Genomic DNA, 115,343 nt, shown 5'->3' on the forward strand with positions numbered 1-115,343 from the left:
TTTCCCGGGATCCCGATCAGGACCTCGTGGCGGTACTTGGAAATGTCGATGGCGACAAGCACAGTCGCAGCAGTAGAATGGTTGACGGTCATAGCCGATCTCCTCAGCGGTGTGGTTCTGCAAAACCACTGTTGAGACCTGAGACCGGTTATGGCCATACGCTGCGCTATTTGGGGGCTGCGCGCGTGGCCATAACCTATAAACAGCGCGTCATTCCCGACGTGCTATGGTCCCGAATACATCAGCGAGAAGCTCAGAATGTGGGTTGAGAAGCAGGGTATAACGATCCAGCACATCCAACCCGGCCAACCGCAGCAGAACGCTTATGTCGAGCGCTACAACCGGACGGTTCGGCACGAGTGGTTGGATCAATACATCATCAAGAGCATCGAGGAGGCACAGGATCAGGCTACACAATGGCCCTGGACATATAACAACGATCGCCCAAACATGGGCATCGGCGGCACCACACCCGTCATGAAGCTGAAAATGGCCGCATAAGTTCTAAGAATGCACCCCGTTAAAAATGGGGAGATTACCAGGCCGCAGATCGACAAAAGCCGGAAAGCTATGCTTAACAGGGTGGTATGGAAAATTACAAATTCCAGCAATCTTATGGTTCATTGGCACATAACCGGGCGCACCATCACGAAGCTGGACCGAAAATCGAACAAGGCCGCCGTCATCAGGCTGTCATGGCGGTTAACCACTTCGAACCCCATACGTTGATATAACGATTTCGCACGCAGGTTTTCGCCAACCACATCCAAACGCAATTGGTCATAGCCGCGTCGCTGAGCCTCGCCGCACAGCGCGTTGATCAAGGCGGCGCCAACCCCCTGCCCGCGGGCTTCGGGACGCACGGAAATTCCATCTGCAATCATCGCGCGCCGCTCTGTATCGCGAGACAAGACCGACAGGCACCCCATGCGCCACATTGCCCCAAATGGTCCATAAATCGCCAACAGATCATGGCGATCGCCACCAACAAACGACGCCTTTGCCGTGCGATAGCCCGCAATCCCGATCAACCGCCCCTGCGCATCCAAGGCAGAAAATGCATGTGTCGGCGTCATCGCCAAATCGACAAAGCGTAAGGCCTTAGCCGTTGGCCCTAAAACACGCCCCAATTTGCTGCCAAAGGCCAGCCAATACAGCCGCGCAGCCTCCATCCGGTCTTCATCGCGAATGCCATGCAAAATGGTAAACGGCGGTGCCATCTATCGCGCCCCACCGCGCAAGAATACCTCGGCCGCATGCAGGTCTGCGGGGCGATTGATGTTCAAGAACGGATCAGAACCACCGCCATCAAATTCCACGATCGTCGCATCCATGACCGCCGTCGACAGGCGCAGATCACCGCTTTCGATCTGCGCATGGATCTGTTCGCGCTGCGAGACGTGCCATAATGCAACCGTTGGATGCACCTGGGTCTGGCTGGCCGCCACCGCCGGTGCACCTGCTGTAATCAAACGCGGCACCAAATTGATCGGAATAAACGGCGTATCAATCGACACGGTCGCCACTGTCTTCGCCCCGATCTGATACGCCCAATCCAAAGCTGCCCAGATCCCCGCCAGCGGGCCCAAACCCCGCATATTCGGATTGTCGGCAAAAACAGAGACATCGAACCCTGAAAAATGCTCTGCCGGAGCATTGGTCGACAGGCCAACATAGGTCACTTGCGGAGCAAACCGACCCAAAACATGTTCTAACATGGGCCGTCCAGCCAACGACAAAAGCGCCTTATCCACCCGTCCCAGCCGAACGCCTTCGCCTCCGGCAAGTATCACGCCTGCGGTTCTCACATTGCCCCCGATACAATTGCCCGCTTGGAACCTGCGGACGCCATGCCTATCACTTACAAGATGACGCTCCCTAAACAAGTCAGAACAATGAAAACACGCTCCCCGATTACATCGGCTTATCTGCGCGGCTTCGTGCAGGGGCTGCCCTTTACCCTTGTTATCTTTCCCTTTGGGCTGTTGTTCGGCGTCGCCGCAACCGAAGCGGGGCTGGATATCTTGCCTGTGATGGGGTTCTCGATCTTCGTCATCGCGGGCGCATCACAATTCACCGCCCTGCATTTGATGGTTGAGCAGGCTCCGGTGATCCTGATTTTATTGACATCTCTGGCGGTGAACCTTCGGATGGCGATGTATTCGGCATCTTTGGCACCGCATCTGGGCAAGGCAACGCGGTGGCAACAGGCGCTGATTGCCTATTTCATGGTCGACCAGACATATGCGATGGCGATTAATGAATATGAGGCCCGCCCAAAAATGACCATGTCAGAGAAACTGGCATTTTATGCCGGGACAAGCACTGTGATCCCGCCGTTCTGGTATGGTTCGACCTTACTTGGCACCCAGATCGGTCAAACCATCCCGCCAGAATTCGCCCTGGATTTCGCCATTCCAATCACATTTCTTGCGATGATTGCGCCTGCATTGCGCACATTGGCCCATGTGGCAGCGGCGGCCGTGTCAATCATTGTGGCGCTGGTCTTTGCCTTTCTGCCAGCCGGGCTTGGCCTGTTGGTGGCGGCAGGTTGCGCGATGGTAACAGGGGCACAAGTTGAGCTGTGGCAAACCCGAAGAAAGGCCGCCAAATGACAGGATATTCAGATATTGCCCTTTGGGTCATCATCACGGCCCTTGGGGTTGGCACGTTTTTCCTACGCTATTCGTTTCTGGGCTTGGTTGGGCGCAAACCCCTGCCCGAACGTGCCCTGAGGTATTTGCGCTACACCCCGGTTGCCGTATTGCCCGGACTGGTCGCACCTTTGGTCATCTGGCCAGAAGCAACCGAAGGCGCGCTGGATCCGGCCCGTATCTTGGCCGCTGCTGTCACGGTGGCCTTGGGCGTGTGGACTAAGAATACCCTGATCTCGATCCTCGGCGGATTCGGTATGCTTTATGCTGGAATTTTTCTACTGTTATGAAAGTTCACTCCCCCGAGGAACTATGATGAAAAAGCGCGCCGGATAGGGCGCGCTTTTTCAATTTCTAGGACTGTGTAATTCAGTTGCGGGCTGCGATAAGCGCCGCGGCCTCTGGGTCGTCCTTTTGAACCATCAAGACCCCATGGTTATTATCGGGATCATTGTCGTGATACAGTCGGTAGCTGACACCGGGCAACGCACCAAATTCTTCCGACAATTTCATCGGGAAGAAGGTCGAATGAACCGTTTCAAACCCCGGAACACCGTCCAAAATCCCTGAAATTGCATTCGCACAATACGATTTCGGCGCAGAGCCATGCGCGATCGCGCGGCGCTTCACCTCATCAGCAACCGCCTGTGAGACATAGACTTTCTGTTCGATCACATCCCATGTTTCACGGGCATGGTAATCGATATAGAATTTGCGCATCCGCTCGGTGATGCCGTAATGCAGATCGTTTTGCTCTGGCACATAGGGGTGATACCAACTGCCCGCCGGATCATACAGCACCCGCTCCGACCCATTGATCAACAGGCCCGAATGGCCACCATTGCCCGAACGCTTGCTGACCACCGTATACAACGTGATCGAAGGCGGCTCGTCGGAAACGAACCGCGCCGAATTCACCGCAGCCGGGCTGTCGAATTTATGATCTACGGCACAGGCCGCCAAGCTGAGCATCAGGCCCAGGCAGATGAAAAGTCGGCGCATCTGCCCACTCCCTTATCCAGTGTTGCGCGTCGGGAAACACGGGCCTGACCGTCAAGCCCAGCGGCAATTAAGCCCCGACAAGCGCGAGAAACACCAGAAAAGCAATAATCACAACCACTGTGTAGGTAACGAATTTAACAAAACCGGCAAATGTCTTTTCGTGGTCACGAATATCCATTTCACCATGCTTATGCTCTGCCATGTGCCTCTCCCTTTGCACTGCGTCTGGGGTCAGACGCGCTCCCTTCGTTTCGATTATACGATCACACGCATTGTGTCACGAATTGGTTTCGGATCCGTCATCGTCCAAATCCCGCGCCAGTCGAAATCCGATGCGGCGCGGCGCAGGCGCATCCACGGGCTTGGGCATCGCCACCAAGGCCACATCCAATTGCGAAACATGCTGGATCAGCTGCGTGCGTGCGCCGGATTGGTTCGTGCCGTAAAACGTCAAAATATCCGGCGCGAAATAGCCGATCCCCTCAATCTTCAGAACGCCGGCATTGGACCCCGTAAGCCCCAGCGCCACCTCTTCATCTGCTTGCAAAGATTGCTCAAAGTTCTGGATATATAGCACCAGCCGTTCATAGGCCCATTGCGCTGCGGATTTGCTTTCGGGCGTGTCACGCGCCAGCTTCGCAGGCAGTGGACACATCTCGGCGGTTGGCGGGCGGCTATCATCGGTATGCACAGCATGGGCACGCGGCATCACGCTGTTTTCAAGCGCCTCGGCGGTTGTCACAATATCGTCGGTCATCGCAGGCTCCAATACCACACACCAGTCTCGCGCTGTATGTCACGGCGCACCTCTTCACGGTGCCACAGATGGTTCAGATGCGCCACGGCCTCTACCAGGGCCAACCCATAGGTGCCCGCGTCAATCTGACGCTTGAATAAGGGCGGGAAACAGTCGCAGGCCGTTTTTGCCCCGGTTTCCAAATGTGCCCGTAGACGGCGCAGCGCGCCAGAGTGATTTTCAATCATCTGATTCAGCCGCAGCGGCAACCCCGTAAAAGGCAGTTTATGTCCGGGCAAAATCAGCTGTGCGTCACTGGCAAAGGGCTGCATTGCGCGCGCGCTGTCAATCCAGTCCTGCACCGGATCGGCATCGGGTTCGCTGGCGTAAACCCCCAAATTGGCCGAAATAGAGGGCAAAAGTTGATCCCCACCCAGCACAAGATCATCGCTCCAGAAGGTCGCATGTTCAGGGGCATGGCCATGGCCAATCCGCACTACCCAGTCGCGTCCGCCCATCTTCAGCCACTGTCCAGCAACCACACGACGATAACCCAAGGGCAACGGGTGCACACAATCCGCGAAATTGAACGGACGTTCGTTTTGCCGAGTGTCGTAAATCGTCGCATCCATCCCCGCAGCACGCCAAAAGGCCAATGTTTCAGGCGCCGGGCGATCTTGGGCATCCAATTGCAGCATACGTGCCTGCAACCAGCTTGTGCGCGTGGTCCACAGGCTGGCCCCTTTCGCCTGCAACCACCCCGCCAGGCCGATATGATCGGGGTGGTAATGCGTCACCACAACCCGCGTCACCGGCTTTGCCGCCAATGGCCCATCCAGCACCGCTTGTAACGCGGCACGGCAGGCGGGTGTGTCAATTCCCGGATCCACCACGGTCCAACCATCGCCATCATCCAACGCATAGGCATTCACATGATCCAACGCCATCGGCAACGGCAGGCGCATCCAATGGACGCCCGGGCGAATTTCAATCGTATGGCCCGTGGCCGGGGCCGCAGGCCAAGGGTATTGCAGACCGGCGCGGGGGATGGTGCCCGTTTGCGTGGGGGCAAGTGTTGTTTCGCTCATGTTCCCAAGTCTTCGACGCTCAGCGCCGAAAGTCCAGCCCCACCGGCGCGCAGTTCGGCAATATCGGCAAGATGGCGCGGCAAGATCCGCAGCACAAAGGCACGGGCCAAAGCCACACGTCCCGGATCGGCCAACCCCGCGCGCAGGTGATAATGCGCGCCTAACACATGTGCAAAAGCCTGAAGATAAGGCGCAGCGCCCGCGAAACGATCCTCCATCGACTGCGCGACAAGCCATTCTGTGGCCTCGCGCAGGGATTCTGCCGCCTGCCAAACGGCTTCGGCCAAATCGGGCAGTTGATCGCGTGCCGCGGTGGCCTCGTCTTCAATTTCTTGCAGCAAGGTCAGCGCGGCACGTCCCTGATCCATCATTTTGCGCCCAACCAGATCCATCGCCTGAATCCCGTTGGTACCTTCATAAATCGCTGTCACCCGCACATCGCGGAAAAACTGCGCCGCGCCGGTTTCCTCAATAAAGCCCATACCGCCATGCACCTGAATGCCCAGGTCGGCCACGCGGCACCCCACATCGGTGCCATAGGATTTGGCAATCGGCGTCAACAGCGCGGCCCGCGCCTGCCAATCACCCGACCCCGTCGCCCGCGCCAAATCCAACGCCACCGAACAAGCCAGTGCGATGGACCGGGCGGCGAATATCTCAGCCCGCATTTGCGTCAGCATACGTTTGACATCCGGATGCTGCACAATGGGTGCAAATTGCACACGGTCTTGCGCATAGGCCAAGGCCTGCTGACAGGCGGCTTCGGCCACGCCAATGCCCTGCACCCCGACAGCCAATCGGGCATTGTTCATCATCGTGAACATCGCGGCCATGCCCTTATTGGGCTCTCCCACCATCCAGCCAGTCGCGCCGTCAAACTCCATCACACAAGTCGGAGAGCCATGCAGACCCAGCTTATGCTCCAAGCTGACCACAGTGACGCCATTGCGCGCGCCCGGCTCACCTTTTGCATCGGGAAGAAATTTCGGCACCATAAACAGGCTGATACCTTTGATACCCGCTGGCGCATCTGGCAGGCGCGCCAGCACAAGATGGCAGACGTTTGACACCAGATCGCTGTCGCCCCAGCTGATGAAAATTTTCTGCCCGGATACCGCAAAGGTGCCATCGGCCAATGGCTCTGCCCGGCTGCGCAGCGCCCCGACGTCAGACCCTGCCTGAGGCTCTGTCAGGTTCATTGTGCCCGACCATTCCCCCGACACCAGCTTGGGAAGATACAGCGCCTTAAGCGCGTTATCGGCATGATGTTCCAGCGCCTCAATCTGGCCTTGGCTCAACAGCGGCTTCAATTGCAAGGCCAGACAGGCCCCTGACATCATATCATTGATCGCCACCGCCAAGCTTTGCGGCAGACCCATCCCGCCATAATCAGGATCGGCTGACACAGACACCCAGCCACCCTGCGCGATCTGACGATAGGCACCATCGAACCCGGGTGTCGCCTGCACACCATCAGCCCCCAGAGCCGCGCCATGCTGATCCCCCGCACGATTAAGCGGAGCAATCACGGTGTCACACAGCTTCGCGGCCTCTGTCAGCACCGCTTCAACCATATCCGGCGTTGCCTCGGCAAACCGATCCGTGGCCGTGACCGGAGCCAAAGGCACAACATGGTCCAAGATGAACCGAATATCCGACAATGGAGATTTATAGGGCATGCGGCGTCCTCCCGCGTGGCCCTGCCTGCTTGGCAAAGGGGTCACACGCGCTTATGCAATGTCATCACTCCTCAGCAGGTTACCGCAAGGTGGCCCCCTATCAACATTCAACGCTGCGTCACGGCCCGATATGTGTCTTGAAACCGAAACATTATCTGCAAATGACGCGGGCATTGACCGCGCCGCACAGCTTTTGCGCGCATCGAAGCTTGTGGCATTTCCAACCGAAACGGTTTACGGCCTAGGCGGGTCTGCACGCAGTGATAGCGCTGTTGCAGGGATTTATGCGGCCAAAGGACGCCCCAGCTTCAACCCGCTTATCGCCCATGTCGCCTGTCTGGATATGGCTGAGGACTTTGCAGAAATTTCCAATGATGTCAGGTCCTTGGCCGCGATCTTTTGGCCCGGCCCATTGACGCTTGTATTGCCCTTGCGTGCGGGCAGTGGGATATCGCAGCTGGTTACCGCCGGGTTGGGCACGGTTGCCGTGCGGGTTCCGGCACATCCGGTTGCTCGCAGGTTGCTGCGCCAGGTGGATGGCCCCGTCGCGGCCCCTTCGGCCAATATCTCGGGTAAAATCAGCCCGACGACTGCAGGCCATGTTTTAAACGGGCTATCAGGCAAAATTTCGGCTGTATTGGATGGGGGGCCCTGTGCGGTGGGGGTCGAATCAACGATTCTGTCATTAGACCCGCCGCGATTGCTGCGCCCCGGCGGCATCTCTACCGAGGCATTGCAAACCGCCCTTGGCCGCAGCTTGCCCACCGGCGGTGATGCCGCCGCACCCAATGCGCCAGGTCAATTGCTGTCGCATTACGCACCCGGCGCGCCGGTGCGCCTGAATGCCACCGAAGCGCAACCAAATGAGCTGTGGATTGGCTTCGGCCCCGGCTGCCCGGGTCAGCTGACACTGTCGGCCAGTGGCGATTTGCTGGAGGCGGCTGCAAACCTGTTTGCGACATTACATAGCGCGGATGCGCTGACATCGCCGCCCAACGGCCCGACACGGATCGCCGTCGCGCCGATCCCCGAACGCGGCCTGGGCCGTGCGATTAATGACAGGCTGCGCCGTGCTGCGGCCCCGCGCGATTGATCACCGCTTAGGCATGACCCGCCGTGGCCGATAGGGTCCGCGGGTCAATCCCCATCAAACCCAGTGCCGCAACCCATTTATTCGCGTAATCGCCAGATAGCGCCAGCTCAGTATCGCCGTCACAGGTCAGCCAGCCATTGTCCAGGATCTCTTGTTCCAACTGGCCCGGCCCCCATCCCGCATAGCCAAGCGCCATCACCGATCGCTCTGGCCCCTGCCCTGCGGCAATATCTTCCAAAATATCGCGCGTCCCGGTCATCGCCAAGTCCGGTGCGACGGTCATCGCATCTTCTGCCCCCGCCCAATCAAGCGAATGCAGAACGAAGCCGCGCCCGGTTTCGACCGGACCACCAAACAATATAGGCTGCGGGCCGGTCTCGTCTTCCTTGGCCATCGGAATATCAAGTTGCTCGAACAGGTCGCTCATTTCCGGTTTCGGCAAAGGCTTATTCACGATCAGTCCCATTGCCCCGTCATCGCCATGTGCACAGATCAACACCACCGCATGTTCAAATCGTGGATCTTGCATGCCGGGCATCGCAATCAGGAGTTTGCCGCTAAGGTCCATTGTCATTTCTCCATATTGCTGATCGCACAGATCGTCCTTGCCCTTCAAACTGGCCCGTCATGGGCTTTGGTTCAAGTGCAAGCTGTTGCAGAAGTATCAATCACATGTGTGATGGCGTGTTTGTGACTTTGCCTGACCCCATGATGGGCGATATGCGAAGATATGATCAATAATTTGCGCCATATCCGTTTTACCACCACCGCCGGGGCCATCGCCTTAGGTGCCTGTGCCTGCCCGTTGGCAGCTACAGCGCAGGAAAAATGGATCACCGCGCAGATCTACCTGCCCGAAACCGCGCAACCTGCGCCACCCCAACCGCCCCATCTGGGCCGGCCGCCCATCCCGATCGGCTTTGGGATTGATGAGCCTATGATGGCGCTGCCCCCCGGTATGATCGGGGCAGAGCTGCGCGATGGGTGGCAAACCCCGGATGGTGCGCGGATGGCTGCAATCCGCGTGTCACTGGACAAAGGGTGGAAAACCTATTGGCGTAACCCCGGTGATGCGGGCATTCCACCGCACATCAATTTTGCGCAATCGCGCAATGTGGCGGATGTAAAAATCCACTGGCCCGCGCCTCATGTGTTTGAACAAAACGGCATGCGCTCGGTCGGGTATAAAGACGAGATGATCTTGCCGATTGAAATCACACCCCAAGATCCCAATCGCCCGATGACACTGTCGGCCAGCATGGATTTCGGCATTTGTGACGATATTTGTGTGCCTGTATCGGTGAATTTGGATACAGCACTCAGCGGGCTTGGCCTGCCCGATCCGCTGATCTCCGATGCGCTGAACAGTCAACCGCGCGCGGTCGCGGGCATTGCGACATGCCAGATTGCGCCGATCAATGACGGGATGCGCGTCACAGCCCGCATCGCGATGCCAGACGCACCCGGACAGGTGGCGCTGTTTGAATTACTGTCCCAACCGGTCTGGATTTCAGATCCCGAAAGCCATCGTGAGGGCGATATTTTGGTCGCCCAGGCGGATTTTGTCGCCGATGCGGGAAAGCCCTTCGATCTGGACCCGGCCGCCTTGCGCATCACCGTGTTGGATCACACAGAACAAGCGGTGGAAATGAACGGCTGTCCACGCGGCTGATGCCCGTCCTTAGCGGCGCGGCGCCTGGTTCATCCGTATGACGCGCGGCGCTATCATCGCAGCGGCCACCGTCACCACAACAAGCACCAGAACAGACACGCCCCAGGCCAATGCCAACCCCTGCCCCGTCCACAACGCTGCACCGAAGCTAAGGCCGAAACCAAGCGCCACGACCGCGCTTACGCCATGCATCACCCCGCGCAAACGCGGCATACGCAGTGCAAATCGCAATGATTGCAGATAGCGCGTAAAATCTTGTTGGACCGCTAAAACCGCAGGCACCAGCAGCAACACGATAACCATGCCAAAACCAAGCCCATAGACCAGTGTCACAACGGTTGGCTTCAAAAATTGCGCTTCTGAACTGCGCTCATACAGCAGCGGTGCAAGCCCCAAAACGGTGGTCAGCGTGGTCAACAACACCGGCCGCAAACGATCGGCCACCGCATCGACGATCGCAGGGCGCCAGCCACGTTTTAGCGCATATTCATCTGCGGTAGAAATCAGCACAATTGCGTCATTGATGATAATACCCGACATGCCAATCATCCCGACGATTGAGAACATCGACATTGGAATGTCCCAGACATAATGTCCCCAGATCGCACCTACCAACCCAAAAGGAATAACCGACATCACCACCACAGGCCGCGACCAGCTGGCAAAAATCCAGGCCAACACAACGTAAATCCCGACCAGGCACATCCCCAGCCCCAACAATGCATCGTTCAAAAAGTCACGCTCATCTTCGGCCTGACCGGACATGAAATATGCCACGCCCAGCTCTTGTGCGATGGCGGGTAAAATCTCGGTCTCTAATGCGGTGGTGATGTCATTGGCGCGTTCGGGGTTGTCTTCGGACAGATCGCCTGTGACCTCCACCTGTCGCACGCCATTTTCACGCAAAATGGTCGAGAACCCTTCCTCGGAGCGGATCGACACAATATCTGACAAGGGCACCCAAATTCCATCCGGACTGCGCAATTGCATCCGTTCGGTGAAATCTGCGCGTTTTTCGGCATCGGGCAGCTCCACCCGGATCGCGGCAGAGCGCACACCGTCCGGATAGGTCGCGGCCTCTGTTCCGTTCAGTCTGGCGCGCAATTCACTGCCAAGGGTCTGCGTGTCAAAGCCCAGCGCACGGCCCTGCGGCGTCAGATCCAAGATCAGCTCTTGTTTGTCATAGGCCAGGTTGTCTTCCAACGCCGATACTTCGGGAAAGGCCGCCAAGGCGGTTTTCAAATCCTCTGCTGCCTGTTTCAACACACGGGTTTCAGCGCCTGAAAACTGCACCGCGATCCCATCGCCGCCCGGGCCAGAGCGATAGCCGCGGAAGCTTAGCTCTTCCACCAACGGCAGTTGTGGTGCGGCCTCTTGCAGGCGGGCAACAAAATCAAAGCTGGAATAGGGCCGCAGATCCGCGTCGATCAACTCAATTGAAATCGATCCCAACAGATCGGCATCTTTGCTATCGGCAGAGGCCAGCGCACGACCGCTTGCGCCGCCCAACTGCCCCACAACATAATCCACAGGATTGGTGCCATATTCCGCCTGATATTGGGCACCGACCTGCGCGACCGTCTGTTCCAGTGCCATAAGCATTTCTTGCGTATCAGCGCGCTCTGCGCCGTTGACCATCGCAAACGAACCTGAAACCGAGCTGCGCTCTGGCGCGTTGAAAAATCGCCATTGCACCTGCCCCGACACCAGCAAAACAACCTGCGACACCAGCGCCAACACCGCCAAGGCAATCACCGGATAGCGCAGCATAATCACGCCTTTGGTCAACGGGCGCATGACCTTGCGCCGCACCGCATCCAGGCCCCGGTTCATGGCACGCGACGGTGCATCATACCATTTACGTTCGCCCGTATGTGCCAGCGCATGGGCCATGTGGTTCGGCAAGATCAAGAAGCATTCGATCAGAGATGCCGCCAGAACCATGATCACGGTCAGGGGAATATCCTTGATCAAGGACCCCATCCGCCCGCCAATCATCGTCAGCCCTGCGAAAGCGATGACGGTGGTTAATGTTGACGCCACCACGGGTGAGGCCATGCGCCGTGCCCCACGTTCGGCCGCAACAATCGGTAGCTCGCCAAGGGTTCTCGCCCGAAAATCGGCATGTTCGCCCACAACAATGGCGTCATCCACCACGATCCCCAGCGTCAAAATCAATGCGAAAAGCGAGATCATATTCAGCGTCATGCCAAACAGATACATAATCGCCAGTGCCGCCAGCATAGATGTGGGAATACCCATCGCCACCCAAAATGCCGTCCGCGCATTCAGGAATAGGAACAATAGCACCAACACAAGGCCAAGCCCCATCAGCCCATTGCCGACCAACAAATCCAGCCGTGCTGAGATCTGTTCGGACCGGGAGCGGATCAGATCGATATGGGTGCCGGCCGGCAAAGTGGGCTGCATCTGCGCCACAATATCCTTAACCGCGCGATGCATCGCAATCGCGTCGCCCTCTGCCGTGCGTGACACGTTGATCACCATTGCCGGATCACCATCCACGAAATATGCCCGCGACCGTGTCGGCCCCTCGATTGTGACGGTAGCGACATCGCCAACGGTCAACAGCGATCCATCGGGATTGGCGCGAATGATCAGCCCGGCAATGTCACGCGGATCGCGGCGTTCTTCGCCTGTGCGCACGCGTGCGGCCCCATCGGCCACATCGCCCGCCGGCGCGCCATCAACGGCCGCCCCAACCACAGCGACAATCTGCGACAAGGTGACATCATGCGCCATCATCTCGGTCGTGGGCACTTCAATCAAGGTTTGCGGCGCGGCCATGCCCGATAGCGTGGTGCGCGTTACCCCTTGGGCATAAAGCCTTACGATCATTTCATCGGCCAACCGGCCAAGCTGTTCCGCGCCCAGCGGACCCGAGATCACGATATCGGTCACAGTGTCGCGCCAGACAGAGCGCTGGATATCCGGATCTTCGGCAGCCTCAGGCAGATCCCCTGCCGATTGCACTGCATTTTCTACATCATCAAGTGCCTGCCCCATATCCCAGCCGGGTTCGAATTCCACATCGATAGAGGCACCACCTTCACGGGCAGATGCTTCGACCTCGGCCACACCATCAATTGTCAAAAGCGAAGGCTCTAACACCTGCACAATGGCACGGTCGACATCTTCTGCCCCCGCCCCATCCCATTGCACCGACACTTCAATCTGATCGCTGATCGTATCGGGGAAGAATTGCGCACGCATCCGCGGAATCGTGACGGCCCCCGCACAAATCAGCAAAACCAAAACGATATTGGCCAAGGTCGCATGGCGTGTGAACAGCCCGATCAGCCCCTGGGCTGGCGGCAATTGGGGGCGGGGCGCGGCCATGGATCAGCCCCCCATCCGGCTTTCAAGCCGTTCCACGGTGGCGCGGGACACCTGTGTCTGCGTCAGCTCCTGGCGCAGCTTTTGCTTCGCATCCTCTGGCATGCGTGTGTTTTGGTCCACAAAAGCCAACAGCCGCGCCCTGCGGGCGGGGTCCAACTCCAGCTCCGGCTCCGGCTCGCGCGCCTCCACCTGACCGGGGCGCATGGCGCGCAGTTTGATACCCTCCCCCAAAAGCGGGGTGCGCTGTGCCACGATTTCGGTGCCACTGGGCAGATCGGCGCGAATAATCACCTGATCACCTTCGCGGCGCAGAACCTCTACCTTTGCTTCCCGCAGACGCGTATCCTCGGCCAGGACCAGCACCTGATCTTGTGCATTCACCGCGCGTGCCGGGATGCGGGCCACCTGTGGCAACATCGGTTCGGTCAAGATCACGGTGACAAAATCACCGGGGCGAAAGCCCGCAGGATCTTGCATCGTTGCAAACAGCAATCGCCCTGTAGCCCCCTCTTCCACCGCGGCACCAACACGTTCTAACCGGGCCGGGGAATGCACGCGCCCATCGGCGGTGTCCAGTTGCACCTGCACGGGGGCGGCCACCAATTGGCCCTGCGGATCGGTGAAGCGTGAAAACTGCCGGGTTGACACCCTGAACGACACCTCAAGCGCGCTTGGGTCAATCAGTTCTGCCAACATTTCATTGGCCGATACCAAGCCGCCGCTGACCGCTGTGACAGACGACAAATAACCGTCATAGCCGGCGACAATCTGGGTCTCGGACAAAATACGCTCGGCTTCGGACAGGTCAATTTGCGCGCGCAGCAATGTGGCTTGCCCCTGATCATAGGCGGCTTGCGCTGATGACAACGCGGCCCGTTTGGTCAGCACGGATTGTTCCGCGCTTGAGGCGGCCAGCTCCGCCTCCTCAGTGGTGGCGGCAGAGCCAAGACCGCGATCATTCAAGCTGACCTGACGGTCCAATGCGCGTTGTCGCAGATCCACCTGTCGTTGCGCGGCTTGCAAATCATCGGCTGTAATGCCCAGCGAACGCTGCGCCTGCTCCAGCCCGGCCTGCGCCTCTTGCAGGGCAGCTTGGCTTTGATCGCGCGCGGCGCGGGCCTGCGCTGGATCCAGACGCGCCAAGACGGTGCCTTTGGTAACATAGGCACCTTCTTGAAATTGCAGCGCCAATTCGATCAACGTGCCGCCGGTCGTGGCACGGATTTCTTGCCGACGGGTGGAGCGGACTTCCCCGTAAGCGGTCAGTTGCGGTGCGATATCTTGCATGTGCAGCGCCAACACATTGGCCGCGAATACGCGTTCACGCCCCCCCGTTGGCCCCCCGGCATCAGCCAGCCGGTCCGCAACCGCATTGCGCATGACAAAGGCCGCCGTGGCCAAAATTGCAAACGTCAAGGCCATCAGGCACAGCCCCAGCAGGCTGCGTTTGAGAAACCGCATGTCGTCTCCTTGGCTATTGGTCGCCGTACCGCATCGCTAGTAACAAATCGTCACGCCATCATCGCATCTTATCACGGATATTTCACGCCAAACTTAAGGCTGGCTGAAGCATGGACCTAGCCCTGTTGCAGCCGCACCTTTAGCGCCAGAAGATCCGCCCATGCATCACGTTTCGCGGCGGGCTGGCGCATAAGATGAACCGGGTGCTGCATGGGCAAGGCGGGCTTTCCGAAAGCTTCTGTCCAGATACCGCGCAAACGCGACAGGCCTGCGCGGCCCAGCCCCGCCGCGCAGGCGGCATTGCCCATAAGCACGATCACATCCGGGTCAGCCAGGGCGATGTGACGAGCCAGAAATGGCTGCATCAATGCCAATTCGGCAGCGGTTGGATCACGGTCCTGCGGGGGGCGCCACGGCAAAGCGGGCAACAGATAGACGGAGCTTTCCACATCAGGATTGCTACGTGACAGGCCAATCGCCGCCAGCATATTGTCGAGCAGCTGGCCTGCCGAGCCGACAAAGGGACGCCCATCGCGATCCTCATCGCGTCCCGGTGCCTCTCCGATGATCAAAACCCGTGCGCCCGCACGCCCATCGGCAAAAACCATCGACCGCGCACCTTTACGCAGATCACAATGATGAAACGCATCAATAGCGTCGCGCAGCGCCTCAAGGGTTTCGACCGCACCGGCCTGTGCGCGCGCGACGCCTATGCCTTCGTCTGTGCCGGGCGCTTGGGCGGGGGTCACACGCGGATGGGTCAGCGGTGCTTGTGCGCGATCCGCCGCGGTGGGCGCCCCCTGTTGCGGTAATGCCGCGGCCGACCTGGCCAATTTGTCTGGCAAATCATAGCGGATCACTGGCGCGTCAGACACCGGGTCGCAGGCCCCGAGCTCCATCAACCATTCAAACGCCGCCACAGCTGATGCGTAATCAAGCTGTTGCCACGGTTCGGCATTGGGGGCTGCGTCTGAGTTTGGGGGAAGCGTTTCATCCATGCGGTGCAATCTATGACGACGCGACTTGCGGGTAAATCCCCATTTCATACCCTGCGGCTTTAGGCCGTTGCGCGCCAGAGTATCGCGGCGGAGGGGCGCTGCCCCACCACGCCGAAACGGCGCGGCCCCCGGGATATTTTTGGCAAGATGAAAGCGCGAGAAGACGCAGCATTTTAACTGTTGCTTGCCAAAATATTGGGGCATTGTCATGTGTGACGCGGAATTTGCGTCGCATTTTGGGAGAGACTTATGGGTTTGTGGAATTTTGCCAAGACGGCCGGGAAATCGCTTTTTGGCGGCAAGGCGGAGGCTGCTGAAGCGCCGAAGGAAGAGGCTTTGCAGACTGAGCTGAAGGCTTTGGGTTTGGATGCGAGCGGAATTGATTTGGCCGTGGATGGTGACAAAGTTGTGGTCAAAGGTGCTGCAGTGGACGCCGAAACCAAAGAGAAGATCATTTTGGCAGTTGGCAATGTTGACGGCGTCGCGGCGGTTGAAACCGACACGGATGCCGACACAGGTGATGCGGTGTTCCATACCGTTGAAAAGGGCGACACGCTTTGGGCGGTATCGCAAAAGGCGCTCGGAGATGGGTCAAAATACATGACCATTTTTGAGGCCAACAAGCCAATGCTGAGCGACCCGGATAAAATTTACCCAGGCCAAGTATTGCGCATTCCCGGTGGCAAATCCTAAGCCGCTGATACCGGGCGGATAATGAACATCAGACTGTATTGGGGGGCCGATCGGCCCCCTTTCGTATCAGCGCAGCACAGGCTAGAACGCAGGGCATTACAAAGATGTAACGTGACGTATATGTTCGCGCAGAAGGCTTGCCCGGGAAAGCGACTGTAGGCCATGATGGGTTGGGGCCTTTGGGAGGAGATCCCGCGACACACTGGTTCGAGGGAGGAGTTATGCGACGTTATTCAACGCTGGCTGATCGTGATGCGGTCGAACAGGAGATGGCTTGGGAGGCGCGCGAGCGGCCCGCCACAATGCATGATATGATGGCGCGCGCGGCCCAAAAATATGGCGCACGCCCAGCTATCTCGTTTCAACTATTTTCAGATCCTACGGCCCCGGCAGAAACCTTGACCTGGGCGGAGCTGCACGGGCGGGTGATCCAAGGCGCGAACCTGTTACGCGAGCTGGGGATCGGTCCGCGAGACACTGTCGCCTATTTGATGCCCAATGCGACAGAGGCGGTTGTAGCGTTGTTGGCAGGGGCCACGGCAGGGATTGCCAATCCGATCAACCCCTTGCTGGATGCCGAGAATATCGCAGGTATTTTACGCGATACCGGCGCGACCGTTCTGATCACCTTGAAGGCCTTTCCCAAGACCGACATCGCGCAAAAGGCGGCCGAAGCTGTTGCGATGGCACCCAATGTAAAGACGGTGCTGGAGGTAGATTTGAACCGCTATCTGACGGCGCCAAAGAAATGGCTGGTGCCGTTGCTGCGACCCAAGGTCAAGACGGCGCATCATGCGCGGGTGATGGATTTCAACGCGGCAATGGATGCGCAACCTGCACATGCACTGACCTTTGACGACCCGAAGCAGGATCGGGTGGCCAGCTATTTCCACACCGGCGGCACGACGGGCATTCCGAAAGTGGCGCAGCATAAAATCTCGGGCATGGTGTATAATGGCTGGTTGGGCAGCAATCTGTTGTTCAGCGAGACTGACGTATTGATCTGCCCTTTGCCGATGTTCCATGTCTTCGCGGCCTATCCGATTTTGATGTCCGCGATCATGTCCGGTGCGCATGTCGTATTCCCGACACCTGCGGGGTATCGCGGCGACGGCGTATTTGATCACTTCTGGAAGCTGGTAGAACGCTATAAGGTGACATTCCTCATCACCGTGCCCACTGCGATTGCCGCGCTTATGCAGCGTCCGGTGAATGCCGATATCTCCAGCTTGCGGATCGCGATTTCGGGTTCTGCCCCGCTACCAATTGAGCTGTATAACCGTTTCAAAGAGGCCACCGGCGTTGAGATCGCCGAAGGCTATGGGCTGACCGAGGCCACCTGCCTTGTGGCGGTCAACCCGCCCGATGGGCAAAAAAAGGTCGGCTCTGTCGGCTATGTCTTGCCATATAGCCATGTGCGTATCCTGCGCAAATCCGGCGAGGGGTTCACCGAGTGCCCCTGTGATGAGGTCGGCGAGATCTGCGTGGCCTCCCCTGGGGTGTTTGAAGGTTCGACCTATACCGAGGCCGTCAAAAACCATGATCTGTTTGCCGAAGATCGCTTTTTACGCACCGGCGATTTGGGCCGCATCGATCCCGATGGGTTTTTATGGATCACTGGCCGTGCCAAGGATCTGATTATTCGCGGTGGGCATAATATTGACCCCGCCCAGATCGAAGATCCGCTGATGGCCCATCCTGAAGTCGCGTTTGCCGGAGCCATTGGTCAGCCGGACGCGTTTGCGGGCGAATTGCCCTGCGTCTATGTTGAACTGGTAAAAGACGCCACGGTCACGGAAGCCGAACTGCTGGATTATATCCGTACCCGGATACATGAGCGCGCGGCCATGCCAAAACATCTGGAAATTTTGGAAGAGCTGCCCAAAACCGCCGTAGGTAAGATATTCAAGCCAGATTTGCGCAAGCGTGCGATCAAACGTGTGTTGAACAAAGCCTTGGCAGAGGCGGGATTGCCGGCCCGCATTCACGATGTTGTCGATCATAAGAAACGCGGCCTGACGGCACAGGTCACCGGGGCGGGCGATGCCGAGGCGCTGACGCAATGTTTGGGGCAATTTTCGGTCGCTTGGGACAGGGTCCGCGAAGCCGGCTGATCATGGATTGTCATATCTGCCACCCGCGCGTAAGCCCTGTCTGAAAATAGGGAAGGCAGGGAATGGCGGATATCGACATTTTGAAAGCGCGCTCTGGCGGGGTGTGCGAATTTTGCGGCGCGGCCCCTGATCTGGCAGCGGTTACATTGACAGGCACGGAACAGGCCGTTTTGCTATGTGCCACCTGCCGCAGTGACGACGCGCCTCCGGCGCATTGGCGCTGTTTGGAGGGGGCTGCGTGGTCGCCCGAACCGGCAGTTCAGGCGATGGCGTGGCGCAGGCTTGGCGCCATTACAGAAGCATGGGCGACCCAGACGCGCGACACCATGATGATGGAGCCAGAGGCGCAGGCCTTGGCAGATGCGCTATCGCTGATGGTAGAACATCGCGACTCCAACGGCGTGGTTCTGGCGCAAGGCGACACTGTGGTGTTGATCAAGGATCTGCCGGTTAAGGGCGCAGGCTTTACCGCCAAACGAGGAACGCCCGTGCGCTCTATTTCCCTTGTGGCGGATAATCCCGACCATATCGAGGGGCGCGTTGAAGGCCAACGCATCGTGATTCTAACTAAATTTGTGAAGAAGCGGTGAGCATGAAGTTTCTGGGCAGCCGCATGATCCCGTCTTGCAGCCGCCCAGATCGCCCTAAAGCGGAAGCTTGGTCCTTTGGCCCCTCAGGGACCAGGCCATCGGATCCAGGATCCGCCCTTCAGCGGCGATTGTACCGTCCGTATGGAATACCACCGGACCGTAATCTGCATCGGTCACCGTAATCGTGCCATCGACATCTTTGGTCACGGGCACAGCATGAAACTGTGCGAACCCGCCCAAATCCGACGTCTGCCCCAGCCTCACGATCCACAGCCCATCATAGCCGGGCAAGCGCAGTTCATGATCCGCAGAGCCGCCGCTTTTGGTGAGCACCAGCGGTGCGCCAGCCGCAATCACCATCGCCCCGTTGCCGCTGCGCGCAATCGCCCGCGTCCCATCGACCGACCATTCATCGAAGGACTGCGTCGGGAACCATGCATGGGTGAAGCCGGGTTGTGGCGCCTGTCCGTTAAAGGCCACAATCGCCAGATCCCGATATTGCTGCACCCGCGGCACCGATGCCGACCCGCCCCAGAAGGACGGGCGGCCGAACCCGGATTGCACGATTTCACCGGGGTGGTTGATCCATATCTGTGCGGCGGGGTTGCGCCCGATCCGCGCCTGCAACAACGTTTCTTGATACCCCCAGTCCCCCCAGCGGTATGACGCCACGCTGCCCATAGCGGTGTCACAGGTCTTATAATGATACAGCCGTGCAAAGGCGTTATTGCCCTGCCAGAAAGTCCATTCCTGCGCGTGGTCGGCATCCTCCCAATTGGCAATGGCGGCCAAATCGGGCAATTGCAATTTATAATCGCGCAGGCATAGCGCGATCTGAGCCAGACAATTTGCATGTGCCCCAAATGTGCCCTTGCCCCATATCAGGCGCGAAAGTCCCGTAAGCTCGGACGTGTCCGACACACATAGCGAATGTTCATAGCTGCGCCCCTGTGCCGCAGTGATAACCCCGTGATGCGCCGAATGTGCGACCATCGTCACCAGACGCACGATCGCCTTATAGGCGCGCTGTTGGATAGCCGCATCCGGCGCCAGCGCGTAAAGCGCCGTCAGGCCTTTAAAATCAATCGGGAAATAGGTGGCAGAGTTAAATTCTGCCATCTCCGCACTTTCGAAATGATCGAACCAACTGACCAAGCGCTCATACCCGGCGCGGCTTTGCGCTGTCCCCACCCGACCGGAACGGCGAAAGGTCGCGTTGGGATGCATATGCCCGGCCAGATAGGCCGCTGTGTGGAACAATAGCGCATGGTTTTCGGAAAAATACCACTGCACATCATTGCCCGGCTCATCCATCCAATACCGGAAGGCCAACGTCGCCGCATCAATGCGCGCCACCAGCGCCTGTGACAGGCGATCCCCATAGACCATTCGCGCCCATAGTAATGGCACCAGCGCGAAATCGGCACAGTCAAAGCACTCTTCAATCCCGGGCAGCGCCGTGGTGATGATCTGCTCGGCCCGGGTCAGCGCCTGCATGTCGCCAACGGCCACACAGGCCAATGCGGTTTCCGTATCTGTTTCCGCGTGCCGTGCCAACCACACCAAAGTTTCTGCAATCCGGTCACTGATCTGCGCCGACGCAGATTTGGTTTTGTGCCGCCATGAAATCTCGGCTCCTAGCCGCGCTTGTGTGACAAACCCACCGCAGTTGATGTTGAAATCAAAATAGCGGAAGTCAGCCGGCAAATCCGTTGAGGCACATAGCCGGACACGATCCGCCCCGGCGGGAACAGAGATCGCGATATCATTATGGTCATGTGACATGAAATGCCCGGCCACATGCACCATGCCCGTCACCGCACGCGGAAAGGCACGGGGCAAGATCAACCAGATATCTTCGCCGTCATAGAGTTTGCGGTCCAGATGCATGGCCTCTAATGCGGCCTCAACCTCGGTGACAAGCGCGGACTTAGCCGAGAAACAATGTGACGCGCTGGCCGGCGGCCCATCGTGCCATGTCAGCGCAACCCGAATAACGGCATCGCGTTCGCAAAGATCTTCGAACTGGATCGCGATCTCATTGTGGCCAGCCACCAGTTCTGCGGTGAATTCGACCTCGGCCATGGCATTGCGGCTGGCGGGCGCCAACCATGCCACACGCAGCCCGTTCACATAGACCACGCCAGCCCCGCAAATGCCCAGTTTCAGCCGGGCCGGGCCGGCCTGCGCCGCCGTCACCGCGGTGCGGGCCCAGCCATGAATACGAGTGGCCCGAAACCAAAAGCCTGACAAATCCAAAAATGGCGACCCGGCTGGCATGATATTCCGCGCCACAGACCAATCAGGCATCGGTCGAGGCGCGGGTTCCACATCCCGCACCTGTGCAATATAGGCTGTGCGGCATGGGTAGGTATGCGGGATGAAATTCTTATCCTTGGTCAGAAAGAATGTAGAATCCATCTCCCCTTCCATCGGGCTTTCGGCCACATCATAACGTGCCTGCTCAAGATCGGTTACCTGCCAATATGGGATCGGGCTTCCTGAAATCAGTGTCATGTTAACACAGCTCCGAAATCGCAACAGGGGACACATCGGTATAGGCTTGGTTCTCGCCCGTCATTCCCCAGACAAAGGCATAAGGGCCCGTGCCTGCCCCCATATGAATTGACCACGCTGGCGACAAAACAATATCGCCATCGGCAACGATCAAATGGCGGGTATTATCGGGACGCCCCATCAGATGCATCACGCGATCTTCGTGCGACATATCGAAGTAGCAATATGCCTCCATCCGGCGTTCGTGCAGATGCGGCGGCATCGTGTTCCAGACCGATCCTGGCGCAGGATCCGTAATCCCCATCAACAACAAGCACGAGGGCGAAACCTCTGGGTGAATATACATCGCCAAAGACCGTTTGTTGCTGCGCTGTGCATCGCCCAGCTGCAACAGTTTCGACTGCGCACGTGTGATGACGCGGGTGGCAATATCTGCACCAGCCGGGACAGAATTCATATAGAACCACGCCGGAGCCTGTGGATCATCGCTGCCCATTACCACCGATTGCGTGCCACGCCCGATATATAAAACATCACGGCTGGCCAAACCATGGCGCGTTCCATCAACCTCAATCCAGCCCGCACCGCCCAAATTCGCCACGCCCATCTCGCGCGCGGTAAAAAACAGCGGCGTGCCGACATCCTTACCAGAGCCAAATTGCAACGGCGCCTGTGTCGGCACCGCGCCGCCCACAATCATCCGGTCAAAATGCGTATAGGCAAAACCGATATGACCGGGCTTGAACAGGCCCTCCACCATGAAATTTTCGCGTAGATCCGCAGGCAGCATCCGGTCGATCTGATCCGGTCCAGCCCCGTATTTTTGAAGCATGGCCATGGCGCGCTTCCTTCCATCCCTAAACTTTGATGCCCCGGTGATGGGGCGATTTGGATTGGGTCGTCCAGCCGCCTCCCGCAGCCCAAAGACCGGGCCGAAACCACCCCGTTACCGGATGCAGTTATCGCGAAACTGGTGACGGTTCCTCCCCCTCCAATAGGTAAAAATAATCTCATTCGGAAAATACTTGCGCAAGATGTAAATAATTTTCAGAATGCGGCAAATCAGGGAGTCGCAAACATGACCAGCTCAGGCCGCACGCGGATCAGTGACATTGCCTCACGTCTGGGGATCTCGACCGCGACTGTATCGCGTGCATTGACCGGAAAAGGCTATGTCCGTGAAAGCCTGGCCGCACAGATCCGCTCTGCTGCAATTGACATGAATTACGCAATGCCCGGCACCCCCCCCGGCCAACGCGTTTTGCTGGTCTCTTCGCAAGAGGCGATGATCGATTTCCAACGCAGCCAATTTACAATGTATGTATTGGAAGGGCTGCAAGACCGCGCCGACAGCCAGGATATCCAGATCGACACACATATTTATCAGGCGGATCGCGGCTCTAGCGGGTTACAAGACATCCTTGATGGCGGCGACCTTATTGGCCTTTTACTGGTAACGGTGGATGACGAGACTTTGGCATTTGTGCGCGATCTGGACCTACCTGCTGTGCTGGTGAATGGCGACGATCCAGAGATGCGGCTGAGTTCGGTGACACCATGCAACCGCTCCGCCGCAACATTGGCCACCCGGCATTTGATGCAGCTGGGGCACCGCAACATTTTGTTTCTGAACAAATCCGGGCGCCGGACCATTCAGCGTCGGCTGGAAGGCTGGCGCGATGCTCTGGCACAGGATTACCGCCCCGAATTTGTCGTTGATGTAGAAGACTGGACCGCCGAAGCCGCAAAAGACAGTATCAATCAGGTTCTGGCAAGTGGGCTGCACTTCACCGCGATTGTAGCCGCCGGCGATATTTTGGCCGCAGGCGCAATGTCCGCATTGCAAGCGGCCAAGATCGATGTGCCCGGACAGGTGTCCATCATCGGCATCGACGGCTTACCACAGGGGCAATATTTGTCGCCCGCACTCAGCTCTGTTATGATCCCAATGAAATCCGTCGGCGCCTTTTCATTAGATTTACTATTAGAAACCAATCGCTTGCGTGCAGCCAAGATGAAAACACCGGCCCGGCGGGTGGAACTGGCCTGTGATCTGGTGGCGCGAAGCAGCACAGGCCCCGCGCCCCGCTAACGCGGTTACATCAGCCCCAGCAAACGCGGCAGACCCAACGACAACACCGGCAGATAGGTGACCAGCAACAGCGTGAAAGACACGGCGAAAAAGAACGGCAAAATGGGGCGAAATACCTGTTCAATCCGCAGATTGGCCACAGCACAACCCACGAATAGCACGCTGCCCACCGGTGGGGTCATCGACCCCACACCCAAATTGAAGATCATCATGATCCCCAATTGCACCGGATCCATACCGACCTCACGCGCGATAGGTAAAAAAATTGGAGTGAAGATCAGCACCGCCGGTGTCAGATCCATGAAAAACCCGATGATAAGCAATGAGATGTTCATAATCAGCAAAATGGTGATTGGGCTGTCAAAGCTGAGAATTGTATCTGCAATAATGTCGGGAATGCCTGCGATCGTCATCACATAGGACATGATGCCAGAGGCCGCGATCAAGAACAGGATCGAGCAGCTCATGACCGCTGAAGAGGCCAAGACTTCCAGATATTCGCGGCAGGTGGCCATGCGATACAACAGCGACAGGCCAAAGCTGTATAGGACGGCGACGGCCGCGCCCTCGGTTGCGGTGAAGGCGCCAATGATGATCCCACCAATGACAACCACCACCATCAACAGCGACGGCAAAGCGCCCACGATTACCCGCATTGCCTGTGGCAAGGTTATCCGCACCTCTGACCGGTAGCCACGCCGATAGGCGATCAGGGTGATCACCAGCATCACCGACAGGCCCATCAAAATGCCAGGGATATAACCCGCCAGAAACAAGGCCGAAATAGATGTGCCGCCCGATACCAGCGAAAACAGGATCAACGGTCCGCTGGGCGGGATCAAGATGCCCGTCGGGGCGGAGGCAATATTGACCGCCGCGGAAAATGCCGGATCATATCCCTCTTTCTTTTGCAGCGGAGCCATTGTGCCGCCCACCGCAGCCGCCGCCGCAATAGACGAGCCAGAGATTGACCCAAACAGCATATTTGCAATCACATTCGTATGCGCCAAAGCGCCCGGCATCCGCCCCCCGATCAGCTTAGCCAGGTCAATCAGCCGAATCGCAATCCCGCCTTTGTTCATGATATTGCCAGCCAGCACGAAGAATGGGATGGCCAGCAACGTAAAGCTATCAATCCCGGCGAACATCTTCTGCGCGGCAACGAAATAGATTACGTCGGGCGAGAAATAGGCCAATCCCGTAAGCACGGAAGACACGCCGATCGCCACAGAAATCGGGGTTCCAAGTAGCAAAAGGCCAAAGAATACGACAAATAGGAAGATCGCTGCATAGGCGGGCTCCATCATCAGATCAATAAACAGATCCATCTTACACCCCCTCCGACTGCATGTTCAGCGGGGGAATTTTGCGCTGCAATATCAAAATTATATCAATGACTTGGAACAAAACGATCAGTGCCGCAGAAATCGGCAATACCATATAGATCAACCCAACCGGTAATTGCATGATCGGTGAAAATTGCTGCATCGCGGATTGGCTGGCCTGAAGCCCGCCGAAGAACATCGTCATCGTTGCAAAACCGATAGAGATCAGCGCATTGATGACCGCCAGCCCACGTTGAACGTGTGGCGGGCTTAACGCAGGCAGCAGTTCCAGCGACAGATGCTTGCGGGTTGCAAAACAATAGGCTGTGCCCAAAAGCGCCATCCAGATCATTAAGAACCGCAGGGATTCTTCCGTGAATAATGCGGGTGTCGCCAGCACATATCGGGTGAAAACCTGCCATAACATCAGACAAACCATCACCGTCAACATCGCGGAAATCACCCCCAAAAGGAGGCGCTCAACACCTCGTTTTAAGGGAAGCAGCACGTTTTCCTCCTCACGTCCTGGAACCTGTATGACCCCATGCCGACTTACGTCCTCCCTGCACGTGATCATGGGGCAACGTCGCAGTGTAAAATAAATCATGCAATCTGTAAAAATATTTCACATAGCCCTAAAATTGCTGCATCGCAGAATATAATTGTGACTTTTTCCTACGATATGGTCAGTGGCACGACGTGACTGCACCGGCGTTACACCAGCGGATCAACCTACACATTTATCATATATTCTATGCTTTCCACTCCATAAATCACCATCTTAATGCAAGCGAAGATGAAATAAAATTACATATGGAAGTAAATTCTCATTTACAGCAAGACTACCTGCTAAGAGATCGTCGCAAAACGGCGTCTCCTGCGGCCTTGGAGGGGGCGGCAGATCTAATTGACCTATGGGAGGACCATCATGAAATTTTCCAGTCTTGCGATTGCATTAACATCCGTTCTGGCACTTAGCGTCGGCGCCGCAGATGCGAAAACCCGCCTGCGTCTGGCCAATGCATTGTCCGAAGATCACCCGACCAGCACCGCGTTGAAGCAATTCGCGCAAGAAGTCGAAGACCGCACGAACGGTGAGGTCACGATAAAACTGTTTTTGAACGGTGTTTTGGGGTCGGAACGCGAAGTTCTGGAACAGCTGCAAAACGGGGCTGTCGATATCACCCGCGCAAGCGCCGCAAACCTTGAGAATTTCGATCCAATTTTCAAGGCTTTTACCCTGCCCTATATTTTTAAGGGAGAGGACCATTTTTACAAGGTGATGACCGGCCCTATCGCGGACGAGGTCTATAACGCCACCGCTGATAGCGGCTTTATCGGCCTGACATTCTTTGATAGCGGCGCGCGGTCCTTTTACACCAAAGACAAGCCGATTAACACGCCATCTGACCTGACCGGGTTGAAATTCCGTGTGATGAATTCCAACACCTCTATCCGTATGGTCGAGATGATGGGCGGCACACCGACCCCGCTGGCCTATGGCGAAATCTATACCTCGCTACAGCAGGGCGTGATTGACGGTGCCGAAAACAACCCCACCGCGCTGACCATTGGTCGCCACGGCGAAGTTGCTAAGTTCTATTCGCAAGATGAACATCTGCGCATTCCCGATTTTCTGGTGATGTCCAATCAGGCCGCTGAAAAACTTAGCCCCGAAGAATTGGAGATTGTCAAAGAGGCCGCAGTTCATGCAACGGATTCCTTCCGCACATTATGGGATAAATCCATGTCTGACGCGCTGGTTCAGGCCGAAAAAATGGGTGTCACCATTGTCTCGCCCGATAAAGCTGCCTTCCGAGAGAAGGTCATGCCGCTGCTGGATGAATATACCAATGACCCCGATGCAGGCGCGCTGGTGAACCAGATCTTGCAAACCGAATAAACGCGTCCCCACGCCTTCGCGTCCCAATTTTCAAAAGACCAAAGTGAGCTTTCCGATGACCACACAGAGCGTCAGCGCCCGTGATGAACTGGCCCATAAAATATCCCTGATCGTGAAGGGGTTGCGCGAATTGCGCGACGAAGGGCAGTTTAACGAGCCAAATCTGGACGGTACCGCCGGGGATTACGTCAGCTTCGACAGTTGGGAATGGCCGCAGGGCGTGGGGCTTTATGGCATTGCGCAGCTGTGGCTGCAAACCGGGGACACTCAGGCCCGTGACCTATTGGAAGATTGGTTTGAAACCCAATTTTCTAAGGGATTGCCGGCGCAAAACGTCAACACCACGGCGCCAATGTTGGCCTTGTCGCTTTTGTGGCGCGAAACCCGTGACCCGCGCTGGGAAAGCGCGATGCAAGATTGGGCAGATCGATTGCTGACACAGGCACCGCGCACCGCGTCGGGCGGGTTCCAGCATGATGTGTCGGATAAGATCAACACAGGAGAACTGTGGGACGACACGCTGTTCATGGTTGCATTGTTTCTGGCCAGCTATGGCCAAGGTGCCGGGCGTCAGGATTTGATCGAAGAGGCCAAGTTCCAATTCCTGATTCACACGCATTATTTGTGTGAACCACAAACCGGCCTGTGGTTTCATGGCTGGACCTTTGACGGCAATCATAATTTTGCCCGTGCACGATGGGCGCGGGGCAATTCCTGGATCTCGGCCGGGGTGTTGGATTTGCTGGACCTGGCGGATTTGGATCAGGGCACGCGGCGCTTTTTGCTATGGGTTGTTCAGGCGCAGCTGTCGACATTGCTGACATATCAATGCCCCTCGGGCGCGTGGCGCACATTGGTCGATGATGAAACTTCTTATGAAGAGCTCAGCGCGACGGCTGCGATTGGCTATGCTTTGCTTAAAGGGCATCGTTTGGGTTTGGGCGATGACACATGGAAAGATGGCGGGTTAAAGGCGCTGAAAGCTGTCATGCGCCATATCGATGCCGATGGCGTTTTAGCGCAGGTGTCCTATGGCACGCGAATGGGCCATGATTTGCAATTTTACCGCGACATCCCGATCCAGCCCACCGGTTACGGTCAGTCTATGGCACTACTGTGTCTGGTAGAGGCATTGCACCACCTGCCGTGACCCGGATGCGCACAAGCCGCGGTGACACGTCACTAAGGCTTTTCCTCATGCGTGGTGCAGGTTAAAGAAGGCCAAGCCTGATGAGGACCAGACGCATGACCATGGAAAAGAACTTCGACGCCGCCGTTGCGGAAGCCCGGATCGCGCAAGACTGGGAAGCACGCAACTGCTTTGCGGCTGGGGCCAATGCCTCGCGCGAAGAAACGTTTAGCATCATGATCCCGCCGCCCAATGTCACGGGCAGCCTGCACATGGGGCATGCGTTCAACAACACATTGCAAGATATCCTGGTGCGCTGGCACCGGATGCGCGGATTTGACACGCTTTGGCAGCCCGGGCAGGACCACGCGGGCATCGCCACGCAAATGGTTGTCGAACGCAAAATGGCCGAGGCGGGCGAACCCGGCCGCCGCGACATCGGACGTGAGAAGTTTCTGGACAAGGTCTGGCAATGGAAGACCGAATCCGGCGGTACCATCGTCAATCAGCTGAAACGCCTTGGCGCATCATGTGATTGGTCGCGCAATGCCTTCACCATGTCGGGGGCGCCGGGTGCGCCCGCGGGCGAAAACGGCAATTTCCATGATGCTGTCATTAAGGTCTTTGTGGAAATGCATCGCAAGGGCCTGATTTATCGCGGCAAGCGTCTGGTCAACTGGGACCCCCATTTCGAGACCGCGATTTCCGATCTGGAAGTTGAGAATATTGAGCGCCCCGGCCATATGTGGCACTTCAAATATCCGCTGGCCGGCGGTGAGACATATACCTATGTCGAGAAAGACGAAGACGGCACTGTAACCTTCAGCGAAGAGCGCGATTATATCTCGATCGCGACGACACGGCCTGAAACCATGCTGGGCGATGGCGCGGTGGCTGTGCATATCACGGACGAGCGTTACGCCCCTATTGTGGGCAAGATGTGCGAGATCCCTGTTGGGCCGAAAGAACATCGCCGGCTGATCCCGATTATCACCGATGAATATCCCGACAAGACTTTCGGCTCGGGCGCGGTGAAAATCACCGGGGCGCATGATTTCAACGACTATCAGGTCGCCAAGCGCAATGGCATTCCGATGTATCGTTTGATGGACACCAAAGGCGCGATGCGCGCCGATGGTCTGGCCTATGCCGATGCCGCACGCCGCGCAGAAGAAATCTCATCCGGGGCAGAGTTCACCGAGCATGAAATCGACAGCCTGAACCTGGTGCCTGAAGAGTATCGCGGTCTGGACCGGTTCGAGGCCCGCAAATTGGTGATCGAACAGGTCAATGCCGAAGCTCTGGCCGTAATGGTCACGACAACCGTCAAAGATGACGAAGGGACCGAGACGGAAACGCTGATCCCCTTTGTTGAAAACAAACCGATCATGCAGCCCTTCGGTGACCGCTCTAAAGTGGTAATCGAACCGATGCTGACCGATCAGTGGTTCGTCGACACCACCAAGATCGTCGGCCCTGCGCTGGATGCGGTCAAGCGCGGCAATGCGGCACAAGAGGCTGGAACATTCGATCCGAAATCGGGCGATACCCGTATTCTGCCAGAGCGTGACGCGAAAACCTATTTCCACTGGCTGGAGAATATCGAGCCGTGGTGCATCTCGCGTCAGCTGTGGTGGGGCCATCAGATCCCGGTGTGGTATGGTCTGGACCTGTCCGCACCCAACTTCCGTGATGATGAAAACGATGGCGCCCTAGATGAAGTGGAGCTGGGCCGGTTACTGCAAGATGGCGGCATGGTGCATTATGGCGATGTCCATCACTGCGCGGCCGATCTGGACGCGGTGAAAGACGCCTTCCGCGACGAAATCGCCAATATCCCTGCCCCGCTGTCACATGCCGCCATTATCGAGGTTGCGGATAAACAGACCGCTATCGACACATTGTCAGCCGCGCTGGCGCAATATGCTGTGGATCAGGACCCGACCAAGCTGGTCTACCCGGTTTGGCGCGACCCAGATGTTCTGGACACATGGTTCTCGTCGGGGCTGTGGCCCATTGGCACGCTTGGCTGGCCCGAACAGACGCCGGAATTGGCACGCTATTTCCCGACTGACGTGTTGATCACCGGGTTTGACATCATCTTCTTCTGGGTCGCCCGGATGATGATGATGCAAACGGCGGTTGTGGATCAGGTGCCCTTCCATACCGTCTATGTCCACGCGCTGGTGCGCGATGAAAAAGGCAAGAAAATGTCCAAATCCTTGGGCAATGTCTTGGACCCGCTGGATCTGATCGACCAATATGGCGCGGATGCGGTGCGTTTCACCTTAACGGCGATGGCCGCAATGGGCCGTGATCTGAAACTGTCCGAGGCCCGCATCGCAGGCTACCGCAATTTCGGCACCAAACTGTGGAATGCCACCCGCTTTGCCGAAATGAACGGCGTGTTTGAGGGTGCTCCGGTTACATCCGTTCCGCAGGCCACCCACACGGTCAACCGTTGGATCATTGGCGAGGTTGGCAAGATCCGCGCCGAAACCGATGAAGCGCTGGAAAACTACCGCTTTAACGATGCGGCCAACGGGCTGTATGCCTTTGTTTGGGGCAAAGTCTGCGATTGGTATGTGGAATTTGCCAAACCGCTGTTTGACAGTGACGCCGCCGACGAAACCCGCGCAACCATGCGTTGGGTTTTGGAACAATGCACGATTTTGCTACACCCGATCATGCCCTTCATCACCGAAGAGCTGTGGGCGCTGACCGGGGAACGGTCCAAGATGCTGGTGCATGCGGATTGGCCCAGCTATGGCCCCGAATTGGTCAATGCCGAAGCGGACCGCGAAATGAACTGGGTGATCGGCTTGATCGACGAGATCCGCTCAAGCCGGGCGCAGATGGGTGTTCCTGTCGGTCTGAAACTGCCCATGATCTTGGCCGAGGCTGACCCAGCCGCCCGTGCCGCCATCGACAACAATCAAGCGATGATCTTGCGTCTTGCGCGTGTTGACAGCATCACCGAAGGCCCGGTTCCAAAAGGCGCAATTTCAATCCCGGCACCGGGGGCCTTGTTTGGCCTGCCGTTGGATGGGGTGATTGATGTCGCCGCAGAAAAAGCGCGGTTAGAAAAATCGCTTGCCAAGGTGGAAAAAGAAGCCGGGGCGCTGGACAAGCGGCTGTCAAATCCGAAGTTTTTGGAAAAAGCCGGGGATGACGTGATCGCAGAAAGCCGTGAAAATCTGGCAGCGCGACAAGAAGAGGCCGCAAAGATTGCCGCCGCTGTGAAACGCTTGGCCGACCTGGGCTAAGCCGCAGTCGTTTTTGCACGAATTGGCCGCCTCCGCTGGGAACACCCGCGGGGGCGGTCTGCGTTTTGCACTGCAGATAACGTTGCGGCACCCCGTCGATTTCACGTCTAATTCCTGCAAAATCCGTCCCCAATTCACACTACGTTCACAGTGGGTTCCGCCCCGCCCTCTAGATTGACCCAAGGTGGTTGATCAAGGGGATCGCGATGCAAGATATGTTCCGAATAGCCATGCAAGCAGAGCTGAACCGTATCCCAAATATGGGAAAGCTATACGGTATGGGGCAGCTACGTCATTGGATGATCGTGGAGCGATCAGGACCACAGGGGACCGTTTTGCAGCTGTCCACAGCACGATTTGTCAAGCCACCCCGCCTGGGTATGGCCCCTGACCATCTGATCGCGCTTTCTACCCGCGTGGCACTGCTGTCGTCCATGAAAGACCGCCCCAATGCACCTGCGCAATTTCAATTTTGCTCGGCCCAGCCAGAGCAGACGAGGCTGGATGCCCAATTCACCCCATCGCAGGGCCAGGTGTCACTGCATATACAGGCCGGTTTGGTGATTTTGCGCGGGTTTTGCACCTCGTATGGTGTGGTCCCACGGGCCGAACCGCGCCCCGAAGAGGATGACGAACCCGACACATGGGAATTCAACGCGACCCAACGCGCATGGCGCAATCAGGTCACATATCAGGAGGTCACACAATGGCACTGATCTGGAACAGCTCACCGCCCGATTGTCCAATCGCCCCCACCAAAGCGCTGGACGGCGCGTCTCGCCTGGCCATCGCGCAAGAACATCGCGCCGCGCTTTCACGTCTGGTGCAAACTCTGCCGCAGCAACCTGCTCAGCCGAATGAGGATGAGAAAACCTGTTCTACAGCCCCCATGAGCTTTACCAAAGGGTTGCCACATGATGCCTATGGGCTGGTCGAACCGCAGCAATACCGCACCTTTACTGCGCAGCTGTGGCGGCCCCTGCCCCAGATGGCCCATCACGCGCAGGCGGTCGGCCATCGCTTTGACCTAAGCGGCCCTGACGTCAGCAGCTTTAACCTGCCTGCAGCGCCCCACATTGGCAGCAGCGAAGCCTGTGCCGAAATCGCTTTGCTCTATGTCATGGCCTTGCTGCGCGATAGTGATGTGCAAGCGCTTGAGGCGGGCACGCAGCCCCTGCCCTATTGCTACCCTGCGCTGCACCCCAACCACGGCCAACCCGTGACCGCCGCCGCGATGGTGTCCGAATTGCGTAAATTGCCGTGGATCGATGCTGATGCGCGCCCCGACGGGGCCAATGGCCCGCTTTCCCAGGAGGAAAAATATCGCCGCGCCACCCTATGGGAGGACCAAGACCCGCAAAAAGGCCTGACCCTGCGTGTATTGGCGCGCGGGATCAGCCCAGGCGCGCGCAAAGGTCCGCATATCTCGCAGTTCCTGCTGCTGGGCACAGCGCGTCACAGACATGTTTTACCCCATGATCAACAGTATGATATCCGTTCGGGTCAGGTGTCACTGGGCGCGCAGCGCGTGGATCAACGCATCGAAGAACCCACCCCGCAGCGTGATTACCTGTCAGATTGGAACGCCTGGCTGGATGCACAAACCAGTGTAACACAGCATGTCACACCCAGCCAAACGGGGCGGCAATGTTTCATCAGCCAACCGCGTCATCTGGCCAATCTGGCGCACGAGTGCCAACCATATCAGCCATTCGTCCTGGCGGCGGAAATTTTACGCGCGCAGGGTCTGCGCCCCAGCATCGATGCGCCGCTGCATATGCTGTTGGCCGATGTGGCAAACCGCGCCCACCGCGCCGCCTATCGTCAAAAATTCCAGATCCACCGAAGGGCCCGCCCCGAAGTTCTGGCCGCACGGCTGACCCAGACGTATCACGGGCTGACCGGGGCGATGTCCCCCACAGTCGTTGCACGGTTCACCGATATGCTGGAGGAGCTGGGCGCGGATCACCCCGACGATATCAGCCGCCCTGGCGTCCTCTTATCTTGGATCAGCGCGCGCAATGATGTGAACAACGCGCAGGCGGGTGTCGCCATCGCTGGGCACGACATTCGCCATGCCAACTTTTTACTGCCACAGGCGTTTCCGGGCGGCGCGCCCGGCAGCCCGTCCTATGGCTGCGCCACCGCTGCTGCGGCTGCGGCCTGCGCCACGGTTCTTAAGGCGGTGTTTGATGGCGCAATGCCATTGCCAGAGGCGCTTGGCACCGCGACCTATCTGCATGCGCATCCGGATGCTGCGACGCTCGTTGACTGGACCGGGCCGCAGGACGACTTTGGCCATGCCACATTAGCGGATGAATTGGACAAGCTGGCCGAGAATCTTAGCTGCGGGCGGGGCTTTGCCGGGGTGGCGCATCGCTCTGACCTGGTGGAAAGCCTGCGCTTGGGCGAACGCGTCGCCGCTGCGGTTTTGCAAGATCACATTCTGTCCTATGAGGGCCCAGTGGCGTTGACCCTTACCGATATTGATCACCGCCAGATCATAATCGACAGCTGTTTTGGCGGCGTGGATTGCAATGGCACCGTCAGCCTTGGCCCCAAACTGACGGTCACAGGTATGACCGAATGCGAATGGTGGCTGGGCACGCCCCCCGACATGTCATGCGATGAAGGGGTTATGCGCGCGGTCAGCGCCCAGATCCTACAGTTTTCCGCCGCACAGTAGCGCGGAACAGGCGGGCGTGATCGGCTGGACCTCCTCAATTCGGGCCTGTCGCGCCTACCGTAAGAGGGCGGCATTCATCCCGTTGCCGCCCTCTTATACCCGCCATCAAATGGGGCCGCGCACACGATCATAAAAACTTGCAAGCGTGGTCGCCACGGCATCGCGGTTGGGCGGTGCGGTGCGGGGAAGATCGCCGGCCTGTATCAGTGCTGACACCAGCCCCCCCATCAGCGAACAGGCCACCGAAGTCCCACCCATCAACGTATACAGACCGCTAGAATCGAAATCCTCATCTGCGATATCGGGATCCTCGTTCAGGCCAGAGGCGTAGCCATATGACCCACGCAAATCCAACGTCAAAATCCCCCATGGGCTAAAGCTGTTCTCGCGCGCTGTATGGGGGCTGTAATCGTAATCACTGCCCGTGAAGCTATGCGTATTTACCGCGAAACGTGCATCATCCACCGCGAATGCATCATCTGACAACATATACAGCAGACCCGACATGACATTGGAATATGACGATAATTTATCGCGGTCATTCACTGCGCCTGTGACAATCACTGTGCTGGAATTGGTCAACATTACCTGCCCGGGGTAGCTGACCTGCTGGCTCAGCCCATCATTGCCCGCCGCCAAAATCACATAGCGTTCCTGCGCGATTTTGGCCAAAAGCGCCTCAAATACCGCCTGATGGGACTTCAACAGTGCCAACCGCGCCAGATCAGTATCGCGCAGGGTCTCATTGCCCTCGGCCTCGGATCGGGTCAAATAAGGACTGCCCGCATTGACCGCTGCCCGCGCGCCGGGATCGGGCAAACCGCGCGGCATCACAATCACCTCTGCCCCCGACAGATAGGCCCGCACCAGCGCCGATAACACCGGTAAGATTTCATGGCTGTAGGGCGTGGCATAGGAGATCAGATTGCAAAACGGATTGGCCCCGGCGTAGCGGACAGGCGGCACACCTTTGCGGTCGCGCAGATCGGATGCGGCCACGCGCCCGGCAATCAAACCCGCACAGCCGGTGCCATGCGCACCAAAAAACCGGGATGGATCTTCAATCGGTACCTGTTTGGGCGGCGCGGCCAATGCGGTAGCGATACGTCCCCATTCATCGCGTTGGGCTTGCGACAAGCCTGAAAGACCTGTGGTCAAATGCGCCAGCCCGGCCTGCGCCTGCGGAGCTGGTGCCGGGGCGGATGGGGGGGCGACACCGGGGCGCAACAGCGCCGTTGCCAAGGCGCGCCGCCCAGCCCCATTCGCCATATCCGGGGTGTTTGGATCCGTGATCTGCGCGATGGTCTGCGTCATACCATCCAGCGTGCCACCCGGCGGCGCCGCCAGTGCCATCAGTTCAACGCAAACATCTTTCAGCAATTGCGCAGGTATGTCAGGCTGATCAACCGCGCCCAGCAAATGGCGAAGCTGCGCGCAATGGGGCAGTGCCGGTTCATAGATTACACCATAAGGATCGGGCCCAAAGTCAATTTGCGGTGCGATCAATGCATCCCCGAAATTGGGATGCCCGGTGTCAATTCCGGTATCGATCAATGCGACCGTCACCGGATTTTCCTGCGCTGCACGCTGCCACAAACGTCCAGCACGACGGCCATTCAACAGGCCGATCCGCTCAAGGTGCCAAAGATAATGCCGTGTCGTTGGTTGCGTATTCATTGGAGCCACTCCCGCAGCGCTGCGCGCATTTGGCGGCGGCAGGCAAGATATAAATAGGGTGAAAATTGCCGTGCCAGCTCACGGCCCGCATGGCTGTCCGAGGCATAGTGGATCCCCGCCCACTCGCGGTTTTCCGCGACACGCTGCGCGACATAAAACAGCTCTGACATGCCGGGATTTTCCGGCAGGACACGCGCCATTACCTCGGCCACGCAATACATCTGAAAACTGTGATTGGACGGGTATGATTCATGGGGCGGATTGTCCAGAAACGGACGCAGGTCCGGCGCGATTTGGTTTGGACGCAGACGGCTGAATTTACGCTTGTAAATATAGCCCACACGTTCGGCCATATCCAAGATCGTCGCGATCAGCCCGATGGTGGCCGGGAACCCGTCTTCAGAAATTCCAAGGGGCCGCAAGATCTCGGTGATCTGATCCGAGGACACCTGATCTAAAATCTCTGCCCGACGCATCGGCATATCGTATAATGCGGTCAACTTCGCGCGCAGATCAGCAATTTCATGCAGCGTGAAATCCGGATCTGGCGGGGCAGGGATCCCAAGGTTTTCCCACGCAAAGGCGCGCGCCCGGTTCAACGGATGCGACAGCAGATGCAATTCACGCATTTCCTCCCACGGGGCGGGTGCCAGTTCAAACTCTGCCCCGCCAAAGCTGGATTTGGCTTTGGCCTTTGCCTTGGCCTTCGCTTTGGCTTTCGCCTTTGCTTTCGCCTTGGCTAAGATCCGCGCATAGCTGCTGGAAAGGACCGGGCCGGCAGAGGCGCTGCGCAAAACCACGGCCGATTTCAGCTCTGTCAGGGCTTGGGTCAGGCTATCTGCATCTTGCGCATCCGGGGCGGCCAAAATATCCGCCGTTTGCTGAGAAATATCTAAATCTTGAAAAAAATCACCATCTTCGCTTAGCCGATGATCCGGCAGTAGGCCCAAATTGGCCATACGGTCATACATTAAGTCGCTCCATTCCTTGCTGCACGACGGTTAGTGCCCTCTGATTGGGAAACGGCGTATCCGCGTTACGCAGCGTAATCAGCGGTTCATACCCACCTTGATCACGCAGCGCGCCATAGGCTTTGCGCCCAATATCATATTCCCCGGCATGGCCCGCCGCGGCGGCCATCGTGCGTAAAGTGGGTTCAAACAGATGCCCCTCCCGCAAGGGATGCTGCGCAATGGCGGATTGGCAATTTTCCAGCGCCGGCCCGTAATCGCCGGTCATCAAGTGGCACATGGCAAGGGACGTTGTGAAAGAATATCGGAAGGGGTTCAGCCGACCCACCTGCACCGCTTGCGCGGCATATTCACGGGCCTGCCCATATTCTCCGGCATAATAATGGTGCATGGCCAAACTGTCCGCCAGCATCGGAGACTGGCCAGAGCGATGCGCCACCGGGCGCAACAGTTCTGCCGCGCGCGACCGATCCCGTAGGACAAACCCGTAAACATGCGCGACAAGTGCCACCGACAGTGTATTATGCGGGTCAAGCTCCAACGCATGGCGCGCCAATGCTTCGGTCCGGTCAAGCAGAGCAGGATCGTTGCGCCCCTGTTTTTCAACTTTGAACGCCGATAAAAACGCATTCCACGCGTAAATCGCAGAGGCCTCGACCATCTGCGACGCCTGATCCAATAACGCGCCGGCCTGATCCAGATCCCCATTGCTTAGGCGAAAGATGTGATCCACGGCGCAAAACACATTGCGAGAGGCCAAATGCTCTTCCGCCCGAAATCCGTCAAAACGAACCAACCTTTCACAAAGCTGATCAAACAGATCGATGCAGGTCACATGCAGCCAATCTTGTGATAACTGCTCAACGGGCACGCCAAATGTCGTCGCAAGAATGGTCCGCGAGGACACAACATGGCGCACCACTGGTGAAATCACGACATCGCCGCCCAAACGGCGCACAGACAGCGTTAAAAACACATCAGGCCCGGTCTGTCCTGCCCCGGGCTGGCTGCGCCCAATGCGAAAATCATAGGGCCGCACCAAAGAGCTGTGGTCCATCAACTCAACCAATCGGTTGATCACCATATCGGCAAGAATTCGCGCCTGTGGATCCGCCTCATCCACGTCAATCGGCAGCAAGCCCAGCTCAAACAGCGGAACGTCGGGGGCGGGTGACGCCGCGCAATTTGAGGTGGGCTGCGCGGGTGCTTTGCCAAGGTGGTTACGGGTTTGTGCCAGCCAACTTTCGAATTCGGGGTCGCAAATATCTATCCCCTCAAGGAATTGCGGCTGGTATGGGCCTTGGTGTGGTGCTGTGATATCGCAACGGATCTGATCCATTGACAGACGCACCGGCCCCCCATCGCTGTGCAATGGGCAGGACTGCAGCGCAGCGAAACAGCTACGCAGCTCTGACAATGCTTTGCGCAAAGAATCGCGGCCCTGGCGTTGGCCACGCGTGCTCCACAGCAGGTCTTGCAAACGTGCCCGATTGACAGGATGACCCTGCGCCATTGCCAAAAATGCCAATAATGCCCGCGTCTTAGCCAATCTTGGCGTGACATCCAAACCCGCCGGATCCAAGAGCTGCACTGCACCGAACAGACGCAACTTATACAACTGCAAAGCGCCCTCCCCCTTTTACCCTTGGGAAGACGTTAACACATATACAATTTTCGCAGGAAATTTCTTACCCCTAGGTAAGGTATTCCGGCATAGGCATTTGTCACAGCCACTCCTGCCAGCAGTAAAGACGCCAAATTCAGCACATAGCGAATACTGGCCCCTTTGGCGCAGGGAAGATTTTGCGCCAAAGGGAGGATTGTTGTGATCAACCCGTGCTTTGCAAACCAGAGGCAATACCGTTGATCGAAATCTTCAACGCATCTTGCATAGCCGCATCATCAGGGGATTTGCGCAAACGTGCCAATAGGTCGATCTGACCGAAATGCAGCGGATCCAAATAGGCGCGGCGTGACAGGAAATCTGGATCTGTGTCCGAGGGCTTTACGCCGACAATCGCCTCTGCCGCCTCCATCGTCATCGCCCATTCACTGCGAATCTGTTTGAAAATCCGATCCCGCAGCGCCGGGTCTTCGACCAATCCAGCATAGGCCGACGCGATTTCAATATCGGCCTTCGCCAAGACCATAACGACTGAATCCACAAGGTTACGGAAGGTGGACCAGCTGCGATACATTTCCTGCAATTGCGCGACAGAGCCGCCTTTTTCACGAACGGCCGTGCCGAACCCGAACCAGCCCGGCAGCATATGCCGCGTCTGCGCCCATGAGAACACCCACGGAATCGCCCGCAAATCTGACAATTTATCTAATGTCGACCGCGACACTGGTCGCGACCCCATATTCAGCGACGCGATATGGTCGATCACGGTTGCCTCACGGAAATAGGTCAAGAAGCCTTCCGATGTTGTCAGACCGCGATACCGCTGGAAGGCCGCTTCAGACATTGCCTCCATGACGGACACGAAATGCTGTGCCGGGCGGGCCATTTCACCCGCGGCCTCGGCCTCTGCAAGGCCCTGGCCCAATTCACAAAATCGCATAACGGCCTGTTCCCGCGTCTCATAGCGTTTTGAAATCACCTCGCCTTGCTCTGTCAAACGGAAACCGCGTGCCAGCTGCCCGCGCGGCTGTGCCAAAATGGCATCGCGGGTGGCCCCACCACCGCGACCGACCGAGCCGCCACGGCCATGGAAAAACGCCACACCCAGATCAAGCGCATCGAACAGCTCCGACAGGGCGGCCTCGGCTTTCCAGACCTCCCAACGCGCGGTAACGATCCCGCCGTCTTTGTTACTATCGGAATAGCCCAGCATGATTTCCGCCCGTGCACCGCCCATCGCAGCCGCGAAGGCTGGAACGGAATAAAGCTCTTTCATGATTGGGACCGAAATCCGCAAATCATCAATTGTTTCAAACAACGGCACTGGCAAAATCGGCGTTTCGACACCGGGGCCAAAGCATCCATGCAGCCGCAGCAAGAACCCGATTTCCAAAATATCCGACACGGATTCGGTGTTTGACACGATCGAATAGCGCACCAATTGATGGCCCAAACGCTGCCGCGCCTTGGCGACCGCATCAAAAATGTCCAACTCTCGTTTGGTTTCATCGGACCAATCATGGCCATCAAGTGACGGCAGATCACCCATCAACAGGTCCGACAGCAAGGATTTGCGCGCCTCTTCATCCAAGTCACCATAATCCGCACACAGGCCGGTGGCGGCAAAAATCTCAGCTAGGCTACGCTCATGAATGGCAGAGTTCTGCCGTAAATCGATGGTGAAAAAGTGAAATCCAACCAGAACAACCGTTGCCCGGATCGTGGCCAAACGCCCCGCAGCAATTGCGCCTGCACCCGCGTCTTCCAATGCTTTGGTCATTGCTGTCAGGTCGGCGGCAAATTCTGGTGCCCCCGAATAAGCATATTCAGACGCGGCCTCGGTCGCATCAAGGCGCGCGATGATATGGGTGATTGCCCGTCGGAAAGGTTCACCGGCGCGGTAGGGATCATCATTGCGCGGCGGTTCGGACACAAGCCGTTGCAGATCGGGCGACATCGCCACATAGCGATCCGACACCGGCAATTCCAAGAACAGCTCATTCAGCTCCGCGCGATAATAGGAGAACAGCGCGGCTTGCTGCTCTGACACAGCCGTTTCGAATACATCGCGGGTGACAAACGGGTTGCCATCACGGTCGCCACCGATCCAGGTGCCCAATGTGAACATCGGCTGTGGGGTTGCCACCTCGCCGCCAAAATAGGTCTCGACCTCGGTCTGCACATTGATCATTGCCGGCAGGATCGACCGCGCTGCAATGGACACGCCATTATCGATTTCATTTTCTACGCGCAGCTTTTCACGCCGAGACAATTCCGTCAGCCAGATTGTCAGAATTTCACGTTTCAAGGCGCGGTGATCCGCGATTTTCCCATCAGCACGCAAAAGGCCTGCAACCCGGCCTTCGATATCAATGATCGACTGGCGGCGAATTTCGGTCGGATGTGCAGTCAAAACAATACCAACCGACAGTCCCTCACGGTTCTTGGGATCCAGCAGCGACAATGCTCGCTCCAGTTGGCGGCGGGCGCCTTCCGGGTCGGCATTGATGACACCTTGTGCAATATTGGCAAGGTGCAAAAACAGCGTAAACGCGCGCAAAACAGTTGAGATTTCATCGGCCTTACAATCCGCCAGCAGGTTGCGCAGCTCTGAGCGCAGCTCCTCCAGCCCGGCACGGTAATGCCCGATGGAACGGCGGCGCAATGTCTCCACCAGCGAGAAGATCTTATCCCCTTCCTGCTCGCGGATGATGTCGCCAAGCATATCTCCCAACTCGGAGATCAGCGCATGTAGGTTTTGGTCGCGGGAGGGCGAAGGAATGGAAACGTCCATAATAATGCAAATTCCTGTTCTTGGTTCCCGGATCGCTGGGCCAGGTCGGGCCGGAACATGGTCTTACCTATCCAAAGCTAGCGACCGCCCAAAGGATTGTCGAGAGAGGGCCCGACATCTACGCCTTAGAAAGATGCAAACGCGCAAAGCTTAGCCATATCACCGTGCAACCATCCCAGCAGTGCAAGAAGCTTGGTCACTCCAGAAAGAACTGCGACAGCACCGGGATAGAGGCCGCGCCAATCACCCGCGCATTGCCACCCACGGTGGCGGCTTCAACGGCGGGGATTTGCAGGCCGCGTTTATCCAGACGGTCCAATTCAATCTGCGTTTGCGCCACCAGCTGCGCACGCACCGCTGCCGGGAATGCACCATCGATCAAAATCGTCGAGAAATCAATCACGGCACAAACCGACCGGGCAGCGTGGGCCAGCGCCTTTGCCGCGCGCGCAATCCAACTGTTCAAACTGTCCCCGAATTGCGACCAATCTTGCGGTTGATGCCACATGGCCTCCCGGTCGACACCAACCTCTCCCAGCGCATTTTCCAGCAGATAAAGCGAGGCTTCATCAATCAATTGCCCCATTCCGCCTTTGCTGGACGGCACGCGCAACGACCCGAATGCGCCGGCATTGCCCTGAATACCCCCCACCAAAGAGCCATTCAGCACGATCCCCCCCCCGACAAAGGAGCCAAGATAGAAATAGGCGTAATCCGTCAGCTCTCGTCCGCGGCCAAAGACATGCTCCGCCCGGCAGGCGGCGGTGCCATCATTTTCCATGAACACGGGCAAATCCGAGAAATTGGCCACCTCTTTGGCGATATCTATATCGCGCCAGATCGCGAAATCCAACGGCGCACCTAGGACATCGATCCAGCTCCAGATTTCAGACGGGGCCGCGATGCCAATCCCAGCGATACGTCCGCGCTGATATTCCGTCAAATCCGCGGATAATTCAGCCAAGCCATCGCGTAAAAAGCCGAAAATATCGTTTGGCATCGGATATTTATAAGTTTTGATCTTCTGGCCCAGAACTTCACCGGTCAGGTTCAAGATCGACAGATCAGATGTGCGCCGGCCCAGCTTCAACCCAACCGACAGCGCGCCGTTTGGATCCAATGCCATCGGGATCGAGGGCTTCCCCACCCGTCCACGCTGTGGCTCTCCGCGCAGCAGAAAACCATCGTTTTCAAGCTTGCGCAAAATATTGGACACTGTCTGTGCCGATAATTGTGTTCTTTTCGCAATCTCGGTGCCCGGCAATGCCCCTGCCCGACTGATCAGTGTCATGATCAGACGTTCATTATGTTGTCGCACACCGATCTGATTGACGCCGCCGCGAAGGCCTCTGCGCTCTGAACCGTCCATATCATCTCCTCCCACAGTCAGTCTGACACCTCCTATTATTAAATCAAGTGGATTTATTTATTGACGTGATGTTTAGAATCGGGTTTCTATACAGCTATTCCGTTGGAGGACGGATCACAGATGTAAGCGCCGTAACATTACGGCCATGTTCTTTGGGAGGAACATCATGAAGAAACTTCTCGCTGGTAGCGCGATCGCGCTGGTTTTGGGTGTCTCGGCTGCTGCGGCAGAAGACATCGGTGCATGCCTGATCACCAAGACTGACACCAACCCGTTTTTCGTCAAGATGAAAGAGGGCGCTTCGGAGAAAGCCGAAGCTCTTGGTATCTCACTCAATACATATGCGGGCAAGCTGGACGGCGATGTCGAAACGCAAATTGCAGCTGTTGAATCGTGCATTGCAGGCGGTGCCAAGGGTATTTTGATCACCCCATCTGACAGCCGCGCGCTTGCGCCGGTTGTGGGACAAGCCCGCGACGCTGGCCTTTTGGTTATCGCCCTGGACACTCCGTTTGAACCAGTCGACGCAGCCGATGCGACATTCGCCACCGACAACTTCCTTGCGGGCGAGCTGATCGGCCAATGGGCTGCGGCAAAAATGGGCGATACATCCGAAGCAAAGATCGCGCTGCTGGATCTGAACCCATCGGAAATCTCGGTCGATTACCTGCGCAACAACGGCTTCCTTCAGGGCTTTGGCGTTGACATCATGGACCCGACAGACATTGGCGACGAAACCGATGAGCGTATCGTCGGTAATGACGTCACCAACGGCAATGAAGAAGGTGGCCGCACCGCGATGGAGAACCTGTTGCAAAAGGACTCCGGTGTGAACGTGGTTTACACGATCAACGAACCTGCAGCGGCCGGTGCCTATGAAGCGCTGAAATCCTTTGGTCTGGAAGATCAGGCCCTGATCGTCTCGGTCGATGGTGGCTGCCCGGGCGTGCAAAACGTCGCGGATGGCGTGATCGGCGCGACCTCGATGCAATTCCCGCTGCTGATGGCCTCGATGGGTATCGAAGCGATCAAAACCTATGCCGAAACCGGTGAAAAACCTTCCGCAAGCGAAGGTCTGGATTTCACCAATACCGGCGTTGAACTGGTTACAGATGAGCCGGTCGAAGGGATCACTTCGATCACTTCGGAAGAAGCGTTGAAAAAGTGCTGGGGCTAAACCCTAGCTGACCTCCTCACCTCAGGGAGGGCGGATTGCTGCCCTCCCTTTTTCATTCCTCACCCCCCTACATCAGCCTGAGAGGGCGCCATGACCGACACCAGCCAGCCTGCAGCCCGCAAGGCCCAGGAATTTGAGCAGGTGGTCGACAAGGCCGACCGCAATGTCGCGGCTTTTGACCACCGCCAGAAATCCCTTATCCACCGCCTACAGCACACGTTGCATTCCAATCCGACCCTTGTTCCGATCATCGTTTTGATCGGTGCGGTGATCGTGTTCGGTCTGATCGCGGGCGGCAAATTCTTCTCTCCGTTCAACCTGACGCTGATCATGCAGCAGGTGTCGATCATCGGCATCCTTGCGGCGGCACAATCGCTGATCGTCTTGACCGCCGGGATTGACCTGTCGGTCGCCGCGATCATGGTGCTGATGGCCGTGATTGCCGGTAACCTATCTGTGTTCATGGGGGTTCCCCCGGTGATAGCACTGGCGATTTCCTTTGTCGCAGGCACCTGCGCAGGTATGGTCAACGGCTTCTTGGTCACCCGCGTGAAACTGCCGCCTTTCATCACCACATTGGGGACATGGTCGATCTTTTACGCGCTGAACCTGTATCTGTCGGGCGCACAATCGATCCGTAGTCAAGATATTGACGCGAATGCACCGCTGTTGAAATTCTTCGGTGAGACGATCTCATTGGGCGGTGCGCGCATCACCTATGGCTCGATCTTGATGATCTTGGTGTTCTTGGTGCTGTGGTTCATGCTGAACAAAACCGCATGGGGCCGCCATGTCTATGCCATCGGTGATGACCGCGAGGCCGCCGAGCTGGCCGGTATCCGCACCGAGCGTACATTGCTATCGGTCTATGCCTTGGCCGGTTTTGTCTGCACCGTGGCCGCCTGGGCCTCCATCGGGCGCGTTGGCTCGATCAGCCCGCAGGCATTCTATGAAGGCAACCTGCAATCCATCACCGCGGTGGTGATCGGCGGTATCTCCCTGTTCGGCGGACGTGGATCAATCCTTGGTGCATTATTTGGCGCACTGATCGTTGGGGTGTTTCAATCGGGGCTGCGTCTGGCCGGTGTGGATGTGCTGTGGCAGGTCTTTGCTATCGGTTGGCTTATCATCATCGCGGTCGCCATCGACCAATGGATCAGAAAGGTTTCGGCATGACCCAACCCATTTTGAAAGCCCGCGGTCTGGTCAAACGGTATGGCCGTGTCACCGCCTTGGACAATTGTGATTTCGACCTGTATCCGGGTGAAATTCTGGCAGTCATCGGCGATAACGGCGCGGGGAAATCCTCGTTGATCAAGGCCCTGTCAGGCGCAGTGCAACCCGACGCCGGCACGGTGGAGCTGGACGGCAAGCCGATCCATTTCCATTCCCCGCTAGAGGCGCAAGAGGCCGGCATTGCGACCGTCTATCAAACGCTTGCCCTGTCGCCCGCACTGTCAATCGTGGACAATATGTTCATGGGCCGCGAAATTCGCAAACAAGGGTTTGCAGGCAAAGTTCTGCGAAGCCTTGATCATGCGAAAATGCGCGAGATCGCACGGAATAAGTTGTCCGAGCTTGGCTTGATGACCATCCAAAACATTGATCAACCGGTTGAAACCCTGTCGGGCGGTCAGCGCCAAGGTGTCGCCGTGGCCCGTGCCGCAGCCTTTGGCTCCAAGGTCATTATCTTGGATGAGCCCACCGCAGCCCTGGGTGTGAAAGAGAGCCGCCGCGTGCTGGATCTGATCCAAGACGTGCGCTCGCGTGGGATCCCGATCATCTTGATCAGCCACAACATGCCCCATGTGTTTGAATTGGCCGACCGCATCCATGTTCACCGTCTGGGCAAACGTCTGTGCACGATCAAGCCCGACGATTACACGATGTCGGACGCCGTTGCCTTCATGACCGGTGCTAAAGCCGCTCCGGGCACCGAGACAGAAGCCGCCTAACCCTATTCCTCCCGTTCCGCTCATGGAACCTGGGGCGCAGCCTTCGGGCTGCGCCCTTTTTTTTGGCACGTCTGGCAATGGCTGCGCCAAAGAAAAAGTGAACCGCACGGCAGCGGTTTTCATGGCCCAGACTCTGCGAAACGCGTTACCGTCATAGGAAACCGGCCCCCTGGATGGAGGGACAGATGGAATTTGCCGAAGTTTCCCTGATCCGTTTTGGCTTTGGCCCCGGGCCGTGGCCTGGTGCAGATGGGCCCGATGACCTGCTGGCTGATCTGGCACAGCCCGACCGCACAGGTCAGCGATGGCCCGGCGCAACCCAGCAGCAAGCGCTTGACTTCGTGCGTGATTTTCGTGCCTTGCGCAAAGACTTCCGCGCAAACCCCGAAGCCGGAAAACTGCCCTTCCGTGCATTGCGCACCCAGATCAAGGATTTGCGTGATGATGCGCTGCGGATCACTTTGGCGCGTGGCGTTGACGACCGTTTTGGCTTTCGCGAAAGGCTTTGGGCGTTTTGGCGCGATCACTTCACGACGCGTGCGCTGAAATTACAGGATTTCCCGATGGCCATGGCCCATGCCGAGGCTTTGCGCCCCCATATCGCCGGCCGGTTCACGGATCTGCTGCAAGCCGCCATTTTACATCCAATGATGTTGCAATACTTGGATCAAAGCAGCTCTATCGGGCCGGGATCTGTAATGGCCCAACGCAAGCCCGATCGCCGCTATGGGTTGAATGAAAATCTCGGCCGAGAGCTGATCGAATTGCACACGCTTGGCGCCGGTGCCAGCTATACGCAAACCGATGTCCGGCAATTAACCGAGCTTCTGACGGGCCTGCGCGCTACAGATGCCGGCGTGACATTCGCCCCGAAATTCGCGGAACCCGGTGCTGAGACCGTTCTGGGCATCCGTTATGGCGGTGACGTGGCCCATAAATCCGATATTGACGCGGCGCTGCAGGCGCTGGCACGCCATCCAGATACGGCACAGCATCTGGCGCGCAAACTGGTGGTGCATTTCATTGGCCCGCAGCCTAACCCAACATTGGTCGACACGATGGCGCAAGCCTATCTTGACGCGGACACCGGACTGATCCCGATGTATGAGGTTTTGCTGACCCACCCGTCTGCACAGACCCCATCTTTCCAAAAGCTGCGTCCGCCGCTGGATTGGGTTATAACCGCCTTGCGCACGCTAGGTGTGGCAGGAACAGATATCGCCAGCACGCCGTTGAAGCAAATCAACCACGGTGTGTTACAGCCCCTACGCCGGATGGGCCAGCCTTGGCGCGAACCTGTTGGTCCCGATGGCTGGGCAGAGGACGCGGCCTATTGGCTTGCGCCCCAGGCCTTGGCCGAACGGATCAATTGGGCGCTTAAGGTTCCGGCGGCATTGGGGGGCATGCGGCCTGATCCACGCGATGTATTGCCCCATGCGTTGGGCAGCCGCCCTGCCCCGCTGTTACGGCAGGCTGTGCCGCGCGCTGAATCCTTGGCTGAAGGGCTGGCCCTGATTCTTGTGTCCCCTGAAGTTATGCGGAGGTAACGTCATGCTATCACGCCGTTTTTTTCTACAAGGCGCCACAATGGCGGGGTGTTCGATGGCCGCCCATCCGCTGATGTCCAGCGTGACATTGGCCGACACGCCTGGCGAAAACCGCCTGGCTGTCATCATTTTACGCGGCGCCATGGATGGGCTGGATCTAATCCAACCTTATGGTGATCCGCAATTGGCTCTATATCGGCCCAAATTTGACATAGGCCCAAACGCCGGCGCGGCAGATCTGGATGGGTTCTTCGCGCTGCATCCAGCCATGGCAGAGCTATTACCGTTGTGGCACGCCGGAGAGCTGGGCTTTGCGCATGCCGTGTCCACACCCTATCGCGGCCAAAGATCACATTTTGATGGTCAAGATATCCTAGAGGCCGGAACAGGATTAGATGTGCCCGACCCGATGCGTCAGGATGGGTGGTTGAACCGTTTGTTGCAAACCATGCCCGGAACCCATGCTGAAACTGCCTTTTCTATCGGCACCGCGGATTTGCCGGTACTGACCGGCGCCGCGCCAAGCACCGCCTGGACCCCGGATACATGGCTGAATATGTCAGATCAAGGGCGGCGGTTGTTGGACCAGATCTATCATGATGACCCGCTGTTTCGGGACGCCGCACAAGAGGCGCTGTCCCTGACGCAAGGAGAACGCCCGGCAGCCTATGCCGCGCAAAAAGGCAAGACAGCCGCGTCGGAATCTCTGGCGGCCTTCGCCGCGCAGAAAATGCGCGGCAGCACCCGAATTGCGGCCTTTTCATTGTCGGGGTGGGACACACATGTGAACCAACGGCTGGCGATGGCCGGACCCGTGGCGCAGCTGGCCGCAATGATCCGCGTGATGAAATCCGAACTGGGTCCCGTTTGGGCACGGACCAGCGTGCTGGCGCTCACCGAATTCGGGCGCACTGCAGCGCAGAATGGTTCTGGCGGGACAGATCATGGTACGGGGGGTGTGGCGGTTATGGCAGGCGGTGCGCTGCGCGGTGGCCGGGTTATTGGCGATTGGCCGGGTCTGGATGAAGCTGCACTGCTTGATCGTCGCGATTTGATGCCAACGCAAGATGTGCGTGCCATTGCCGGTTGGGCCTTACGCGGGTTGTTCGGCACCGAACGTGCCGCGATAGAACAGGTGATTTTCCCCGGACTGGATTTAGGGGACGATCCGCGTATCCTTTTGTAATCGGGCAGATGCTACCGCGACGATTGCGGATTGCGCTTGTAATTATGCGTCGTTAGCCTCTTGCGGGCGGCGCTTGGCCGTTTGATCATCGGAGACGGCTATGGCCAAGCAGTTTGGTGCCCCATTAGGCGAATGGACCCCACCGCAAGCGCCGGATTTGGAACGGATGCAGGGGCGCTATACCCGGCTTGAGCGGCTGCGCCCGGATCATGCACACGGTTTATTTTCCGCATTTAACGGCGATGATACGCTGTGGGATTATATGCCCACCGGCCCGTTCCAATCAGAAACCGGGTTCATTCGTTGGATCAATGAACAATCGGTCTCATTGGACCCGCTGTTCTACGCAGTGATTGATCCACAGACCGACCGCGCCGTGGGAATCATGTCCTATTTGCGTATCGCACCCGAAATCGGATCTATTGAATTGGGGTTTATAACCCTGTCTGCCGCATTACAGCGCAGCCGGGCCGCGACAGAGGCATTTATCTTGATGATCGGCTCGGCTTTTACGGCGGGATACCGACGGTTTGAATGGAAATGCGACAGTCTGAACTTGCCCTCACGCCGGGCCGCCCAGCGGCTTGGCCTCAGCTATGAAGGGGTATTCCGGCAGGCTACGCATTACAAAGGCCGCAATCGGGACACTGCATGGTTTGCCGCCACGGATAAGGACTGGCCCGCGCTACAAGCTGCCTATGCGGCGTGGCTGGACCCTGCGAATTTCGATGCTGCCGGGCAACAAAATGAATCCCTGTCAGATTTGACCAGGCTTGTGCGGGTCAGTGATGATCCCGCGCTCGGCGCCTGACAAAACATCAGATCAAGCTGCCAGCATCGATACGGTCATTGACCATAACGGATAGGCGCGAAATCTGCGCATCAGACGCGCCGCCCGCCTGCACCAATGCCGCGGCGGCGTTTTCCAAATCTTCATCATGGGCAGAGCGCGCGACACCGGATAAAAACTGCGCGACATATCCCAACGAGGCCGGGTCCCGGGCTTGCGACAGCACCTCTGCCATATGGTTCAGATCGTCACGCAGGGCGATGGGATCAGGGTTGATATGGTCATCCTTGGCAACTGTGACCCCTATCGGGCGCTCCCCTTGCGGCAAAACTGCCAAAACGGCCTGCTGAAACAACGCAAGGCTTTCCACCGGTTTGGGTAAAAACCCATCCGCACCCGCCGCATAGGCGACCGTCTCCATCCCGATATCGCCCGACGTTCCCAACACGGCTGGCATTGCCTGCCCCAGCTTCTTGACGGCCTCAATCAGATCCGCGCCAGAGCCATCAGGCAAGCCAAGATCCACGATCACCACAGAGGGACGATAGGTTTGCAAATGCCGGTGGGCAGAGCGCAGGCAGTCCGCACGCCTTATGCGCGCACCTGAACGCAGGCACAAAAGCCGCATCGCCTCCGATGCATATCGGCTGTCTTCAACAACCAGAACGGTCAGTCCCAGCAGGGGGCGTGCAGCGCTGGCATGGCGGTGACCCAAAAGGCCGGTAACATCGTCACTCATCAGATTTCTCCTGTGCTGGGATTCGCGGTGTAACCTCAGTTAAGCCCTGATTAGGTGAACGAGAGGTTAAATTAAGCACCGTTTTACCGGCTGCGACCTTTGGATGGGCTAAGGGGAAAAGGGCTTGCGTGAACCGGTGCCGCTGCCTAGACCGAAGACAGGGCAAGTGTTGGAGGACGCGAATGATTGGACGACTTAACCATGTTGCAATTGCTGTGCCGGATCTTACGGCCGCCGCAGCGCAATATCGTGACACTTTGGGCGCCGCTGTTGGGCAACCACAAGATGAACCCGACCACGGCGTCACGGTAATTTTCATCAACCTCCCTAATACAAAGATTGAACTGCTTTACCCGCTTGGCGAAGACAGCCCGATCAACGGATTTCTGGCCAAAAATCCCGCCGGTGGCATCCATCACATGTGCTATGAGGTCGACGACATCCTAGCCGCCCGCGATAAGCTGAAAGCCGAAGGCGCGCGCGTTCTGGGAAGCGGCGAGCCGAAAATCGGCGCACATGGCAAGCCCGTCTTGTTCTTGCATCCCAAAGATTTCAACGGCTGCCTTATTGAACTGGAGCAGGTTTAATGAGCCTAACCGGCGGCATCGTCTTATTCGCAGTCATCTGGTTCATGGTGTTCTTTGTCGTCTTGCCACAACGGCTGAAAACGCAAGGGGATGTTCAGCAAATCGTGCCCGGCACGCCCGCCTCGGCGCCATCCGAGCTGCGGCTAAAGCGCAAGGTTGTGATAACATCTGCCATCGCGGTGGTTTTATGGAGCATCATCGCCACAATCATCTTGTCGGGGATGATCTCGATCCATGATCTGGATTGGTTTAACCGCGTAAAAGATTGATTGGAACCATCACCGCCATGACCCGTTCCCCTTTTGCAGTTGCAGCAAAAAGGAGCACGTCATGGTCCCAGAATGGTTCACCGGTCTTGCATGGGTGTCATTGGCTGCGGGGCTGATATGTGCCGCCCTGTTGATTTTGGACTTACGGAAGAACCCACCACACATGGCGATCATGGCCTGGGTTTGGCCAATCGCGGCGTTGTTTGGGCATGTTCTTGTTCTATGGTTCTATTTCCGGCATGGTCGTATGGCAGGGCATATGCATGGCGACGAGCATCACCACATGCCGCAATCTTCCATGCCTGTCGCCGTTGCCAAAGGTGCGCTGCATTGCGGCGCAGGCTGCACATTGGGCGACATTTTAGCCGAATGTCTGGTGCTGCTGGCACCTGCTGTTTTGATCCCGTTCGGCTGGCCCGATTATTGGGGCGACCGGATTTTTGCTATATGGGGACTGGATTTCATTCTGGCGCTGGGGATTGGCGTGGTCTTCCAATATTTCGCGATTGCGCCGATGCGCGGCTTGGGCGTGGCACAGGGCCTGAAAACAGCGTTTAAAGCCGATGTAGCATCACTTACCGCATGGCAAATCGGGATGTATGGGATAATGGCGCTATTCCATTTCGGCCTGTTCAAACATATGTGGAACACCGAATTGACCGCCACCACACCGCAATTTTGGTTTGCGATGCAAATTGCCATGATGGCAGGGTTTGTGACCGCCTACCCAGTGAACTGGCTGTTGATTTCCCGCGGCATCAAAGAGCGGATGTAATTTTACGCGGCCGGCAACGGTGCCGGCCTGCGCCCCTCTAACCGATGGAACAGATGGGTAAAGGCTGCCGCGCCCAACACCGGAACACAGAGGTTCACGAAGGGGATAGACAGCGGCACTGCCATCAATGCGCCCGTCATCCATATGGTCATCTTGTGGCGCAGATACATCTGCCGCACTTGCTCACGCTGCATACGGCGCGCTGCGGCCATCTGAAAATACTCCCGGCCCAGAAGATACCCGTTCAGACCAAAGAATAAAAAGGGCGCCAAGGGGATCACAAAGGGATAAATCAGCAGCGCCAATAGGTTGGCCACGACAATCACGCCCATAAAGCGCAAGCTGTCGCCCAATGTCTCGGCCAGCGTAAAGCGTCGGATCTCGGGCAGGCCGGGGTAATGCGCACCCTCAACCATTTCGGCAACATCTTCCAAAAAGAACCCGGTGAAGATGGAAGCCACCGGAAACATCAACACGACCGAAAGCACCATCATCATCCCGACAATCGCAAAGGATAAGATGTTATCGACCCAAGTGATGGTATAGCCGGTGAAGGGCAAGGTGATCTGATCAGGCAAAAACAGCCCCACGCCCCAGACCACAACGACCGTCATCGCAAACAACAGGGCAATCGCAAGCGCGATCCCCTTCAGCAAGATCTTCAATGCGCCGGGACGTAAAAGATCCTCGAATGCATTCGCAATAGAGGGAAAAATGATCATACGTCGATCCAGCTGACAACCACATCCTGATCAGGCCGCGGGCGATCCGTGGGAACAATCGCTTCGGTGCCGATGTGAATAAACCCGGCCACCCATTCGCCCGGTGCCAACTTCAAATGCTGCTTAGCAAAATCAGCGTCATGCGCGGCCCAACCCGAAAGCCAATTGGCCCCCCAGCCTGCCGCCAATGCCGCCATCAACACACCGTAACAGGCCGCGCCTGCGGACAGGGTTTGTTCAATTTCAGGCACTTTAGGGCTGTCTTTGGGTACTGCGATCACCGCGACACACAGATGACTGTCTTCAAATTGCTTGGCGGCCTTATCCGGGTCTGCCCCATGCTGAGCGCTGGCCCCATCCCGCGCCGCCCGGCCCAGACGTTCCAATGCGCTACGTTGCAACACCAGGAAACGCCACGGCTCCAGCTTACCATGATCCGGCGTGCGTAGCCCGGCGGTCAGGATCGGCTGTAGCGCCGCGCGATCAGGCACCGGCAGCGCCAATGTCTTCGCCGGACGAGAGCGCCGCGTCAGCAGAAACTCCAGCGCCGCCGGATCGGCCTTTGCTGGATTGATCGCGCCCATCGGGATGTCCATCGCATATCTCCTTCATCTGCCACGGCAATATCAGCACGCGAAGCATGGGTTTCAAGCCACCGCGACAGGATATGACGATTAAAACCCGAAATACCTGACCAATTCATCAAGGTATTCGGATGTGTGCGCGATCCAGCGGGATTTAGGCTGACGTGTGCGCAGATTTTGCGCCAGCGGATCAGGGACTGAAATCTTGCTTCCTGACATTTCCGACAAAACCGCATGGCCGCAAAATGGCACATAGGCTTCGGAGTAGCCGCCTTCATGCGTGACCATCAAACGCCCCTCACACAGGGCATCCGCGGCCTGCATCGCGCGCTGTGTCAGCAACTGGTAGCTTTCAACCCCCAGCACCATCTGCGCAATCGGGTCGCAAATCCCTGCGTCATAGCCGCATGCGATGATGATGCCATCGGGCTGATGGCGCGCCAAAGCAGGGGCGACGATTTTGTCCCATGCTTCAAGATAGCTGACCTGCCCCGTGCCCGGCGGCAATGGGATGTTTATATTGCTGTTTTGCGCGCCGCGAATGTCGACATCGCCGGTTTCGAGAGGATAGTTATGCTCTTGGTGCAACGAAATCGTCAAAACATCCGGGTCATCCAGAAACACCGCCTCCGTGCCATTGCCATGATGCACATCCCAATCCACCACTGCAAAGCGCTGGCCCTGCCCTGCCGCCTGTGCCGCACGAATGGCCACCGCGATGTTGTTGATCAGACAAAACCCATTGGGAAAATCGGGTAAGGCATGATGCCCCGGCGGGCGCGACAAGGAATAGCTGTTGCGATAGCGCCCTGTCATCACCTGCGACAAGGCCTGCACCGCAAGCCCGGCGGACAGCGCTGCCAGCTCATACCCGCCTTTCATGAAGGGGGTGCGCAGCCCCAATTCCCCCCCGCCGGCATCCGATGTGGCTTTAAACACATCCAGATAGCTTGCCGGATGCACCCGGTTCAGATCCGCATAGCTGGCTTCGGGGGCAGAGCCCGCATCGATCTGCGCCATCAACCCCGACACGCGCAGCAAATTAACCAAGCGCCGCTTGGTCTCGGGGCTTTCGGGCAGGCCACCGCCGGGCTGCACAAAGCCGCCAACAGGTAATGTCAGTGCATAATTCCCGCCGCCATGCCAGAATGAACGCTCATCATGGAAGAACCCTGTCTGCATCTTGCCTGCCTTTGCATGATTGTCGACAATTATCCTAGACCTAAAAACGAGGCATGAAAAGGCATGGCAGATCTGCATCCAACACCACAGCCGAGATCAGGCAAAGATATGGCACCGGGACAGATGATTTCCGTACGGGTGACGCCCAAGGCCTCACGCAATGTGATTTTGTACAGCGAAGACGGGCTGCGCGCCTATGTCACAACCGTGCCCGAGAACGGCAAGGCCACGGCAGCGGTCCAAACCCTGTTAGCACGCTGGTTGGGTGTGCCCAAATCACGGCTGGTCTTGGCCCGCGGCGCGACCCACCGCGACAAGGTCTTTCGGCTGGAGTAGCCCAGCACCATGACCCGCATAACGGCTTAGCCCTCTGACTGTGGCGTCACCTGATTAAGCCGATACGCGCCTTCGGGCAGGTTCAGCGCGGCAGCAAGCTCGCGCAGCTGTGAATGTGAAAATGTGATACGCTGCACAACTTCGGTATGCTCATCCATCTGCTCGATAACCACGCAATCCTCAAAGGATTCGATTTTCACATCCTCTTGCAGATAGTCGCGCGGGTCCGTCCCTTCATCAACAAGGGTGATTACAGTGGCGTCAAATTCGTGTTCGATTGTAAACATAGGGTCAGGTTACGCGCCTTAAACGCCGTGTCAAAGCAAACATTTCAGTGAGCGCACAGATTGACGGGTTTTCCGCTGATGCAGTGCCGGATATGCTCGCAACTCTGTGATACACCCAAGCGCCCCTTCTGCCGTCGATGAAAGCCCCTATGCCTGAGTTTCTTGCGCCCCGTCTTATTCGCAGCTTGGTCGCCATCTGTGCGCTGGCAGGTCTGAGCGCATGCGCCGTGCCACAGCAGCAATCGCTTGGCCATATCCGGCAGGCCAGCACATTGAACGATCCGATGCCCGGCCCTGATCAGGCCGCCCGCAACTTCATAACCGTGGCCCAACGCATGGAACCCGTGATCGAGGAAGAATGCCGCAATCGTACCAGCGGCAGCGGGCGCAATTGTGATTATCAAATCATGGTCGATGACCGGGCCGATCAAGATCCCAACGCCTTTCAAACCGTCGATCAGCTGGGCCGCCCCGTTGTGGCGTTCAATCTGGCCCTGATCGCTCAGGCGCAAAACCAAGACGAGCTGGCCTTCGTGATGGGCCATGAGGCCGCGCATCACATCGCAGGCCATCTGCAAAGCAAAGAAAAAGACGCCCAAACCGGCGCGATGCTGCTGGGATCTTTGGCGGCTGCCTCTGGTGCGGGGGCCGATATGGTGGCACAGGCGCAAAATCTTGGCGCCGAAATGGGAAGCCGCACATTTTCTAAGGATTATGAGCTGGAAGCCGATCGACTGGGCACGATTATCACCTACGACGCTGGCTATGATCCGCTGCTTGGCGCGCGGTTCTTCACCCGCATTCCCGACCCGGGCGATGTGTTCCTTGGCACCCACCCGGCGAATGCGCTGCGCCTTGATGTTGTGCGCCAGACGATGGCGCAATTGCAAGGCGGCGTTTAGGCTGGTTCCGCCGCACAGGCGCGCTATATCGTCCCCGGTAGCTATGGGGACATGTGGATGATATCTGGGCTTGGCTGGCGTCTGCGCCAAATTTTCCAACGAATTTGGGTGCGTGTCACAGCCTTCGGTGTGCTGGGTGTCATCGTGGCGCTAAGCGCAGCGTGGCTATCGCCCTTCCTGCCCGAGGATCTGGGAAAATCCATCGGTGCCGGGTCGGTTGAGGCGATCTTGAAAATCATCGCGAGTTCGATGCTGACCGTCACGACATTTTCTTTATCTATCATGGTGACTGCCTTCGGTTCGGCGCAAACCGGGGCGACGCCTCGTGCGATTTCGTTGCTGCAATCGGACAGCCTGACACAGCAAGTGATGGCCAGCTTCATGGGCGCGTTCATCTATGCGCTGGTGGGGATCATCGCCTTGGAAACCGGCTATTACGGCGATGCCGGGCAATTCGTTTTGTTCATTGCCACGATAGGTGTGATTGCTTTGATCGTGGCAATGCTGCTGCGGTGGATCCAACATCTAAGCGAATTTGGCAGGCTGGATGACACGATCACCCGAGTGGAGGAGGCCACGCGTGCCGCCATGCGCAAACGCTGTGAGACGCCGCTGATTGGTGGGGCAACGTGGCAAGCCATCTCTCCCGGGGCGTGGCGGGCGTGCGCCCATCGCACTGGCCATGTGCAAGTCGCGGATATGGCAAAGCTGCAATCCATTGCCCAAGAGCAAGACTGCCGGATCTGGCTTTGCGCCCCGCCCGGTGCTTTCGTGCACCCGGCAGAGGCGTTGGTTTGCTGTGATGCGCTGCCGATGGATGCCCAAGCCCGTGTGGCATTGGAAGAGGCGCTGCGCGACGCTTTCGTGATTGCACATGTGCGGTCCTATGATCAGGATCCGACATTTGGCCTGCGCGCGCTTGCTGAAATTGGCTCACGCGCGTTGTCGCCTGCGGTCAATGATCCCGGTACGGGGATTGATATCATGGGCCGGCTGCTGCGCGTTCTGGGGGAATGGACGCCCGAAACCTGCACGCAACCGCAGTTCGACAGGGTTTTAGTGCCTGCCCTCACCCCGCAAGAGCTGATCACCAACGCCTATGACGCGCTTGCCCGCGACGGTGCGGCACAGTTGGAAGTGGCGCAGCGACTGCAGCTGGTGCTAAATGCCGCCGCTTTGGTGAAGCCAGAGCTGTGCAAGGCGGCCGCCAAACAGGCCCGTCGCGCCGCCGATCATGCCGCTGCCGCGCTGACCCTGCCAGAAGACATTGCCAAAATCGAAGCCTTGGCCCGCAAAACAGAGCAACTGACGCAATAATCCGGGCTGTTCCTGCCCCTCGGTAGAATTTTATCTACGGAGTTTGATCCATGTCATGTCGTGTAGGCTTGGGTCTGCGCGACACTCTGGCGATATCAACAGCCGGAGTGTCGCGCCATGACCCACCCATTTGCAAATGCCCGAAGCCGGAACTATCACGCGGCCCTTGTCAGCAAGATGGCACGGGTTTTGGGCGTGGATTTGACACAGGCACGTGAAACTCGCACGCTGCCTGATGACCAATGGCGCGATGCGGTTTTGCGCTGCACCCAATGTGCGCAACCGGCAGACTGTCAAACTTGGCTGTCCGACCATGATGAACCATCCAGCGACCCTGCGCACACGCCGCATGCACCCGGGTATTGCGAAAATCGGCAGTTTCTAAAGCGGCTGGCCCAGACACAGCACGATTCCGACATGTCGAATTTGTGACCGTAGGAGGCGCCCTGAGGAGATGCGAACGGCCCCATGTTTCGCGACCCACCTTCGGGCGACGGCACAAGACAAGCGCCGCCTTTGGCAACAGGGGCGGCGCTTGCTTTTATCAGCTCGACCGATTGCAAACTGCGCAATACAAAACGGGGGCCACAAGGCCCCCGTTCTTATTTCTTATGATGGCAAAATTAATCTTGCGGAATGACCCGCAGATTCAATTCACGCAGCTGTTCATTCATCGGCTCGGATGGGGCCGACATCATCAGGTCTTCAGCGCGCTGGTTCATCGGGAACATGATGACTTCACGGATATTGGCCTCTTCGGCCAGCAACATCACGATACGGTCGATCCCGGCCGCACAACCACCGTGGGGCGGGGCGCCGAATTTGAACGCCTTGACCATACCGCCAAAGCGCTTTTCGACCTCATCCTTGCCATAGCCCGCCAGATCGAAGGCTTTATACATGATCTCAAGCTTGTGGTTCCGGATCGCGCCCGACACCAGTTCATAGCCATTACATGCAAGGTCGTATTGATAGCCAAGAACCTCAAGCGGATCACCATCCAGCGCCTCTAGCCCGCCTTGCGGCATCGAGAACGGGTTGTGGCTGAAGTCCAGCTTGCCCTCGTCATCCTTCTCATACATTGGGAAATCGACGATCCATGCGAATTTGAACACGCCTTTTTCGGTCAGGCCCAATTCTTCACCGATGACATTGCGCGCACGCCCTGCAACGCCCTCAAACGATTCCGGCTTGCCGCCCAGGAAGAAGGCCGCATCGCCCACCCCTAGACCCAATTGCTGCCGGATGGCTTCGGTGCGCTCTGGGCCGATGTTTTTGGCCAGAGGACCCGCGGCCTCAATCCCGTCGCCTTGGTCGCGCCAGAAAATATAGCCCATGCCCGGCAGGCCCTGCTCTTGCGCGAATTTATTCATTCGGTCGCAGAACTTGCGGCTGCCACCTTTTGGCGCAGGGATCGCGCGGATTTGCGTGCCTTCTTGCTCCAACAGTTTTGCAAAGATCGCAAAACCAGATCCCGCAAAATGTTCAGACACGATCTGCATTTCGATCGGGTTACGCAGGTCAGGCTTGTCCGAGCCATATTTCAGCAGCGATTCCTTATACGGGATCAGCGGCCAGACCGGATCAACCGTTTTGCCATTGCCGAATTCTTCAAACACGCCCTGAATGACGGGTTGAACTGCATCAAACACGTCTTGCTGTGTGGCGAAGGACATCTCCATGTCCAGCTGATAGAAATCAGTGGGAGAGCGGTCGGCACGCGGGTCTTCGTCGCGGAAACATGGCGCGATCTGGAAGTAACGATCAAAGCCCGCAACCATAATCAGCTGTTTGAACTGCTGCGGTGCCTGTGGCAGGGCATAGAATTTCCCTGGGTGCAAACGCGATGGCACAAGGAAATCGCGTGCCCCTTCCGGCGAGGAAGCCGTGATAATGGGCGTTTGGAACTCATTGAAGCCCACATCCCACATCCGGTTGCGGATAGAGCGCACAACATTCGACCGCAACATCATGTTTTGATGCAGCTTTTCGCGCCGCAAATCAAGGAAGCGATAGGTTAGGCGCGTTTCTTCGGGATAATCCTGCTCGCCAAAAACCGGCAGCGGCAATTCGCCGGCCTCGCCAAGGATTTCGATGTCGCGGACATAGATTTCGATTTCGCCTGTCGGGATCTTGGAATTGATCAGGCTGGCATCACGCAATTTAACGGTGCCGTCGATGCGGATCACCCATTCCGAACGCACAGTTTCCATCATTTTGAACGCGGCGCTGTCGCCATCGCACAGAACCTGCGTCATGCCGTAATGGTCGCGCAGGTCGATGAACAACACGCCACCATGATCGCGAACGCGATGGACCCAACCCGACAAACGAACAGTTTCACCGGCGTTGGCGGCGCTCAGGTCGGAGCAGGTATGGCTGCGATAGGCGTGCATATGGTATCTTCCCTCGGATTCATTGGGCTTTCAGCTTGGCCGATACACTCTTTAGGGGGCGAAAAGTCAAGACCACAGCAGCGGCGATACCCATTGTCGCGTGTAGAAAATCGCTCCAAACTTCCGCGAAGCTGCCCTAGTTTGGCCAAGATCAACCGCGATCACTTGAATAATCGATACCAAATATTTTTGACCGGACCCGCCATGCGAAATTTCAATTTACTTGCAACTGACCGAAACAGCCGCGTTGTCATTTGGCTTCTGCTGTTCCTTTGGGCCACGGTTACTTATTTCTTGAACCACAACACATGGGGCGATGACCTTGCCGCATTGTGGTTTGCGGGCCATTTCTGGGCGAATGGGCAACATACGCTGATCTATGCTGCGCCAGAGTTATTTTTCAATGGCACGCCGGCACAATGGCAGCCGTTTGTCGATGCAATGGGCATTCGGGGCGAAGAGGCGTTTCCGTTCATCTACCCGCCGATCTGGGCCGCCGTGATGGGGCCGATTACGCAGATCATGTCGGCGCAAACCTTCAACAACATTACGTTGGCCCTTTTGGTGGCAATGTTGGCCGCCTGTCCGGTGCTGGCCGAAAAGCTCGCGCGGCCAAAATGGATGAGCTATGGCCACTTTATGCTATATGCGTTTGGGTTGTTGCTGTTCGCGGTCCCGGTTCACGCTGCCATTTGGCTAAAACAGCCGACAGTTTTGACAACATTTCTGATCCTTCTTGCTTTGGTTATAGTGCAACGCGCCCCGTTTTGGGCAGGCGTTGCGATCGCCATCGCTGGCGCAATCAAATTGACTCCGATCGTCTTTGTTCTGGTTATGCTGCAAGCCCGGCACCGCAGGGCGCTGTATGGTGCCCTGATGGCTGTGGCCATCTGTGTCGCAGCCTCGGCTGTGATCGTCGGGCCGGAATTGCACGCGGCATTTCTGGCGCAAACCCATCTGGCCAGCGAAAGTTCAGTTATGGCCTTTATGAACCCGTCCCCACGGGTATTGGTTCATGCCATAATGGCGCTGATGGGCAGCGCGCCAGAACTGGCGATTACGGATAAGAATGTGGTGATTTTTCAGCCCCTTCCCATGATCAGCACCGTCTTGGCCGCCTGCGCGCTGCTTATCGCGCTGCCCGCCTTGCGCTTGATGTGGCAAAACAGCGGGTCACAGGCGCGCAGCCTGTCGACGCTGGGCATCGCAATCGTGGTGTTCTTATTTGGACCATTGAGCTGGTTGCATTACCTTATCTTGCCGATGCTGCTACTGCCCGCATTGGGATACGCTTTATCTCCAAAGGCCACCTGGTCTGCGATGTGGCTGGTCTTTTTGACCAACTCAAACATCGCCCTCTTCCTTTACGCCCATTTGCAGCACCGCCTGATCGTGTCAAACTTGGTGTCCACCGTGACATGGGCCGCGGTAATGCTGTGCTGCCTGTGGGCATTTGCCAAACTGAACCGGATGCAGGGATTCGCCGGATTGAGCTTGCCCGGGCCTGCAAAAAACACCCTGCCCCGGCAGGTTGCGCCCGGCGAATGATCGACTTGCACGCAGATTGAGTCCGATCAGGTCTTGCACCACGGGATAAGCCGACTATAACCCCCTTCGATTTGCGCGGTGCCGCTTTAGGCCTGCGCCCTTTGTAATGCGCCGAATCGAAGGGGTCCCAAGCCATGCCGAAGAGAACCGACATCAAGTCCATCCTCATTATCGGTGCGGGGCCTATCATTATTGGCCAAGCCTGCGAGTTTGATTACTCCGGCGCCCAAGCCTGTAAGGCCCTGCGCGAAGAAGGATACCGGGTTATCCTTGTGAACTCGAACCCGGCAACAATCATGACCGACCCGGAAATGGCCGATGCAACCTATATTGAGCCGATCACACCCGAGGTCGTCGCCAAGATCATTGAAAAAGAGCGCCCCGACGCGTTGCTGCCCACGATGGGCGGGCAAACCGGCCTGAACACCTCGCTTGCGCTGGCCGATATGGGCGTGTTGGAGAAATTCAACGTCGAACTGATCGGCGCAAACCGCGACGCCATTGAAATGGCCGAAGATCGCAAGCTGTTCCGCGAGGCAATGGACCGCCTGGGCATTGAAAACCCAAAGGCCACCATCGTTACCGCGCCGAAACTGCCCAATGGCAAATTCGACATCAACGCAGGCGTGCGGCAGGCGATGGCCGATCTGGAAGAAATCGGCCTTCCCGCAATTATCCGCCCCGCCTTCACATTGGGCGGCACGGGTGGCGGTGTGGCCTATAACCGTGATGATTACGAACGTATCTGCCGTTCGGGTCTGGACGCGTCACCCATGGCGCAAATCCTAATCGATGAATCACTTTTGGGCTGGAAAGAATACGAGATGGAAGTGGTCCGCGACAAAGCGGATAACGCCATCATCGTCTGCGCGATTGAAAACGTTGACCCGATGGGCGTGCATACCGGCGATTCGATCACCGTCGCCCCTGCGCTGACGCTGACCGACAAAGAATACCAGGTGATGCGCAACCACTCCATCGCGGTGCTGCGCGAAATCGGCGTGGAAACCGGCGGCTCCAACGTGCAATGGTCGATCAACCCGGTCGATGGCCGTATGGTCGTGATTGAAATGAACCCGCGCGTATCGCGGTCCTCTGCGTTGGCGTCCAAAGCCACCGGTTTCCCGATCGCCAAAATCGCAGCAAAGCTGGCCGTTGGCTTCACATTGGATGAGCTGGACAATGACATCACCGGTGTCACACCCGCCTCTTTTGAACCCACCATCGACTATGTCGTGACCAAGATCCCGCGCTTCGCATTTGAGAAGTTCCCTGGCGCTGAAGCCACACTCACCACCGCGATGAAATCCGTGGGCGAAGTTATGGCGATTGGCCGCACCTTCCACGAATCCATGCAAAAAGCGCTGGCCTCGATGGAGACGGGTCTGTCCGGCTTTGACGAAATCGAAATCGCGGGCGCGCCGGACAAAGCTGCGGTGGTCAAAGCCCTTTCCGTTCAAACCCCTGACCGTGTGCGTCTGATCGCACAGGCCATGCGCCAAGGCCTGACCAATGATGAAATCATCGCTGCCACCAGCTTTGACCCATGGTTCCTTGACCGGTTCCGCGAGATCGTGGATGCCGAAGCCGACATCCGTAAAAACGGCCTGCCGATGGACAACACCGGTCTGCGCAAGCTGAAAATGATGGGCTTCTCAGATGCGCGTCTGGCCAAGCTGACGGGCCGGACCGAAGGTCAGGTTCGCCGTGCGCGCCGCAATCTGGGTGTGACCGCCGTGTTCAAGCGGATCGATACCTGCGCTGCGGAATTTGAGGCACAGACACCCTATATGTATTCCACCTATGAAGCCCCGGCGATGGGCGATGTGGAATGCGAAGCGCGGCCATCGGATCGCAAGAAGGTCGTTATCCTTGGCGGCGGTCCAAACCGTATCGGTCAGGGTATCGAATTCGACTACTGCTGTGTCCACGCCTGCTATGCGCTGACTAAGGCCGGTTACGAAACCATCATGATCAACTGTAACCCAGAGACAGTGTCGACAGATTACGACACCTCTGACCGGTTGTATTTTGAACCGCTGACTCTGGAACATGTGCTGGAAATCCTGCGCGTGGAACAAGACAATGGCACGCTGCACGGCGTTATCGTTCAATTCGGCGGCCAGACCCCGTTGAAATTGGCCAATGCGCTGGAGGCCGAAGGCATCCCGATCCTTGGTACCACGCCAGATGCGATCGACCTTGCCGAAGATCGGGAGCGGTTCCAGGCCCTGCTGAACAAGCTGGAGCTGAAGCAACCCGTGAACGGCATCGCCTCATCCGATGCGCAGGCCTTCGAAATCGCAGGTAAAGTGGGCTATCCGCTGGTCATCCGCCCGTCCTATGTTTTGGGCGGGCGCGCGATGGAAATTGTGCGCGATCTGGACCAGTTGAAGCGCTATATTAATACGGCTGTGGTCGTTTCGGGCGACAGCCCGGTGTTGCTGGACAGCTATTTGACCGGTGCGATTGAAATCGACGTAGATGCGCTATGCGATGGGGAGACCGTCCATGTCGCAGGGATCATGCAGCATATTGAAGAGGCCGGCGTGCATTCGGGCGACAGCGCATGCTCCTTGCCGCCCTATTCCTTGTCGAAAGAGATCATCGAACAGCTGAAAGAGCAGACCGTCAAGCTGGCTCTTGGGTTGAACGTGAAGGGTTTGATGAACATTCAGTTCGCGATCAAAGATGGCGATATCTATGTGCTAGAGGTCAACCCGCGTGCCTCGCGCACCGTGCCCTTCGTGGCCAAAGCCACCGATAGTGCGATCGCGTCAATCGCCGCGCGCCTGATGGCGGGCGAACCGATGTCAAACTTCCCGCAGCGCCCGGCCTATCCGGAAAATGCTGGCCCCGAAGACGATCTGCCCTATGCGGATCCGATGACCTTAGCCGATCCGATCACGCCTTGGTTCTCGGTCAAAGAGGCCGTGCTGCCCTTCGCGCGCTTCCCCGGTGTTGACACATTGTTGGGCCCAGAGATGCGCTCCACCGGTGAGGTCATGGGCTGGGATCGCAACTTCCCGCGCGCCTTCTTGAAGGCACAGATGGGCGCTGGGACACAGTTGCCAGAAGAAGGCCGCGTGTTCATCTCGATCAAGGATGCCGATAAATCGGATGATCTGGCCGCCGCGGCACATGACCTCATCGCCATGGGCTTTACCATCACCGCGACACGCGGCACCGCCGAGTGGCTTAAGGCGCAAGGCGTTGCCACAGAAGCGGTGAATAAGGTCTATGAGGGACGGCCGAACATCGTGGATCGCATGAAAAACGGTGATATAGCGCTGGTCTTCAACACGACCGAAGGCACGCAATCCATATCGGATTCGCGCGAAATTCGGTCAGTCGCGCTCTATGATCATATCCCGTATTACACCACCGCCGCCGGGTCCATCGCAGCCGTCGCTGCCATGAAAAGCCGCGGAGACGGAGAGCTAAGCGTCCGCTCGCTGCAAGCGTAATACTGTTTTTTGGTTTGGGCGGGGCGATCTGTGCCGCCCAAACCATATAAAACGCTTTCCCCACAATGCATGGAGGCTGGCGTTACATGCAAAGGGCTGGCCGATGTGCTGGCCAGTGTGATGCGCACGAAATTTACCAAGCTGGTTCAACAACAATCCCGGCTGCTCAGGCATGAAACCGATCAACCGCGTTGTTGCCTATTCTTGCCCTTAGGTCGGTGATACAGAATTGGCGATGCGGCCATGGTAACTCGTTGACCATCCGCGCATGCTTTACATCCCCAGCATGCTTTTCATCCCCAAGCGACAAGCCTCAAAAACCCAGGCGCCACTTAACACACCAAGATCCAACGGTCCGGTAGTGCGCTAACATTCACGCGTGCCAAAATCGTGCAAGCTAATCATGTGGAATAGCCCCTGGAATTCTAGACACCTTACTTTCGCAATTGTGAAAGCAAGGAGGGTAATTCCCCCGAAAGTAAGGGGCTGCATGAGTAGAATTTTCTCAGCCAGATGGATGAGGAGATTTTTCATGAAAACAATGAGATACACAGATTATTGCGATTCTGCAGCAGGCCGAAGGCGGTGTTCCGGTGGCCGTGCTGTGCCGCGAGCATGGCATGAGCAGCGCCTCCTTCTACGCATGGCGGGCGAAACATGCGGGCATAGATGGTTTATGGTTAGCCCAATGAGGAGCATGGAAGAGGAAAACCGGCGGCCGAAACGGATGTATGCGGACCTGAGCATGCAGGCGGATTTGCTGAAAGAAGCCCGTGGCATCAGTGACGGGCCATCGTAATGCCGCGAGATGGCTGAAAAGGCGGTGGCGCGACGAGGGGTGCATTGCCTTCGCCTGGCGGGCCTTTGCGTTCAGAAAGACCTGCTACCGCAACAGCCCGAAGCTGGACGGTGAGAACAAGCGGATCGCCGAATTACCGGCTGGCCTGACGGATGCCCCCACGACCTGGGGGTTCCGGCTGTGTTTCCTGCATTCGCGCAGGTGAAGCGTCATCCAAGGAGCCACAAATGCGGGGGTGCCCTGAACATTGTGTAATTCGGCCGGTCCATGCGGTTGGGGATACTCAAGCTTCAAAACGCTCGCCAAACATTATGGTGAGCTGGTTGCGGGCGGTAAACCATTTCTGAACGTTTCAGCCATCCTTTTCGAACTTGCGGATGGCGAGATAGATCAGCTTGGTCGCCGCTTCGTCCGTCTGACCGGAGTCGCGCGTCTTGATCGATTTCCCGATCACGCAGTTCAGGCTCTCAATGGCACTCGTCGTGTAGATGAGCTTGCGCATTACCGGATCGAAGCCCAAGAACGGGATCCCATTCTGCCAGGCCCGGCGCCCGCGGGGCGATTCAGGCATATTTCCCGGCCCATTTCTCTTCGAAGAGAAATTTTAGCTCGTTGACGGTCGCCCTCCTTTAAGGTCTTCCACCATCGTTATTTCACCACGTTTCGAAATCAAATGTGGGAAATGGATCCTCATACTGAAAATTAATGTATCCTAATCAGCACATTGAGCGAAGGATGATGGCGGAAGCGGTGGGATTCGAACCCACGGTGGAGTTTCCCCCACGCTGGTTTTCAAGACCAGAGCCTTAAACCACTCGGCCACACTTCCATGTCAGCTGCGCAAGGGCAGTGAACGTGGTCACGCAGATAACTTGCATTGCGCGCTGTGACAAGAGCTTTGCTGCACTATCCGCTGTGAAAAAACCATGAGCAGCGGGAATTATCTTATTCTCAGCCCTGCTGGGCTTCTTAAGACGTTGCATGGACACAACTGCCCCGAGGGATCGCAGCGCGGCAGCATCGTAACAGGCTGCACGGCCACGATCACAGGGCATATTAGCGCATTTGCAAAACAATCGGTGCAACGCTTGCCGGATCAGTGCGCATCCGCAGATCGGCGACTGCATCCGTATCGACCGGCGTGCCGGTATTGCCCCAGGAACTGCGCACGAATTGCAAGACCTCAGCGATCTGCGTATCGTTCAAACGGTCACGATAGGGGGGCATCCGATAGCTGTCTGGCATGCCATCAGCCACGACCCGGCCCGATCCATTCAGTGTCACATTGATCTGCGACGCAGGCTCGGTCCCTTGGGATGAGGTCGCACCCGCCAAAGCCGGGATCCATTCATTTTGTCCCAACCCATCACGCCCGTGGCACGCTGCACAATTGGCCATATAGGTTTCGGCCCCCGGAAGACCCGATTGCGCCGCCTCTACCAGCGATGTAACCGTTGCTGGCTGTGCCTGCCAGCCCGGCCCCTGCCCCGGTAGCGATTTCAAATAGACCGAAATCGCACGCAGGTCATCGTCAGTCATGAATTGCAGAGAATTGTTAAACGCCTCGGTCATCGACCCAAAGACAACCGCATGATCATTGCGCCCCTGTGACAGGAAAGCGAACAGATCATCTTCGCTCCAACGGCCAATGCCTGCAGCACCATCGCCGCGCAGGCTTGGCGCAAACCAACCATCCAAAAGCGCGCCAGACAGGAAATCCGGGTCCGAACTGTCCAGCCCCTGTTCATTCATCGCCATGCCGCGCGGCGTATGGCAGCTGCCGCAATGGCCTGCGCCCTCGACCAAATATGCGCCACGGTTCCATTGTTCAGATTGGTCAGGATCGGTTTGATAGGTCTGGCCTGTGGTAAAGACCACATTCCACAGTGCCAACGGCCAGCGGATATTCAGCGGCCACGGGATATCGCTTTGCGCCGCAGCCTGCTGCACTGGTGTCACATCGTTCATGAAAAACGCATACAATGCGGAAATGTCATCATCGGACATTTTCTCATAGGATGGGTAGGGCATTGCCGGATACAGGCGGCGGCGATCCGGGGTCACACCATGGCGCAGGGCACGATCAAAATCGGCAAGGGTGTAAGTGCCAATCCCGGTCTGCGGGTCCGGAGTGATATTGGTCGCAAAAATCGATCCCAGGGGTGTCCCCATCTCTAGCCCGCCTGCGAAGGGCGCACCATCCTCCAAGCTATGGCACGCCACGCAGTCGGCTTGCCGGGCGACATATTCTCCACGCGCAATCAGATCAGGTGTCGCCTGCGGTGCCGCCCCATCAAAGGGCGAGGACGGCAGCCGTGTAACAAACCATCCGCCACCGGCCAGAATAATCAGCGCGATGCCAGCGAAACTAAAACGTTTTTTCAAGGGACTATCCGGTCTTTGGGTCACGATACGGCCTGCTGCCCGATCTGCACGGGAAGCAGGCCAAAGGCTTAGCTGTCGAAGCGCAGTCGCGACAGCGGCATACGGCGCACAGGTTTCCCTGTCAGCGCAGCAACGGCATTGGCCACCGCCGGCGGCACGGCAGGAAGCGGCGGCTCCCCAACACCGCCGATGGGCGCGCCGCTTTCCAAAATACCCACATGGATTTCGGGCATCTGATCAGGCGGCAAAATGGAATACATGTCGTAATTGCGTGCCACAGGCTCGCCTTTATCCCAACGCGCTTCTTCCATCAGAACCTGCGACAGGCCCAGGGCCGCAGCGCCCCGAATTTGCTGGCGCACCAACATCGGATTGACGATGGCCCCGGGGTCCAGCACCTCCCAGATATCATGTACACGCACCTGCCCGTTCTCGATCGAGACCTCGGCAATCGCCGCTGCCTCTGACCCGAAGGGAGATGCCATGCCGATGCCACGCGCCCGCATCGAGCCATCTTCGGCGGTGAAAGGCCCACGTTTCCACCCCCCTGACAGATCCACAACCGCCTCCAGCAATTTGGTCAAACGTGGCGTATCGCGTAGCAGATGTTTGCGCAGCGCCAGCGGATCCTGCCCGCCCGCGTTTGCCAACTCATCCAGGAAGGATTCATAGAAGAAGTCATTCATTGAATTCCCGACCGAGCGCCAATAGGCCAGCATGACTGGATTTTCGACATAGACCTGCGCGATACGCAGGTTTGGAATGGCATAGGCCTTCTTGCTAAGCCCCTCAACCGCGGTTTCATCCACGCTATCGCCATGACCATAGACGGCTTCAGTCGGGCCCTCTGTGGCAGAGACGGCTTCAATCGCCAGCGGCATCCCATTGTCATCCAACGTGCCACGGAACCGCACAGCAGCCATCGGACGCATGGGATCACGCAGAAATTCCTGCTCGCGGGTCCAGATCACTTTGACAGGGCGACCCGTGCGCCGCGCCAATTCAATCGCCTGCGGATAGGCACTTGCAGCGGGATACAGGAAATGACGGCCAAAGAACCCGCCCAAAATCGGGGAATGAATATTGATCTGTGCGGGTTCCAACCCGGTCAACCCGGCCACTGCCGCCTGATATTGTTCCGGTGCCTGATTGGGCAACCACAGATCCAATGTGCCATCAGGATTGAACCGCGCCAATGTCGACGGCGGTTCAAGCTGCGCATGATGCAGATATTGGCTGTGATAAGTGGCCGAGATAACCGTCTGCGCCGCGTCCAGAACGCCGGGCGCATCGCCATGTGCTTCGGCTTCGGTTTCTGGCCCGGTGGCGGCTGCCAACTCCTGCGCAAAGGCATCAGAACTGAAATCAGCAGGAAGGGCACGCCATCCTTTTGGCAGGTCGGTGCCCTCGACCCAGTCGACCTCCAATGCCTCAACGGCGCGTTTGGCCGTCCACCAGCGTTGTGCCACCACAGCAACGGCCCCGTCCAAAATTTCCACCGCATGCACACCGGGCAATGCAGCAACCTGATCACGGTTGCGAATGGTCTCGACCATCAGCCCCAGACGTGGCGCGTGTTGAACGGCCCCATGCAGCATCCCGTCTACAGTTACATCGATGGAATATTCTGCCCGCCCGGTGGACTTGTCGTAAACATCCAGACGTTTCACCGGTTGCCGGATCCAGCGGAACGTCGCCGGGTCGCGCAGTGCGACGGTTTCGGGATCGGGCACCGGCAGATCAAAGGCCGCTGTCGCCAGATCGCCATAGGCAATACGCCGATTGCTGCCCGCATGGATCACAACGCCCGGCTCTGTCGTCAATTCACTGGCCGGGACCTGCAATTGATCGGCCGCCGCCGTGATCAACATTGCGCGCGCGCTCGCGCCCAGTTTGCGCATCAATGGATAAGACATCCGCACCGACATCGACCCGCCGGTGATCCGCATCTGACCGCCAATCACCAGATAATCGGCGCCTGCCGGGGCATTTTCCACGATGAAGCTGGATGGATCAGCATCCAATTCCTCACCAATGATCTGCGCCATACCGGTGAAAATCCCCTGCCCGCCTTCCACAAACGGACTAAGCAGCCGCACCGTGCTGTCAGGTCGGATTTCCAAAAACGCAGGAACATTGCTGCCTGGCGCCATTGTCGCCGCAGCTTGCGCCCTTGCCGTGCCCGATGGCAGACCAAACCCCAGCACCATCGCACCCGCTCCGATGCCAAGCGCACCGCGCAACACAGAGCGGCGCGACAGGTTGACCGGTGCACCATGAGTGAAATCCTGCGGGTCGACGCCCGGGATAAGACCTTTGATCATATCCATTACAATGGTTCCCCCTTGCGTCCAGACAGATCGTCAATCGCGGCCTTGATATAATTATAGGTGCCACAGCGGCATAGGTTGATCATTGCGGCACGCACATCCTCTTCGGTGGGCTGCGCGACCTCTTTTAGCAATGCCGTCGCCGCCATCACCTGGCCCGATTGGCAATACCCGCATTGGGGCACCTGATGTTCAACCCATTTTTCGACCACACGCGCACCGACATCATCTTGTTCAATCGCTTCAATCGTTGTGATTTCAGTGCCTTCCAGCATATCGACGGTCGTCACGCATGACCGCGTCACTTGCCCGTCCACCAAAACTGAACATGCGCCGCATTGCGCCAAACCACATCCGAATTTCGTACCCGTCATGCCAAGATTATCGCGCAACACCCACAGCAGCGGCGTATCGGCGTCAGCATCTACCTCATGTGTCTGACCATTGATGTTCAATTGCATTGGGGGCTCCTGACGCAAATTGGAACGGGTCCGGAACGGCTTATGCCGCCCGGACCCATCAGAAAAGTTATATTCAAGCTAGGGCGCACCCCCACCCAAGGAAAGAGAATTATAGTGATAAGTCTTATGTATTAGATTCATCAATGATGTCCCCGGGCAAGACGCCGTTGGGGATGTTTTTGTAACATAGGGGGCGCAGGAAGCGGCGGATCGACAGGGTTCCGACCGAGGTCGCGCCGAAATTGGTTGACCCCGGATAGGGTCCGCCATGCACCATCGTATCTGACACTTCCACGCCGGTCCGGAAGCCATTCGCCATCACCCGGCCCGCCTTACGTTCCAGCACCGATTTGACCTAATTGCGCCCCTCAAACCGGGCCTGACCATCGCGATAGGCCTGCGCGGTCCCATCGGTCAACATGACCTGCGGACCCACCTGTTCCAGCGCCTATTTCGCCGCCGCCACAAAGGCATCGCCATCCGCGCCGGTTTGCACCAATCCCGGGATTGGTGCAAAACTGCCCCGCGCCCATCGTCAATGAACCCGCCCAGCCGGTGCCGATCTGCGCCCCACGCGCCGCCGCCGCGGGCAGAACAAACATCGGGTTGATCGAGCCCAGCTCGCCAAAAAACGGGATCGGTTCGGGCCGCGCCGCGCATAGATCGAACAGCGCGCGCCCTCCACCCAAAGAGCCGGTGAAACCCAATCGCCCGTAATCAAATGCTGAACATGCGGCGAGAATATCAATTGCCTGTCCATCATGTCTCTCCCCTGGGGATCAGGCCCAGTTGCGGACCATGTCGCAGGCAATATCAAAAGCGGCCCGCGTGGCACCTACATCCGCGCGGCCCTGGCCTGCGATATCAAACGCAGTGCCATGTGCCGGTGTGGTGATCGGATAGGGGATCCCACCCTGCACCGTTACGCCCCGTGAAAACCCCATAAGTTTCAGCGCGATCTGCCCTTGATCGTGATACATCGTCACCACGGCGTCGATCTCTTTCGCTGCCACTTTCAAAAACACTGTATCGGATGGCCACGGCCCTGAAATCGCCATCTGCCGCGCCGCGAGCTTCTCAACCGTTGGGGTGATCACGTCAATTTCTTCGGTCCCGAAATTCCCGCCATCCCCGGCATGCGGGTTCAATGCGGCCACCGCGATGCGCGGCCGCACCACACCAGAGCGGCGCAGGGTTGTATCCGCGAGTTCAATCGCCTCGATCAACCGGTCTGGTGTGATCGCATCGGCCACATCGCGCAGCGCAATATGGCTGGTAACGCGGCTTGTCCACATGCCATCCAATGTGTTCAGCTCGGATAGGTAATTCTGCACCCCCAGATAGGCCCCGATGTGATGCAGCTCATCAGCATGGGATAACCCTGCCAAATGCATGGCCGCCTTATTGAAAGGTGCAAAAACCAATGCCTCAATCACGCCATCGCGCAGCAGATCCAAGGCCCGCTCCAATGTCGCCAAGACGCTGCGGCCAGAAGCTTCGGTTTCGCGCCCCACAATAATGTCGCTGGCGGTGATGGTCTGGGTTTCCAACCATCGCAGACCCGTAGAGCCGCCAATCGCCGCCGGATCAACCGGATCCAGCGAATAGTCACAGCCGGCCTGTGCCATTCCTTGTTCCAAAACCACACGATCACCGATCAAGACGATGTCCGCCGCCTGTGTCACACCGTCAGCGGTCAAAAGACGCGCGACAAGTTCAGGTCCGATGCCGCTGGGGTCGCCAGGGATGATGCCGATACGAGGGGTCATGATGCATCCTTGGATTTACCGGCCTGCGTGCGTGCGACGTTTTCGACCGTAGTGGAAAGATGGGTGCGCAGCGCCGTGGCACAGGCCACCGCATTGCGGTCTTTTAAGGCCTGAAACACCATATCATGTTCGCGCAGGGTCCGGGGTCTGTCCGGCTTCGAGCGCGATGAAATGAACCGGGCGCGCCACAACCGCGCGTTATATTGCCGCTGCGTTTCGGCCAAAGGACGGTTGCCCGACGCCCGCACGATAGCTTCGTGGAACGCCATATCCCGGCGAAAAAAGGTCAATGGATCATCCAGGTCAGAGCGGTCGCGCATCGCAGCACAAATCTCACCAATGGCGCGGATTTCGGCATCGGTCGCCTTGGCGCAGGCCTGTTCCCCTGCCAGACCTTCCAGCGCGCCCAGAACGGACAGGTTTTGCGCCAATGTATCCAGATCAGGATCGGCTACAAACGGGCGGCGAGTGGGTCCATATTCCACCAGCCCTTCTATTTCCAACAGCCGCAAGGCCTCACGCAAAGGGGTGCGTGAAATCCCCAGAGCATCGGCCAAGTCGCGCTCCCGGATCGGCTGACCGGGGGCAATTTTTTCCAACAAAATAAAGTCGCGCAACCGGTCGGCCGCCTCCTCAGACAAGGATTTGCGCGCCGTAATTGGGGACAGCTCGGCAAGATGGGTCGCAAGATCAAGATGTTCGGTCATAGTATGTCCTCAATGTCCCCACCGCATCGAAATTGGATCGAGCGGCTGCAACAGGTCCAACAATTCTGCGCGTGTCTCTGGCGCAAGTGGCGGTATAGGATGACGGCAGAAATCAGAAGCAAAAACCCGCCCCTCGACCATCGCAGCCTTTGCCGCACGAAACCCACATTGCCGGTTTTCATGGTTCACCGCGGGTAAGACCTGCGTATAGCGCGCCACCGCAGTGGCGCGATCTCCCGCACGATGCGCGGCGACACAGGCCCCGATATGTTCGGTGACCATCGCCGAACACATGGTGCCGCAGGCGCCCGCATCCAGATCGGCCAGCATCGTGATCCCTTCTTCACCATCCAGCGGTGACACAATATCTGCACCACCTTGTGCAATCAGCGTGCGCAGCTTCGCCGCCGCTGCGACGGATTCAATCTTGAAATGCTGAACCATTTCAATCTCGCGTGCCATGCGCACCAACAACGGCACGGGCAGATCCACCCCGGACAAAGGCGCATCTTGCACCATGATCGGGATGCCCACTTCGCCCACACGGGCGAAGTGTTCATAGGTTTGCGCAGCGGTGCCCTTTAACAACGCGCCGTGATAGGGCGGCATCATCATCACGGCTGTCGCGCCCAAATCATGGGCCAACTGCGCACGTTCCACTGCAATCGGTGTGGCATAATGCGAAATCGTGACAATAACCGGCAGGCGCCCCGCCATATGTTCCAGCGACAGCCGCGTCAGCGCCGCGCGTTCCTCATCGGAAATCAAGAACTGTTCCGAAAAATTGGCTAAGACACACATCCCATCGGCCCCTTGATCGACGATACAATCGATCACCCGCCGCATGCCGGGCAGATCCAGCGTGCCATCGGGATGAAACGGTGTGGGTGCTACGGGCCATGCGCCGGTGAATTGCTGTGCCATCGTCATTCCTCGATCGTGAAGTGGTGCAAATGCGCATCCGAGATGGAAAGCCCCAGCCCCGGCGTGTCATCCGATAGCTGCAAAAACCCGTTTTGCGCCGCAGGATCCCCATCAAACACATAGTAGAACAGCTCATTTCCCACCTCGACATCAAAGACTGGAAAATATTCCGACATCGGGCAATTCGGGCTAGCCATCGTCAGGTGATAATTGTGCATCTGCCCGGCATGGGGGATGACAGGCACCTGATAGGCCTCGGCCAGGGCATTGATTTTCTGCGCTGCCGTAATACCGCCGACACGATTGGTGTCATATTGAATCACGCTGACCGCGCGCGCCTCCAGCAATTGGCGGAACCCGAACAAGGTGAATTCATGCTCCCCGCCCGAAATCGGGATTGATCCCCGGTTCAGCTCACCATAGCCATGAATGTCATCCGCGATCACCGGCTCCTCCAGCCAGCGCGGTTCAAACCGCTCCAGCTTGGGCAACATCCGGCGGGTGTAATCCAAATTCCACCCCATGTAACATTCCAACATCAGATCCGCATCATAGCCGATCACCTCGCGCACAGCTTCCACACGTTTGAGGTTCTCGCGCATGCCGGACATACCATCCTTAGGCCCCCAGCCAAACCGCATCTTATATCCGGTATGGCCGGCAGCACGGGCGGTTTCGGCCTCTGTCTGCATGTCCGCGACCGGGCCGGAATATAGTTTGGAATAATAGACCGGAATGGCGTCCTTCATTCGGCCGCCCAGCAGTTTGAACACCGGCTTGCCCGACAATTTACCCATCAGATCCCAGATCGCGATATCCACCGCCGAGATAGCAACCATTCCAACGCCTTTGCGCCCCCAGGCCAAGGTGCGGCGATACATTTTTTCCCACAAATAGGCATAGTCGAACGGGTCTTCTCCAATCACCAACGGGGCGTAATATTGGTCAATCGCCGCTTTGGTCAGACGTGGCGCCAGGGCCGCATTGCCGATCCCGATGGTGCCGTCTTCGCATTCGACCTCCACCGTCAGCCATTGATGGAACCGAAAGCTGCCCATCGCATCGCCCTTATCCCACAGCAGATCAGAAGCATTGGTGCAAAAATTTCCAGATGGCGGAACGGTTGGGCCGGTCCAGGTCCAAACGCGGGTCCGGACGGATTTGATCTTGCTCACAACATAGCCTTTCTTTTGAAAATCAGCGCCTTGAGTGCCGGGCCAAACAGCGCAGCACAGGTCAGGGCGAAAAATACAAGCGCGATGGGGCGTTGGAACATCATCCACCAATCCCCGCGGAACATAGCGATGGATTGGCCCAGCCGTTGTTCAACCATCACCCCCAGCACAAGGCCGATGGCCAAAGACACCACGGAAAACCCCGTTCGGTTCATCGCGAACCCGATGACCCCAAAGCCCAGCGCGATGAATATATCGCTGACCGATTGGCGGATCGCATAGGCCCCCACGATCGAAAACAAAAAGACCAACGGCCACAGGATTTGCACAGGCACCGTGGTGATCCGGGCGAAGATCGGCGCACCGCCCAGACCGACGATCAAGAACAGCACATTGGCCAGCAACAGCCCGGCAAAAATCACACCCAGAAATTCGCCCTGTTCTGCAAACAGCGTCGGACCCGGCTGGATACCTTGGGCCAATAGACCCGCAAGAATGACCGCCGCGGTGGGGCTGCCCGGAATACCCAGCGCAAGCGTCGGAACAAGGCTGCCGCCGATGGCGGCGTTATTTGCCGCCTCGGACGCAGCAATGCCTTCAATCTCTCCCTTGCCGAAATTCGCCTTATTGGACGACCATCGGCGGGCCTCATTATACGATATCATCGAGGCAATCGTGGCCCCCTCGGCGGGAAGAACACCGATGAATGTGCCAATTCCGGTCGAGCGCAGGATTGTTTTTCGGATGCGCCGGAAATCCGCCATATCAGGCAATTTGGCGGCTTTCATCGCGATAATTTCGCGCACAACATGCAGCTGCGTCGACTGGCCCAGCAATTCGGCAATACCAAAAATACCGATCATCACGGGCACAAACCCTACGCCCTCATACAGGGCATGTGTGCCAAATGTGTAGCGCTCAACCCCCGTAAGAAGATCGACACCAACGGTGGACAACAGCACACCAAAGGCGCCGGCCATCAGGTTCTTGATCGCAGAACCGCCCCCAATCGTCGCCAGCATAGACAGCCCAAAAAGCGTCAGCGCGAAATATTCTGGTGGCCCGAAATCATAGGCCAACCGGGCCATCAGCGGCGCGGCCATGAACAAAAACACAATCGAGGCAAAACCGCCAAGCGTTGACGCCAGCGTGGCCACGCCAAGGGCGCGCCCCGCCTGACCATCACGGGCCAGCGGATAGCCATCAAGGCAGGTCGTGGCGGAGGCCGACGTGCCCGGCGTGTTGATCAATATCGCCGTGATCGACCCTGCGAATGTCGCGGATCCATAAATCGTGGCCAGCATGACTGTGGCCGACACCGGATCCATCGTCAGTGTGAACGGCAATAACAGCGCGGCACCGGTGGTCGCATTCAGCCCTGGCAAAACGCCGATGATCGTCCCCGCCAAGGTGGTCAACACGATCAAGAGAAGCAGGTTTGGATCGCCCAAGGCAGCCAAACCGGAAAGCATATCCGCCATGAGATCACCGATAATAAAGATCTAAAAGGAAGCCGCGCGGAAAGCGCACCTCAAACAGCTGATCGAACAGCACAAAGACAAGCACAGGGGCCACCACGCCCAAGCCGATAAGGACAAGGACGCGCCGTTCGCCCCAGATGAAGGACACACCCGCCGTTGCCACCATCAGGGCAAACAGCAAATCGCCCAATCCCAGCAACGCGGCAAAGCCTGCCAACATCAAAAGACTGCGCCAGAACGCTGGGGCAAGCGGTTCAAGCTGCGCATCCTCAAGCCGGAATTCATGGTGCTTAAGCTCAATAAACGCCAAAACCGACAACAGCAGGATCAGCCCCGAAATCAATCGGGGGAAGGCCGCAGGCTGAAAGCCGCGGATCAAAAATGGCGGCACATCTTTGAAGGTGAACGACCAGCCAATCGCAAACAGTGCAAGGCTGCAGGCAATCAACAACGGGATCAACGCGCGCGGGTTATGTGCGGGCATGGGATGATCTTTCATAATGGATGGGACAGGCGGCACATTGGGTGGCACGATGGCCACCCAAGACAGGCAACGGCCCTATCCTTGAACATATCCAAGGGTGATAAGCGCCTCTTGCATCTGACGGACACTTTGATCCATCTGCCGGCCCCAATCTTTCGCCCCCGCGACCGAGTTCCCTTCAAGCCCCTGCGATTGCAAAAACTCCAGATACTCCGGGGATTGCATGCCTTCCATTAACGCCGCTTCCAGTTTGGCGACGATATCCGCCGGTGTGCCCTCGCGCACGGCAAAGCCGCGTACAGTGGCGAAATCTGCATCAATCCCCAAATCGGCGGTGGTCGGTGTATCCGGCGCAGTTGCCAGACGTTCGGACCCCGTGACGATGGCCGGGCACACCTCCCCCGCTGTGATTTGTGCAGCTGCCTCGCCGTAATTCAGCACGCCAACGTCAATATTTCCGCCAACCAAATTGGTCAGCAGATCGCCGCCACCCTCAAAAGGAATGATATCAGGTGGGTTTACGCCTGCAGCCTTGGTGAACATAAAGGCGGAGACATCGTCGATATTGGCGACATGGGTCACGCCATAGGACAGCGACTGGGACGTTTGCGCGTCAATAAACGCCTGAGCATCGGCGTAAGCGCCACATTTGACCATCAACACCTGCGGATCATTCGTGCCACGCGCGACAGGGATCCAACCCTCTGCCGAGGATGCGCCATTTTTGGCCTGTGTCACCGCATGGCCGGTGGTCCAAACCAACAGCGTCTGCCCATCTGCCGGGCGCCCGTTCACATATTCCATCGAAACAGCGCCCGACCCGCCCTGTTTCGAGACAACGATCATATCGGCACCCAAAACCGGCGCGACCGAGCGCAGCATCATCCGCGCTGTTGTATCCGTTCCGCCCCCCGCACCGGAATGCGTCACGACTTCAATGGTGCCTTTAGGAAATTCATCTGCATGTGCCGCAACAGCACAAACCGACGCCAGCAGCGCCGATGTCACAATATGTTTCATGATATCCTCCTGAGCACTGCCTCCTCGCAGCGCAGGGATACCTTACCCACGATTCGCCTTAGTTTGCAATATTTGGTATACCAAATTTCATATTTCATTTTGCGCGTAGCCTGCCACTACAGCTCCCCCGCGCCGGACAAGCCAGCGCAGGGTAGAGGGTATTTACACGATGCCGCCCCCACCGCCTTTTACAACAGGGCGCTTGGCCGCAACCTGTGCCCGATAGCCAGAGGCGCGATAGGCCATGATCGGGTCAATCGCGCCGCTTGTTTCAAGCCGTGCCATGGCCAAGATCGGCTCTACATCCGTGCGGAACCCAGCCCGCAGCGTCGCCGAAGCCATCAGCGCATCATTATCGTCTTGATAGGCCGCCAAAGCCGCACGATCGACCAACGCCGCCTGCACCGCAGCACGTTGAATTTCCATTGCAGAAATCATCAGGCTTTCGATTGGATCGGTCACGTTATGGGATTGGTCGATCATATGCGCCAGATCCAGCCCCGGCGTGCCCTCCGCATCCACCAGCTCGTTCCACACCAAGAACAGCCGATAGGGTTCGATGGTGCCTGCATCCAGATCATCATCACCGTATTTACTGTCATTGAAGTGAAAACCACCCAGCTTGCCTGCATGGATCAGTCGGCTGACGATCATCTCAATATTCACATTCGGGGCGTGATGGCCAAGATCCACAAGGCACATCGCCTTGTCCCCCAACTCCTGCGCGGTCAACAGGCTGGTGCCCCAATCTTGCACCACGGTCGAATAAAAGGCAGGCTCATAAATCTTATGTTCTGAAAAGATCCGCCAATCCTCTGGCAGCCCTTTATAGATCTCTTTCATTGACGCCAGATAACGTTCAAACTGCCGCCCCATATGGGTTTGACCGGGGAAATTTGCACCGTCTCCGATCCAAACCGTAAGTGCCTTAGAGCCAAGCTGGGCGCCTATTTCGATACATTCAAGATTATGCTCAATCGCCTGCGCCCGCGTCGCACCATCCGTGTGACTGAGCGAGCCGAACTTATAACTATGTTCATCGCCCGTATCCGAAAACGTATTGGAGTTCATCGCGTCAAAGCGCAAATTCAGCGTCTGAGCCTTGGCGTTCAAATCTGCCGGATCGGCCTTATCCCATGGGATATGCAGCGACACGGTCGGCGTCGCCTGTGTCAACTGATGGATCACCCCACAATCATCAAGCTTGTCGAAGATCGTCGCGGGCTCGCCGTGTCCGGGGAACCGTGCGAAACGCGTGCCCCCCGTGCCGGTGCCCCAGCTTGGCACGGCCACGCCAAAGGCTTTGGCCCGGTCTTTCACCGTGTCAATATTCACTCCGCGCCGCGCCAAACGCTCTCCCAGTGCGGCGTAATCTCTGGCAAGATCTGCCGAAACGAGGGCGTTGGCCTTCGCAATCACATCCGTATTAATCATCATTTCCTCCCATCAGGTGCCTACCCACCTGGAAATTCATGGGTCCACCGAACCGCTGTCCGGTGGCCCAGGTGCCGCCCCTCAGGCCCATCATCGAAGCGGCATCATCTGTTCTTAGCGCGTGAACGCCTCTTTGTTGCCGGCATCTACGTTGATGATATTGCCGGTGGATTTGGCCGAAGCGTCCGAGGCCAGGAAATACGCAGCCTCTGCAATGTCTTCGGGCAGGACCGATCGCTTCAGCATGGAACGCTGGCGATACATCTCTTCCAGCCCACCCTTATCGGTGCCATAGGTGGAGGCGCGCTGATCCAGCCATTCGCCCGACCAGATCTTGGACCCCTTCAACACCGCGTCGGGATTGACCACATTCACACGAATACCCGCCTCGGCCCCCTCCAGTGCCAAACAGCGCGCCAGATGGATCTCTGACGCTTTCGCCGTGCAATAGGCCGAGGCATTGGGCGACGCCGCCAGCCCGTTCTTTGACGCAACAAACACAATCGCACCGCCGATATCTTGTGCGCGCATCAATTTGAACGCCGTGCGCGACACAAGGAAATACCCGGTGGATAAGATCGCCATGTTCTTATTCCACAAATCCAGTGTCGTTTCTTCAATCGGCGCCGAAGAGGCAATGCCCGCGTTTGACACCAAAATGTCGATGCCGCCGAATTCCACCGCCAGATCGGCATAGGCCTGCACCACCGCCATCTCATCTGTCACATTCATTTCAACGGTGCGCACGACGTCAGGGGAATAGGCGCTCGACAGTCCTTTGGCAGTGTCGGCCAGCGCGCTGGCATCAATATCGGCCAGCATCACACAGGCGCCTTCGCGCAGATACCGCTCGGCAGTGGCCGCACCGATGCCACCGGCACCGCCCGTGACCAGCGCCACACGGCCCGCCATTGCTTTTGGTTTGGGCATACGTTGCAGCTTGGCTTCTTCCAACAGCCAATATTCGATATCAAACGCTTCTTGCTCTGGCAGACCGCAATACGTGCTGACCGTAGAGGCACCACGCATCACATTGATCGCGTTCACATAAAACTCGCCTGCGATACGCGCCGTGGCTTTGTCCTTGGCAAAGGTGATCATGCCGACGCCGGGCACCAGATAAACGACTGCATTGGGGTCGCGCAACGCCGGGCTGTCCGCATGTTTGCAACGGTCATAATAGGCTGCGTAATCCTTACGATAGGCGCTGACCTGTCCGGGCAAGCCTTCCATCACTGCGTCAATATTGTTCTGGGCTGGGATGAAATCCACGACCAGAGGACGAATTTTTGTGCGCAAGAAATGGTCGGGGCAAGACGTGCCCAACGCCGCCAGATCCCGCATGCCCTTGGCATTGACAAATTCCAGCACAGCATCGGAATCATTGAAATGGCCCACCATATGCTGCTGCCCCGACACCATACCGCGAATCGCTGGCATCAGTTTCGCGGCAACCGCCCGCCGGTCTGCTTGCGGCAGGCTGTCATGTTCGGGGCCACCAAACACCGCCACGCCCTTGGTTTTTGCTGCAAAGAAATCCATCGCACGATTGATGATATCCAGCGTCAGATCATAGCAGGCCTTGGCATCGTCATCCCAGGTGAACAGACCATGGCTTTCCAGCACAACGCCCTTCGCATCCGGGTTCTTCAGGCAGAAATCTTCCAACCACAGGCCCAATTCATAGCCCGGTTTTTTCCACGGCAACCAACCGATTTCATCGCCAAAAATATCAGCCGTCAATTGTTTGGAATTGGCCGATGCAGCGATGGCAATAATCGCATCCGGATGCATGTGATCGACATGTTTTTTCGGCACATAGGCATGAAGCGGCGTGTCAATCGACGCCGCGCGCGGGTTCAGATTGAATGTGCAATGGGGCAAATATCCAACCATTTCATCTTCATGCGCCAGCCCACGGTATTTGCCCTTCAACGCGCGCAACTTGTCCATATACAGCGTCGAGAACCCGTCCATTTTGATCGAGCCGACATCCCCGCCCGATCCCTTGACCCATAGAACCTCGGCCATATCACCGGTCAGCGGATCCGCCTGCATCACTTTGGCAGAGGTATTGCCACCACCGTAATTGGTGATCCGCTTGTCAGATCCAAGCAGGTTGGAGCGGTACAGAAGCTTTTCTGGCTCGCTCATTTTCTCTGCGACGGCATCATCCCATAAGGATTGCAGCCGCGCATGCAGGCGTTGATCGACGGTGGTCATCAGTATTCTCCTCCCGGTGAACCGTATAGTAAGCGGGTAATTCGACCCAAGACTGAACAGGGTGCAGCGTCTTGTCAATCATAAACGATCATAAACAATCATGCTGCAACGCAAAAATGATTAATATGATTGTTTTTGATTGACAGTGAGCGCTGACGCCAAGTAGCAATGAAAGACGGAGGAGCGACATGCACGAAAAAGAACGCCATAGGATTATTCTATCTGCCATTCAGGATCGCCCTGTTTCGACAGTAATAGAGCTTTGCGCGCTGACTGGCGCGTCAGAGGCCACGATCCGGCGTGATATCGCAGCATTACATGTCCAAAAGAAGCTGCGCCGGGTGCGCGGCGGGGCAGAGGCGCTTAATCCCAATCAATTCCCCGGGCTGGCGGGACGCCCGTTCTCGATCAATGAAACAATCATGATCGAGCAGAAACGCGCAATTGCCCGCGCAGCGACAGAACTTTGCGACGAAGGCGATCCAATCATCATTAATGGCGGCACGACGACATTTCAAATGGTGCACCCGCTGGCGTCGCGCAGACTGCAGGTTTTCACCAATAGTTTCCCGATTGCAGAACATCTTCTGCATCATTCAAAGAACACCGTTTTGCTGTCGGGTGGCGTGATCTACCGCGAACAAAACATTGTTCTGTCGCCTTTCGATAATGACGTGACACGCAATTTCTATGCCCGGCGGATGTTCATGGGCGCGCAGGGGGTCGGGCCGCTGGGCCTGATGGAGGCCGACCCGCTGCTAATCCAAGCCGAGCAGAAGCTGATCGGTCAGGCGGACGAGCTGGTGCTGCTGGTCGACAGTTCAAAATTCGAAAACCGGTCTTCATTGGTGCTGTGCCCGCTGAACCGGATTGACGTGCTGATCACCGATGACGGGATCAGCGATCGCGCCGCCTCCATGCTTGAGGCAGCCGATGTGAAATTGATCGTGGCGAGCCCGAGCGCCACGGTGGAGGAGCCCACGGGAACCTGACAGGAGACAGGTGCGCGTGACAGTTTCGGGTTTAGGGAGGACGACATGAAACTGACAAAACTTTTGACGACGGTTGCCGTGGCCACGGGTCTTTTTGCCCAATCCGCTGCTGCAGATGACATGCGTATCGCCATTGTGGTCAAAGCGCTTGGGATCGGCTTTTTTGAAGCTGCGGCCAAAGGGGCTGAAGAGGCCGCGCAGGAGCTGGGCGATGTAGAGATCATCTACACCGGTCCCACCGACACCACTGCTGAGGGGCAGATTGAAGTGATCAATTCGTTGATCGCGCAGCGTGTCGATGCGATCGCGATTTCGGCCAATGACACAGATGCATTGGTGCCAACCCTGAAAAAGGCGATGCAGCGCGGGATCACCGTTGTCAGCTGGGATTCTGGCGTGGCCCCCGATGGCCGGATGGCGCATCTCAACCCATCTTCGAATGAATTGATCGGCAATATGATCATCAAGCTGGCGGCGGATGAGCTGCCCGCCGATGGTGGCAAAGTCGCGGTTTTATCCGCCACCACCACCTCGACCAACCAAAATATCTGGATCGAGGAAATGACCAAGGTCTTGCCAAATTATCCGGGTGTTGAGGTCATCGGCACCGTTTATGGCGACGATCTGGCCGATAAATCCTACCGCGAGGCACAGGGTCTGATGCAATCCAACCCAGATCTGAATGCCATCATTGCCCCGACCAGCGTCGGCATCGTCGCCGCCGCGCAAGCCGTGGTGGATGCGGGTAAGGTTGGGCAGGTCAATGTGACCGGACTCGGCCTGCCCTCAGAAATGGCCGGCGCCATTGAATCGGGTGCATCCAAATCCTTCGCCATCTGGAACCCGATTGATCTGGGCTATTCCGCGACCATGATGGCCTATCATCTGGCCAAGGGCGACGCGACAGCGGAGCCGGGCGCAGAAATCTCTATCGGGCGCATGGGCGAGGTCACCTTGGACGACACCAACTCTGCCGCGATGGCCGATCCGTTCGTCTATGATGAAACCAATATCGATGATTTCAAATCTATCTTTTGATCACCTGACATAGATCACTTCGGGGGCGGCACGGCTGCCCCCGCCTTTCCCCTTTTGTTAAAAAGAGGCTGACATGGGCAATCTTGCTGCCGATGCCAGCGCCGCACATCCTGTGCTTGCGCTTGACGGTATCACCAAGACATTTCCTGGCGTCAAAGCGCTGGACAGCGTGCGATTGCACCTGTTTCCCGGTGAAGTGACCGCGCTGATCGGTGAAAACGGTGCCGGAAAATCCACAGTCGTCAAGACATTGACCGGAATTTATCAACCCGATAGCGGGCAGATCCTGATGGACGGTCAGCCCGTTCAATTTCCCACAGCGCAATCGGCCGCAGATGCCGGTGTCACGGCAATTCACCAGGAAACCGTATTATTTGAAGAGCTGTCGGTCGCAGAAAACATTTATATCGGCCATGCCCCGCGTGGGGCGTTCAAGATGATTGACCGCCGAAAAATGCGCGATGATGCGGCGCGGATTCTTACGTCGATCGGGGCAAAGATTGATCCAATGGTGCGGTTAAAGGATCTTGGCATCGCGTCGCGCCATCTGGTCGCCATCGCACGGGCACTATCAATTGACGCCCGCGTGGTGATCATGGACGAGCCCACCGCAGCGCTCAGCCAGAAAGAAATCGAAGAACTGTATGAGCTGGTCGACCATTTGAAGGCACAGGGCAAAGCGATCTTGTTCATCAGTCATAAATTCGATGAGATTTTCCGAATTGCAGATCGTTGGACCGTGTTCCGTGATGGTCAGTTCATCGGTGAAGGCCTGATGTCCGAGGTTGATGAAAGCGATCTGGTGCGCCGCATGGTTGGGCGTTCGGTCGATCAGATTTACCCTAAACGCGCCGCCGTGATCGGAAATGAGGTCCTGAAGGTCGTTGGCTATTCCCACGCGACAGAGTTTGAAGACATCAACTTCACCCTGAACCGCGGAGAGATTTTGGGCTTTTACGGTCTTGTCGGCGCAGGGCGGTCGGAATTCATGCAATCATTGATCGGCATCACACGCCCGACCAAAGGCGTGACCCGGGTCGGCGGCGATATCTGTGTGATCCGCTCGCCAGCCGATGCGGTGGATGCAGGTATTGTGTATGTGCCTGAAGATCGCGGCAAACAGGGCGCGATTTTGGATATGCCGATTTTTCAAAACGTGACGCTGCCGTCGCTTGGTCGGACCTCCAAAAACGGCTTTACCCGTATGGCCGAAGAGTTCGCGCTGGCGCGCACCTATACTCAGCGTTTGGATCTGCGTGCCGCATCGCTGGATACGCCCGTCGGCAGCCTATCGGGCGGCAACCAACAAAAAGTAGTCATTGCGAAATGGCTGGCCACCAAACCGCGCGTGATCATTTTGGACGAACCCACGAAGGGGATCGACATCGGGTCAAAGGCGGCCGTGCATGACTTCATGTCAGAGCTGGCCGCACAGGGTCTGTCGGTGATCATGGTCAGCTCTGAAATCCCCGAGATCATGGGCATGTCCGACCGGGTGATTGTGATGCGGGAAGGGCGGATCGCGGCCGAACTGTCAGGCGATGCGCTGTCCCCAGAGACGCTTGTGCGCCATGCCGCCGGGATCACCGCAAAAGGAGAAGCCGCATGAACGTGCTAAAATCCAGAGAGACGATTTTATTCGCCGCGATACTTGCGCTTTTAATGCTGATCGCAACCCGGTTTCCGGGGTTTGTAGCACCAACCAACCTATTGAATGTCTGGGCCGACACATCGCCTTTGATGATCTTGGCGCTGGGTCAGATGGTGGTGATTTTGACCCGCTGTATTGACCTGTCTGTGGCCGCCAATCTGGCGCTGACGGGAATGGTTTGCGCGATGATCAATGTCGCCATGCCCGGCCTGCCGGTGATTGTGATCGTCGGGGCCGCCCTGATCATGGGGGCCGCATTAGGTGCCGTGAACGGGCTGCTTGTATGGAAATTGTCGATCCCGCCGATCGTTGTCACCTTGGGAACGATGACGATTTTCCGCGGCATCATCTTTTTGATCTCAGACGGGCAATGGATAAATGCGCATGAAATGAGCGCGTCTTTCACCGCTTTGCCGCGCATTCAGGTTTTGGGCCTGCCCTTGCTGGGCTGGACGGCGGTTCTGGTCGCGCTGATCATGGGCATCATGATGTCGCGCACGGCCCCAGGACGCGCGTTCTTCGCCGTCGGAGGCAATCCACATGCGGCTGTCTATACCGGGATTGACGTGGGCCGGACACAGTTTTGGGCCTTTGTCATCTCGGGCATGTTGGCTGGGTTGGCGGGATATTTGTGGATCGCGCGCTATGCCGTGGCCTATGTCGACATAGCGGGCGGGTTTGAACTGGACGTAGTGGCCGCCTGTGTGATCGGGGGGATTTCCATAGCGGGCGGTGTTGGCACCGTGGTTGGAACGATACTGGGCGCGCTGTTTCTGGGCCTGATCAAAAACGCACTGCCTGTGGTTGATATCTCGCCATTCTGGCAATTGGCGATTTCTGGAGCGGCGATCATCATGGCGGTGACGTTCAATTCGCGCACAGGTCGGACCAAAGGCCGTATCATTCTTAAATCGGCGGAGATCGCACAATGACCATAACGACCACCGACCCCGACTATTCCCCCAAAACGGCGACCACCACAGCAGGGCGGCGAATTCCCGATCGCCTGACCCCACCGATGGTGCGCGCGATCAAAAGCTGGGAAAGCCTGCTTCTGCTGGTGGCGGTAGGGATTTTTATCCTCAATAGCTTTGCCTCGCCGTATTTCCTGGATGCGTGGAACCTGTCGGATGCCACGTTTAACTTTACGGAAAAGGCCATGATCGCCTTTGCGATGGCGCTATTGATCATCGCCGGAGAAATCGACCTGTCTGTCGCCGCGATCATCGCACTGGCGTCAACAGCGATGGGGCTAATGATGCAGGCGGGATTTGACACGCCGATGATTGTGGCCACCGGTCTGATGACCGGATTGATCTGCGGGGCGTTCAACGGCGTGCTTGTCACACGGCTTGGCCTGCCGTCGATCGTGGTGACCATCGGCACCATGAGCCTGTTTCGCGGCATCAGCTATATCGTTCTGGGGGATGGCGCGTTCCGGGGTTATCCTGAAAGCTTCAGCTGGTTTGGACAGGGCTATGTGTTTTGGGTGATTTCCACTGAACTGGCAATTTTCGCAATCCTCGCTGTGATTTACGGTGTCGTGCTACACAAAACCAATTTTGGCCGCGCAGTTTATGCGGTGGGCAATAATGCGACGGCCGCAATGTTTTCGGGCATCCGGGTCGCGCGGGTCAAAATGATATTGTTTTTGCTGACCGGGCTGATGTCTGGTCTGGCGGCGGTCTGCCTGACCTCCCGGTTAGGGTCCACGCGCCCGTCCATTGCCACCGGTTTTGAACTGGAGGTGGTGACGATGGTCGTGTTGGGCGGGATCAATATCCTTGGCGGCTCTGGCTCTATCCCCGGTGTGGTGATCGCAGCCTTCGTGATGGGGCTGGTAACATTTGGTCTGGGATTGCTGAACGTGCCCGGCATCGTGATGTCCATCGTGATTGGCGCCTTGTTAATCGGTGTAATCGCCCTGCCCCGTTTGTGGCAAAAATTCCGGAGGGGCTGATGCAGCACCATGTTTTCAAGATGATGCTCAATCCCGGCTGCGTGCGGGAATATAAGCGCCGCCATGACGCCATCTGGCCTGAACTGAGCGCGCTTCTGCGCGATGCGGGCGTGCGCGATTATGCCATCCATTATGATCCCGACACGCATGCGCTGATCGGCACGCTGTGGCGCCCCGAGGGGCACAGCATGGACGACCTGCCCAACCATCCGGTGATGCAAAAATGGTGGGCCTATATGGCCGATATCATGGACACTCATCCCGACAATCGCCCAAAGGAGACGCCGCTGATCCCGGTGTTTCATATGCCATGAGCCGCCATATCGCCGTTATCGATGTCGGCAAGACCAATGCAAAATTGGCGCTGGTAGATGCCGCCACCCTGACAGAAATCGCAGTTGTCACACGCCCGAACACGGTGTTGACCGGACCGCCCTATCCGCATTTTGACCTTCGGGGGCATTGGGCGTTTTTCCTGACCCATCTGTCAAGCTTTCACGCAAAATATGAAATTGATGCGATTTCCATTACAACCCATGGCGCGGCGGCGGTTTTACTGGACCTCGACGGTCAATTGGCCGCGCCAATGTTGGATTATGAATATAACGGCCCCGATGCGATGCAGGCAGAGTATAACGCGCTGCGCCCGGATTTTGCAGCCACAGGATCGCCCCGGCTTGGCGCGGGGTTGAACCTTGGGGCGCAGCTGCATTGGCTGTTTGCAACCCAAAACGGGCTGACAGATCGCTGCGCCCATATCCTGACCTATCCACAATATTGGGGCTATTTGCTGACCGGGGCGATGGCAACCGATGTGACCTCGCTTGGCTGCCATACGGATCTTTGGACCCCACAACGCAGCGCGTTTTCGACGCTGGTCGATCAGCTGGGGCTGGCCGGAAAAATTGCCCCCGCACGGCATTCTTCTGACGTGCTTGGCACCATTTCAAGCGATATCGCGGCGCGCACAGGTCTGCGCCGTGACACGCAAGTGCATTGCGGGATCCATGATTCCAATGCTTCGCTTTACCCCTATCTGCGCAGCCATCCCAGCCCGTTCTCTATTGTCTCAACCGGGACTTGGGTGGTGGCAATGGCGATTGGTGGCGCACCTGTCACTTTGGACCCGGCGCGCGATACGCTGATCAATGTTAACGCGCTTGGTGCCCCGGTCCCATCGGCGCGGTTCATGGGCGGCCGCGCCTATGAGCTGATCCGAGGCACCTGCACCGCCACCCCCACACGGGCCGATCGCGATGCGGTTTTGGCCGGGATCGCGCTGTATCCCAGTGTGGCAATGGACAGCGGGCCATTCCAGAACCAGCCACATCAATGGAGCAAAACACCCCAAAACGATGGGCAGAAAATGCTGGCCCTGTCATGGTATCTGGCGATGATGACCGATCACTGCCTGTCATTGATCGGTGCACAAGGCCCGACTGTGATCGAAGGGCCCTTTGCCAAGAACGATGATTTCATCCAAATGCTTGCCGCGCTGCGCCCCGCAGGCGTGGAAGTGGCCGCCTCCGCCACCGGTACAAGCGTGGGCGCGGCCCTGTTGGCCAGCCCGGATGCACCATTGCCAAAAACACGAAAGATCGCGCCCAAAGATATTGCCTGTTTGCGCCGCTACAGCGCAGATTGGGCGCAGATCGTGACCACAAGGGAGGACACACAATGCGCCTGAACGATTGCCATAACGTGCAAGATTTCCGTAAGCTGGCGAAGCGGCGCTTGCCGGGCCCGATCTTCAATTATATCGACGGCGGTGCCGATGATGAAATCACGCTGCGCCGCAATACCGACAGCTTTGCGCGCTGCGATCTGGTCCCAAATATCTTACGCGGTGTGGAGAAGGTCGATCTGTCGACCACGGTTATGGGCCAGGATCTTGCATTGCCCGTTTACCTGTCACCAACGGCACTGCAACGGCTGTTCCACCATCAAGGCGAACGCGCAACCGCCGCAGCCGCCGAACGCTTTGGCACAATGTTTGGCGTGTCGTCGCTGGGCACCGTATCGATGGAAGAGCTGGCGCGCAAACACAGCACGCCGCAGGTCTATCAATTCTATTTTCACAAGGATCGCGGGCTGAACACGGCAATGATGGCCGCCGCAAAAACAAGCGGGATCAAGGTAATGATGCTGACCGTGGACAGTATCACCGGCGGCAATCGTGAACGCGATCTGCGCACCGGATTTTCCATTCCGTTCCGGCTGAATGCCGCAGGGCTGGCACAGTTCGCGATGAAACCTGCATGGGGTTTAAACTATCTGCGGCATGAAAAATTTTCCTTGCCGCAGCTGGATGCGCATATTGATATGAAAGGCGACAGTCTGACCATCGGCCGCTATTTTACCGAAATGCTGGACCCGTCGATGAATTGGGACGATGTGGCCCAGATGGTGGCCGAATGGGGCGGGCCGTTCTGCCTGAAAGGTGTCATGAGCGTCGAAGACGCCATTCGCGCGGCGGATATCGGCTGTGCTGGCATTGTCTTGTCAAATCACGGTGGACGGCAATTGGATGGGTCGCGCAGCGGGTTCGACCAGCTTGATGAAATCGTGCAGGCCGTGGGTGACCGGCTGGATGTGATGATTGACGGCGGTATTCAACGCGGCACCCATGTGCTCAAGGCGCTGGCGCTGGGGGCAAAGGCGGTCGGCCTGGGCCGGGCTTATCTGTTTCCACTGGCCGCAGCAGGTCAGCCGGGCATTGAACGGATGTTGACCAAGATGCGCGATGAAATCACCCGCGATATGCGGATGATGGGCTGCACGCGGGTCGATCAATTGACCCGCGATATGCTGCGCTTTCGCTAGATTAACCGCCGAAGCTGCTGCGTGCCGTCCCGGCAGAACCGAATCCGCCCCGCGATGCGACGCTTGCTTTGGTCATCGGCGGCTTGCCCATCGTGGTTGGCGGCTTGGCAAACATCGAGCTGCCAAGCTTCGCACGCCCTTTATTGGTCGAATAGGTGCTGGCACCGGTGGCATTGGTGAATTTGCCATCGGGCGTGCGATATAACGGCTGTGCCGCGCTCATCCCGCGGTTGCCACCCAGCATGTTACCGATCAGATAGCCCGCCAAAAGCGGCATAAAGATACTGCCCGATCCGCCGCCCTGTGTTGCCTGTGACTCTGATCCGCAGGCTCCGGCGCCATGTTCCTCTTCGCAGACCTGCAAACTGTCATAACGGGGCGCGGATTCCACATGCAGTTGCTCTGCCTCGGCAAAGGCCGTGCGACAGGCTTCGGCGGTGAACAGCCCGCCATTGGCTGCTTCGGTTTCACAGCTTTGCAAATCTGGAAAAGCTTCTGCATCAACCTGTTCGTCGCGACATCCCGCCAAAGCAAAAGATGTGGCGCCCACGATGGCCAGTGCAACGGTTCTTGAACGTTTTCTCATGATCTCTTCCCGGTCAGTCCCGAATAAAATGCGGCTTGAACCGCGATAGGTCTTGCGTGATGCGCGATCTGTCTTCGCGGATGCCAATGCCGGCGCAGGCCTCACCCACCATCCATGCGCCGATGATAGGGCGGAACCCGTCAAATTCGGTCAATGGGGCATAGCCCTGAACGATCCGGGGATACTGCGCGTAGTCTTGATTGGTCGATGCCTCTGTCTGTGTCCCATGCTCGATAATTTTCACACCCGCACCCTCGCGCGAAAAGATGGGTTTGCTAACATGGCCTGCGGATAAGACATCGCGGGCGCGGTCAAATGCGTCTGGACCTGTGGCATGTCCCGCCATCGCCTCGGCAATATCGGCTTCAAAAAACGCGGGCAACAGATTGGGATGGCCTTCAAACATTTCCCACAGAACGGGCAACAGTCCTTTGTTAGACACAACCGCCTTCCAAGCGGGTTCCAGCATCAAACAACCCGCCCCTGCGACATTATCCCCGTAATCGTCACGCAGCAAATCTTCCCACGGATAAAGCTTGAACAAAATGCCGATCACGCGGTCCTGATCATCCAGAAATTGGCCATCTTTGCTGATGCCGATTTTCTCCAGGTCCGTGTAATGCGCACCCAGATCCGCTGCCCGTGCGGCCCATCCCAAAGCTTCAACCGTGCCGTAATCCTCGGGATTGCCTGCCGCCGCAGTGAAATGAAGATCGGTTCCAGGGTCAAACAGCGCTTTGAACCGTTCAATCAGCGCCTCATGGATCCCGTTGAACTGATCATCCCCATCACGCAGCACATCTGCTGCAAGCTGATCTTCCAGCCAGCTCCACTGAAATGATGCACTTTCATACAGCGAGGTGGGCGTATCGGCATTATATTCCAACAATTTCGCCGGACCTGTCCCATCATAGGCAAAATCGAAGCGACCATACAATTCCGGCTCGCCCCGTGACCAACTATTGGCGACAAGGTCCATATGCTGTTGAGGGATGCCGAGCTTTGTCATCAGCTGCTCATCCGTCACAATCCGCGCCACGGCTTCGCGACACATGCTGTGAAGCTCGGTCGCGGGGTCCTCCAGGTCGTCTTCAATCTCACGCAGAGTGAACTGATAGGCCGAGCTTTCATCCCAATAGGGTTCGCCATGCATATCTGCGAAGGTAAAGCCCAGCTCTTCGGCCTTGGCCCGCCAGCCTTCGCGCTCTGGCAATGTCACTTTGTGCATGGATCCCCCCGGCATCTATTCCCTGCCTATGTGGAGATCATTGACCGCAATCACAAGCCCGCGACAGGCAAAGCCCCGATCAAGACGCTTTGCGCTGCGAGATTGTCACGCCCGACGCCGCCTCAAGGTCACGCAGCGCCCAATCATCCAACCAGCTTTGCCCGCCCAATGCGGCGACCAAAGGTTCAAGCTGTGTCGCATAGCGGTGCCATTTGCCAAGCCCGCTGCGATTGATCGATGCGCGCACCTGCAGCAAGGACGCGGTGCGCACCGATCCATGCCCCTTTTCAGGTTCCATACAGCCCGGCTCAAACGACAACCCGCAATGGGTCAACAGGTCTATGACCTGTTCTTGCGGGGCTTCGACCAACCGGCGATAGGATTGCACCCGCAGCGCCGGGCCAAGCCGCTGCTTATAATTGTCCAGCGACAGGTAGACATGGCGCATCATATGGCCAATCCACCCTAGTTTACGGGTAAAGCCATGGCCGCTTTTGAAATTGGTCCGATACAGCGATAGCCCCACATCCAGCGGGTGTCGGTTCACAAAGACAAAACGTGCGTCGGGGATCAAGGCGCGGGCAAACCCCATTTCAAGACAATCCAACGGCATTTTTGACACGATCACTGAACCCGTTTCCCTAGGGCTGGCCGCGTTGGCGTCAAAAAACATCTCTCGGAACGGGGTCATATCCTCGGTCTCGATGAAATCGACCCATGCATAATAATCCAACCGCCCATAGCGCGAGCCTAAATGACTGCGGAAGGCGCGCAGCGTATCGGTCAACGCATGGCTTTCCCCGACCGAGCGCACCTCGCTGTGGCGCGACAAAATACGATCGACCAAGGTCGTGCCAGACCGCGGCAGCCCAGCAACAAAAATTACCGAAGGATGCCCCACCATCATCAATGGGAAACGCGGACAGCGCCTGATCTGTGCTGCGACCAGCTTTTCAACACGGTGCTTTTCATAGGGTTCTTTGCGTCGTGCATTCGCGCGACCAAAATGACGGAACGCCTCGCCATATTGCCCGGCATGATCATGCACAATGCCCAAGGCAGAGTGCGCATGCACCCGTTCGCGCGATGATGAGGTTTTCGACGTGGTGACACGGCGCAGGGTTTGGACATAGCGGCTGCGGGTATCAAACGGTTCAATGAAATTGCGCGCACATATCGCGGACACTGATTTCGGTGATAATTTTAGTGCCGTATCCAACGCAGAACACGCCGCCTGTTTATGGCCCGTCATCATCAGATACACACCCAGGTCATTCCAAACCTCTGGGTTGTCGGGCCATGCCTGTACCATAGACTGCATCAGACGCATCGTGGTGATATCGTCCCCGATCCCCCAATAGCAGCCCGCCATATCCTTCAGAACGGGAAACTCTGGCTCATGCATCACAAGATAGTTTTGCAACAGCGACAAGCCGGCCGCGAAATTACGGTTCCGCATCGCCCCCTGCACTTTAGGACGCAGGGCGTCATATTGGGATATGCAGCTAGTCATTCGGGGTCCCTTCTGAAACCAGTTGGGACTCACCTTAGGCGCAGAAGGGTTTCCGATAGGTAAAGCGCAGTAAGCATAAATTACAGCCCATGCGCCTTTTTAGTGCCTGAAAGAAAGGCGCTGTTTCAGCTAGGGCCTTGGCGGCACCGTATCGTCAACCTCACCTTCGTAATCATCCTCGACGCGCTTCTTTTGCCGGGCTTCTTCCTCGCGAAGCTCATGAATTTCCACGACCTCGTCCAGCTCGCTCGCCGCGGTGTCGGACAGGGGCGCATAAACCGCCCAATCTACGTCACCCTCAGGCTTGGGCAAATCGTCACGGTTCACATCACGCAGCATCGTTGCCTTGGCAATGAAATGCGCCGTGATCGGTGCTGTCAAAAACAAGAACAAAGTGATCATCAGCTCATGCAGGGACAGCTCATCTTCTTTCACGCCGAAATAGATCATCGACGCGATCAAGCAGGCTCCGACGCCCAGTGTCGCGGCCTTGGTCGGCCCATGCAGACGCGTCATCTGATCAGGCAGCTTCACCAGCGCATAAGAACCAACAAGCCCAAAGAAACCGCCAATCACCAGCAGCCCCGAAATCAGGATATCCCAGAACATCTCCATCACATCCTCACTCGATCAGATCGCCGCGCAACAGGAATTTGGCATAGGCCACGGTCGAGACAAACCCGACCATCGCATACAGGACCGATGCTTCAAAGAAGATCATGGACCCTTCAATAATCCCGAAACAGATGATCAACGCGATCGCATTGATCGTCATCGTGTCCAGCGCCAACAGGCGATCAGTCACACCCGGCGATTTCACCACCCGGTATAGGTTGAACAAGAGCGCCAGCGCATAACAGCCGGTCGCGAACATCAGCGCATAACTGATCATTCAAAGATCTCCTTCAGCCGGGCCTCATAGCGGGTCTTGATCTCGTCACGCACCTCATCGGGGTCCGGCGCGTGCAGACAGTGCACCAAAAGCGAATGGCCATCCGCTGCCAGCTCTGCCGTGACAGTTCCCGGTGTCATGGTGATCGTGCCGGCCAGAACGGTCACCGCCTCTGGCGTATGAAGGTCCAATGGCACGGTGATCCAAGCCGGTTGAAGATCTTTATTGGATTTGAACAGCACGATCTTGGCCACCGTGATATTGGACACGACAATGTCCCACAGCACGATCAAGGTGAATTCCACGATCTTCAGCGGGCGTTGAATAACTGGCCGATCGGGCCAATATGGCGCGCTGATCAGCGGTATGATCACCCCAAGGATCACGGCAAAAACCAGCGAATTCAGCGTATAGGTATTGGCCAAGAGCAACCAGACCACGATCACAAGAAAGGTCATATGGGGATGCGGCAGGAGTCGGCGTATCATCTGGGCGGTCCTCCTTAATGGCCGGAAGCATCATCACCAGCCGGGGCCACATGGGCATCATCGGCAGGGTGATCGGGTTCATCATGATGGGCGGCAGCTTCGGCGGCAGCTTCGGCGCGGGCATAGGCCCCGTCCATCACCGCCGAGATATAGACATCTGGCGTATAAAGCTGCTGTGCGACCCCTTGCATATAGCGCGTTGCGGGAGCGGCAAATACGGTCCATGCAGCCAGCGCCAACAACAATCCAACCGCTGCCACATAGGCCAACGCATCGGATGGGGCCTCAGGTGGGCGGGGCAAGGGGGCATCCCCTTCCTCGACCTGCGTGCCGTAACTTTTCCAAAATACAGTGGAGCCAGCCCGGGCAAAGCCCAAAATCGCGATCAGCGACGTAATCAGGATCGCGGCCCATATCCACCATTGGCCGCGCGTCGCGTCCATAATCATCAACTTACCCAGGAAACCTGATAGAGGCGGCATCCCTGCCATGCCAATCGCCCCGGCAAAAAACAGCGCCGCCAGCAAGCCATTTTGTCGGAACGGCGCTTCCGCAACCAACGCCAGCCCGCCTTTGCGCCGCTCGCGCACCATATCCACGATAAGAAACAGCGCGGCGGCCACCAAGGTCGAATGCACCAGATAATACAGACCGGCAGCGGTTCCGGCCGGCGTGAACTGCGCCAATGCCAGCATCATGGTCCCCACAGAGCCAATAACCGAATAGGCCACGGCCCGGCCCATATCGCGTGCGCCCAAAATCCCCACCATACCGACGATTAATGTAATGCCTGCAACCGGAATAAGAACCTCGGCGGCAAGGGTGCCCACCGGGCTGTCGGGGGTGAAGATCAGCGTATAGACGCGGATGATACCATAAACACCCACTTTGGTCATGATCGCGAACAGTGCCGCCACGACGCCGGGCGCGTTGGTATAGGTTGCCGGAAGCCAGAATTGGAATGGCACCAGCGCTGCTTTGACCGCGAAGACCAACATCAGCAACACTGCACCCACACGCAGCAGGCCGGTTTCATTGGCTGGCATCTGGGCCACTTTATCAGCCAGATCTGCCATATTCAGCGTGCCCATTGTCGCGTAGATCGTGCCCAATGCAAATAGGAACAGCGTCGATCCAGCAAGGTTATAGACCACATATTGCACGCCGGCCTTCAACCGGTCGCGCCCACCTGCATGGATCATCAAACCATAAGACGCGATCAGCAAAACCTCGAAAAACACGAACAGGTTGAATGCATCACCTGTCAAGAAGGCGCCGTTGATACCCATCATCTGGAATTGCAACAGAGAGTGGAAATGCCAGCCCCGGCGATCCCAACCTGAGCCGATCGCATATAACGTCACGGCCAAGCCCAATACCGCAGTCAACACCAGCATCAGCGCCGACAATTTGTCGAGCACGAGCACGATGCCGAAAGGCGCCTCCCAATTGCCCAAACGATAGACCTCAGGCACACCGCTTGCGGCATCCACCGCCAAGGTAATTGCAATACCCAGCATGAACACCATGGCCGCAACAGAAAAGACACGCTGCGACACGGTATCAAATCGCATCCACAGCACCATCAGCGGCGCAAAGAACGCTGGCAGCACAACAGGCGCGATGATCAGATGGTCAAAGAACCCGAGCATTACTTATCTCCCTCGCCGTCAAGGTCGATGTGATCGTCACCCGCCTCAATAAAGGCCCCCAACGAAAGCATCACCACAACAGCGGTCATCCCGAATGAAATCACGATGGCCGTCAGAACCAGGGCCTGCGGGATCGGATCCGTATATTGTGTCACACCATCGCGCAGGATCGGCGGTTGATTGACCGCCAAACGCCCTGAGGCAAACAAAAAGATATTCACCGCGTAAGACAGCATCGACATGCCCACGACCACGGGAAAGACGCGCATCCGCAAGATCATGTACACGCCCGCCGCCGTCATCACGCCGATTGCACTTGCGACCAAGGCCTCCATTAATTGTCCTCCTTGGTGTTATCGCGCTCTATCAAATTGCGGTCTTCGATGCCGCCATCGTCGCGGCGTTGCAGCCAGCGGCGCGGCAGCGGCGTCCCCTCGGGATAGTTTTCCAACACAGGTCCCGCGGCAGTGCGCGCCTCTGGCTTTTCGGCCAGAATATGCGCAGCCTTTTCATCGCCTGGTGCAGCGGCACGGCGCGCCAGACGCGACAGCCCCCCCAGCGCCAACAAGACAGAACCAACAACCCCAAGGAAAACCCCAAGGTCAAAGCCCATCGCAGTTGCCAGTTCAAATTTCTCCAGCCCGGGCAATTTGAAATAGCCAAAGGCCGATGTCAGGAACGGCATCCCATTGAACCACGCGCCAACGCCGGTCAGCCCCGCGGCCAAAACGCCCAGGCCAATCAACTGATGATAATACAGTTTTTGGCGCGCCTGCGTCCATGCAAAACCCGATGACATATATTGCATCACTAAGGCAATCGCGACCGCCAGACCGGCGATAAAGCCGCCACCGGGCAGATTGTGCCCACGCAAGAAGATAAACACGCCCACAACCAGCGCCAGCGGCATCATCACGCGCGTCGCCACCAGCAACATCAGCGGATGCTTGTCGCCCGCACGCAGCATATCAGGCCGCCATGCGATCAGCTTTTTCGACGCGGTGCCGTTTAGCAACGCCTCCGTCAACGCAAAGATTACCAAGGCAGCAATGCCCAGAACAATAACCTCGCCATAAGTGTCATAGCCACGGAAGTCGACGAGGATCACGTTGACCACATTGTCACCGCCGCCCTGATTGTAACTGTTCGCCAACTGGTAATTCGACATGGTTTCAAAGGCGAAATCACGCATCATCAAAGCATAGATCAACAGACCCGCACCCAAACCAGTGCCCACTGCGACCAGCTTGTCAAAGCGCCGCTTGAGCGAGGTGGTTTCGACCTTCGTCACTTTGGGCAGGAAATTAAGCGCCAGCAGCATCAAGACCACTGTCACCACCTCAACCGAGATCTGTGTCAGCGCCAGATCCGGCGCCGAAAGATAAATAAAGCAGATCGAAACGATCAACCCAACAATACCGATCATTACCAAGGCAAGGAAACGATTATGATGGAAGCGCACGACACACAGCGTCGCCGTCACCAGCAGGATCCAACCCACAACGGCCACCGGGGTAATCGGCAGCATTTGCCGGGTTTGCGGCCCCTGCTCTCCGCCAATCCAGCCGTAAACACCGGCCAGCACACATGTCAGGACAAAGGTCACAAGGTAGCGCGACATGGACCCGGTATGCAGACCGCGCGTGAACGCATTGGCCGCCGCGACACAGCGCGCCACGGTCCAATCAAACATCGGCTTGGCTTCGGGCCGCGGTGACTTATCCCAGATTGCGCGCAGCGGCGTAAAGAAGGCCAGCACGATGATACCACCGACCACCGCAATGCCTGACATGACCAAGGCCGCGTTAACCCCATGCCATATCGCCAAATGCACATGTTCGGCCAGCGGCGCCCCCACAACAGCGGCGGCAACGGTCTCAACAATGCCATCCATCAGGAATGGGAAGCAGCCGATCAACAGCACAAGGCAAGCCAGAAACGCAGGGCTCGCCCACATGCCAAAGCCGGGATCATGCGGTTTATGCGGATAGTCATCGCGCACCGGCCCCATAAACCCGTGCCAGATGAAGCGGAACGAATAGGTGGCTGACAGTAGCGCAGCAATCGTTGCCAGAACCGGGATAAGCCAAGTGTTACCCATCCACGCGGTATCCGCCGCCTCGTATAGCATCAGCTCTTTCGACAAGAAGCCATTGAACAACGGGATACCCGCCATTGACAATGTTGCAATTGTCGCAATCGCAAAGGTGATCGGCATCAGCTTCCGCAACCCACCCAGACGACGAAGATCGCGCGTATGGGCTTCGTGATCGACAATCCCCGCGGTCATGAACAGTGCCGCTTTGAATGTCGCGTGGTTGATGATGTGGAACACCGCCGCGACAACACCTGCCTGCGTGCCCAAGCCCAGACAAAACGTGATCAGACCCAGGTGCGACACCGTCGAAAATGCCAGCAACGCTTTCATATCATCTTTGAAGATCGCAACTTTGGCCGCGATTAACATGGTCAGCAGGCCGACCGTGGCCACGATATAAAACCACTCGGGCGTGCCTGCCAATGCCGGCCACAGCCGCGCCATCAGGAACAGACCCGCCTTCACCATTGTGGCCGAATGCAGATAGCTGGAAACCGGTGTGGGAGCCGCCATCGCATGGGGCAGCCAGAAATGGAACGGGAACTGAGCCGACTTGGTGAAAGCCCCCAGCAAAATCAGGATAAGCGCGGGCAAGTACAACGGGCTCGCCTGAATTACATCACGCGCCGCGATGATATCCGAGATCGTATAAGAGCCCGCGATATTGCCCAAAATCATCATACCCGCGATCATCGCCAAACCGCCACCCCCGGTGACAGTTAACGCCATGCGCGCGCCCTGACGCCCCTCTGGAAGGTGCTTCCAATAGCCGATCAACAGGAAGGATGACAGCGATGTCAGCTCCCAAAAAATCAGCAAAAGCAGCACGTTGTCTGACAAGACAATGCCGACCATCGCGCCTTGGAACAGCAGCAGATAGGTATAAAAATTCCCCACCGGATCGCGATTGGACAGGTAATACCTTGCGTAAAGGATGACCAGCAAACCGATCCCCAGGATCAGCGTGGCAAACATCAGCCCCAGGCCGTCAATCATGAATTCAGCATTCAGGCCAAGACTGGGCAACCAGTCAATTCGGGCCCGCACGACCTCGCCCGACAGCACTGCCGGGGCGTTTAACAACAGCCCCAGTAACGCAAGGCCAGAGGTAACACCCGCAGAGATCGCGGCATGGTTTCTGCCTGTGCGGATCAATATCGCGGGAAACAAAGCGCCTAAGAAAGGCAGGGCAGCGATCAGGGCTGGGGACATTTCACTCCGGTCCGTATCTCGATGCGGCCGATGTCCATTGCAAATGCGAGACCGTGGGCCGGTGGTCCAATGCGCCTCATCCCCCTAGGGATTTAACGCGTTCTTACCCTAACTGCGAGAGCAACCCCCGACTGTCAAGCGGAACTGAGCGCCGAATCGGGTCGCGCGTCGCGCGCGCGTTATTAAAGAAGTAACAAAAATTACGGGTCCAGCCTTCCATCGCCCAAAAAATTAGCATTTCACAATGCCGCGCTTTTCACCGATAGCGTGTTTGTGACACCAAACTTGGCCTTATGCAGATGCGAAATAAGCGATAATTCGCCTTCCATGTCGTTTTTAGGCCAAGCACCGCACGGAACCAGATTAACGTTTGAAAAGTTTGTACCAGAATTCATATGTCCCCTTGCAGAGTAATTTAACCTGTGACTATGCAACATCCAAATCACCCATCCGGCGTGAACAACAGGAAGCGACTGAGATCGCTAAAGAATTATATGTCAAACGGCACTACATCCTCCTCCTCTCGTTTGAACCGGCGGCAGCTGCTTGCAGGGCTTGGTTTCACCACGGCTCTGGGCACTGTTGTGGCCTTTCCCGCCAATGTTTTGGCGCAATCTGAACCGGCAACTGCGCCGGAATTACCCCCTGCTGCAGAGCAGAAACCTTTCAGCTTTGACCTGTTGACCCAACAGGCACAGCAATTGTCAACGCAACCTGCAGCACCCGCCCAACAGGTCGATGGATTTTTGACCAAGCTTACCTATGACGATTATCGCCTGATCCGATTTAATCCAGAGCGGGCGCGGTTTGCCGATGTGGAAAACACGCAGTTCACGCTGCAAGCGTTTCACATGGGCTGGCTGTTCCGCGAACCCGTGGTTTTGCATGAGGTCATCGACGGCCAATCCCAGGCCATGACATTTGGCACCGATGATTTCATTTATGAACGGCAGGCGCGTGACATCGTGCCAGAGCACGCCCCCCTTCCCGGTGTCGCCGGGTTCCGGCTGCATCACCCGCTCAACCGCCCCGATATTATGGACGAGCTGGTGGCATTCCAGGGCGCAAGCTACTTCCGCGCGCTTGGCCGTGGCTCTGCCTATGGCTTGTCGGCCCGTGGGCTGGCCCTGAACACTGGCCTGTCCGTCGCCGAGGAATTTCCCCGCTTCACCCAATTCTGGATTGAACGCCCGGCAGAGGCTGCGGGCCAAATTACGCTCTATGCAGCAATGGAAAGCAAATCGCTGACCGGCGCATATAAATTCATCATCACGCCCGGACAGAATACGGAAATGGTCGTCACGGCACGGTTGTTCTTCCGCGAAGACATCCCGCAGCTTGGAGTCGCGCCGCTGACGTCGATGTTCCTATATGCGGATCGCAACCGGGCAAAATTTGATGATTTCCGTCCGCAGGTCCATGACAGCGACGGATTGATGATTGAACGCGCTTCGGGTGACGTGCTGTGGCGGCCTTTGGCCAATCCTCCGCATCTTGCATCGAGCTACTTCTCAGAAACCGCACCCAAAAGCTTCGGCCTGTATCAGCGCGACCGCGATTTCGACCAGTATCAGGACGGCGCGGCACATTATGAACGCCGCCCGTCGTTGAAGGTGGAACCCATTGGTGACTGGGGCAAAGGCGTGGTGCGTCTTGTGGAAATCCCATCGGATCTGGAGGTCAATGACAACATCGTTGCCTTCTGGGTGCCAGAAGCACAGGCCAAGAAAGGCGGCACATTCGAGATCAGCTATAAGCTGAGCTGGGGGGATCTGCCCGTGGATGCCAGCGGTGATCTTGCGCATGTCCTGGAGACACGCGCAGGTGCTGGCGGCGTATCGGGTGTCGAAAGTAACGGCACACGAAAATTCGTGATCGACTTTGCAGGCGGGTTAATGTCCCGGCTGCCGGAGGCGGCTGTCGAGCAGCTTAAGCCTATAATAACAATAAATAATGGCTCAATCGCGAGCCAAAGTTTCTCAAAGATCCCTGGTCAGGACATTTGGCGCCTGGTCATGGATGTCGCGGCAGAAAATGACGCGACTGTGGAACTTTCGGCCCACATTGCAGGTTTCGGTATCAAGCAAACTGAAACCTGGGCTTATCAATGGATCAAGGCATGACCGCATATACCTCCCTTCCCGTGGTGCCATCGACCGCAATGACAGACCTGCACGTGATGGCACGTGATACGGCCGACGAGACGTTCGACCCGGCCGAACTGATTTCCGGCGCTGGCGCTTTGCCAGAGGCCCCTATGGCGATGCCTGCGCAAAAAATTGAGCAGCCGCAGGGTCGTATGCGCCGTATGTTCAGCACCCTGATTTTGCAGCCGGCACGCGCGCCGGGCCGGGGCTGACCCATGACAAATGACCGCGCCCGCCTGTGGGCGCTGCGTGGTAGCGCAGTTGCACTGAGCCTCCTTGCGGGGTTCGGTGCTTTCATTTTATTTCTGCAATTTGGGGATCAAAACGGGCTGGATGTATATGACATCACCCGTGCTGTGTTGATCCTTATTTCAACGCTGTGGCTGGCTTGGGGCGCGGTTCAGGCACTTATCGGGCTCAGCACACGCGCCACCCCCCCAGTCTATGACCCCGACGCACCAATCACGTCCCGCACGGTGGTTTTAATGCCGGTCTATAATGAAGATCCGCTTTATACATTTTCCCGGCTTGCGGCGATGGATGCCTCTGTCACAGCTGCCGCGCAGGCCTCGAATACCGAAGTTAACGTGCATTTCGCGATTTTGTCAGACACACGCAACGATCTGACAGCGCGGCGCGAAGAACAGCTGTTTGCAGATCTGGTGAAAGAGCGCAAAGGGCTGGGGCGGTTTTTCTATCGCCGCCGGGAAAATAACATCGGCAAAAAAGCCGGAAATATCGAGGATTTCATTACGCGCTCTGGGGCGGCCTATGATTTCGCGCTGATCTTGGATGCCGACAGCCTGATGGAAGGCGAGACGATCTTGCAGATGGCCCGCCGGATGGAAGCTGAGCCCCGTTTGGGTCTGCTGCAAACCCTGCCAAAAGTCGTGCGTGCCCGGTCCCATTTTGGCCGCGCAATGCAGTTTTCAGCCGCGTTTTTCTCACCTGTCTTTGCGCGTGGTCTGGCGATGATGCAGGGTCGCACAGGGCCGTTTTGGGGCCATAACGCGATGGTGCGGACCCGTGCCTTTGCCGAAAGCTGTGGCCTGCCCGCGCTGCGCGGAAAACCACCCTTTGGTGGGCATGTCATGAGCCACGACTATGTCGAAGCCGCCCTTCTGGCGCGCGCAGGCTGGATCGTGCGTCTGGACGATGATTTGCAGGGATCTTTTGAAGAAGGGCCAGAAAACATCGTTGATCACGCCAAACGCGATCGCCGCTGGTGCCAGGGTAATCTGCAACATACGCGGATCATCGGGGCACCCGGTTTGCGCCTGTGGTCGCGCTTTGTCTTCGCCCAAGGGATCATGGCCTATATTGCGCCGCTCTTTTGGCTGGGATTTATCCTGTGTTCGATCGCGGCGTCCACCTTTACCGCGCCGCCCAATTACTTTCCCGAGCCGAACTGGCCATTTCCGTATTTCCCGCCCTCAGAAGCATCGAAGGCCATCGGCTTGGCCATCGGCATCTTCGGTCTGCTTCTGGTGCCGAAACTGCTGATTGCAGGACGTGCGGCCAAAGACGGCACAGCGGATGATTTTGGCGGCCCGGCACGGGCGTTCTGGTCCACCTTGGGGGAGCTGCTGCTATCGTCGCTTAATGCCCCTGTGCTGCTGATGTTTGCCACACGCTCGGTCATTCAGGTTCTGCTGGGTGCAGATGGTGGCTGGCCCACCAACAACCGCGGCGATGGGCGTCTGACATTGGGTGACGGGCTGCGTGCGTCTTGGTGGATCACGCTGATTGGCATAGTTGGCCTTTGGGCCACATGGGTGTTCGCGCCAGGCCTATTTTTGTGGCTGCTACCTGTTGGCTTGCCAATGATCTTGGCCCCTGTCTTGATTTCCCTCACCTCTCGTGGCGCGGGCGGTCGATTGTTTGGTGTTCCATCTGAATACAGCCCAGCCCCGATCCTGCGCCTGCACGATCAGGTGCTGGCAGATTGGAGTGCGCGGCTAGATGCCCGCGCCGAGGAGAAACACAGTGCCTAGCACAATCCCTGCTCCCGGCCATGTGTCAGGGCGCGATCCACGGTTGGATGTCTTCCGTGGGTTGGCCCTGGCGATGATTTATATCAATCATGTTCCCGGCCAGATTTATGAAAATCTGACCTCGCGTAACTTCGGTCATTCCGATGCGGCGGAGGCCTTTGTGTTCATGTCGGGAACTGCTGCAGCGATGGCCTATGGGCCCAAGCTTGCAGCGGGGCTGAACCTGTCTACGGTGCAAAAAATCTGGGGCCGCAGTTGGTTGCTTTATATGATCCACATCATGCTAAGCATCTGGGCGATTGCGATTTTCTCAACCGCTGCGCTGCATTTCGGCGGCGAGGGGTTGATGAAAAAGATCGCGCTATCGCCTTTGGCTGAACAGCCGCTGGAATTCCTAATCGGGATTGCAACGCTGACCCATCAGCTTGGCTATGTGAATATCTTGCCAATGTATGCAGTGCTATTGCTCGCCACACCATTTTTGATCCGCATCGGGCAACGCACCCCGTTAGGGCTTTTGGGTGGCTCCGTCGCGGTTTGGGCACTGGTCGGGCAATTCCGGCTGAACCTGCCCAATTCGGTATTTGAAGGCGGATGGTTCTTTAACCCGCTGTCGTGGCAGCTTATTTTTACATTGGGCTTGCTGACCGGATTGGCTTTTCGCAGCCACAACCGCTTTGTGCCGATCAAACGATGGCTCGTGATGACATGTGCCGCCTGGCTGATTTTTTCCGCTGTCTGGGTCAATAGTGACATGCTGCAAAAAGGTCTGGGCCATGTGATTTGGCAGCTGCGTGAATGGGATGTGCCATTCTATCTGGTGACATTTGACAAGACTTATGTCGGGCTGCCACGGCTTAGCCATTTTCTTGCGCTGGCGTATATCCTGTCCTTGCCAGGGCTGATACCGAAATTGGCCGCGCACCCGGCATTCGCGCCGCTGCGCCTGATGGGACGACATGGGCTGCCCGTGTTTGCTGCGGGCACGGCGTTGGCGATTTTGGCGCAAGCCATCCGCTATGTCGCGCCCGGCGGCGTGGTACAGGACACAGTGCTGATTTGGGGCGGCTTGGCCGTGCTTTACGGGTTTGCCTGGCTGAGAGAGCATCTTGCAGCCCCTAAACCAAAACCGATGCCAACAACGCGTGGCACGGCACCAGGCGCCGAGCCGCAGATGCCGCTGGCCGATAAAATCCTGCCCCTGCCCCGCAAAGCCCCGGTGCGCTGATCCGCACCAGGACGATCTGCGCGATCAGGCCTTTTTGGGACTACCAATCCGGTCTTTCAGTACCTTCAGCACCGCTTGCACCTTTGCCGTGCGGTGCAAATCGACATGGGTCACCAACCACAGCGGTGATTCCCAATCGGCTTGGGGCGGCATCACCTCGACCATGCGGCTGTCCGCACGCCCTTCATAGGCAGGCACAAAGCCCAGCCCCAAGCCTTGCCGCACAGCCGCCAATTGGCTTTCATGGTCATTGGCGCGAAAAACCACCGCCTCATCCGGGACATGCGCCGCCAACCAGCGCCAAAACGGTGCCCGGCTGTCACGCTGTTCAGGGCCTACAAAGCGTTGCTCTGCCAGCGTTTCGACCGTAGGCATGCCATAGCGATCCACATAGCTGTGTCCGACATACAAACCGACCTGGTTTGAAGATAGCTGCTGCACCACGTTATCGGGCTCTGTTGGGCGGTTTCCTGCGCGAATCGCCACATGCGCCTCGCCATATTCCAACCGGAACACCCGTTGATCTGTAAGGTAACGCAGATGCAGCTTCGGATGATCCACCAACAAGCTTTCCAACGCCGGCAAAACCAAAGGCGACAATGTCGGCAAAGACGTGATGATCAGCTCTCCGGACACTTCTTCCCCTGCCCCGGCGATACGCGCTGCCAACTGGCTGAACTGATCCTCTGTCGCCTGCCCTACGGCCAACAGCTGATGGCCTGCCTCGGTCGGAGTGTAACCGCGTGGATGGCGCTGAAACAGCCGCGTTCCCAACCGCGCTTCTAACGCATCAACATGGCGAATGACTGTGGCGTGATGCACGCCCAGCACTTCGGCCGCGCCCGACACCGTGCCAACCCGCGCCACCTGATAAGCGGTTCTAATCTCATCCCAGTTTTCGAAATTCATACCTGTGCACCCGCGAACATTTTGGGTGCGATCATGACAGTTGAGTTCAAACACACAAGAGGCAAGTTTAGCAACAACTGCACAAATCAGTCCTTTTGGAGCCTGCACATGAAAATTCTTCGTATCGATAGCTCGATCAAAGGTGACGCTTCTGTCACCCGCCAGCTGACAGCAAAGATCACCGAACAGCTGGGTGGCGACGTCGTAGTGCGCGACACTACTACGATTCCGCTGATCGACGGCACATGGATCGGTGCAGCCTATACCCCGGCGGACAAACGCACCGATGAGCAAAAAGAACTGCTTGCGCTGTCCGAAGAGCTGATCGCAGAGATCAAAGATGCAGATGCCATTGTTGTCGGCATGCCGCTATATAACTTCGGTGTCACTGGCCCGCTGAAAGCCTGGATCGATATGATCTGCCGCGTGGGTGAGACATTCCAATACACCGAAGAAGGTCCCCGTGGGCTGGTATCACCCAAGCGCGTCTATGTTGCCTATGCCTCTGGCGGCGTCCCACAGGGATCGGGTTACGATCTGGCAACAGCTTATGTAACACAGGTCTTTGGCTTTATCGGCCTGACCGATCTGACATTCATCTCGGCGGAAGGTGTGGCAATGGGTGAAGCCGAAGCCATCGCAAAAGCCGAAGAACAAATCAAAGGGCTTGCAGCCTAACTTCTATTGCCGGGCCTGTGTGGTCCGGCTTCGAATCTCTTCCCAGCCTGGGTCCGTGCAGCTTGCACGGACCTTTTTTATGCGCGGAAAAGGGATCAGAAATTGACCTCAACACCGGGCAATTCCAACGCCTTGATCAGATCGCGCAGCTCTTGACGCGCCGCCACATTAGAGATGTTAAGCTTTTCAACGCCCAGATCCTTTAGATCCAGCAATGTAATGCCGCGTGGGAAAAGTTCGCGGAAAATCACGCGTTCAGAAAAGCCGGGCGCAACGCGAAAGCCGATCCGTTTGGACAATTGCTCCAATGCACCGCCGACCTTGCGTTTATTGTGCATCTGCTGCGCGCCCAGACGGTTGCGCAAGACGATCCAGTCAATCGGCTTCAGCCCGGCCTTGGCCCGCAGCTGACGGGCCGACCAGACCATTTCGGAATAGATCGACGGGCCCACCACCTTCGATGTCGCCGGATCAATCCGCGCCAAAAGATCAAAGTCAATGAAACTGTCATTCAACGGCGTGATCAGCGTATCGGCCAGTGAGTGCGCCACCTGGCTTAGCCGGGTATGCGATCCGGGGCAGTCGATCAGAATAAAATCGCAATTCGGTTCCATTTCGGCAACCGCCTTCGACAGGCGGTAATCGAATGGGTTTTCACCCTGTGGCAGCTCTGCAGGATCAATTTCCGGCAAGGTGCGATATTCCGGCGACGGCAGCGCAACACCTTCACGGGCCATGAATGCCTGGCGGTTTTCGACATAGCGGCCAAAGCTGCGCTGTCGCAGGTCCAAATCCAGACCGCCTACGCGAAACCCCATCCGCGCCAAGGCGGTGGCCACATGCATAGAGGTCGTGGATTTTCCAGAACCGCCCTTTTCATTACCAGTCACGATGATATGCGCCACGTTCGCCTCGTCCTTCTTGATCTTGTAGGGTCTCGCCTTGGCCGGACTATAGAAGCCAAGCGCGTCCGAAGGAAGAAGCCGCGTGCATTCGATCCACGCACAAGTGGCGATTCATGTCTTTTCGCAACGGTGACTGTGCGGCCATCAAACAGACCCTGCAAAGAGAAAGGGCGCACCAAATGGCACGCCCTTTGCAACACAAATGCGGTTTGGGATCAGAAACCCAGACCGGCATATTTGTTTTTGAACTTCGACACGCGGCCACCGGTATCCATGAGGCGCGAGCTGCCGCCATTCCATGCCGGGTGCGACGTTGGGTCGATGTCGAGGGTCATCGTGTCGCCCTCTGCGCCCCAGGTCGTGCGGGTCTGATATTCGGTGCCATCGGTCATTTTGACGGTGATGGTGTGGTAGTCTGGATGGATATCCGCTTTCATCGAACCGCTCCTTAGGCTTTTTTGGGTTTGTAGGTGGTGTCCTCGGCAATACGTGCCGATTTACCGCGACGCGAACGCAGGTAATACAGTTTCGCGCGGCGCACACGACCACGACGAACAACTTCGATCGAATCGATGTTGGTCGAATACAGCGGGAACACACGTTCCACACCTTCACCGAAGGAAATTTTGCGCACGGTGAACATGGCTGCGATCGTCGCGCCACCTTTGCGTGCAATGCAAACGCCTTCATACATCTGGACGCGCGAACGCGAGCCTTCGGTCACTTTATAGCCAACGCGAACGGTGTCGCCGGCCTTAAAGTCCGGAATATCTTTGCCGAGGCTGGCGATCTGTTCCGCCTCGAGTTGCGCGATCAGGTTCATCGCATATCCTTTCAATTGCTCGCGGTTTGTTCCGCGAAGATGCTATAGCGTCCTCAGAACCTCGGGTCTTCGTCGGGGATTGCACCGAAGTGTCGTGCCCGCCTAAGGGATCAGGTCGTCTGTTCCTTATACCTTTGCCAGCGTGTAACAGCGATGCGGAAGAGGCACCTACAACAATAGCCAAAGGGTCGGGGCCGATTCCGACCCAGACCCGTGCGTCATACGGGCAAACCGACTGCGGATCAAGGGGCATATTCACCCAGATCAGACCCTGCCTCCCCCCTGTGACGCGCAGCCTAACGTGGTTTCGCCCGGTGGCGTTCCCACATGTCAGGCCGGCGGTCTTGGGTGATCTGTTCCGACATTTCGCGCCGCCACGCGTCAATTTTACCGTGGTGACCAGAGGTCAGCACATCAGGGATTTGCCTGCCCTCCCATTCAGCAGGGCGGGTGTATTGCGGATGCTCTAGCAGCCCGTTTGAATGGCTTTCATCCACCGCAGATTCGGCATTGCCCAACACACCGGGCAACAGCCGCACAGTGGCATCTATCAACGCCTGCGCTGGCAATTCGCCCCCCGTCAGAACGAAATCCCCCATCGAGACTTCTTCGATGCCATAATGTTCCAAAACGCGCTCATCCACGCCTTCAAACCGACCACATAGAATGGTCATACCATCGCAACGCGCAAAGCGCTGAGCCATCGCCTGATCAAAGGGCTTGCCGCGGGGGGACATATACACCACCGGCCAATTGGACTGCGGATCGACACTGCGTGCTGCCTCTTCCAATGCTGCGCCAACCACATCTGCGCGCAGCACCATCCCCGCCCCGCCCCCTGCGGGCGTATCATCCACATTCTTATGCTTGCCCACGCCGAACATACGCAGGTCAACGGTATCAAGCGCCCAAAGCCCCTGATCGCGCGCCTTCCCTGTCAGCGACAGCCCCAGAACGCCGGGAAATGCCTCGGGAAAGAGCGTGACGATTTTTGCCTTCCACGCGCCCTTCAGCTGTGGCGGCTCATCCATCAACGAACGTGGCTGCCGCGAGGCGCCGATGCTCAGCCGACCATGCGATTTGGTGCCCATCCCACCGTGGCTTTTGCCGCCATGCGATTTTAGCGCAGGCTTATCGGTTGCGTTTTGCGCATCACTGTCGTCATTCATGGTCGTGGCTTTCTATTGGGACTGCGGGTCAAACGCCTTCAGGTGGGTCGACAACAATCCGACCCGCCGTTAAATCCACTGTCGGCACCACCTCACGGGTAAAGGGCAACATCAATGAGGTGCTTTGCCACGCCGCATGGATTTCCAAAATATCACCCGCGCCATAGTTTTGCACCGCATGCAATTTGCCCAAAGAAGCGCCGCCGACGTCGACCACATCCAGACCAATCAGATCCGCGTGGTAAAACTCATCATCGGGCAATGACGCCAGCTTGTCGCGGTCAACCCAAAGCGTGACGCCCTTCAGCGCGTCGGCCTGTTCCTTTGTGTCGACATCAGACAGGCGTACACCCAGCCCGCCCTTGATCGCGCGCAGCTGCGCCAAGGTAAATTCACGTGTGCCATCTTCGGAATACAGCGGCCGATATTCCGCAATCGATTCAGGATCGGCGCAAAAGGACTTTACCCGGACCTCGCCAGAGACTCCGAAGGCTCCGGCAATGGCACCGACGCACACACGTTCGGATTTCGACATTATCTTCGCTCCATTTCAGGCAGGCCAATACGTGGTTCCCAGCCCAGTTCTTCCAGTTCGGCCGTGTTGCTTATGCGTTCGGGCCAGCCGATACATAAATATCCGATCAATTTCCAACTGTCAGGCACGTCCAGCGCGCGTGCAAGGCCCGGCGCGTCAAAAATCGACACCCAGCCCAGCCCAACACCATCTGAGCGCAGTGCAAGCCACATCATCGAAATCGCACTGGCCACCGAATAGGCACGCATTTCCGGCATTGTCCGCGCGCCCAGCCCCGCACCTTTGGCGCTGGTCTCATCGCAAAACACGGCAAGCTGTACCGGCGCTTCGCGCATTCCTGTCAGCTTTAGATTCGCATAAAGCGCGGCGCGATTATCTTCGCCATGCGCTTGATAGGTTGCCAAAGCCTCGGCATTGGCGGCCTCAAAATTGGCAAGCGCCGCAGCTCGTGCCGCAGCGCTTTCCACAGTGACGATGCGCCAGGGTTCGGACAAGCCAACCGATGGCGCCATAGCAAAAGCCTCCAGCCCGCGCGCCAGGATCTGGTCCGGCACAGGATCACTGCGGAAGCGGCGTACATCACGCCGCCACCGCATCAGCCGGTGCAGATCATCGCGAAACGATGCGCTAAAGGCCTGCGACAACAGATTACTCTGCCGACGCGTCTGCAGCTTCAGCCGCTTTTGCAGCTTTTTCGTCTGCACGTTCTTGTGCTTTCTTGCCAGGAACGGCTTTCTTGGGGTTGTTGCGCTCTGTTTTCGCCTTCACGCCTGCGGCTTCCAGGAAGCGTGCAACGCGGTCGGTCGGCTGTGCGCCTTGGCCCAACCAGTATTGAACGCGCTCTGCGTCCATTTTCACACGCTCTTCGCTGTCTTTCGGCAGCAGCGGGTTATAGGTGCCCAGCTTTTCGATAAAGCGGCCATCGCGCGGCATACGCGAGTCAGATGCAACGATTGCATAGAAGGGGCGCTTTTTCGAGCCGCCACGGGCGAGACGGATTTTCATAGCCATGGTGTTTCTCCTTTGAATGGCTTGGGTCGGGCGGGTGGCCCGTTATTTCTGCATTTGCTCGTGATGCCGGATGACTTCGGAAATCACGAAATTCAGGAATTTCTTCGCGAATTCTGGATCAAGGCCGCTTTCGACAGCCATGGTTTCCAAACGCGCGATCTGAGTCTCCTCCCGGTTCGGGTCCGAGGGGGGAAGGTCGTGCTCTGCCTTCAGCTTGCCGACCGCTTTGGTCTGGGAAAAGCGTTCTGCAAGCGTATAGATCAAGACCGCATCCAAACGATCGATGCTGTCGCGATGTTCTTTCAACAGCTCTGCGGCACGGGTTGCTGCGTCGGTCATACGCGCGTCTCCTTCAAGGCAGGATGGCGCCATGCGACGATCTGGCCCTTACCGGCAGGAACCGATGCCTCCGGATCTGCGCAGGCACCCAAACGCCCGGCCAAAGCAGCCGAACGGGTGTTTTTTTCGTCGATATAGCTCACGGCAGTGGGCCAGCCCAACACGTCAAACGCATAACGGCGCGCGGCCGAAGCCGCCTCTGCCATGATGCCGCGCCCCTCGTCCTTGGCGTCCCAGATGGTCCATAGCAATTCGGCCTCTGGCCAACCGGCAGGCTGCCAAGGGCCAACCAGACCCACACCGCGATCGCTGGCCTTTTGTGTGACCACAAACGGCCCCCATCCGCGCATCACCCAATGGCCGACCACAGCCGCCCATGAGCGCCAGCTTTGACCTTCATCGAAAGTCGCACCAGGACGGACAAAATCAGACCGATCGGATTGGTGAAACGCACGCCACAACGGCCAATCCTTCTGTGCAGGCGCACGAAGAACAAGGCGTTCTGTCTCCAGAACCGGGGTGGGCGACAGCGCGATCATCTTATTTCTTTTTCCCCAAACCGCCCAGTCCGCCAAGACCCGGCAGACCCATGCCGCCCATTCCGGGCATGCCCTTGGGCATCTGAGAGCCAAGCATCTTCGCCGCCTCTTCCATCTTTGCGGGATCCATATCTGCGGCATTGGGCAGGCCTCCGCCTTTGCCCATCATGGCGGACATGGCTTTTTTCAGCATGCCGCCTTTCATCTTGCCCATCTTCTTCATGGTGTCGCCCATCTGACGCTGCATCTTCAGCAGGCGGTTCAGTTCGGCAACATCCAGACCCGCGCCTTTGGCAACGCGTTCTTTGCGCGATGCTTTCATCAGCTCGGGTTTGGCACGTTCGGCCTTGGTCATCGAATTGATCAGCGCGATCTGGCGGCGGATCGAACGGTCATCGAACCCGGCAGTTTCTGCCTGCTTCGCCATTTTCCCCATGCCCGGCATCATCGACATAACACCCTGCATGCCGCCCATTTTTTCCATCTGTTCCAGCTGGCTGCGCATGTCATTCATGTTGAACAGGCCCTTTTGGAACCGTTTCATCATGCGCTCGGCTTGCTCTTTTTCCAGAACCTCTTGCGCGCGCTCTACCAGAGCAACGATATCGCCCATACCAAGGATACGGCCCGCGACACGCTCTGCCTCAAAGGTTTCCAGCGCGTCCATCTTTTCGCCAAGACCGACAAAGCGGATTGGCTTGCCCGTGGTCGCGCGCATCGACAGCGCAGCGCCGCCACGGCCATCGCCATCCATCCGGGTCAAGACCACGCCTGAAATGCCGACCTTATCTTCAAACTCCTGCGCGACCTCAACCGCGACCTGCCCGGTCAGACCGTCCACAACCAGCAATGTCTCACGCGGGTTGGCAACATCGCGCACCTGCGCGACCTCAGACATCAGCACATCGTCGATATGCAAGCGGCCGGCGGTGTCCAGGATATAGACATCATAACCGCCAAGGCTGGCCTGCTGTTTGGCGCGTTTCGCGATCTGCACGGCGCTTTCGCCCTGCACGATCGGCAATGTGTCAACGCCGATCTGACCGCCAAGGATTTGCAGCTGCTCCATTGCCGCAGGGCGATAGATATCCAAAGACGCCATCAAAACGCGCTTCTTCTCACGCTCTTTCAAGCGCCGCGCCAATTTGGCCGTAGTTGTCGTCTTACCCGAACCTTGCAGACCGACCATCAGGATCGGCGCGGGTGGGTTGTCAATTTTCAGCGCGCCGGCATCCTCATCGCCTGCCAGCATCGCGATCAGTTCGTCATGGACGATCTTCACAACCTGCTGGCCCGGGGTGATGGATTTGGTCACGGCCGCGCCTGTCGCCTTGGCCTCAACCGCTTTGACGAACTGGCGCACCACCGGCAAAGACACATCGGCCTCTAACAGGGCAACACGCACCTCACGCAATGCGGTCTTGACGTCATCGGCACTCAGCGCACCTTGCTTGGTCAGCCGGTCGAATACACCGCCAAGGCGATCTGATAGGTTCTCGAACATGGCTCCCTCCTTCGGCAAGGGGCTTGAACAAACGACAAGCGCACCAGTGGGCGCGACGCGCTGACTGGTGGCGATCCCCGCCGAATGCGGGGACCGGAGGGAACTGTCCTCCGGGGAATCTGGCGTGATATAGAAAAACCGACGGCCAAAGTCAACCCTCCACCCCGGCAGCCCATCACATAAGCCCAAGATAGAACAAAGGCCCGGTCATGTCCCGGGCCTTTTGATTTTGTGCTTAGCTGCTCGAAGAGTGTTTTTTATATGTGTCAGGCGCTGCGCGGCATGACTTCGCGAAAGGGCGACACAGAGCGCCGCCGCGCACGCGGAGAATTGCGCAGGCTCATCGCGATCAATCGGCGCTCGACCCGGTCGTTCTGACCGCCTTGAAACAATGCCAACAAAGCGGTGAGTCTAAGTTTCTGTGCCATCGAGTGCCTCCAATCACGTTTTTATCTTTGCGCCCCCATTTCTTAAGGACAGGACCATATCACCGTGAATTCTGGCCCGAAGATCGCAGATCCTAAGGCAATTTTAGGGAAATATTTACCACTTCAGGCCAATTGCGCCACATTTTGACTGCGCCCGCGATACCCCCAAAGCGCATAGCATGACGGCAAAGCCATGCATTTTCCGCATATCTGCTGCGATATGGACAATGCCGGATCAGCCGCACAGGCTCTGGCACAGGATGGCCGAACGCATCCGGACGAGGAGCCGATGCCGCCACCGCAGGAGGAAAACCCCATGACCCAGAACAGCGCCCTGTCGCGCATTAAACACCCCGATTTCGCCGCCAAGCTGATGGATGCCCATGATGCCGCCCAATGGATCAACCCGGGCACGACCCTCGGCATGTCCGGTTTCACTGGCTCTGGCTATCCCAAGGCCGTGCCACAGGCACTTGCGCAGCGGATCGCAGCTGCCCATGCTCAAGGCGATGCGTTTCAGGTCTCTGTTTGGTCAGGCGCCTCTACCGGGCCAGAACTGGACGGTGCCTTGTCACAGGTCGATGGAATTCGCACCCGCCTGCCCTATAATTCCGATCCCATCACCCGCCAAAAGATCAACTCGGGCGACATCGACTACGTCGATATCCATCTAAGCCAAGTCGCCCCAATGGCGTGGGAAGGGGTTTTGGGCCAATTAAGCACTGCGGTGATCGAACTGTCCGGCATCACAGAAAACGGCGATCTGATCCCGTCCTCCTCGGTGGGAAATAACAAGACATGGCTGGATATGGCCGACCAAGTGATCCTAGAGGTAAACAGCTGGCAATCGCCACTGTTGGATGGGATGCATGATATCTATTACGGCACCGCTTTGCCGCCCAATCGCCGCCCCATACCGCTGATCAAACCAGACGACAGGATTGGTCAGCCGCGTTTCACCGTTGATCCAAAGAAAGTCGTGGCCGTGGTCGCAACCGACATCCCCGATCGCAACGCCCCGTTCAAAGCCCCCGATGCCACCGCACAGACCATTGCAGATAATATTCTGGACTTCCTGACATGGGATGCCAAACGCGCCGGCCTGCCAAATTCGCTGCTGCCGTTGCAATCGGGGGTGGGCAATGTACCAAATGCCGTCATGGCCGGGCTGATCGCGGCCCCGTTTGAAAACATGACCGCCTTTACCGAGGTGATCCAGGACGGGATGTTGGATATGATCGAGGCCGGCACATTACGCATGGCCTCCGCCACAGCCTTTTCCCTGTCCCCGGAAAAAGCCGCCTATTTCAACGCCAATGCAGCGTTCTTCCGGGATAAACTAATTTTGCGGCCGCAAGATATCTCAAACAACCCGGAATTGGTCCGCCGTCTGGGCTGTATTGCGATGAATGGCATGATCGAGGCCGATATCTATGGCAATATTAACTCTACGCATGTGATGGGCTCAAGAATGCAAAACGGCATTGGCGGATCGGGTGATTTCGCTCGCAACAGCTACCTGTCGATCTTCATGACCCCTTCGACCGCCA

The 115,343-nt window shown here is 57.4% G+C and carries 102 protein-coding genes, 1 tRNA gene and 3 pseudogenes (1 of these 106 running past the window's edge); 44 read left to right on the plus strand and 62 right to left on the minus strand.

Annotated features, from left to right (window positions below; translation table 11 throughout):
• Window positions 1–228: 228 nt before the first annotated feature.
• Window positions 229–501 (plus strand): annotated as a pseudogene (locus BFP70_RS02065) (integrase core domain-containing protein); the annotation flags it as partial.
• A 119-nt stretch (window positions 502–620) separates the two neighbouring features.
• Here BFP70_RS02065 and BFP70_RS02070 read toward each other — a convergent pair.
• Both BFP70_RS02070 and BFP70_RS02075 read right to left on the minus strand, forming a co-directional pair.
• A complete protein-coding gene (locus BFP70_RS02070) occupies window positions 621–1,220 on the minus strand; it encodes a GNAT family N-acetyltransferase (RefSeq protein WP_083217303.1) in 600 nt (199 codons plus the stop codon).
• The gene (locus BFP70_RS02075) at window positions 1,221–1,793 is read right to left on the minus strand and encodes a molybdenum cofactor guanylyltransferase (RefSeq protein WP_176715472.1); all 573 of its coding nucleotides are present in this window, start codon (window positions 1,791–1,793) and stop codon (window positions 1,221–1,223) included.
• A gap of 102 nt (window positions 1,794–1,895) precedes the next feature.
• On the opposite strand from BFP70_RS02075, the gene BFP70_RS02080 reads away from it, so the two are divergent.
• Window positions 1,896–2,615, plus strand: coding sequence for an AzlC family ABC transporter permease (locus tag BFP70_RS02080; protein WP_066009709.1), 720 nt, complete (start codon window positions 1,896–1,898; stop codon window positions 2,613–2,615).
• Entirely contained in the window at window positions 2,612–2,944 is a 333-nt protein-coding gene (locus tag BFP70_RS02085; RefSeq protein WP_066009711.1) for an AzlD domain-containing protein, read from the plus strand. Before BFP70_RS02080 ends, BFP70_RS02085 begins: the two co-directional genes overlap by 4 nt.
• Before the next feature lie 79 nt (window positions 2,945–3,023).
• Here the strand turns inward: BFP70_RS02085 and BFP70_RS02090 are convergent, their stop codons facing one another.
• From BFP70_RS02090 to BFP70_RS02110, 5 genes are all read right to left on the minus strand, one after another.
• Window positions 3,024–3,656, minus strand: coding sequence for a hypothetical protein (locus BFP70_RS02090; RefSeq protein WP_066009712.1), 633 nt, complete (start codon window positions 3,654–3,656; stop codon window positions 3,024–3,026).
• 67 nt (window positions 3,657–3,723) lie between these two features.
• Window positions 3,724–3,858, minus strand: coding sequence for an aa3-type cytochrome c oxidase subunit IV (locus BFP70_RS02095; protein ID WP_066009714.1), 135 nt, complete (start codon window positions 3,856–3,858; stop codon window positions 3,724–3,726).
• Between the two features lie 75 nt (window positions 3,859–3,933).
• Window positions 3,934–4,413: a DUF6173 family protein gene (locus BFP70_RS02100; protein WP_066009716.1), complete on the minus strand. Its 480-nt coding sequence runs from the start codon at window positions 4,411–4,413 to the stop codon at window positions 3,934–3,936.
• Window positions 4,410–5,480, minus strand: coding sequence for an MBL fold metallo-hydrolase (locus BFP70_RS02105; protein WP_066009718.1), 1,071 nt, complete (start codon window positions 5,478–5,480; stop codon window positions 4,410–4,412). The genes BFP70_RS02100 and BFP70_RS02105 overlap by 4 nt, the downstream gene beginning before the upstream one ends.
• Window positions 5,477–7,159: an acyl-CoA dehydrogenase gene (locus BFP70_RS02110; protein WP_066009720.1), complete on the minus strand. Its 1,683-nt coding sequence runs from the start codon at window positions 7,157–7,159 to the stop codon at window positions 5,477–5,479. Before BFP70_RS02110 ends, BFP70_RS02105 begins: the two co-directional genes overlap by 4 nt.
• A gap of 130 nt (window positions 7,160–7,289) precedes the next feature.
• Here BFP70_RS02110 and BFP70_RS02115 point away from each other — a divergent pair, with 130 nt between their 5' ends.
• A complete protein-coding gene (locus BFP70_RS02115) occupies window positions 7,290–8,252 on the plus strand; it encodes an L-threonylcarbamoyladenylate synthase (RefSeq protein ID WP_066009722.1) in 963 nt (320 codons plus the stop codon).
• Between the two features lie 7 nt (window positions 8,253–8,259).
• Here the strand turns inward: BFP70_RS02115 and BFP70_RS02120 are convergent, their stop codons facing one another.
• Window positions 8,260–8,820 carry a YqgE/AlgH family protein gene (locus tag BFP70_RS02120; RefSeq protein ID WP_066009724.1) on the minus strand — a complete coding sequence of 187 codons (561 nt, stop codon included), beginning with the start codon at window positions 8,818–8,820 and terminating at the stop codon, window positions 8,260–8,262.
• Window positions 8,821–8,982: 162 nt separating this feature from the next.
• Between BFP70_RS02120 and BFP70_RS02125 the strand changes: the two genes are divergently transcribed.
• The gene (locus tag BFP70_RS02125) at window positions 8,983–9,924 is read left to right on the plus strand and encodes a protein-disulfide reductase DsbD domain-containing protein (RefSeq protein WP_255356566.1); all 942 of its coding nucleotides are present in this window, start codon (window positions 8,983–8,985) and stop codon (window positions 9,922–9,924) included.
• Between the two features lie 9 nt (window positions 9,925–9,933).
• Here the strand turns inward: BFP70_RS02125 and BFP70_RS02130 are convergent, their stop codons facing one another.
• The 3 genes from BFP70_RS02130 to BFP70_RS02140 form a co-directional block, all read right to left on the minus strand.
• Window positions 9,934–13,284: an efflux RND transporter permease subunit gene (locus BFP70_RS02130; RefSeq protein ID WP_066009726.1), complete on the minus strand. Its 3,351-nt coding sequence runs from the start codon at window positions 13,282–13,284 to the stop codon at window positions 9,934–9,936.
• A gap of 3 nt (window positions 13,285–13,287) precedes the next feature.
• Window positions 13,288–14,745: an efflux RND transporter periplasmic adaptor subunit gene (locus BFP70_RS02135; protein WP_066009728.1), complete on the minus strand. Its 1,458-nt coding sequence runs from the start codon at window positions 14,743–14,745 to the stop codon at window positions 13,288–13,290.
• Between the two features lie 116 nt (window positions 14,746–14,861).
• On the minus strand, window positions 14,862–15,743 hold the full coding sequence (locus BFP70_RS02140) for a uracil-DNA glycosylase family protein (protein WP_066009819.1): 882 nt from the start codon (window positions 15,741–15,743) through the stop codon (window positions 14,862–14,864).
• Between the two features lie 249 nt (window positions 15,744–15,992).
• Here BFP70_RS02140 and lysM point away from each other — a divergent pair, with 249 nt between their 5' ends.
• The 3 genes from lysM (at window position 15,993) to BFP70_RS02155 (ending at window position 19,140) form a co-directional block, all read left to right on the plus strand.
• Complete coding sequence (lysM, locus tag BFP70_RS02145; RefSeq protein WP_066009730.1) at window positions 15,993–16,436, plus strand: peptidoglycan-binding protein LysM; 444 nt, start codon at window positions 15,993–15,995, stop codon at window positions 16,434–16,436.
• A gap of 221 nt (window positions 16,437–16,657) precedes the next feature.
• Window positions 16,658–18,550: an acyl-CoA synthetase gene (locus BFP70_RS02150; protein ID WP_066009732.1), complete on the plus strand. Its 1,893-nt coding sequence runs from the start codon at window positions 16,658–16,660 to the stop codon at window positions 18,548–18,550.
• A 62-nt stretch (window positions 18,551–18,612) separates the two neighbouring features.
• Window positions 18,613–19,140, plus strand: coding sequence for an alkylphosphonate utilization protein (locus BFP70_RS02155; RefSeq protein WP_066009734.1), 528 nt, complete (start codon window positions 18,613–18,615; stop codon window positions 19,138–19,140).
• A 54-nt stretch (window positions 19,141–19,194) separates the two neighbouring features.
• Here BFP70_RS02155 and BFP70_RS02160 read toward each other — a convergent pair whose 3' ends face one another.
• Window positions 19,195–21,657 (minus strand): hypothetical protein, encoded by a 2,463-nt coding sequence (locus tag BFP70_RS02160; RefSeq protein ID WP_066009735.1) that lies wholly within the window; start codon window positions 21,655–21,657, stop codon window positions 19,195–19,197.
• Between the two features lies 1 nt (window position 21,658).
• Window positions 21,659–22,495 carry a 5-dehydro-4-deoxy-D-glucuronate isomerase gene (gene kduI, locus BFP70_RS02165; RefSeq protein ID WP_066009736.1) on the minus strand — a complete coding sequence of 279 codons (837 nt, stop codon included), beginning with the start codon at window positions 22,493–22,495 and terminating at the stop codon, window positions 21,659–21,661.
• A 240-nt stretch (window positions 22,496–22,735) separates the two neighbouring features.
• On the opposite strand from kduI, the gene BFP70_RS02170 reads away from it, so the two are divergent.
• The gene (locus tag BFP70_RS02170; RefSeq protein WP_066009737.1) at window positions 22,736–23,749 is read left to right on the plus strand and encodes a LacI family DNA-binding transcriptional regulator; all 1,014 of its coding nucleotides are present in this window, start codon (window positions 22,736–22,738) and stop codon (window positions 23,747–23,749) included.
• 5 nt (window positions 23,750–23,754) lie between these two features.
• Here the strand turns inward: BFP70_RS02170 and BFP70_RS02175 are convergent, their stop codons facing one another.
• Together BFP70_RS02175 and BFP70_RS02180 are read right to left on the minus strand one after the other, a co-directional pair.
• Window positions 23,755–25,077 (minus strand): TRAP transporter large permease, encoded by a 1,323-nt coding sequence (locus BFP70_RS02175; protein WP_255356567.1) that lies wholly within the window; start codon window positions 25,075–25,077, stop codon window positions 23,755–23,757.
• Between the two features lies 1 nt (window position 25,078).
• Window positions 25,079–25,582: a TRAP transporter small permease gene (locus BFP70_RS02180; RefSeq protein WP_066009738.1), complete on the minus strand. Its 504-nt coding sequence runs from the start codon at window positions 25,580–25,582 to the stop codon at window positions 25,079–25,081.
• A gap of 420 nt (window positions 25,583–26,002) precedes the next feature.
• Here BFP70_RS02180 and BFP70_RS02185 point away from each other — a divergent pair, with 420 nt between their 5' ends.
• The 5 genes from BFP70_RS02185 (at window position 26,003) to BFP70_RS02205 (ending at window position 34,058) form a co-directional block, all read left to right on the plus strand.
• Window positions 26,003–26,977, plus strand: a complete 975-nt coding sequence (locus BFP70_RS02185; RefSeq protein ID WP_066009739.1) for a TRAP transporter substrate-binding protein — start codon at window positions 26,003–26,005, stop codon at window positions 26,975–26,977.
• 55 nt (window positions 26,978–27,032) lie between these two features.
• Complete coding sequence (locus tag BFP70_RS02190; RefSeq protein ID WP_066009740.1) at window positions 27,033–28,127, plus strand: glycoside hydrolase family 105 protein; 1,095 nt, start codon at window positions 27,033–27,035, stop codon at window positions 28,125–28,127.
• Between the two features lie 95 nt (window positions 28,128–28,222).
• A complete protein-coding gene (locus BFP70_RS02195; protein WP_066009741.1) occupies window positions 28,223–31,372 on the plus strand; it encodes a valine--tRNA ligase in 3,150 nt (1,049 codons plus the stop codon).
• Window positions 31,373–31,578: 206 nt separating this feature from the next.
• On the plus strand, window positions 31,579–32,088 hold the full coding sequence (locus tag BFP70_RS02200) for a hypothetical protein (RefSeq protein WP_066009742.1): 510 nt from the start codon (window positions 31,579–31,581) through the stop codon (window positions 32,086–32,088).
• Window positions 32,079–34,058 carry a hypothetical protein gene (locus BFP70_RS02205; protein WP_066009743.1) on the plus strand — a complete coding sequence of 660 codons (1,980 nt, stop codon included), beginning with the start codon at window positions 32,079–32,081 and terminating at the stop codon, window positions 34,056–34,058. The genes BFP70_RS02200 and BFP70_RS02205 overlap by 10 nt, the downstream gene beginning before the upstream one ends.
• A gap of 105 nt (window positions 34,059–34,163) precedes the next feature.
• Here the strand turns inward: BFP70_RS02205 and BFP70_RS02210 are convergent, their stop codons facing one another.
• From BFP70_RS02210 to BFP70_RS02230, 5 genes are all read right to left on the minus strand, one after another.
• Window positions 34,164–35,735 carry a S8 family serine peptidase gene (locus BFP70_RS02210; RefSeq protein ID WP_066009744.1) on the minus strand — a complete coding sequence of 524 codons (1,572 nt, stop codon included), beginning with the start codon at window positions 35,733–35,735 and terminating at the stop codon, window positions 34,164–34,166.
• A complete protein-coding gene (locus BFP70_RS02215; RefSeq protein ID WP_083217306.1) occupies window positions 35,732–36,706 on the minus strand; it encodes a hypothetical protein in 975 nt (324 codons plus the stop codon). Before BFP70_RS02215 ends, BFP70_RS02210 begins: the two co-directional genes overlap by 4 nt.
• Window positions 36,699–38,330: a hypothetical protein gene (locus BFP70_RS02220; protein WP_066009745.1), complete on the minus strand. Its 1,632-nt coding sequence runs from the start codon at window positions 38,328–38,330 to the stop codon at window positions 36,699–36,701. The genes BFP70_RS02215 and BFP70_RS02220 overlap by 8 nt, the downstream gene beginning before the upstream one ends.
• A gap of 205 nt (window positions 38,331–38,535) precedes the next feature.
• Window positions 38,536–41,124, minus strand: coding sequence for a phosphoenolpyruvate carboxylase (locus BFP70_RS02225; protein ID WP_066009746.1), 2,589 nt, complete (start codon window positions 41,122–41,124; stop codon window positions 38,536–38,538).
• Window positions 41,125–41,320: 196 nt separating this feature from the next.
• Window positions 41,321–42,493 (minus strand): ROK family transcriptional regulator, encoded by a 1,173-nt coding sequence (locus tag BFP70_RS02230; protein WP_066009747.1) that lies wholly within the window; start codon window positions 42,491–42,493, stop codon window positions 41,321–41,323.
• A 166-nt stretch (window positions 42,494–42,659) separates the two neighbouring features.
• On the opposite strand from BFP70_RS02230, the gene BFP70_RS02235 reads away from it, so the two are divergent.
• The 6 genes from BFP70_RS02235 (at window position 42,660) to BFP70_RS02260 (ending at window position 49,169) form a co-directional block, all read left to right on the plus strand.
• Window positions 42,660–43,670: a sugar ABC transporter substrate-binding protein gene (locus BFP70_RS02235; protein ID WP_066009748.1), complete on the plus strand. Its 1,011-nt coding sequence runs from the start codon at window positions 42,660–42,662 to the stop codon at window positions 43,668–43,670.
• Window positions 43,671–43,760: 90 nt separating this feature from the next.
• Window positions 43,761–44,846: an ABC transporter permease gene (locus BFP70_RS02240; RefSeq protein ID WP_066009749.1), complete on the plus strand. Its 1,086-nt coding sequence runs from the start codon at window positions 43,761–43,763 to the stop codon at window positions 44,844–44,846.
• The gene (locus BFP70_RS02245) at window positions 44,843–45,625 is read left to right on the plus strand and encodes an ATP-binding cassette domain-containing protein (protein WP_066009750.1); all 783 of its coding nucleotides are present in this window, start codon (window positions 44,843–44,845) and stop codon (window positions 45,623–45,625) included. The genes BFP70_RS02240 and BFP70_RS02245 overlap by 4 nt, the downstream gene beginning before the upstream one ends.
• A 185-nt stretch (window positions 45,626–45,810) precedes the next feature.
• Window positions 45,811–47,172 (plus strand): DUF1800 family protein, encoded by a 1,362-nt coding sequence (locus tag BFP70_RS02250; RefSeq protein WP_066009751.1) that lies wholly within the window; start codon window positions 45,811–45,813, stop codon window positions 47,170–47,172.
• A 40-nt stretch (window positions 47,173–47,212) separates the two neighbouring features.
• The gene (locus tag BFP70_RS02255) at window positions 47,213–48,358 is read left to right on the plus strand and encodes a DUF1501 domain-containing protein (protein WP_255356568.1); all 1,146 of its coding nucleotides are present in this window, start codon (window positions 47,213–47,215) and stop codon (window positions 48,356–48,358) included.
• A 100-nt stretch (window positions 48,359–48,458) separates the two neighbouring features.
• Window positions 48,459–49,169 carry a GNAT family N-acetyltransferase gene (locus BFP70_RS02260; protein ID WP_066009753.1) on the plus strand — a complete coding sequence of 237 codons (711 nt, stop codon included), beginning with the start codon at window positions 48,459–48,461 and terminating at the stop codon, window positions 49,167–49,169.
• Between the two features lie 7 nt (window positions 49,170–49,176).
• Here the strand turns inward: BFP70_RS02260 and BFP70_RS02265 are convergent, their stop codons facing one another.
• A complete protein-coding gene (locus tag BFP70_RS02265) occupies window positions 49,177–49,887 on the minus strand; it encodes a response regulator (protein WP_066009754.1) in 711 nt (236 codons plus the stop codon).
• A 182-nt stretch (window positions 49,888–50,069) separates the two neighbouring features.
• Between BFP70_RS02265 and mce the strand changes: the two genes are divergently transcribed.
• The 3 genes from mce (at window position 50,070) to BFP70_RS02280 (ending at window position 51,518) form a co-directional block, all read left to right on the plus strand.
• A complete protein-coding gene (gene mce / locus BFP70_RS02270) occupies window positions 50,070–50,474 on the plus strand; it encodes a methylmalonyl-CoA epimerase (RefSeq protein WP_066009755.1) in 405 nt (134 codons plus the stop codon).
• Complete coding sequence (locus BFP70_RS02275) at window positions 50,474–50,743, plus strand: DUF1467 family protein (protein ID WP_066009756.1); 270 nt, start codon at window positions 50,474–50,476, stop codon at window positions 50,741–50,743. Before mce ends, BFP70_RS02275 begins: the two co-directional genes overlap by 1 nt.
• Window positions 50,744–50,804: 61 nt before the next feature.
• Window positions 50,805–51,518: a DUF4396 domain-containing protein gene (locus tag BFP70_RS02280; protein WP_066009757.1), complete on the plus strand. Its 714-nt coding sequence runs from the start codon at window positions 50,805–50,807 to the stop codon at window positions 51,516–51,518.
• A gap of 2 nt (window positions 51,519–51,520) precedes the next feature.
• Here the strand turns inward: BFP70_RS02280 and BFP70_RS02285 are convergent, their stop codons facing one another.
• The 3 genes from BFP70_RS02285 to BFP70_RS02295 form a co-directional block, all read right to left on the minus strand.
• Window positions 51,521–52,240, minus strand: a complete 720-nt coding sequence (locus tag BFP70_RS02285; RefSeq protein ID WP_083217309.1) for an EI24 domain-containing protein — start codon at window positions 52,238–52,240, stop codon at window positions 51,521–51,523.
• The gene (locus tag BFP70_RS02290; protein ID WP_066009758.1) at window positions 52,237–52,836 is read right to left on the minus strand and encodes a nitroreductase; all 600 of its coding nucleotides are present in this window, start codon (window positions 52,834–52,836) and stop codon (window positions 52,237–52,239) included. The genes BFP70_RS02285 and BFP70_RS02290 overlap by 4 nt, the downstream gene beginning before the upstream one ends.
• Window positions 52,837–52,914: 78 nt before the next feature.
• A complete protein-coding gene (locus BFP70_RS02295) occupies window positions 52,915–54,006 on the minus strand; it encodes a class II histone deacetylase (protein ID WP_066009759.1) in 1,092 nt (363 codons plus the stop codon).
• 108 nt (window positions 54,007–54,114) lie between these two features.
• Here BFP70_RS02295 and BFP70_RS02300 point away from each other — a divergent pair, with 108 nt between their 5' ends.
• Window positions 54,115–54,342, plus strand: coding sequence for a DUF167 domain-containing protein (locus BFP70_RS02300; RefSeq protein WP_066009823.1), 228 nt, complete (start codon window positions 54,115–54,117; stop codon window positions 54,340–54,342).
• A 26-nt stretch (window positions 54,343–54,368) separates the two neighbouring features.
• Here the strand turns inward: BFP70_RS02300 and BFP70_RS02305 are convergent, their stop codons facing one another.
• Complete coding sequence (locus BFP70_RS02305) at window positions 54,369–54,629, minus strand: hypothetical protein (RefSeq protein ID WP_066009760.1); 261 nt, start codon at window positions 54,627–54,629, stop codon at window positions 54,369–54,371.
• Between the two features lie 149 nt (window positions 54,630–54,778).
• Between BFP70_RS02305 and BFP70_RS02310 the strand changes: the two genes are divergently transcribed.
• From BFP70_RS02310 to BFP70_RS02320, 3 genes are all read left to right on the plus strand, one after another.
• Window positions 54,779–55,531, plus strand: a complete 753-nt coding sequence (locus BFP70_RS02310) for a M48 family metallopeptidase (protein WP_066009761.1) — start codon at window positions 54,779–54,781, stop codon at window positions 55,529–55,531.
• 51 nt (window positions 55,532–55,582) lie between these two features.
• Window positions 55,583–56,848, plus strand: coding sequence for a DUF2254 domain-containing protein (locus tag BFP70_RS02315; RefSeq protein WP_083217310.1), 1,266 nt, complete (start codon window positions 55,583–55,585; stop codon window positions 56,846–56,848).
• A 117-nt stretch (window positions 56,849–56,965) separates the two neighbouring features.
• Window positions 56,966–57,280: a DUF6455 family protein gene (locus tag BFP70_RS02320; RefSeq protein WP_066009762.1), complete on the plus strand. Its 315-nt coding sequence runs from the start codon at window positions 56,966–56,968 to the stop codon at window positions 57,278–57,280.
• A gap of 191 nt (window positions 57,281–57,471) precedes the next feature.
• Here the strand turns inward: BFP70_RS02320 and aspS are convergent, their stop codons facing one another.
• The gene (aspS, locus tag BFP70_RS02325) at window positions 57,472–59,244 is read right to left on the minus strand and encodes an aspartate--tRNA ligase (RefSeq protein ID WP_066009763.1); all 1,773 of its coding nucleotides are present in this window, start codon (window positions 59,242–59,244) and stop codon (window positions 57,472–57,474) included.
• A 204-nt stretch (window positions 59,245–59,448) separates the two neighbouring features.
• On the opposite strand from aspS, the gene BFP70_RS02330 reads away from it, so the two are divergent.
• The 3 genes and pseudogenes from BFP70_RS02330 to BFP70_RS20200 form a co-directional block, all read left to right on the plus strand.
• Window positions 59,449–60,792, plus strand: a complete 1,344-nt coding sequence (locus BFP70_RS02330) for a glycosyltransferase family 87 protein (protein ID WP_066009764.1) — start codon at window positions 59,449–59,451, stop codon at window positions 60,790–60,792.
• A 134-nt stretch (window positions 60,793–60,926) separates the two neighbouring features.
• The gene (gene carB, locus BFP70_RS02335; protein ID WP_066009765.1) at window positions 60,927–64,259 is read left to right on the plus strand and encodes a carbamoyl-phosphate synthase large subunit; all 3,333 of its coding nucleotides are present in this window, start codon (window positions 60,927–60,929) and stop codon (window positions 64,257–64,259) included.
• Window positions 64,260–64,813: 554 nt separating this feature from the next.
• Window positions 64,814–65,286, plus strand: a pseudogene (locus tag BFP70_RS20200) (transposase); the annotation flags it as partial.
• Between the two features lie 124 nt (window positions 65,287–65,410).
• Here the strand turns inward: BFP70_RS20200 and BFP70_RS02345 are convergent.
• The 15 genes and pseudogenes from BFP70_RS02345 to BFP70_RS02420 form a co-directional block, all read right to left on the minus strand.
• Window positions 65,411–65,629, minus strand: coding sequence for a transposase (locus BFP70_RS02345; protein ID WP_066009766.1), 219 nt, complete (start codon window positions 65,627–65,629; stop codon window positions 65,411–65,413).
• A 168-nt stretch (window positions 65,630–65,797) separates the two neighbouring features.
• Window positions 65,798–65,887 (minus strand) — tRNA-Ser (locus BFP70_RS02350).
• A gap of 227 nt (window positions 65,888–66,114) precedes the next feature.
• Window positions 66,115–67,443: a cytochrome c gene (locus tag BFP70_RS02355; RefSeq protein WP_066009767.1), complete on the minus strand. Its 1,329-nt coding sequence runs from the start codon at window positions 67,441–67,443 to the stop codon at window positions 66,115–66,117.
• A 68-nt stretch (window positions 67,444–67,511) separates the two neighbouring features.
• Window positions 67,512–69,773, minus strand: a complete 2,262-nt coding sequence (locus tag BFP70_RS02360) for a molybdopterin cofactor-binding domain-containing protein (protein WP_255356570.1) — start codon at window positions 69,771–69,773, stop codon at window positions 67,512–67,514.
• Window positions 69,773–70,234 (minus strand): (2Fe-2S)-binding protein, encoded by a 462-nt coding sequence (locus BFP70_RS02365; protein WP_066009768.1) that lies wholly within the window; start codon window positions 70,232–70,234, stop codon window positions 69,773–69,775. Before BFP70_RS02365 ends, BFP70_RS02360 begins: the two co-directional genes overlap by 1 nt.
• A 124-nt stretch (window positions 70,235–70,358) precedes the next feature.
• A pseudogene (locus BFP70_RS20210) lies at window positions 70,359–70,941 on the minus strand (hypothetical protein); the annotation flags it as partial.
• 72 nt (window positions 70,942–71,013) lie between these two features.
• Window positions 71,014–72,003, minus strand: a complete 990-nt coding sequence (locus BFP70_RS02380) for a 4-hydroxythreonine-4-phosphate dehydrogenase PdxA (protein ID WP_066009771.1) — start codon at window positions 72,001–72,003, stop codon at window positions 71,014–71,016.
• A complete protein-coding gene (locus tag BFP70_RS02385; RefSeq protein WP_066009772.1) occupies window positions 72,000–72,710 on the minus strand; it encodes a GntR family transcriptional regulator in 711 nt (236 codons plus the stop codon). Before BFP70_RS02385 ends, BFP70_RS02380 begins: the two co-directional genes overlap by 4 nt.
• Before the next feature lie 9 nt (window positions 72,711–72,719).
• The gene (locus BFP70_RS02390; RefSeq protein WP_066009773.1) at window positions 72,720–73,634 is read right to left on the minus strand and encodes a dihydrodipicolinate synthase family protein; all 915 of its coding nucleotides are present in this window, start codon (window positions 73,632–73,634) and stop codon (window positions 72,720–72,722) included.
• A 2-nt stretch (window positions 73,635–73,636) separates the two neighbouring features.
• Complete coding sequence (locus BFP70_RS02395; RefSeq protein WP_066009774.1) at window positions 73,637–74,809, minus strand: L-rhamnonate dehydratase; 1,173 nt, start codon at window positions 74,807–74,809, stop codon at window positions 73,637–73,639.
• Window positions 74,806–76,290: a tripartite tricarboxylate transporter permease gene (locus BFP70_RS02400; protein ID WP_066009775.1), complete on the minus strand. Its 1,485-nt coding sequence runs from the start codon at window positions 76,288–76,290 to the stop codon at window positions 74,806–74,808. Before BFP70_RS02400 ends, BFP70_RS02395 begins: the two co-directional genes overlap by 4 nt.
• A gap of 4 nt (window positions 76,291–76,294) precedes the next feature.
• Window positions 76,295–76,774 (minus strand): tripartite tricarboxylate transporter TctB family protein, encoded by a 480-nt coding sequence (locus BFP70_RS02405; RefSeq protein WP_176715473.1) that lies wholly within the window; start codon window positions 76,772–76,774, stop codon window positions 76,295–76,297.
• Window positions 76,775–76,849: 75 nt separating this feature from the next.
• A complete protein-coding gene (locus tag BFP70_RS02410; RefSeq protein WP_066009776.1) occupies window positions 76,850–77,794 on the minus strand; it encodes a tripartite tricarboxylate transporter substrate binding protein in 945 nt (314 codons plus the stop codon).
• Window positions 77,795–77,956: 162 nt separating this feature from the next.
• A complete protein-coding gene (gene rhaI, locus BFP70_RS02415; protein WP_066009777.1) occupies window positions 77,957–79,228 on the minus strand; it encodes an L-rhamnose catabolism isomerase in 1,272 nt (423 codons plus the stop codon).
• Between the two features lie 114 nt (window positions 79,229–79,342).
• Window positions 79,343–81,451 (minus strand): bifunctional rhamnulose-1-phosphate aldolase/short-chain dehydrogenase, encoded by a 2,109-nt coding sequence (locus tag BFP70_RS02420; protein WP_083217313.1) that lies wholly within the window; start codon window positions 81,449–81,451, stop codon window positions 79,343–79,345.
• A 188-nt stretch (window positions 81,452–81,639) separates the two neighbouring features.
• Here BFP70_RS02420 and BFP70_RS02425 point away from each other — a divergent pair, with 188 nt between their 5' ends.
• The 8 genes from BFP70_RS02425 to BFP70_RS02460 all read left to right on the plus strand — a co-directional run bounded on the left by BFP70_RS02425 (window position 81,640) and on the right by BFP70_RS02460 (window position 89,915).
• Window positions 81,640–82,443, plus strand: a complete 804-nt coding sequence (locus tag BFP70_RS02425; RefSeq protein ID WP_066009778.1) for a DeoR/GlpR family DNA-binding transcription regulator — start codon at window positions 81,640–81,642, stop codon at window positions 82,441–82,443.
• Window positions 82,444–82,488: 45 nt separating this feature from the next.
• Window positions 82,489–83,481 (plus strand): rhamnose ABC transporter substrate-binding protein, encoded by a 993-nt coding sequence (rhaS, locus tag BFP70_RS02430; protein WP_066009779.1) that lies wholly within the window; start codon window positions 82,489–82,491, stop codon window positions 83,479–83,481.
• 73 nt (window positions 83,482–83,554) lie between these two features.
• Window positions 83,555–85,090 (plus strand): sugar ABC transporter ATP-binding protein, encoded by a 1,536-nt coding sequence (locus BFP70_RS02435; protein WP_066009780.1) that lies wholly within the window; start codon window positions 83,555–83,557, stop codon window positions 85,088–85,090.
• Window positions 85,087–86,064: an ABC transporter permease gene (locus BFP70_RS02440; RefSeq protein WP_066009781.1), complete on the plus strand. Its 978-nt coding sequence runs from the start codon at window positions 85,087–85,089 to the stop codon at window positions 86,062–86,064. The genes BFP70_RS02435 and BFP70_RS02440 overlap by 4 nt, the downstream gene beginning before the upstream one ends.
• Entirely contained in the window at window positions 86,061–87,092 is a 1,032-nt protein-coding gene (locus BFP70_RS02445; RefSeq protein WP_066009782.1) for an ABC transporter permease, read from the plus strand. The genes BFP70_RS02440 and BFP70_RS02445 overlap by 4 nt, the downstream gene beginning before the upstream one ends.
• Window positions 87,092–87,406, plus strand: coding sequence for an L-rhamnose mutarotase (locus tag BFP70_RS02450; RefSeq protein WP_066009783.1), 315 nt, complete (start codon window positions 87,092–87,094; stop codon window positions 87,404–87,406). Before BFP70_RS02445 ends, BFP70_RS02450 begins: the two co-directional genes overlap by 1 nt.
• The gene (locus tag BFP70_RS02455) at window positions 87,403–88,779 is read left to right on the plus strand and encodes an FGGY-family carbohydrate kinase (protein ID WP_066009784.1); all 1,377 of its coding nucleotides are present in this window, start codon (window positions 87,403–87,405) and stop codon (window positions 88,777–88,779) included. The genes BFP70_RS02450 and BFP70_RS02455 overlap by 4 nt, the downstream gene beginning before the upstream one ends.
• Complete coding sequence (locus BFP70_RS02460) at window positions 88,770–89,915, plus strand: alpha-hydroxy acid oxidase (RefSeq protein WP_066009785.1); 1,146 nt, start codon at window positions 88,770–88,772, stop codon at window positions 89,913–89,915. Before BFP70_RS02455 ends, BFP70_RS02460 begins: the two co-directional genes overlap by 10 nt.
• 1 nt (window position 89,916) lies before the next feature.
• Here the strand turns inward: BFP70_RS02460 and BFP70_RS02465 are convergent, their stop codons facing one another.
• The 9 genes from BFP70_RS02465 to BFP70_RS02505 form a co-directional block, all read right to left on the minus strand.
• Window positions 89,917–90,501 carry a DUF1190 domain-containing protein gene (locus BFP70_RS02465; RefSeq protein WP_066009786.1) on the minus strand — a complete coding sequence of 195 codons (585 nt, stop codon included), beginning with the start codon at window positions 90,499–90,501 and terminating at the stop codon, window positions 89,917–89,919.
• Between the two features lie 13 nt (window positions 90,502–90,514).
• Window positions 90,515–91,729: a glutathionylspermidine synthase family protein gene (locus BFP70_RS02470; RefSeq protein WP_066009787.1), complete on the minus strand. Its 1,215-nt coding sequence runs from the start codon at window positions 91,727–91,729 to the stop codon at window positions 90,515–90,517.
• A gap of 79 nt (window positions 91,730–91,808) precedes the next feature.
• Entirely contained in the window at window positions 91,809–93,242 is a 1,434-nt protein-coding gene (locus tag BFP70_RS02475; protein ID WP_083217314.1) for a sulfotransferase, read from the minus strand.
• A gap of 129 nt (window positions 93,243–93,371) precedes the next feature.
• A complete protein-coding gene (locus BFP70_RS21555; RefSeq protein WP_066009789.1) occupies window positions 93,372–93,857 on the minus strand; it encodes a Na+/H+ antiporter subunit G in 486 nt (161 codons plus the stop codon).
• Window positions 93,858–93,864: 7 nt separating this feature from the next.
• Entirely contained in the window at window positions 93,865–94,134 is a 270-nt protein-coding gene (locus BFP70_RS02485) for a K+/H+ antiporter subunit F (protein ID WP_066009790.1), read from the minus strand.
• On the minus strand, window positions 94,131–94,622 hold the full coding sequence (locus tag BFP70_RS02490; protein WP_066009791.1) for a Na+/H+ antiporter subunit E: 492 nt from the start codon (window positions 94,620–94,622) through the stop codon (window positions 94,131–94,133). Before BFP70_RS02490 ends, BFP70_RS02485 begins: the two co-directional genes overlap by 4 nt.
• 14 nt (window positions 94,623–94,636) lie before the next feature.
• A complete protein-coding gene (locus tag BFP70_RS02495; RefSeq protein WP_066009792.1) occupies window positions 94,637–96,274 on the minus strand; it encodes a monovalent cation/H+ antiporter subunit D in 1,638 nt (545 codons plus the stop codon).
• A complete protein-coding gene (locus BFP70_RS02500; protein ID WP_066009793.1) occupies window positions 96,274–96,609 on the minus strand; it encodes a Na+/H+ antiporter subunit C in 336 nt (111 codons plus the stop codon). Before BFP70_RS02500 ends, BFP70_RS02495 begins: the two co-directional genes overlap by 1 nt.
• Entirely contained in the window at window positions 96,609–99,584 is a 2,976-nt protein-coding gene (locus BFP70_RS02505) for a monovalent cation/H+ antiporter subunit A (RefSeq protein WP_066009794.1), read from the minus strand. The genes BFP70_RS02500 and BFP70_RS02505 overlap by 1 nt, the downstream gene beginning before the upstream one ends.
• 494 nt (window positions 99,585–100,078) lie before the next feature.
• Between BFP70_RS02505 and BFP70_RS02510 the strand changes: the two genes are divergently transcribed.
• Genes BFP70_RS02510 through BFP70_RS02525 form a run of 4 tightly spaced genes read left to right on the plus strand, consistent with a single transcriptional unit; the run spans window position 100,079 to window position 104,953 of the window.
• Entirely contained in the window at window positions 100,079–101,707 is a 1,629-nt protein-coding gene (locus BFP70_RS02510; protein ID WP_066009795.1) for a glucan biosynthesis protein, read from the plus strand.
• The gene (locus tag BFP70_RS02515) at window positions 101,704–101,943 is read left to right on the plus strand and encodes a hypothetical protein (RefSeq protein WP_066009796.1); all 240 of its coding nucleotides are present in this window, start codon (window positions 101,704–101,706) and stop codon (window positions 101,941–101,943) included. Before BFP70_RS02510 ends, BFP70_RS02515 begins: the two co-directional genes overlap by 4 nt.
• A 3-nt stretch (window positions 101,944–101,946) precedes the next feature.
• A complete protein-coding gene (mdoH, locus tag BFP70_RS02520; RefSeq protein WP_066009797.1) occupies window positions 101,947–103,725 on the plus strand; it encodes a glucans biosynthesis glucosyltransferase MdoH in 1,779 nt (592 codons plus the stop codon).
• Complete coding sequence (locus BFP70_RS02525) at window positions 103,718–104,953, plus strand: OpgC family protein (protein ID WP_066009798.1); 1,236 nt, start codon at window positions 103,718–103,720, stop codon at window positions 104,951–104,953. The genes mdoH and BFP70_RS02525 overlap by 8 nt, the downstream gene beginning before the upstream one ends.
• A 24-nt stretch (window positions 104,954–104,977) precedes the next feature.
• Here the strand turns inward: BFP70_RS02525 and BFP70_RS02530 are convergent, their stop codons facing one another.
• On the minus strand, window positions 104,978–105,862 hold the full coding sequence (locus BFP70_RS02530) for a LysR family transcriptional regulator (RefSeq protein ID WP_066009799.1): 885 nt from the start codon (window positions 105,860–105,862) through the stop codon (window positions 104,978–104,980).
• Between the two features lie 108 nt (window positions 105,863–105,970).
• Here BFP70_RS02530 and BFP70_RS02535 point away from each other — a divergent pair, with 108 nt between their 5' ends.
• Window positions 105,971–106,540 (plus strand): FMN-dependent NADH-azoreductase, encoded by a 570-nt coding sequence (locus tag BFP70_RS02535; protein WP_066009800.1) that lies wholly within the window; start codon window positions 105,971–105,973, stop codon window positions 106,538–106,540.
• 95 nt (window positions 106,541–106,635) lie between these two features.
• Here BFP70_RS02535 and BFP70_RS02540 read toward each other — a convergent pair whose 3' ends face one another.
• From BFP70_RS02540 to BFP70_RS20925, 11 genes are all read right to left on the minus strand, one after another.
• Complete coding sequence (locus tag BFP70_RS02540) at window positions 106,636–107,445, minus strand: division plane positioning ATPase MipZ (protein WP_066009801.1); 810 nt, start codon at window positions 107,443–107,445, stop codon at window positions 106,636–106,638.
• Between the two features lie 215 nt (window positions 107,446–107,660).
• On the minus strand, window positions 107,661–107,882 hold the full coding sequence (gene rpmE / locus BFP70_RS02545; protein ID WP_066009802.1) for a 50S ribosomal protein L31: 222 nt from the start codon (window positions 107,880–107,882) through the stop codon (window positions 107,661–107,663).
• An 11-nt stretch (window positions 107,883–107,893) separates the two neighbouring features.
• Window positions 107,894–108,268 carry a 50S ribosomal protein L19 gene (gene rplS / locus BFP70_RS02550; protein ID WP_066009803.1) on the minus strand — a complete coding sequence of 125 codons (375 nt, stop codon included), beginning with the start codon at window positions 108,266–108,268 and terminating at the stop codon, window positions 107,894–107,896.
• Between the two features lie 296 nt (window positions 108,269–108,564).
• Window positions 108,565–109,359, minus strand: coding sequence for a tRNA (guanosine(37)-N1)-methyltransferase TrmD (trmD, locus tag BFP70_RS02555; protein WP_066009828.1), 795 nt, complete (start codon window positions 109,357–109,359; stop codon window positions 108,565–108,567).
• 106 nt (window positions 109,360–109,465) lie between these two features.
• Window positions 109,466–109,972 (minus strand): ribosome maturation factor RimM, encoded by a 507-nt coding sequence (rimM, locus tag BFP70_RS02560; protein ID WP_066009804.1) that lies wholly within the window; start codon window positions 109,970–109,972, stop codon window positions 109,466–109,468.
• The gene (gene bluB / locus BFP70_RS02565; RefSeq protein ID WP_369820174.1) at window positions 109,972–110,619 is read right to left on the minus strand and encodes a 5,6-dimethylbenzimidazole synthase; all 648 of its coding nucleotides are present in this window, start codon (window positions 110,617–110,619) and stop codon (window positions 109,972–109,974) included. The genes rimM and bluB overlap by 1 nt, the downstream gene beginning before the upstream one ends.
• A gap of 1 nt (window position 110,620) precedes the next feature.
• A complete protein-coding gene (gene rpsP / locus BFP70_RS02570; protein WP_066009805.1) occupies window positions 110,621–110,983 on the minus strand; it encodes a 30S ribosomal protein S16 in 363 nt (120 codons plus the stop codon).
• A 42-nt stretch (window positions 110,984–111,025) separates the two neighbouring features.
• Window positions 111,026–111,322 (minus strand): chorismate mutase, encoded by a 297-nt coding sequence (locus BFP70_RS02575; protein ID WP_066009806.1) that lies wholly within the window; start codon window positions 111,320–111,322, stop codon window positions 111,026–111,028.
• Window positions 111,319–111,861, minus strand: a complete 543-nt coding sequence (locus BFP70_RS02580) for a GNAT family N-acetyltransferase (RefSeq protein ID WP_066009807.1) — start codon at window positions 111,859–111,861, stop codon at window positions 111,319–111,321. The genes BFP70_RS02575 and BFP70_RS02580 overlap by 4 nt, the downstream gene beginning before the upstream one ends.
• A gap of 1 nt (window position 111,862) precedes the next feature.
• A complete protein-coding gene (gene ffh / locus BFP70_RS02585; protein ID WP_066009808.1) occupies window positions 111,863–113,365 on the minus strand; it encodes a signal recognition particle protein in 1,503 nt (500 codons plus the stop codon).
• Window positions 113,366–113,631: 266 nt separating this feature from the next.
• Window positions 113,632–113,793: a hypothetical protein gene (locus BFP70_RS20925; protein ID WP_176715474.1), complete on the minus strand. Its 162-nt coding sequence runs from the start codon at window positions 113,791–113,793 to the stop codon at window positions 113,632–113,634.
• Window positions 113,794–113,986: 193 nt separating this feature from the next.
• On the opposite strand from BFP70_RS20925, the gene BFP70_RS02590 reads away from it, so the two are divergent.
• On the plus strand, window positions 113,987–115,343 hold the 5' portion of the coding sequence (locus tag BFP70_RS02590) for an acetyl-CoA hydrolase/transferase family protein (RefSeq protein ID WP_255356571.1). Its footprint extends 293 nt past the window's final position; the window shows 1,357 of its 1,650 coding nt (coding positions 1–1,357); it begins with the start codon at window positions 113,987–113,989; its stop codon lies beyond the right edge, outside the window.

The organism is Thioclava sp. SK-1 (genome assembly GCF_001705665.1).
In the GTDB taxonomy this organism is placed as follows: Bacteria; Pseudomonadota; Alphaproteobacteria; order Rhodobacterales; family Rhodobacteraceae; genus Thioclava.

Bases quoted from the DNA above. Each gene is read 5' to 3' on its own strand.
- BFP70_RS02070 (WP_083217303.1), bottom strand. From the start codon at position 1,220: ATGGCACCGCCGTTTACCATTTTGCATGGCATTCGCGATGAAGACCGG.
- BFP70_RS02080 (WP_066009709.1), top strand. From the start codon at position 1,896: ATGAAAACACGCTCCCCGATTACATCGGCTTATCTGCGCGGCTTCGTG.
- BFP70_RS02085 (WP_066009711.1), top strand. From the start codon at position 2,612: ATGACAGGATATTCAGATATTGCCCTTTGGGTCATCATCACGGCCCTT.
- BFP70_RS02090 (WP_066009712.1), bottom strand. From the start codon at position 3,656: ATGCGCCGACTTTTCATCTGCCTGGGCCTGATGCTCAGCTTGGCGGCC.
- BFP70_RS02095 (WP_066009714.1), bottom strand. From the start codon at position 3,858: ATGGCAGAGCATAAGCATGGTGAAATGGATATTCGTGACCACGAAAAG.
- BFP70_RS02100 (WP_066009716.1), bottom strand. From the start codon at position 4,413: ATGACCGACGATATTGTGACAACCGCCGAGGCGCTTGAAAACAGCGTG.
- BFP70_RS02105 (WP_066009718.1), bottom strand. From the start codon at position 5,480: ATGAGCGAAACAACACTTGCCCCCACGCAAACGGGCACCATCCCCCGC.
- BFP70_RS02110 (WP_066009720.1), bottom strand. From the start codon at position 7,159: ATGCCCTATAAATCTCCATTGTCGGATATTCGGTTCATCTTGGACCAT.
- BFP70_RS02115 (WP_066009722.1), top strand. From the start codon at position 7,290: ATGTGTCTTGAAACCGAAACATTATCTGCAAATGACGCGGGCATTGAC.
- BFP70_RS02120 (WP_066009724.1), bottom strand. From the start codon at position 8,820: ATGGACCTTAGCGGCAAACTCCTGATTGCGATGCCCGGCATGCAAGAT.
- BFP70_RS02125 (WP_255356566.1), top strand. From the start codon at position 8,983: ATGATCAATAATTTGCGCCATATCCGTTTTACCACCACCGCCGGGGCC.
- BFP70_RS02130 (WP_066009726.1), bottom strand. From the start codon at position 13,284: ATGGCCGCGCCCCGCCCCCAATTGCCGCCAGCCCAGGGGCTGATCGGG.
- BFP70_RS02135 (WP_066009728.1), bottom strand. From the start codon at position 14,745: ATGCGGTTTCTCAAACGCAGCCTGCTGGGGCTGTGCCTGATGGCCTTG.
- BFP70_RS02140 (WP_066009819.1), bottom strand. From the start codon at position 15,743: ATGGATGAAACGCTTCCCCCAAACTCAGACGCAGCCCCCAATGCCGAA.
- lysM (WP_066009730.1), top strand. From the start codon at position 15,993: ATGGGTTTGTGGAATTTTGCCAAGACGGCCGGGAAATCGCTTTTTGGC.
- BFP70_RS02150 (WP_066009732.1), top strand. From the start codon at position 16,658: ATGCGACGTTATTCAACGCTGGCTGATCGTGATGCGGTCGAACAGGAG.
- BFP70_RS02155 (WP_066009734.1), top strand. From the start codon at position 18,613: ATGGCGGATATCGACATTTTGAAAGCGCGCTCTGGCGGGGTGTGCGAA.
- BFP70_RS02160 (WP_066009735.1), bottom strand. From the start codon at position 21,657: ATGACACTGATTTCAGGAAGCCCGATCCCATATTGGCAGGTAACCGAT.
- kduI (WP_066009736.1), bottom strand. From the start codon at position 22,495: ATGGCCATGCTTCAAAAATACGGGGCTGGACCGGATCAGATCGACCGG.
- BFP70_RS02170 (WP_066009737.1), top strand. From the start codon at position 22,736: ATGACCAGCTCAGGCCGCACGCGGATCAGTGACATTGCCTCACGTCTG.
- BFP70_RS02175 (WP_255356567.1), bottom strand. From the start codon at position 25,077: ATGGATCTGTTTATTGATCTGATGATGGAGCCCGCCTATGCAGCGATC.
- BFP70_RS02185 (WP_066009739.1), top strand. From the start codon at position 26,003: ATGAAATTTTCCAGTCTTGCGATTGCATTAACATCCGTTCTGGCACTT.
- BFP70_RS02190 (WP_066009740.1), top strand. From the start codon at position 27,033: ATGACCACACAGAGCGTCAGCGCCCGTGATGAACTGGCCCATAAAATA.
- BFP70_RS02195 (WP_066009741.1), top strand. From the start codon at position 28,223: ATGACCATGGAAAAGAACTTCGACGCCGCCGTTGCGGAAGCCCGGATC.
- BFP70_RS02200 (WP_066009742.1), top strand. From the start codon at position 31,579: ATGCAAGATATGTTCCGAATAGCCATGCAAGCAGAGCTGAACCGTATC.
- BFP70_RS02205 (WP_066009743.1), top strand. From the start codon at position 32,079: ATGGCACTGATCTGGAACAGCTCACCGCCCGATTGTCCAATCGCCCCC.
- BFP70_RS02210 (WP_066009744.1), bottom strand. From the start codon at position 35,735: ATGAATACGCAACCAACGACACGGCATTATCTTTGGCACCTTGAGCGG.
- BFP70_RS02215 (WP_083217306.1), bottom strand. From the start codon at position 36,706: ATGTATGACCGTATGGCCAATTTGGGCCTACTGCCGGATCATCGGCTA.
- BFP70_RS02225 (WP_066009746.1), bottom strand. From the start codon at position 41,124: ATGGACGTTTCCATTCCTTCGCCCTCCCGCGACCAAAACCTACATGCG.
- BFP70_RS02230 (WP_066009747.1), bottom strand. From the start codon at position 42,493: ATGGACGGTTCAGAGCGCAGAGGCCTTCGCGGCGGCGTCAATCAGATC.
- BFP70_RS02235 (WP_066009748.1), top strand. From the start codon at position 42,660: ATGAAGAAACTTCTCGCTGGTAGCGCGATCGCGCTGGTTTTGGGTGTC.
- BFP70_RS02240 (WP_066009749.1), top strand. From the start codon at position 43,761: ATGACCGACACCAGCCAGCCTGCAGCCCGCAAGGCCCAGGAATTTGAG.
- BFP70_RS02245 (WP_066009750.1), top strand. From the start codon at position 44,843: ATGACCCAACCCATTTTGAAAGCCCGCGGTCTGGTCAAACGGTATGGC.
- BFP70_RS02250 (WP_066009751.1), top strand. From the start codon at position 45,811: ATGGAATTTGCCGAAGTTTCCCTGATCCGTTTTGGCTTTGGCCCCGGG.
- BFP70_RS02255 (WP_255356568.1), top strand. From the start codon at position 47,213: ATGGCGGGGTGTTCGATGGCCGCCCATCCGCTGATGTCCAGCGTGACA.
- BFP70_RS02260 (WP_066009753.1), top strand. From the start codon at position 48,459: ATGGCCAAGCAGTTTGGTGCCCCATTAGGCGAATGGACCCCACCGCAA.
- BFP70_RS02265 (WP_066009754.1), bottom strand. From the start codon at position 49,887: ATGAGTGACGATGTTACCGGCCTTTTGGGTCACCGCCATGCCAGCGCT.
- mce (WP_066009755.1), top strand. From the start codon at position 50,070: ATGATTGGACGACTTAACCATGTTGCAATTGCTGTGCCGGATCTTACG.
- BFP70_RS02275 (WP_066009756.1), top strand. From the start codon at position 50,474: ATGAGCCTAACCGGCGGCATCGTCTTATTCGCAGTCATCTGGTTCATG.
- BFP70_RS02280 (WP_066009757.1), top strand. From the start codon at position 50,805: ATGGTCCCAGAATGGTTCACCGGTCTTGCATGGGTGTCATTGGCTGCG.
- BFP70_RS02285 (WP_083217309.1), bottom strand. From the start codon at position 52,240: ATGATCATTTTTCCCTCTATTGCGAATGCATTCGAGGATCTTTTACGT.
- BFP70_RS02290 (WP_066009758.1), bottom strand. From the start codon at position 52,836: ATGGACATCCCGATGGGCGCGATCAATCCAGCAAAGGCCGATCCGGCG.
- BFP70_RS02295 (WP_066009759.1), bottom strand. From the start codon at position 54,006: ATGCAGACAGGGTTCTTCCATGATGAGCGTTCATTCTGGCATGGCGGC.
- BFP70_RS02300 (WP_066009823.1), top strand. From the start codon at position 54,115: ATGGCACCGGGACAGATGATTTCCGTACGGGTGACGCCCAAGGCCTCA.
- BFP70_RS02305 (WP_066009760.1), bottom strand. From the start codon at position 54,629: ATGTTTACAATCGAACACGAATTTGACGCCACTGTAATCACCCTTGTT.
- BFP70_RS02310 (WP_066009761.1), top strand. From the start codon at position 54,779: ATGCCTGAGTTTCTTGCGCCCCGTCTTATTCGCAGCTTGGTCGCCATC.
- BFP70_RS02315 (WP_083217310.1), top strand. From the start codon at position 55,583: ATGTGGATGATATCTGGGCTTGGCTGGCGTCTGCGCCAAATTTTCCAA.
- BFP70_RS02320 (WP_066009762.1), top strand. From the start codon at position 56,966: ATGACCCACCCATTTGCAAATGCCCGAAGCCGGAACTATCACGCGGCC.
- aspS (WP_066009763.1), bottom strand. From the start codon at position 59,244: ATGCACGCCTATCGCAGCCATACCTGCTCCGACCTGAGCGCCGCCAAC.
- BFP70_RS02330 (WP_066009764.1), top strand. From the start codon at position 59,449: ATGCGAAATTTCAATTTACTTGCAACTGACCGAAACAGCCGCGTTGTC.
- carB (WP_066009765.1), top strand. From the start codon at position 60,927: ATGCCGAAGAGAACCGACATCAAGTCCATCCTCATTATCGGTGCGGGG.
- BFP70_RS02345 (WP_066009766.1), bottom strand. From the start codon at position 65,629: ATGCCTGAATCGCCCCGCGGGCGCCGGGCCTGGCAGAATGGGATCCCG.
- BFP70_RS02360 (WP_255356570.1), bottom strand. From the start codon at position 69,773: ATGGATATGATCAAAGGTCTTATCCCGGGCGTCGACCCGCAGGATTTC.
- BFP70_RS02365 (WP_066009768.1), bottom strand. From the start codon at position 70,234: ATGCAATTGAACATCAATGGTCAGACACATGAGGTAGATGCTGACGCC.
- BFP70_RS02380 (WP_066009771.1), bottom strand. From the start codon at position 72,003: ATGACCCCTCGTATCGGCATCATCCCTGGCGACCCCAGCGGCATCGGA.
- BFP70_RS02385 (WP_066009772.1), bottom strand. From the start codon at position 72,710: ATGACCGAACATCTTGATCTTGCGACCCATCTTGCCGAGCTGTCCCCA.
- BFP70_RS02390 (WP_066009773.1), bottom strand. From the start codon at position 73,634: ATGGCACAGCAATTCACCGGCGCATGGCCCGTAGCACCCACACCGTTT.
- BFP70_RS02400 (WP_066009775.1), bottom strand. From the start codon at position 76,290: ATGGCGGATATGCTTTCCGGTTTGGCTGCCTTGGGCGATCCAAACCTG.
- BFP70_RS02405 (WP_176715473.1), bottom strand. From the start codon at position 76,774: ATGCCCGCACATAACCCGCGCGCGTTGATCCCGTTGTTGATTGCCTGC.
- BFP70_RS02410 (WP_066009776.1), bottom strand. From the start codon at position 77,794: ATGAAACATATTGTGACATCGGCGCTGCTGGCGTCGGTTTGTGCTGTT.
- rhaI (WP_066009777.1), bottom strand. From the start codon at position 79,228: ATGATTAATACGGATGTGATTGCGAAGGCCAACGCCCTCGTTTCGGCA.
- BFP70_RS02420 (WP_083217313.1), bottom strand. From the start codon at position 81,451: ATGACCACCGTCGATCAACGCCTGCATGCGCGGCTGCAATCCTTATGG.
- BFP70_RS02425 (WP_066009778.1), top strand. From the start codon at position 81,640: ATGCACGAAAAAGAACGCCATAGGATTATTCTATCTGCCATTCAGGAT.
- rhaS (WP_066009779.1), top strand. From the start codon at position 82,489: ATGAAACTGACAAAACTTTTGACGACGGTTGCCGTGGCCACGGGTCTT.
- BFP70_RS02435 (WP_066009780.1), top strand. From the start codon at position 83,555: ATGGGCAATCTTGCTGCCGATGCCAGCGCCGCACATCCTGTGCTTGCG.
- BFP70_RS02440 (WP_066009781.1), top strand. From the start codon at position 85,087: ATGAACGTGCTAAAATCCAGAGAGACGATTTTATTCGCCGCGATACTT.
- BFP70_RS02445 (WP_066009782.1), top strand. From the start codon at position 86,061: ATGACCATAACGACCACCGACCCCGACTATTCCCCCAAAACGGCGACC.
- BFP70_RS02450 (WP_066009783.1), top strand. From the start codon at position 87,092: ATGCAGCACCATGTTTTCAAGATGATGCTCAATCCCGGCTGCGTGCGG.
- BFP70_RS02455 (WP_066009784.1), top strand. From the start codon at position 87,403: ATGAGCCGCCATATCGCCGTTATCGATGTCGGCAAGACCAATGCAAAA.
- BFP70_RS02460 (WP_066009785.1), top strand. From the start codon at position 88,770: ATGCGCCTGAACGATTGCCATAACGTGCAAGATTTCCGTAAGCTGGCG.
- BFP70_RS02465 (WP_066009786.1), bottom strand. From the start codon at position 90,501: ATGAGAAAACGTTCAAGAACCGTTGCACTGGCCATCGTGGGCGCCACA.
- BFP70_RS02470 (WP_066009787.1), bottom strand. From the start codon at position 91,729: ATGCACAAAGTGACATTGCCAGAGCGCGAAGGCTGGCGGGCCAAGGCC.
- BFP70_RS02475 (WP_083217314.1), bottom strand. From the start codon at position 93,242: ATGACTAGCTGCATATCCCAATATGACGCCCTGCGTCCTAAAGTGCAG.
- BFP70_RS21555 (WP_066009789.1), bottom strand. From the start codon at position 93,857: ATGGAGATGTTCTGGGATATCCTGATTTCGGGGCTGCTGGTGATTGGC.
- BFP70_RS02485 (WP_066009790.1), bottom strand. From the start codon at position 94,134: ATGATCAGTTATGCGCTGATGTTCGCGACCGGCTGTTATGCGCTGGCG.
- BFP70_RS02490 (WP_066009791.1), bottom strand. From the start codon at position 94,622: ATGATACGCCGACTCCTGCCGCATCCCCATATGACCTTTCTTGTGATC.
- BFP70_RS02495 (WP_066009792.1), bottom strand. From the start codon at position 96,274: ATGCTCGGGTTCTTTGACCATCTGATCATCGCGCCTGTTGTGCTGCCA.
- BFP70_RS02500 (WP_066009793.1), bottom strand. From the start codon at position 96,609: ATGGAGGCCTTGGTCGCAAGTGCAATCGGCGTGATGACGGCGGCGGGC.
- BFP70_RS02505 (WP_066009794.1), bottom strand. From the start codon at position 99,584: ATGTCCCCAGCCCTGATCGCTGCCCTGCCTTTCTTAGGCGCTTTGTTT.
- BFP70_RS02510 (WP_066009795.1), top strand. From the start codon at position 100,079: ATGTCAAACGGCACTACATCCTCCTCCTCTCGTTTGAACCGGCGGCAG.
- BFP70_RS02515 (WP_066009796.1), top strand. From the start codon at position 101,704: ATGACCGCATATACCTCCCTTCCCGTGGTGCCATCGACCGCAATGACA.
- mdoH (WP_066009797.1), top strand. From the start codon at position 101,947: ATGACAAATGACCGCGCCCGCCTGTGGGCGCTGCGTGGTAGCGCAGTT.
- BFP70_RS02530 (WP_066009799.1), bottom strand. From the start codon at position 105,862: ATGAATTTCGAAAACTGGGATGAGATTAGAACCGCTTATCAGGTGGCG.
- BFP70_RS02535 (WP_066009800.1), top strand. From the start codon at position 105,971: ATGAAAATTCTTCGTATCGATAGCTCGATCAAAGGTGACGCTTCTGTC.
- rpmE (WP_066009802.1), bottom strand. From the start codon at position 107,882: ATGAAAGCGGATATCCATCCAGACTACCACACCATCACCGTCAAAATG.
- rplS (WP_066009803.1), bottom strand. From the start codon at position 108,268: ATGAACCTGATCGCGCAACTCGAGGCGGAACAGATCGCCAGCCTCGGC.
- trmD (WP_066009828.1), bottom strand. From the start codon at position 109,359: ATGGGCACCAAATCGCATGGTCGGCTGAGCATCGGCGCCTCGCGGCAG.
- rimM (WP_066009804.1), bottom strand. From the start codon at position 109,972: ATGTCGAAATCCGAACGTGTGTGCGTCGGTGCCATTGCCGGAGCCTTC.
- rpsP (WP_066009805.1), bottom strand. From the start codon at position 110,983: ATGGCTATGAAAATCCGTCTCGCCCGTGGCGGCTCGAAAAAGCGCCCC.
- BFP70_RS02575 (WP_066009806.1), bottom strand. From the start codon at position 111,322: ATGACCGACGCAGCAACCCGTGCCGCAGAGCTGTTGAAAGAACATCGC.
- BFP70_RS02580 (WP_066009807.1), bottom strand. From the start codon at position 111,861: ATGATCGCGCTGTCGCCCACCCCGGTTCTGGAGACAGAACGCCTTGTT.
- ffh (WP_066009808.1), bottom strand. From the start codon at position 113,365: ATGTTCGAGAACCTATCAGATCGCCTTGGCGGTGTATTCGACCGGCTG.
- BFP70_RS20925 (WP_176715474.1), bottom strand. From the start codon at position 113,793: ATGGCACAGAAACTTAGACTCACCGCTTTGTTGGCATTGTTTCAAGGC.